Below are 114,921 nucleotides of genomic sequence, written 5' to 3' on the forward strand. Positions count from 1 at the left end.
CGCTCGTAACGACCTCGTCGATCCATCAAAGCGCCCCATACCACACCAACGAGCCCAACTACCGCAAGCAACGCACTAATTCATCGACGGCCCCGCCGTCAGGACGTCAGAGGGCGGTTCGCACGTTGATGTCCTGTTTCGGATGAGGGCGGGGGCCGTGTTGGTCGGGTCAGGGCCCGAGTTCTGCGGTGATAGCGCCGCGTAGGAGGTGGCGGGCGCGGTCGAGGGTGAGGGTGTCGCTGAGCCAGCGTTTACTGAGCCCTTCGACAAGGGTGGTGAGTCGGTCTGCGGCGTCGTCCGGTGAGATGTCGGGGGTGGCGCGGCCGGTCTGCTGGGCGCGGTGGATAAGGTCGCTGGTGTAGTCGTTCCAGCTGTCGGTGGTGGTGCGGAGCTGGTCGCGTAGTTCGGGCTGGAAGACGGCGGTGGATCGCAGCTCGCCCCAGGCGGTGCTGTTCTCGACGACGACGGGGGTGTCCTGGAGTTCGAGGAGCAGCATCTCTTCCAGGTGGCCGCGGGGGTCGGCGGCGGGGTCGGCGGCGGAGTGCGTGTAGTGCTCGGCGCGGGTGTTGACGAATTCGAGGGTGCGGGCGAGGAGGCCGGCCCGGTCGTGGAAGTGGTAGTAGATCAGCGAGGTCGACACGCCGGCCTCCTCGGCCAGCTCCTCGACTCGCAGGCCCCTGATGCCGCGCTGCGCGATGACACGGGCGGCGGCTTCCAGGATGGCGGTGCGGCGGGCGGACACGGTTCGGCTCCCTCGAAAGATCCAGGCGGTGACGGAGGCAATGCTACCGTCTCACCTGACTGAAATTTCAGTCAGGATTTGTTCTGTCCAGGATGGGAGCCGTGTCATGAGGAGACCGAACCGCCGAAGCGTGCTGAGCGGCGGTGTGGCTGCCGCGCTGGCTGCCGCAGGGCTGACAGCCTGCGCCCAGGATCAGGACAAGAAGCCGGGCCGACCGTCGGCCGGGGCAGAGGAGAGCGCGGTGCCCGTTCAGAAGCAGGCCGAGCTGTTCATGCCGGCGGAGACCCGCGAGCATGTCCGCACGTTCATGTCCTGGCCGCCGCTGGAGTCGGTCTGGGAGGACATGGCGGACGACGTCCAGCGTGACATCGCGGGCATCGCCCGGGCGCTGGCCGAGTTCGAGCCTGTAGTCATGCTGGCTGCCCCGGAGGAGGTCAAGGCCGCCCGCCGGGCCTGCGGCTCCGGGGTCGAGGTGATCGCGGTACCCACCGACGACCTGTGGATGCGCGACAGCGGCCCGACCTTCGTCCAGGGCCCGAAGGGCCTTGAGGGTATCGACCTGCACTTCAACGGCTGGGGCGGCAAGCAGGAGCACGAGCGCGACGCGAAGGTCGCCCGCGCCGTCCTGGAGTACGCCGGCGTGCCCAGCGTCGACGCGCCCCTGGTGGGAGAGGGCGGCTCACTGGAGGTGGACGGCCACGGCACCCTCCTGGTCACCGAGAGCTCCCTGGTCAACCCCAACCGCAACCCCGACCTGAGCCGCGACGAGATCGAGAACTCCCTCAAGCAACTGGTTGGCGCCGACAAGGTGATCTGGTTCAAGGGCGTCAAGGGCCAGGACATCACCGACTACCACGTCGACTCGCTGGCCCGCTTCGGCGAGGACAGTGTCGTCCTGCTCAGCCGCGCCTGGGCCGGCGACGGGCCGGATGTGTGGACCCGCGCCTACGACCAGGCTCGTGGCGTCCTGGAGAACACGACCGACGCCCGTGGAAGAAGGTTCGAGATCATCGACCTCCCCGAACCCGATCCGGCCCGGCTCGGCCGTCGCGGGGAGGACTTCCTCGGCTCCTACGCCAACTACTACATCGCCAACGACGCCGTCCTCATCCCCCGCTTCGGCGACCACAAAGCCGACCAGCAGGCCGCCGCCGTCATCGGCGACCTCTACCCCGACCGCGAGGTCGTCCAGCTGGAGATCCACACCGTCGCCGAAGGCGGGGGAGGCATCCACTGCGCCACCCAACAGCAGCCCAAGGCCACAGAGAGCGGCACTTCCTGAGGTGTTGTGCGATTCCCGGCGAGGTTGAGGCAGGGCCGTGGACCGCGGTACTTGGCCGATCATGGCCTCCTGGTGAAGCTGCCGGTGTCGGTCTCGGCGAGGATATGTCCGCGTACTCGTTGAGGACGGCGAGGATGCGGGGATAGTCAGGGTGCTCGGGCAGGCGCGGCGGAACGGCCGGGAGCCGGTCGGCGAGAGCGGTGACGGTCTTCCGGGTGATCGCGAGGTGTTCGAGGTGGGTATCTGCCTCCCGCAGCCGAGCCTGGAGTTCTTCGATCTGGGCGCGGAGGTCGCCTGCCAGGGCACGGGCAGCTTCCTCCTGGAGGCCGAGCGCGTCGAGCAGCGGTTGGACGTTCACGCTGCCACCACCTGCGCATCGCGCCAGGTGGGGGCGCTCGCGCCGGTGAGCCGACGGGCCATGACGTGCGTCATCGCCCAGTAGACACGGGAAGCGGAGGAGGCGGGGTGGTGCTCCTAGTCGCGGACCAGACGCCGGTGCCGTATCAGGATCCCGTAGGTCTGCTCGACCCTCCACCGCTTCGGCTGCGGAACGAATCCCGTCTCCTGCGGGTTGCGTTCGACGATCTCCACATCGATGCCGAGCGCGGTGCCGTGGGCGACCACAGCCGTCTTGAACCCCTGGTCGACCAGGGCCTTCTCGACCGTGCCGCCGGTGTGCTCGGCGACCTGGTCCAGCAGGGCGATGCCCGCGGCGTTGTCGTGGGTGTTCGCGGCCAGGACGATAACGGCGATGACCAGGCCCAGCACATCCACGGCCAGTCCCCGCTTGCGGCCCGGCACCCTCTTCGCAGGGTCCCGGCCGGTCGTGGACGCTGGGACCCCGACGGCCGCGTGGACACTCTGGGTGTCCAGCACCACCAGGGTCGGGTCCTCTAACCGGCGGGCTCGTTCACGGACCTGGCAGCGCAGGAGTTCGTGGACGACATGTTCGGTTCCGTCGTCCCGCCAGGCAGCGAAGTAGTAGTACGTCGCACTCTTCGGTGGCAGGTCGTGCGGGAGATAGGCCCACTGGCAGCCGGTACGGCCCTGGTAGAGGATCGAGTTCACGATCTCCCGCATCGCGTAGGCGCCCTGGTGGCCGCTGACTGAGCGGTGCCGGTCCTTCCACGCAGTGATCACCGGCTCGATCAGAGCCCACTGCTCATCCGATAAGTCGCTCGGGTACGGCTTGCGTTCACCCACCCCACCACATCAGCAGGCCACCGACTGCGGACCGGAGGATTCCGTCTGCACCCACACCATCAGGCGACGACAGAGCCACTCAAAACCTCACGAACCGGCCTCTCGGGACGTCAGAGCATGATGAGCAGGCGCGTATCGGCCTTGAGCTTCCTGTTCACCGAGCGGCTCTGCACATACACCTCCAGCGCGGGGTTGTTGCCGGCCTTCACGGAGACGGTCCCTCGGACGCCGGCGCCGAACAGGAGGTTGCGCGCCGCCTCGCCCGTATAGGCACGGTCGGTGTCCTTCTCCACCACGATGACCTCCTTGTCGGGCTGTACCTGAACCCGGGTGCCCAACTGGTAGTAGCAGGAGCCGCGTTCGTAGGTAACACCCGGGTGCGAATCGACGAAGGCGCGGATCTCCATCTCCTTGTCGACCTTCAGCAGGCGGTACTTGTCGGCCGCGACCGGTTCGAGCGTGGCCCGCACGTCGTCGACCGATATGTCCTGGCCGACGGCGAACAGGTTCTTCGTGCCGCGCACCCCCTGCTCGCGACCGCGGAGGAAGCTGGTGGCGGCGGCGCGCACGGTGCCGATCGCGTCCTCGACGCCCTTCTGGGAGTCCGCGTCCCAGATGGCGATGTTGCCGGCCGGGAAGCCGTAGTTCTGGGCGGTGCGCTTTGCCAGGGAGTTCGGAACGAGGATCGCGGAGGTCCAGTGCCCCGGGAGCCCGTTCATCTTCGTGGTGATCCGGTCGAGCCAGGGGCCGAGGATGGCCATGTCGCCGTCGTGCCGCCGGTCGCCGCCGGAGGCGTTCTCCTCGCCGTCCGTCACCACGATCTGGAGGAAGCTGTGCTCGCCGTACTCCTCCCAGATGTGCCCCAGGTCGTCCAGGGACTTCAGCGAGGCCTCGATGAGGGCCGTCGCGCCGTTGTTGACCTTGTACAGCCCCCGCATGGACGGAAGATGCTTCACGTCCATGTCCCAGACCAGGTTCTCCACCCGGTGGTCGAAGGAGTAGAGACTGATCCGCGTCTCATGGCCGAGGCTGTCCGACTCCGCCTTCAGCCCCGCCACGAACTCGTCGACGACGCGGATGAGCTGACTCTGGTGCTGGTACATGGAGCCCGAAGCGTCCACGACCAGAGCGACGTGATTCACCTTGTGCTGGATCCTGTTGGCGGACATGGTTCTGCTCCTTCTCCGGTGCTCCCCCGGTGCTCCCCGAGTGATGTCTCCGACTGTATGGGGAGGCACTGACAACGCCCTTCGGCGGACGATCACCTGCCCCCGGGGACCGTGGATCATCCCGCGGCCGAGCGCTGTAGTGCCCGAGTGGCGGCCCCGGTCCAGCATCCGAACTCCCGTACCGTCCCTGGCGGAGCACCCCGGCGCACCTGCCCCGACCGGGCCAGCCCCCGTGCCGGGGCCGCGGAACGCTTCCAGGTCAGCCACACGACCGCTGCCCACTGAGCTACCCGCCACCCGCTACCGCCAGTTCGGCATCGCCGGACCGGAGCGGGCCGCCTCACACCTCAGCGGTCCTGGACTGCTCGGTCCTGCGGAGTTCGTACGCCTCGGCGAGGAGGAGACAGCTGCTGGCTGTCCAGGTGTAGGCACGGTCGCGCAGGCCGCTGCCGGTGAGGGCGTCGAAGTTCTCCGCGAAGCCGGAGGTCTCGCACAGCGCTCGGAGGCGGGCGCTGATGTCCTCGGCCAGGCGGTGGTGCCCCGCGCGGCGCAGTCCGTCCTCGATGAGCACGGCAGTGGGGGCCCAGATCGGTCCGCGCCAGTAGCCGTCGGAGAGGTAGTGCGGGGAGGCGGGGTGTTCGGTTGCCAGTCCGTGTTCGGTCAGGTGTTCCTCCAGCCGGTGTGCCAGTGCGGCACCGATGTCATCGGGCAGGTGCTCCCAGCACGATCGGCATCAGGTCCAGGAGGCTGGAGCTGCCCCAGGTGGTGCCGTCGCCGGCGAAGGATCTGCCGCAACCCGTTGGCTGTCAGGGACGGCCGAGAGCTCGGTGGGTCCAGCCGGCTTCGCGCCAACGGGGGGGGTGAGGTGAGGGTGCCCCGGCCGTCGATGACCTTCGGGCTCGTGACGCGGTTGGCGAGACGGTGGAGGTCGACGTGGCTGAACTCCGGCCATTCGGTCAGTTGCAGCAGCAGATCGGCGTCCTGGGCGGCGGCGATCGGGTGGCCGACGTGGCCGAGTTCGGGGTGAAGCTCGCGGGCGTTGTCGAGGGCCTCGGGGTCGATGACGATGACCGTGCCGCCAAGCTCGTGGAGCGGTCCCCGCCTCCACCACGGCGGACCTCCCCTCTGCCCCCGGCCGCAGGACACCTGTAGGCCCTCCTTCCGGCGATCCGGACCCGCAAAGTCACGGCCAAGAGGCGCATGGACGACCCGGCATCAGCACTCGCGCGGGGCGACAGCATCTCTGGCTGCGCTGCCCTGACCGAACTCCGGACAGGCGCGGACCACGCACATCCCAGGTGCCGTGCCGGGCGGACTCCAGCCCACGCCACACCGGGGTGCCGCCCGCTGGGCAAAGCCGAAAGGGCGTCCACCGGCCCCCACCCTCGGCGCCACACCAATGCTCGCCGTCTCGACGAGGGCCGACCTGCCCAGCAAGCCACCTGACACCTCATCAGAACAAGTGTCAAATGAGCGTCACGCGCGTCATTTCAGCGTCAGGACACCGCCCGCAACACCCGCACCCCACATAAGGCGCACACACAAAACCCCAGATCAGGCGTCCTTCTTCACCGGCTCCAGAATCGCCACGCACTCCACATGGTGCGTCATCGGGAACAGGTCGAACGCCCGCAGCGTCCGCACCTTGTACCCGCCGTCCCGGAAGTACGCCAGGTCCCGCGCCAGCGCCGCCGGGTCGCACGCCACGTAGGCGATCTTGCGCGCGCCCAGCCCCGACAGGTGCTTGACGACCTGCTTGCCCGCGCCCGCTCGCGGCGGGTCCAGGACGATCAGGTCGCACTCCGTGATGCCCGTACGGGGCAGGATCTGGTCGACCTTGCCGTGTTCGATGCGGACCCGGTCGAGGTCCCCCAGGTTGTGGCGGGCGTCCTCGACCGCGCGCTTGCCGGACTCGATGCCGAGGACCGCGCCCTTCTCGCCGATGCGCTGGCCGATGGCGCCGGCGAACAGGCCGACGCCGCAGTAGAGGTCGAGGGCGGTGTCGTTCTTGCGGGGCAGCAGGCCCTGCATGACCGCGCGGACCAGGGTGTTGGCCGCCTGCGGGTGAACCTGCCAGAAGCCGCCGGAGCCGACGCGGTAGGTGCGGTCGTCGGCGCGTTCGCGGACGAAGGCGCGGCCGTGGACGCGGTGGACGCCGCCGTCCTTCTCGTCGACGCGGAGCACGGAGACCGGCTTGTCCAGTTCGACCAGCGGAAGCCGGCCGCCGGGCTTCGGGGTGAGGATGACCTGGCGGTCGTTCGAGCCGGTGGCGGTGATGGCCTCCACCGCGGCGATCTGGGGCCACTCGCGCTTCTCGACGCCGAGCTCGGAAACGCCCGGGGCGGCGATCAGGCAGCGGTCGATCGGCTGGACGTCGTGCGAGCGGTGCTTCCGCAGGCCCGCGCGGCCGTCCGCGTCGACGGCGTACTGGACGCGGGTGCGCCAGGCCGGCACCTCGCCCGGGGGGAGCTTGTCGCCGTCGGCCGGCATGACCGTGCCGTCCCAGCCGGCCTCCTCGGGGGTCAGGCCCGCCAGGCGCAGAAGCTGCTCGGCGATCACCTCGCCCTTGAGACGGCGCTGCGCGCCCGGCTTGGCGTGCTGCCAGTCGCAGCCGCCGCACATGCCGGGTCCGGCGTACGGGCAGGGCGCCTCGACGCGGTCCTTGGACGGCTCGATGATCCGTACCGCGTCGGCCCGCAGGAAACGGGAGTCCGTGTCGCCGTCGGTGACCTTGGCGATGATCTTCTCGCCGGGGAGCGTGTGGCGTACGAAGAGCACCTGGTTCGCGTCGGTGCGGGCGATGCAGTGACCGCCGTGCGCGACGGGCCCGACCTCGACCTCGTACTCCTCCCCGACCAGCGACGACGTGGGTTCGTTCTGCATGAGGGGAGGCTCCAGGGAGAAAGGGAGAAAGAGGGCGAACGGTCGGGCAGACGGCCCGACAACAGCCCATCAGTCTACGTGGACGTGGGCCGGGGTGCTTACCACGACCGGCCGCCGACCCATCGCCCGTGCGTTCACCCCTTGTGGTTCGGCTCTTTCTGGCCGCGCTCCACCGGTCCCCTGCGGACCGCCCCCGGAGGGCTCCAGTCCGCGTGCTTGCGGGCCCGCTTCTTCGCGGCCTCGGAGGACTGGAGCTGGTACGGGACGGAGGTCACCATGACGCCGGGCGTGAAGAGCAGGCGGCCCTTCAGGCGCAGGGCGCTCTGGTTGTGCAGCAGGTGCTCGTACCAGTGGCCGACCACGTACTCGGGGATGTAGACGCTGATCACATCGCGCGGGCTCTCGCGGCGCAGGCCCTTGACGTACTCGATGACCGGGCGGGTCACCTCGCGGTACGGCGAGTCGAGGATCTTGAGCGGGACGTTGATGCCGCGCCGCTCCCATTCCTCGCGCAGTGCCTTCGTCTCGGCCGGGTCGACGCTGATGGAGAGCGCCTCCAGATGGTCGGCGCGGATCAGTTTCGCGTAGGCGAGGGCACGCAGCGTGGGGCGGTGGAGCTTGGAGACCAGCACGATCGCGTGGACGCGGGAGGGGCGCAGGGTCTCGTCGGTGGGGGCCTCGTCGGCGGCGATCTCGGCGGCGACCCGGTCGTAGTGCTTCCGGATCGCGGTCATCGTGCCGTAGAAGATGACCATGCCGAGCAGGGCCACCCAGGCGCCGTGGGTGAACTTGGTGGCCAGGACCACGACGAGGACCAGGCCGGTGAAGGTGGCGCCGAAGGCGTTGATGGCCCGGGAGCGGACCATGTGGCGGCGCTTGGCCCGGTCGCGTTCGTCGGCCAGCAGACGGTTCCAGTGCCGGACCATGCCGATCTGGCTGAGGGTGAAGGAGACGAACACCCCGACGATGTAGAGCTGGATCAGGTGCGTGGAGTCGGCGTCGTACAACCAGACGAGCAGGATGGCGGCCCCGGCCAGCAGGACGATGCCGTTGGAGAACGCCAGGCGGTCGCCGCGGGTGTGCAGCTGGCGCGGCAGGTAGCGGTCCTGGGCGAGGATCGAGCCGAGCAGCGGGAAGCCGTTGTACGCGGTGTTCGCGGCCAGGAAGAGGACGAGTGCGGTCGCCGTGGCGAGGACCATGAAGAGGAACGAGCCATGGCCGAAGACCGCCTCGGCGACCTGGGAGATCACCGGGTCCTGGGTGAAGTCCTCGCCGACCGGGGAGCCGTCGCGGATGAGGTCCACGGCCGGGTTCTCGGACATCTTCACGTCGGTGGCCAGGGCCAGGCCGATGATCCCGCAGAACATGGTGACGGCGAGCAGGCCCATCATGGCGAGCGTGGTCGCGGCGTTCTTGCTCTTCGGCTTCCGGAAGGCGGGCACTCCGTTGCTGATCGCCTCGACCCCGGTGAGGGCGGCGCAGCCGGAGGAGAAGGCCCGCAGGAGGAGGAAGACGAGCGCGAAGCCGGCCAGACCCTCGTGTTCGGGCTTGATCTCGAAGTCGGAGGTGGGGGCGTGCATCGTGTCGCCGAGGACCATCCCCCGGAACGCGCCCCACAGGATCATGAGGAAGACGCCGGCCACGAAGAGATAGGTGGGGATGGCGAAGAGCTTCCCGGACTCCCTGACGCCGCGCAGGTTCATCAGGGTGAGCAGGACGATGGCGCCGATGGCGCAGAGCGTCTTGTGCTCGATGACGAACGGGATCGCGGAGCCGAGGTTCTCGACGCCGGAGGAGATCGACACGGCGACGGTGAGGACGTAGTCGACGAGCAGGGCGCTGGCGACGGTCAGTCCGGCCTTCGGGCCGAGGTTGGTGTTCGCGACCTCGTAGTCGCCGCCGCCGCTCGGGTAGGCGCGGACGTTCTGCCGGTAGGAGGCGACGACCGTGAACATGAGGACGACGACCGCGAGGGCGATCCAGGGGCTGAAGTGGTACGCCGACACCCCCGCGATGGACAGCACGAGGAGGACCTCTCCGGGTGCGTACGCCACCGAGGACAACGGGTCGGACGCGAAGACGGGGAGCGCGATGCGCTTGGGAAGGAGTGTCTCCCCGAGCTTGTCGCTGCGCAGCGCCCGGCCGATAAGGATCCGTTTGGGCAGGTCGGTCAGTTTGGACACGCAGAGGATCGTATGCGGAGCCCGTGGTCCCGGCGCACGCCCTTTCGACGTGGCCCCGCAATCTCCTGCGCCCGGCGGAGAACACCTCCGCATTCTTTAACGCGATCCTTGCGCCCGTTCGGCCCATTTTGCTTTCCCTTTGCCGGAGTGCGCACAGATGCGGACACTCGGATGGGGCGAATACTTCCTCGGCGCATAAGCTCGTCCCGGGGCCGCACCGCGGGTGCGCCCCGTTGTTTGCCCAGCAAGCTGAGAGAGAAGTGTGAGCAGCGTGTTTTCGCAGGTCAGCCGGATGACCAGGACGGCGGGGTAGGCGCACAGTGCACATCGTCATCATGGGCTGCGGGCGCGTCGGAGCCGCTCTCGCACAGACCCTGGAACAGCAGGGGCACACCGTCGCGGTGATCGACCAGGACCCCACGGCGTTCCGTCGCCTCGGGTCCGGATTCGGCGGTCGCCGGGTCACCGGGGTCGGCTTCGACCAGGACACCCTCCGCGAGGCGGGGATCGAGGATGCCGGGGCGTTCGCCGCGGTCAGCAGCGGGGACAACTCCAACATCATCGCGGCCCGGGTGGCGCGCGAGATGTTCTCCATCGAGAACGTCGCGGCGCGCATCTACGACCCGAAGCGGGCCGAGGTCTACCAGCGCATCGGCATCCCCACCGTGGCGACGGTGCGCTGGACGGCGGACCAGATGCTGCGGCGGCTGCTGCCTTCGGGCGCGGAGCCCCTGTGGCGCGATCCGAGCGGAGGCGTGCAGCTCGCCGAGGTGCACACGACGCCGTCCTGGATCGGCCACAGGATCAGCACGCTCCAGGAGGAGACGGGGGTCCGCGTGGCCTTCCTCACCCGGTTGGGCGAGGCCATGCTGCCGACCTCGCAGACCGTTCTGCAGGACGGCGACCTGGTCCACGTGATGATGCGTACGGACGAGATCGCCAAGGTCGAAGAGGCCTTCGCCGAGGGACCCGAGGAAGGCGGTCGCTGATGCGTGTGTCGATTGCCGGAGCGGGCGCGGTGGGCCGTTCCATCGCCGCCGAGCTGCTGGAGAACGGACACGAGGTGCTGCTGATCGACAAGGCGCCGAGTGCCATCTCGGTGGAGCGGGTGCCGATGGCCGAGTGGCTGCTCGCGGACGCCTGCGAGATCACGTCGCTGGACGAGGCGGCGCTGCAGCGGTGCAACGTGGTGATCGCCGCGACCGGGGACGACAAGGTCAATCTGGTCGTCTCGCTGCTCGCCAAGACCGAGTACGGCGTGCCGCGCGTGGTGGCCCGGGTGAACAACCCGAAGAACGAGTGGCTGTTCAACGAGTCCTGGGGCGTGGATGTCGCCGTCTCGACGCCGCGTCTGATGTCGGCCCTGGTCGAGGAGGCGGTGAGTGTCGGCGATCTGGTCCGGCTGCTGCGCTTCAGCCACGGCGACGCCAACCTGGTCGAGCTGACCCTGCCGCCGGAGTCGGCGCTGGCCGGTACCCGCATCGGGGACGTGGCCTGGCCCGAGGACACCTCGCTGGTGACGATCATCCGGGGTACCCGGGTGCTGACGCCGAGCCCCGAGGAGTCCCTGGAGGCCGGTGACGAGCTGCTGTTCGTGGCCGCCCAGGCGCGCGAGGAGCAGTTGGAGGACCTGTTGTCGGTCCGCCGCGATCCTGCGGACGGCTGACCGCCGCACCAGAGGGAAGGGCCCGGAACCGCCGAGCGGTTCCGGGCCCTTCCCCGTCGGATGTCGGGTGTACGGGTCAGGCGTCCGGGTCGCCGAGGGCGGCGGCGGCCCGCGCCGTGCGCTCCTTCTCGGCCTGTTCCTCGGCCTCCATCTCGGCGAAGACGTCGATGGGCGGCGGCGCCTTCGCGAGGAAGACCCAGGTCAGATAGACCGCGAGCAGGAACGGCGGGATCTTCAGCGAGACCAGCACCCAGCCCAACTGGGTCGTGTCGGCCCACCAGTAGAGCGGGAAGAGGATCGCGCACTTGGCCAGCAGGATGAGGCCCCAGGCGTAGCTGGCCTTGGTGTATGCCTTCTTCCGGCCCGGGTTACGAGTCCGCCAGGAGAGGTTCTCCTTGAAGACCGGGCCGAGGATCAGGCCGATCAGCGGCACCCCGGCGGCCGCGGTGCCGAGGTAGGCGACCGCGAGGCCCAGGGTGTAGAGCATGCCCGGCAGGTAGAAGTCCTTGGCATTGCCCGTCATCATCGCGAAGACGACACCGAAGGCCACCCCGAAGACGCCGCTGAAGGCGTGCTTGACGGTGTCCCGGCGGATCAGCCGGACGGCGACGAGGGCCAGGGACACGGCCAGGGCCGCGATGGCCGCGATGTGCAGGTCCTTGTTGATGGTGAAGATCGTGACGAAGAGCAGTCCGGGAAGGACTGTCTCCACCATGCCGCGCACACCGCCGAAGGCCTCGAAGAGGGCGGCCTCGGTGACGGCCTTCGCCTCGGCGTCCTGCTGGGCTGCGTGCCTCCCGCCCGCGTGCTGCGGGTCGGTGCGGTGGGGCTGGTCCGTGTCGGACGTCGGCTTGTCGAGAGACGTCACCGGCTACTCCTTGCCGAGCGGTCGGAGTTCGTATGTGGGGTTGAACAGCACCCGGCGGCCGTGGCTCATGGCGACCCGCCCCGAGGCGATGATCCTGCGGCCGGGCTCTATGCCGAGGATGGAGCGCCGGCCGAGCCAGACCACATCCAGCGGTTCGGTGCCGTCGAAGAGCTCCGCCTCCAGGGCGGGCACTCCGGCCCGGGGACGGAGGGTGACGGTCCGCAACGTACCAGCCACCTTCACGATCTGCCGATCGGAGCACTCGGAGATCCGGGTGCATCCGGTGGCCTGCGCGTCCTCCCACAGCTCCTGGGACTCCAGGTCCTCCTGGGAACTGGAGAGCCGGTCGAGCAGACGGCGGAAGCGCCCGGAAGGCCGCGCCGCCTTCCCGGCCTTCCCGGCTTTCTCGGATCGGGAAACAGCACTCATACCCGAAGCCTACCGGTCCTGCGGGCGGTGCACGGAGGCCCGGGGCAACCACTCGAAAGGGTGCCCCGCGCACCGGTCCGGGCCCCCGCCCGGTGGGTGTCAGCCGCGCTCGAAGCGGTACCCCATGCCCGGTTCGGTGACGAAGTGCCGGGGGTGCGAGGGGTCCGCCTCCAGCTTGCGGCGCAGCTGGGCCATGTAGACCCGCAGATAGTTGGTCTCGGTGCCGTAGGAGGGGCCCCAGACCTCCTGGAGGAGCTGTTTCTGGCTGACCAGGCGGCCGCTGTTGCGGACGAGGACCTCCAGCAGATGCCATTCGGTGGGGGTGAGCCGTACGTCGCGGCCCTCCCGGTGCACCTTCTTCGCCGCCAGGTCGACGGTGAAGCCGGCCGTCTCGACGAGGGCGACGTCCTCGGCGCCGCCCTCCTGGCCGACCGGTTCGGCGCGGCGTACGGAGGCGCGCAGCCGGGCCAGCAGCTCGTCCATGCCGAAGGGCTTGGTGACGTAGTCGTCCGCCCCGGCGTCCAGGGCCTCCACCTTCTCGTCGGAGGTCTGGCGCGCGGAGAGGACGAGGATCGGGACCCGGGTCCAGCCGCGCAGGCCCTTGATCACCTCGACCCCGTCCATGTCGGGCAGCCCGAGGTCGAGGAGGACGACGTCGGGGTGGCGGGCGGCGGCGAGCTGGAGGGCGGTCGCCCCGTCGGGCGCGGCGTCGACCTCGTAATGGCGGGCCTTCAGGTTGATCACGAGGGCGCGGACGATCTGCGGCTCGTCGTCGACCACTAGCACCCTGGTCATCGCGGACCTGCCTTTCTGCTGCACGGGGAGGAGGGAAGAACTCTGTCGTACGGGGCGGAGGACGGACCGGCGTGGCAGCGGGCGGCGGACGCCCCGGGGCGTCCCGGCCCGCGGGGGCGGGTCACGAGGTGACCCGGTCCGGCAGCTCGGCGTCGGCCCGGACGCCGCCCGGCGCCGCGGCGAGGGTCAGGACCATGGTCAGCCCGCCGCCCGGGGTGTCCTCGGCGTCGAGGGTGCCGCCCATGGCCTCGGCGAAGCCCCGGGAGACAGCGAGGCCGAGGCCCACGCCGGCGCCGCGCGGAGCGTCCCCGTACCGCTGGAAGGGCTCGAAGATCCGCTCCTTGGCCTCGTCGGGGACGCCCCGGCCCCGGTCCACGACCCGCAGCTCGACCCGGGGGCCGAGTGCGCTGGCGGCCACGGCGACGGGCTCCCGGCCCGGGTTGTACTTGACGGCGTTCTCCACGATGTTGGCGACGACCCGCTCCAGGAGCCCGGGGTCGACGGCGACCATCGGCAGTGTCTCGGGGATATCGAGGTCGACGCTGCCCTCCGGGACGCCGCCGAGCGCCATGGGGACCACCTCGTCGAGATCGATCTCGCGGATCAGGGGGGTCACGGTACCGGTCTGGAGGCGGGACATGTCCAACAGGTTGCCCACGAGGTGGTCCAGCCGGTCGGCGCCGTCCTCGATGCTTTCCAGGAGCTCCGTCTCGTCCGCCTCGGACCAGGCGACGTCGTCGGAGCGCAGCGAGCTGACGGCGGCCTTGATGGCGGCCAGCGGGGTGCGCAGGTCGTGGCTGACGGCGGCCAGCAGGGCGGTCCTGATCCGGTTGCCCTCGGCGAGCCTGCGGGCCTCCTCGGCCTCCCCGACCAGGCGCTGGCGGTCCAGGACGACGGCAGCCTGCGCGGCGAACGCGCCGAGGACGCGGCGGTCCTCGGCGGGCAGTACCCGGCCGGACAGCGCGAGGGCCATGTGGTCGCCGACCGGCATGTCCACGTCGGCGTCGTCGGGACGGGCGACCGGGGCCGGCCCGACGGATCCGGCGCAGGTCCACGGCTCCACGTCGCCGCCGCGCTCCAGCAGGGCGACGGACTCCATGGCGAAGGTCTCCCGGACCCGCTCCAGCAGGGCGTCCAGGGCGGTCTCGCCGCGCAGGACGCTGCCCGCGAGGAAGGAGAGGATCTCCGACTCGGCCCGCAGCCGGGCGGCCTGGTGGGTACGCCGCGCCGCGAGGTCGACCACCGAGGAGACCGCCACCGCCACCGCGAAGAAGATCACGATGGCGACGAGGTTCTCCGGGTCCTGGACGGTCAGGGTGTGGGTGGGCGGTGTGAACCAGTAGTTCAGCAGCATGGAGCCGACGGCCGCCGAGGCGAGCGCGGGCCGCAGTCCGCCGAGCAGGGCGGCGGCCACCGTCAGGGAGAGGAAGAGCAGGACGTCGTTGGCGAGGCCGGGGGCGTCCTCCATGCCGCGCAGCACCACCGCGAGCAGGACGGGGCCGATGACGCCGACGAGCCAGCCCCAGATGATCCGGGCGCGGCCGAGCCGGACGCCGCGGGCGATGGGCAGACCGCGGCCCTTGGCGACCTCTTCGTGGGTGACGATGTGGACGTCGAGGTCGGGGCCGGACTCGCGGGCGACGGTCGCGCCGACCCCGGGGCCGTAGATGTACTGCCAGGCCTTGCGGCGGCTGGAGCCCAGCACGAGCTGCGTGGAGTTGACGCCGCGGGCGAACGCCAGCAGGGCGGCCGGTATGTCGTCGCCGATGACGTGGTGGAAGGTGCCGCCGAGGTCCTCGACCAGGGTGCGCTGGACGGCCAGCTCCTTGGGGGACGCCGAGGTCAGGCCGTCGCTGCGGGCGATGTAGACGGCGAGGATCTCGCTGCCGGAGCCCTTGGCCGCCATCCGGGAGGCGCGGCGGATGAGGGTGCGGCCCTCGGGCCCGCCGGTCAGCCCGACGACGATGCGCTCGCGGGCCTTCCAGGGGGTGCGGATGTTGTGCTCGCCGCGGTACTGCTGGAGGTACTCGTCGACCCGGTCGGCGACCCAGAGCAGGGCCAGCTCGCGCAGCGCGGTGAGGTTGCCGGGGCGGAAGTAGTTCGAGAGGGCCGCGTCCATCTTGTCGGGCTGGTAGATGTTGCCGTGCGCCATCCGGCGGCGCAGCGCCTGGGGCGACATGTCGACCAGCTCGATCTGGTCGGCCCGGCGGACCACCTCGTCGGGTACGGTCTCGCGCTGCCGGACGCCGGTGATCGACTCGACGACGTCGCCGAGCGACTCCAGGTGCTGGATGTTGACCGTGGATATGACGTCGATCCCGGCCTTGAGGAGCTCCTCGACGTCCTGCCAGCGCTTGGCGTTGCGGGAGCCGGGGACGTTGGTGTGGGCCAGCTCGTCCACCAGGGCCACGGCCGGGGCGCGCTCCAGGACGGCGTCGACGTCCATCTCGGTGAAGACGGCCGAGCGGTAACCGATCTCGCTGCGCCGGACCTGCTCCAGTCCGTGCAGCAGCACCTCGGTGCGCGGCCGGGCGTGGTGCTCCACGAAGGCCACCACGCAGTCGGTGCCGCGCTCGACCCGGCGGTGGGCCTCGGAGAGCATCGCGTACGTCTTGCCGACGCCCGGTGCCGCGCCCAGGTAGATCCGGAGTGTGCCGCGTCCCATGGCCCCATTGTCTTCTTCCGTCCGGCGGCGTCCTGTCGACGGCCGGTGGCACCCGGTGCGGCTGCCGACCTCGACGCTACTCCGCCGGGAGCCGTGGTTCGGTCCCCGGGAGTGCGGGTGGGGAGCGTATTGACGGAACTCTGATGTGCGCCGGAGCCGGTGCGGAGGCGCTACGGGAACGTCAGCCGTGTTCGACGACGTGGCCGTCGCTCAGCTCCAGGACCCGGTCGGCGAGGCCCAGCAGCTGGGGGTCGTGGGTGGCGACGAGAGCGGTGACGTTCTCGCTGCGGACGACCGCGCGGAGCAGTTCCATCACGGCGAGCCCGGTCTCGGCGTCGAGCTGCCCGGTGGGCTCGTCGGCGATCAGGAGGGCGGGGCGGTTGGCGAGGGCGCGGGCGATGGCGACGCGCTGCTGCTGGCCGCCGGAGAGCTCGCCGGGCCGCTGCTCGGCGTGGTCGGCGAGGCCGACGAGGGAGAGCAGCAGCGCGACCCGCTCGTCGCGCTCGGCCGGGTCGGCCCTGCGCAGCCGGAGCGGTACGCCGACGTTCTCGGCGGCGGTCAGGATCGGGATGAGGCCGAAGGACTGGAAGATGAAGCCGACCCGGTCCCGGCGCAACTCCAGGAGGCCCTTCTCGCCGAGCCCCGCCAGCTCGGTGCCGTCGACGGTGATCCGGCCGTCGTCCGGGGTGTCAAGGCCGCCGACCAGGTTGAGCAGGGTGGTCTTGCCGGAGCCGGAGCGGCCCTTGAGCGCGACCAGCTCACCGCGGGGGATCTCGAAGGAGATGCCGCGCAGGGCGTGCACGGCGGCCGCTCCGCTCCCGTACGAGCGGCGCAGGTTCTCGACCGTGACCATGACCGTACGGGCCGGGTCCTCGGCGAGGGCCGTGCCGGACTGCCCGCTGGTGCTCTCGGTCATGCTGCTCCCCCGTGCCTACGTGGCCTGCGTCGTCGCCCGCCAGTATGTGCGTGCGGCACACACTCGGGCAATGGCCGGTGGGCCGCACCCGTGGAAAGGGGGCGGCCCACCGGCCTGTGCCGCGAAGTACTGCCAAGTGCTGCTAGCGGACCTCGGTGATCTCGGGGCCGCGCTGGAGCTGGCCCATGCCGCCGGAGAACTTCGAGCTCTCCTGGTCCTCCTGCTGCACGCCCTCGGGCACCATCTGGGCGTCGTTGGGGAGCTTGAGGACGATCGGGTCGCGGGGGGCCATCGGGCCGTCGCCGCGGACGACCACGGTGTCCCGGAAGACCGTCTCCAGCAGCCCGGCGGCCTCCGGCTGGACGGCTCCCTGACCGGAGATCACTCCGCGCAGGAACCATCGCGGCCCGTCGACGCCGACGAAGCGCACGAGCTGCACACCGCCCGTGCCGTCCGGGAGCTGTACGGGGACCTGCGCGCGCAGCTCCCAGCCCAGCGGGCCCTCGACCTCGTCGATGATGCCGCCCTGCTGGGTGATGCCCGAGGCGATCTCGTCGCGGACCTCGCCCCAGATGCCCTCTTTCTTGGGGGCGGCGAAGGCCTGCAGCTGGACCGCGCTGTCGCGCAGCACCACGGTGGCGGCGACGATCGCGTCCCCGGCCACCTCGACGCGCAGTTCCATGCCCTCGACCCCGGGGACGAAGATGCCGCCCAGGTCGACCCGGCCCTCGCCGGGCTCGGTGACCTCGGTGCTGTCCCAGGGTCCGTCCGGCCTGGGGGCCGGCGGAAGATTCATCCGACGGGCGCCCTTGGCGGCACCGTCGCTGCCCTCGGGCTCGTCGGCGACCTGCTCGGCCTCGCGCACCTCGTCCGCCGCGTCCTCGGCGGAACCACTCTTCTTGCGACGTCCGAACACGTCACTGTCCTTCCCGGTCGGATACGACCGAAGCGTAGCTGTTCCCACCGTGGGTGATCCCGCCCTCGGCGCCGTCCACCGACGCGTGGCCGCCGGTGGACCCGAAGCCCCCTTCGGCCCGCGCCGAGCCGGGAAGTTCCGCCACCTCGTGGAAGCGCACCTTCTCGACCTGCTGGACAACCAATTGGGCAATCCGGTCGAACCGTTCGAATCGCACGCTCTCGCGTGGATCGAGGTTGACCACGATCACCTTGATCTCCCCACGGTACCCGGCATCCACGGTCCCTGGGGCATTCACGAGGGCCACTCCGCAGCGGGCCGCGAGGCCGGAGCGCGGGTGCACGAACGCGGCGTACCCGTCGGGCAGGGCGATCGAGACGCCGGTGGGCAGCACCGCGCGCTCGCCGGGCGCGAGCTCGGCGGCCTCGGTGGTCACCAGGTCGGCCCCGGCGTCCCCCGGGTGTCCGTACGCCGGAATCGGCACCTCCGGGTCGAGCAGGCGGATCAGTACGTCGACGGGGTTGCGCATCAGGGGTTCACCTCGAAGGCGCGGGCGCGCCTGACCTGGTCGGGGTCGGACATGGCGGCCTGGATCTCGGCGGGACGGCCGTTGTCGATGAAGTGGTCGACCTTGACCTCGATGAAGAGGGCGTCGGCCCGGACCGCGACGGGGCCTGCGGGGCCGCCGATCCGGCCGGTGGCGGTGGAGTAGATCTTCCGGCCGTGCACGGCGGTGATCCGGGCGTCGAGGTGCAGCACGGTGTCCACGGGGACGGGACGGACGAAGTCGGTCTCCAGCCGTCCGGTCACCGCGATCGTACGCAGCAGCCAGTTCAGCGAGCCGAGCGTCTCGTCCAGCGCCGTGGCGAGCACGCCGCCGTGGGCGAGGCCGGGGGCGCCCTGGTGGGCGGGCCGCACGGTGAACTCGGCGGTGACGCTCACGCCTTCACCGGCCCGTGCCATCAGGTGCAGCCCGTGCGGCTGTCCCCCGCCGCAGCCGAAACAGTGTTCGTAGTGCGCTCCGAGCAGTTCGCCGGGGGCGGGCGCGTCGGGGTGCCGGACCGGTGCGACGGCATCGGCCGGAGGTGTCAGAGCTGCTGATGTTCCACTCACAGGCGCAGACCTTACCCGCGCGGCGGTCCGCCGGTCGCGCCGTGCCAAGCTTGGTTCCATGCAGCCTTCCGCCCCGCCCTTCGACGAACGTCTCACCGCACCCCGCTCCTGGTGGTTCATCGCCTTCGGGATCGGTATCGCCTGTGCTCTGATGCTGCTGCCGCTGGGCACCCTGCCGCTGCTCGCCGGGCTGGTCGGCGGCACGGCCGCGGCCGCCGTCCTGGTGAGCGGTTACGGCTCGGCCCGGATCCGGGTGGTGGCGGGGGCACTCGTCGCCGGCGATGCCCGGATCCCGCTGTCGGCGCTCGGTGAGCCCGAGGCGCTGGACGCCGAGGAGGCGCGGGCCTGGCGCACGCACAAGGCGGACGCCCGTGCGTTCATGCTGCTGCGCGGCTACGTGGAGACGGCGGTGCGGGTGGAGGTCACGGACCCGGACGACCCGACTCCGTACGTCTATCTCTCCACCCGGGACCCGCGGGGCCTGGCAGCGGCGCTGAGCGGCGCCCCGAAGGGCTGATTCGGACCGCGAGGCCCCGGTGCAGGGTTCAGGGGCCGTCGATCTCCTTGGGCAGCTCGACCGGGTTCGGGGGCTGCTCCAGCGGAGGCAGCGCGGGCAGCCGGTCCCAGGGAACCTGGTGCTCGCGCAGGTCGTTCCTGATCCGGTCGGCGAGCTTGCGGGTGTCGCGGCGGTTCATCATGGCGCCGACGGCGGCGCCGATCATGAACGGGATCAGGTTGGGCAGATTGCGCGCCATGCGCTTCGTGATCTGCTGGCGCAGCTCACGCTTCATCTGGCCGCCCAGGGCGGCGTTGAGCGTGGTGGGCCGGGTGACGTCGATGCCGCGCTCCTCCGTCCACGACGTCAGATACGCGGTGCTGCGCCGGCCGAGATTGCCCGGGGGGCGGCAGCCGTAGACCTCGTGGAGCTCGGCGACGAGCTTCATCTCGATCGCGGCGACGCCGGTCACCTCCGCCGCCAGCTCGGCGATCATGGCGGGCGGTACGGGCATCATGGCGGCGGCCCCGATGCCTGCGCCGACGGTCGCGGTGCCCCGGCAGGCTCCCGTGACCAGCTTGTCGGCCAGTTCCTCGGGCCCCAGCCCGGGGAACTGCCTCCGCAGGGCGGCGAGGTCGCGCACCGGCACGCGCGGGGCCGTGTCGATGATGCGGTCGGCCAGCTGTGCGGCCAGTGCCTTGGCGCTCTCCCTGCCCTTGTGCACGCCCCGTTTCACTGTGTGCAGGCGGCCCCCGGTCATGGGCTCCGCCCGGTCCTGCTCTCCGGTCCGGTCCGGCGACGCTGCCGCCCCGGCCACTTCGAGCGAGGCCGAACGGCCTCGCTCGTCGTCGGAACCGCCGGAATGATCCGGCAGGGCGGCGGACCGCTCGGCAGACGTGTCGCCGCCTTCTGCCGGGCCTGTGCCGCCTGTACCGTGCTGGTTCGCCTCCGGGCCGCGCCGGCGCCAGGGGCGCCGCTTCGGGAACGGTGTCTCGCCTGCCACGGCCGACTCGACCTCAGTCGCAGTCGCGGCAGATGGGCTGACCGTTCTTCTCGCGGGCCAGCTGGCTGCGGTGGTGCACCAGGAAGCAGCTCATGCAGGTGAACTCATCGGCCTGCTTGGGCAGCACCCGGACGGCCAGCTCCTCGTTGGAGAGGTCCGCGCCGGGCAGCTCGAGTCCCTCGGCCGCGTCGAATTCGTCGACGTCGACGGCGGATGCCGTCTTGTCGCTCCGACGTGCCTTGAGCTCTTCGAGGCTGTCCTGGTCCACGTCGTCGTCTGTCTTGCGTGGGGTGTCGTAATCCGTTGCCATGTCGCTCTCCCCCTCTTGGGTGTCTACGGGTGTCTCAGCGCACGTAACGCGTGAGAGGCCGGACTTGTGCCCGACCTGAGGCGGAGATTTTGCCTCACATCAAGGTCTGTTACTCAATCGACACCCAACCGGGCGCCTCGGCGAGGCTCGGCTTGGGTGGCGATGGGGACCGTACACGGTCCCGACTGTGCAGTTCACAGGCGCCACCCCGTGTACTTCCCGTGATAACGATCCCCGAAAACCCGGACGATTACCGGCTTTCCGACAGAGTCGCGATCACCGAGAGTAGAGGGCCGGAAAATCGGCCCTGTGATCGATCACACACGACCCGCCCGGGGACGGGTCCTGAAAATTCCGCCCAAAGCGAACATGGAGATATCGTGCAGAATCACATCGTGCGGCCTCTCAGACCGGCAGCGTGACGCGCATCACGAGACCGCCGCCCTCGCGGGGCTCCGCGATGATACGGCCTCCGTGGGCCCGCGCGACGGAACGGGCGATCGACAGGCCGAGTCCGACACCCTTGTCACTGCCCGTGCGCTCCGTACGCAGCCGCCTGAACGGCTCGAAGAGGTTGTCGATCTCGTACGCCGGGACCACCGGGCCGGTGTTCGAGACGACGAGCAGGGCCTGCCCGTCCCGCACCTCGGTGGTGACCTCCACCCAGCCGCCCTCGGGCACGTTGTAGCGCACGGCGTTCTGCACGAGGTTCAGCGCGATCCGCTCCAGCAGGACCCCGTTGCCCTGGATCACGGCCGACCCCCGCTCGCCGCGGATCTCCACGCTCTTCGCCACCGCCTCCGCCCGGGTCTGGTCGATGGCGCGCTCGGCGACCTCGGCGAGGTCGACCGGTTTGCGCTCGACGATCTGGTTGTCGCTGCGGGCCAGCAGCAGCAGGCCCTCGACCAGCTGCTCGCTGCGCTCGTTGGTGGCCAGGAGGGTCTTGCCGAGCTGATGGAGCTCCGGTGGGGCCTCCGGGTCGGAGAGATGGACCTCCAGCAGGGTGCGGTTGATCGCCAGCGGGGTGCGCAGCTCGTGCGAGGCGTTGCCGACGAACCGCTGCTGCGCGGTGAAGGCCCGCTCCAGCCGGTCCAGCATGTCGTCGAAGGTGTCCGCCAGCTCCTTCAGCTCGTCGTCCGGGCCGTCCAGCTCGATCCGGCGGGTGAGGTCCGTACCGGCCACCCGGCGCGCGGTCCGGGTGATCCGGCCGAGCGGGGACAGGACGCGTCCGGCCATGGCGTAGCCGAAGGCGAAGGCGATCACGCTGAGGCCGACCAGGGCCAGGAGCGAACGGTTGAGCAGGGTGTCCAGCGCCGCCTTGCGCTGGTGGTTGACGCAGGTGTTCATCGCGGCGTTGAAGGCGTCCGGGCTGGCGTTCGGGGGCAGGTCGCAGATCTCGCTGGTCACCTTGCCGCTCACGATCTCGAACGGCAGATCCGTGCCGACGCTCAGCGCCTGCGCGGCCAGCATGTAGATGATCGACAGCAGCACGATGCCCGCGATCAGGAACATCCCGCCGTACAGCAGGGTGAGCCGTATCCGGATGGTCGGGCGCAGCCAGGGGTACGGGGGCTCCTGCTGCTTGGGCTCCCAGGTGGGCTTCGGGGGCGCCGCGGGGGGCCCGGGGGTGGCGGCCATGGTCCTCAGATCCGGTATCCGGAGCCCGGCACGGTGACGATCACGGGCGGTTCGCCGAGCTTGCGGCGGAGCGTCATGACCGTGACCCGCACCACGTTGGTGAAGGGGTCGGTGTTCTCGTCCCAGGCCTTCTCCAGCAGCTGTTCCGCCGAGACGACCGCGCCCTCGCTGCGCATGAGGACCTCCAGCACCGCGAACTCCTTCGGGGCGAGCTGGATCTCCGCCTCGTCGCGGAAGACCTCGCGGCGGTTCGGGTCGAGCTTGATGCCGGCGCGCTCCAGGACGGGCGGCAGCGCCACCGTCGTACGACGGCCCAGCGCGCGCACCCGGGCGGTGAGCTCGCTGAAGGCGAAGGGCTTGGGCAGATAGTCGTCCGCGCCCAGCTCCAGGCCCTCGACCCGGTCGCTGACGTCACCGGACGCGGTGAGCATGAGCACCCGGGTGGGCATGCCGAGCTCGACGATCCTGCGGCAGACGTCGTCCCCGTGCACCACCGGGAGGTCCCGGTCCAGCACAACGACGTCGTAGTCGTTGACCCCGATGCGCTCCAGGGCCGCGGCACCGTCGTAGACGACGTCGACGGCCATGGCCTCCCGGCGCAGTCCGGTGGCCACCGCATCGGCGAGCAGCTGCTCGTCCTCGACGACGAGTACGCGCACGGCGCAGTCCTTCCTTCGGTCCTTCGATGGGTTCACAGGTCGAGCGGCCCACGCGGGGCCGCTCGGACAGGGGCAGCAATGCCGACTGTGCGCTTCCATCCTGCCCGCAACGCGCATAAACCGGCGGTAAGGCGGCGGCGGGCCGGAACGCCCGGCTGCTGCCCGCCGGGAATGCGGCGGGTTTCCGGGCCAGTTGAGGTTTCTCCGAGCCGTGGCGTGGGGAAGAGGGGTTCACACCAGCGATCACGCCTGTCCCGTGGCATGCCACGGACCGCTCCGTTCTTCCCGGAGCGGCGGCGCGGTCACCCGCTCCTCCGGCTGCCCGGCCGGGGGAATCCCGGGCACACCTCCGTGCCACCGACCCACGATGAGGGGGCGCATCATGGACGCTTTCACCGCAGGTCTGCTGCAACGCATCAAGACGACCGAGTCCGACCTCACGCGGGCGCGCGAGGAGGGCGACGACTTCCTCGCGGATGTCGAGCAGGGCGAGCTGGACGATCTGCGCCGTCTCGCAGCCGAGCACGGCGTGGAAATCGGCGCCACCAGCGTCTGAGCCGTACGTCACGGGGCCCCGGACACCGTCATGGTGTCCGGGGCCCCGTGGCGTGTGCGGCGGCCCCAGGGCCCTCCTCGGGGCCTTTTCGCGGGGCAGGCGGGCCCCGTCAGTCGTGCCAGGCTCCCAGTTCGTCGAGGGCGGCCTGCAGCGGCTCGAAGACACCGGGGGTGGCGGCCACCGTCAGGTCGCCGTCGGCGGGCAGCCCCGGGCGGCCGCCGGTCAGCGCGCCCGCCTCCCGGGCGATGAGGTCGCCCGCGGCCAGGTCCCAGGGATGCAGCCCGCGCTCGTAGTAGCCGTCCAGCCGGCCGGCCGCCACATCGCAGAGGTCGACGGCCGCCGAGCCGCTGCGCCGGATGTCCCGGAGCCTGGGGATCAGCCGCTGGGCGACGTCCGCCTGGTGGGCGCGGACGTGGGAGACGTAGTTGAAACCGGTCGAGACGAGGGCCTGGTCCAGCGGCGGGGCGGGGCGGCAGCGCAGGGCTTCGCCGTTCGCGAACGCACCGCCGCCGAGGACCGCCCGGTAGGTCTCCCGGCGCATCGGGGCCTCGACGACGCCCACGACCCGCTCGCCGTCGCGCTCGGCGGCGATGGAGACCGCCCAGGTGGGCAGGCCGTAGAGGTAGTTCACCGTGCCGTCGAGCGGGTCGATGACCCAGCGGATGCCGGTGCTGCCCGGGGAGCTGGCCCCTTCCTCGCCGAGGAAGCCGTCGTCGGGGCGGAAGTCGGTGAGGTAGCCGGTGATCAGCTTCTCGGCGGCGATGTCCATCTCGGTGACCACGTCGATGGGGCTGGACTTCGTCGCGGCCACCCCCAGATCGGCCGGGCGGCCGTCGCGCAGCAGGGCTCCGGCGCGGCGGGCGGCCTCCAGGGCGAGGTCGAGCAGTTCGGACAGGGCGGGGTCGGTCACGGTGCTCCCAGGGGGCTCGGCGGGGACTGAAGGCTCTACGCGTACGGGCTGTCGGCGCCCGCGGCGGCCGGCTTCGGGGCCCTGGCGGGACAGCAGCCGACCGGACAGAGGTCGTGGGAGGGGCCGAGGGACCCCAGCGCGCAGCGCTCCACCGCCCGGCCCCGCTCACTCCCGGCGCGCTCCAGGAGCAGGTCCCGGACGGCGGCGGCGAAGCGCGGGTCGTCGCCCACGGTGGCGGACCGGCGGACCGGCAGACCGATCTCGGCGGCCTTCGCGGTGGCCTCGGTGTCGAGGTCGTACAGGACCTCCATGTGGTCCGAGACGAAGCCGATGGGCGCCATCACGACCGCCGGGACGCCCTCGGCGCCCAGGGTCTCCAGGTGGTCGCAGATGTCGGGCTCCAGCCACGGGATGTGCGGGGCGCCGCTGCGGGACTGGTAGACGAGCTGCCAGGGGTGCTCGACGCCGGTCTCCTCGCGCACCGCCTCGATGATCAGCCGGGCCACGTCGAGGTGCTCGGCGACATACGCGCCGCCCTCGCCGTGCGCCTCGGCCGGGCCCGAGGCGTCGGCGGCGGAGGTCGGGATGGAATGGGTGGTGAACGCGATGTGCGCGCCCGCGCGGACGTCCTCGGGGAGGTCGGCGAGCGAGGCGAGGACGCCGTCCGCCATGGGCGTCACGAAGCCGGGGTGGTTGAAGTAGTGCCGCAGCTTGTCGACCCGGGGCACGGGCAGCCCCTCGGCCGCCAGGACGGCCAGCGACTCGGCGAGGTTCTCGCGGTACTGGCGGCAGCCCGAGTAGGAGGCGTAGGCGCTGGTGGCGAGGACGGCGATCCGGCGGTGTCCCTCGGCGGTCATCTCGCGCAGGACGTCGGTCAGATACGGCGCCCAGTTGCGGTTGCCCCAGTAGACCGGGAGATCCAGGCCGTGGTCGGCGAAGTCCTTGCGCAGCGCGTCGAGCAGTGCGCGGTTCTGCCCGTTGATCGGGCTGACCCCGTCGAACAGGAAGTAGTGCTTGCCGACCTCCTTGAGGCGTTCCTCGGGGATGCCGCGGCCGCGGGTCACGTTCGCCAGGAACGGGACCACGTCGTCCGGGCCCTCGGGACCGCCGAAGGAGAGCAGCAGCAGGGCGTCGTAGGGAGCGGGATCGCGCAGATCGGACATGACATCGATCCTGCCACCCGCCTCCGACAGGGCGGCAACCGACATCCGACGCCCCGTCGGGAAGACCGCACAGGCCGTAAACCCCGGGGCCGCGCACCGGGGCCACTCCCCCGGCCCCCGAAATCCGGTGTCCGGCGCATCCGTAATCCGGTGTCCGGCACATCTACCCGGCGTAAGCTGTATCGGCCGCCCATGCGCCTGACAGGCACGACCGGAGTCCCCCTTGCCCAGCCCCTACCGCGCCATCTTCGCCGCCCCCGGTTCCAAGGGGTTCTCCGCCGCGGGCTTCTTCGGCCGGATGCCGTTGTCCATGATGGGCATCGGTGTCGTGACGATGATCTCCCAGCTCACCGGCCGCTACGGACTGGCCGGGGCGCTCTCCGCGACCCTGGCGATGTCGGCGGCGGCCTGCGGCCCCCAGGTCTCCCGGCTGGTCGACCGCTACGGGCAGCGCCGGGTGCTGCGCCCGGTCACGCTGGTGGCGGTGGCCGCGGTGGCGGGTCTGCTGGTCTGCGCCCAGCAGGGGGCGCCGGAGTGGACGCTGTTCGTCTTCGCGGTGGGCGCGGGCTGTGTGCCGAGCGTGGGGTCGATGGTCCGGTCCCGCTGGGCGGCGATCCACCGGGGCTCCGCCCGGGATCTGCACACCGCCTACGCATGGGAGTCGATCGTCGACGAGGTGTGCTTCATCTTCGGCCCGATCATCTCCATCGGTCTGTCCACCGCCTGGTTCCCGGAGGCCGGACCGCTGATCGCCGCCGCCTTCCTGCTGGTCGGCGTGTTCTGGCTGACCGCGCAGCGCGCGACCGAGCCGGTGCCGCACCCGAAGTCGCAGCACACCGGGGGCTCGGCGCTGCGCTCGCGGGGCCTCCAGGTGCTGGTGGCCACCTTCGTGGCGACGGGCGCGATCTTCGGGGGCGTGGACGTGGTGACCGTGGCCTTCGCCGAGGAGCGCGGCCACAAGGCCGCGGCCTCCCTGGTACTGGCCGTCTACGCGCTCGGCTCCTGCCTCGCGGGGGCCGTGTTCGGGCTGCTGCACCTGAGGGGAAACCCCTCGACCAGGTGGCTGGTGGGTGTCTGCGCGATGGCCGTGAGTATGATCCCCCTCCAACTGGCCGGGAACCTTCCGTTGTTGGCCGTGGCTCTCTTTGTCGCGGGTCTCGCCATCGCACCGACGATGGTCACCACCATGGCCCTCGTCGAAGCGCACGTACCGCGCACCAAGCTGACCGAGGGCATGACCTGGACCAGTACCGGGCTCGCGGTCGGGGTGGCGCTCGGCTCCTCGGCCGCCGGCTGGGTGGTCGACGCCGCCGGGGCGAAGGCGGGGTACGCGGTGCCCGCAGTGGCGGGAGTCCTCGCGGCGGCGGTGGCGTTCCTGGGGTATCGCCGGCTGGCCGGGCCGGCTGCGACGGGAGGGCGCGGGGAAGATGACCGACACCTACGCACGGACGACGACGAGCGCGTGGCGTAACTGGGCGGGCACCGTCACCGCCCGGCCCGCCCGCACCGAGTCCCCCGCGTCCGTGGACGAGCTCGCGGACGTGCTGCGCCGGGCGGGCGCGGAGGGCCTGAAGGTGAAGCCGGTCGGCGCCGGCCACTCCTTCACGGCGGCGGCCGCCACGGACGGGGTGCTGATACGCCCGGACCTGCTCACCGGGATCCGGGACATCGACCGTACGGCGATGACCGTGACGGTGGAGGCGGGCACTCCGCTCAAGCGGCTCAACACCGCACTCGCCCGCGAGGGCCTGTCGCTCACGAACATGGGCGACATCATGGAGCAGACGATCGCCGGGGCGACCTCCACCGGTACGCACGGCACGGGCCGCGACTCGGCGTCGATAGCGGCGCAGATCCGCGCGCTGGAGCTGGTCACCGCCGACGGCACGGTGCTGCGCTGTTCGGCCGGGGAGAACGCGGAGATCTTCGCCGCGGCCCGGATCGGGATCGGCGCCCTCGGGGTGATCACCGCCGTCACCCTCGCCGTGGAGCCGATCTTCCTGCTGACCGCCCGTGAGGAGCCGATGAGCTTCGACCGGGTCGCCGCGGACTTCGATTCCCTGGTCGCCGAGAACGAGCACTTCGAGTTCTACTGGTTCCCGCACACCGGGAACTGCACCACCAAGCGCAACAACCGCAGCGCCGGTCCGGCCGCCCCGCCCGGACGGGTGAGCAGCTGGATCGACGACGAGCTGCTGTCCAACGGGGTCTTCCAGGTCGCCTGTTCGCTCGGCCGCACGGTCCCGGCGGCGATCCCCCCGATCGCCAGGCTCTCCAGCCGGGCGCTGTCGGCGCGTACGTACACCGACATCCCGTACAAGGTGTTCACCAGCCCGCGCCGGGTGCGGTTCGTGGAGATGGAGTACGCCGTTCCGCGCGAGCGGGCGGTGGCGGCGCTGCGGGAGCTGAAGGCCATGGTCGAGCGGTCACCGCTGAAGATCAGCTTCCCGGTCGAGGTGCGCACCGCGCCCGCCGACGACATGGCTCTGTCGACCGCCTCGGGCCGGGACAGCGCGTACATCGCCGTCCACCTCTACAAGGGCACGCCCCACCGCGCGTACTTCACGGCGGTCGAGCGGATCATGACCGCGCACGCCGGCCGGCCGCACTGGGGCAAGATCCACACCCGGGACGCGGCCTATCTGGCGGAGGTCTACCCGCGCTTCGGCGAGTTCACCGCGCTGCGCGACCGGCTGGACCCGGACCGCCTGTTCGGCAACGACTACCTGCGGCGCGTGCTCGGCGACTGAGTTCCGCCGGCCCCGGTACGCCGTCGGCCCCGGCTCCTCCCGATCGGGAGGGGCCGGGGCCGACGCGTGTCACGCGCCGTGCCGGTGCGTCGGTCACCCGGCGTCGGTGCCGGGCGGGTCCTGCTCCCCCTGCCCGGGGGCGACGCCCGTGCCGGTCGAGGGCTCGTCGGTTCCGGCGTCGCCGGGGGTCGAGGGGGTGGGCGGCGTCGGGTCGGGCGTGGGCTCGCCGCCGTCGCCGGAGGGCGTCGGGGTGGGGGTGGGCCCGGTGGTCGGGTTCTCACCGCCCGTGCCCGTACCGGAACCGGGGCTCTCGCCGCTGCCGTCGCCGTCGTCCGTGGCGGGGGCCGAACCGGTGCCGCTGCCGGGGGTCGGCTGCTGCTCGTCCCCTGCCCCGTCCCGGCCGGTGTCCCCGGAGGGCTCGGGGTCGGCGGGCCCGGAATCCCGGTCGTCACCGCCGCGTACGACGGAGCTGAGCGTGGTGCCCTGGCCACCGCTGAGGTCGTTGCCCGAGATCACCTCGAACGCGGTGATCCCGGCCATGGAGACGGCGAAGACCGCGGCCGCCGCGAGCGCGGGCCGCTTCCAGCCGCGCAGCCGGGTGCCGTGGGTGACGCCGTCGCCGAACGCGTCGTCGGCGACGGCCGGGCCCGCTCCGGCCTGCGGGAGCGCCCGCGTACGGTCACCGGTCTGCGGGAGCACGTGCGTACGGTCACCGGCAGCGGCTCCGGGAGCTCCGCCCGGCGGGACGCGGAGCATCCGGGTCCGCGCGTCGCCCAGGTCCAGCAGCTGCGTCCGGTCGGTGTCGACGGGCCTCAGCGGCCGCGTGCTCTCCGCGTCCCGGCCCGCCTCCGGGACCGCGCCCGGGTCGACCGTGGGCAGCAGCGTGGTGGCCTCGTCGGACGGCCCCGGCTCGGACCGCCGGGCGGCGGCTCTGTGCCCCGCGGGTGTCGTCTCCTTCGTGTGCACCGTCACCTGGCGGCCCTCCGGGTGGGTCACCTGGACCGTCACCTCGCGGATCTGCTCGCCGGTGCGGCGGAAGAAGTGCTGGAAGACCGAGCCGCCACAGGTGGCGACGACGCTCATCACGCCCGCGCCGGCGATCGTGCCGTACACGCCCAACTGCGAGGCCAGCACCGCTGCCGCGACAGCCGCCACGGCACTCCCGGCGACCTGCGGGAGACTCAGATCTATGCGCCTTTCCTTGGGTTCTGCGTCACTTTCCGGCTTCTGAACCATTACCAGCCCCTGCTTGACATCTCTCCCACCCTGCACCAGGAAGGGACAAATGAGCGAAGTGGATAGTTCCGTTTCCGGTGATTGTGTGAAGCACGACACGCACCAGGCTCGTTTCACGCAGAACTGGGTATCTCAACTCCCGCGCCCCGCGAGAACTTCGGCGGCGCGCCGGTCCACCCCGGTGGCCCGAATGGAGTACTGTGACGAGCCCTGGGGCGGACTCCGACGTGGGAATCCGCGGCCACCGGAGGGGACCGACAGCGGCACTCGAACCGGTGGAGTGAAGGCATCATACGGGTGCTTGCTACGCAGAGCGGCCAAATCGGTCACTTTGGGTCGCAATGGGCAACCGTGTCATGGCGGCGCACCAGGACGAGCGCCCGACACGCCGGGCAACTTGGCAAGGTTGTGGCAGGCTGCACCCGGGCAGGTCACACTCGACTAGCGGAAGCAGCGACGCACGTGACGTCGGCAGGCACCACCCGGGAGGTTCCCATGCCCGAACTGCGTGTCGTGGCCGTCTCCAACGACGGCACACGACTGGTGCTCAAGGCTGCGGACAGCACGGAGTACACGCTTCCGATCGATGAGCGGCTGCGCGCCGCCGTGCGCAACGACCGCGCCCGGCTCGGCCAGATCGAGATCGAGGTGGAGAGCCACCTCCGGCCCCGCGACATCCAGGCCCGTATACGGGCCGGTGCCTCCGCGGAGGAGGTCGCCCAGTTCGCGGGCATCCCCGTCGACCGTGTACGCCGCTTCGAGGGCCCTGTGCTCGCGGAGCGCGCCTTCATGGCCGAGCGGGCCCGGAAGACTCCTGTGCGCCGTCCCGGCGAGAACACCGGCCCCCAGCTCGGCGAGGCGGTGCAGGAGCGTCTCCTGCTGCGCGGCGCCGACAAGGAAACCGTCCAGTGGGACTCGTGGCGCCGCGACGACGGCACCTGGGAGGTCCTGCTCGTCTACCGGGTCGCGGGCGAACCGCACTCGGCGAGCTGGACGTACGACCCGCCCAGGCGGCTGGTCCAGGCCGTGGACGACGAGGCGCGCTCGCTGATCGGCGAGACCGACGACGTCGCCGCGCCCGAACCCAGCTTCCCGTTCGTGCCCCGGATCGCCCGGCTGCCGCGCGACCGGCCGCTGGACCGGGCCCTCGACCGGCAGATCGAGCGGCCCGCCCCGGCCGCCGCCGAGCCCGAGGAGTACGTGGGCAGTGCCTCGGCCGGTGAGCGCGACTCGCTGACCAGCCTGCTGGAGGCGGTGCCGAGCTTCCGCGGCGACATGGTCGTCCCCGAGCGGCCCACGCAGCCCGAGCCACCGGCGCTCGAACCGGCGGCGGAAGCCGAGGCGGACGAGCCGCCCGCCGCCGCTTCGGCGGGTGCGGGGTCCGCGTACGCGGACGTGCTGATGCCCCGGGCGGTGGCCGGTCACCGCGACCGGCTGACCGGGACGACGGACCGTCAGGCCGAGGCGGACGGAGTCCGGCCGGGCCGCCGGGCCGCCGTGCCGAGCTGGGACGAGATCGTCTTCGGCACCCGGCGCAAGAAGCAGGACTGACCGGGAATGACGACCGGTGGGAGCGGGGTCCGTACGCGGTCGCGTACGGACCCCGCTTCCTTACCGTTCGCCCGCCGCGCGGCGGGACTACTGGGGCTCGGGCCCGGTGGCGACCGGCCGGGAGGGGTCCGAGGACCACTCGGACCAGGAGCCGGGGTACAGCACGCCGCGGAAGCCCGCGATCTCCAGGGCCAGCACCTCGTGCGCGCCGGAGACCCCGGATCCGCAGTAGACGCCCACACCCTCGGGGCTTCCCTCCGCCCCCAGTCCGGCGAACCGGGCGGCGAGCCGCTCGGGCGGAAGGTAGCGCCCGTCCTCGTCGACGTTCGACGTGGTCGGCGCGGAGACGGCCCCCGGGATGTGGCCGCCGACACGGTCGATCGGCTCCACATCGCCCCGGTAGCGCTCCGCCGCGCGGGCGTCCAGCAGCAGACCCGACCGGGCGAAGGCCGCCGCACTTTCCGCGTCCAGCGTGGGCAGGGACCCGGGCTTCGGCCGGAAATCGCCCTCGGCGGGGTGCGGGATCTCGGTGGAGAGGCCGCCCGTCCAGGCGGCGAGGCCGCCGTCCAGGACCCGTACGTCCTGGTGTCCCGTCCAGCGCAGCAGCCACCAGGCTCGCGCCGCGGCCCAGCCCTGGCCGCCGTCGTACACCACGACGGGGGTGTCCTGGCCGACCCCGGCCCGGCGCATCGCGGACCCGAAGGCCTCCGGATCCGGGAGGGGGTGGCGGCCGCCGTCGCCCGCCGGACCGGCCAGTTCCGTATCGAGGTCGACGTAGACCGCGCCGGGCAGATGGCCGGCCTCGTAGTCGGGGCGGCCGTCGGGGCCGCCGAGCTGCCAGCGGACGTCCAGGAGCACCGGCGGCCGCGGCCCGGCCGACTCGCTCGCGCATTCGGATGCGGTGATGATGGGCTTCATGGGTGCCATCCTCGCGCAGCGGCCCTGGCACCCGTAACAGCGTCACCGGGGACGGCCGGCGGGAATCCGGCCGTCCTTCGCCGAGAACCCGGTCGACGCGGCGCGGCCGGTACGCCTCCCGCGCCCGGGGGTGCAAGCATCTGCACGGGGCACGCGGACCGCTTCCCGACCCGGGACGGCGTACCTGTCCCGTTCCCCCGCACGGCCACCACAACGGTCCGAGGAGAGAGAAGACGATGACCGAGGCTGCCGCCCGGCGTACGCCCGGAACACCTTGCTGGGTGAGTCTGATCGTGCACGGCCTGACCGCGACGCAGGAGTTCTACGGAGCCCTGTTCGACTGGGAGTTCCGGCCGGGCCCCGAGCAGCTGGGCCCCTACGTCCGCGGGCTGCTGCACGGGAAGGAGGTCGCGGGCATCGGCCAGCTGCCGCCCGACCGGCATCTCCCGATCGCGTGGACCACCTACCTGGCCACGGACGACGCCGACGCCACCGCGGAGGCCATCCGCTCCTGCGGCGGGACGGTCGCGGTCGGCCCGCTGGACGCGGGCGAGGCCGGGCGGCTCGCCATCGCCTCGGACCCGAGCGGGGCGGTCTTCGGCATCTGGCAGGGCGCGGAGCACATCGGCACGATGACGGCGGGCGTGCCCGGCACCCCCGTCTGGAACGAGTTGGTGACCCAGGAGACCTCGATGGTCGCGAAGTTCTACCAGACGGTCTTCGGCTACGAGACGGAGGCGGTCGTCTCGGCCGACTTCGACTACCAGACCCTGCACCTGGACGACGTCCCGGTGGCGTCCCTGCACGGGGTCGGCCACGCGCTGCCGCGCGACCGGGGGCCGCACTGGATGACGTACTTCGAAGTCGCCGACACCGACCTGACCGCGGCCCGGGTGGTGGAGCTGGGCGGGCGCATCCTGCAGCCGCCGCGCGAGGGTTCGAGCGGCCGGCTGGCGACGGTCGCGGATCCGGAAGGGGCCGTGTTCACGGTCATCCGGTCCGCCGGGAGCGGGCCCGGCGAAAGGTGAGGGTTCTCCCACGGCCAGGAGCGTCCATCGCGCCGAACCCGCTCGCGCCCGTCTCGTCGGCATGGCCGTCGAAGTGCCCTCCGGCTGGTCCGGGCCGCCCGCGGGATGACCCCATGAAGCAGCAGCCGCCCCCGTGGTAGGCGCGGGGTGCGGTTCCGCACCGGATCTCCGGCCAGGAACCGCACCCTGTCCGGTCAGTGGGCCGTCACAGGGCCCGCAGGTAGTACTTGGTGCGGAATCCGCTGCCGGTCGAGCAGCTCAGAGTGGACTGTGTGTTCGTGTAGGTGAAGCCGGAAGGCACCGTGCAGGCCCACAAACCGGTCTTCGGAGTCTTCAGGTAGTACTTGGTGCGGAATCCGCTGCCGGTCGAGCAGCTCAGAGTGGACTGCGTGTTCGTGTAGGTGAAGCCGGAAGCGGTCGTGCAGGCCCACAGTCCGTCCTGGGGAGGCTGCACGTAGTACTGCGTTCTGAAGCCGCTGGTGGAACAGCTCAGAGTGGACTGCGTGTTCGTATACACGTAGCCGGGCGGAATCGTGCAGGACCAGAACCCGGCGGCCGCGGTGCCGGACGAGGCGTTGGGTGCGGCGGCAGGCGTGGCCGTCGCGGGGGCAATGACTGCGCCGAGCAGAGCGAAGGCTCCGACGAGGCCGAGCAGCAGCATCCGCAGTTTCGATCGCACCATGGGGTGAGCACTCCTTGTTGGTCGTCCTACGGGCAGAACCAACGGGTGGGGGCCCGGCCCGGGGTCTGACCCGTTGCCCCGGCCGCCGCGTCGTGCATGCTCCGGAATGCTGACAGCCACACCCCCGGGCGGCAACGTGCCCCTCTGGCCGTCGCACAGATCCAGCCGTGCGGGGCACTGCCGGTGACCTGCGCCCCCGCTCAAGAACGCAGGTACGAGACGGGTTTCACGACTGGTCATGGCGGCCGGAAACCTCCCGGCCCACGACAGCTCCGCTGCCTGCCAACCGGTGCGGGCTCACCGGCACCGGCCGCAGGGCTTCGTCGATCAGCCCGCCTGATGACACCGTGGCTGGTCGGGAGCGACCGGCAGAACGTCCGGCGACAGTGTGCCCGCACGTGCCGCCGCACCGGTCGTTCTGCGCTGGTGGTGCCGGCGGCACAGCACCTCGTAACCGACCTCGCCCGCCTGCCGGTTGACGTCACCGACGACGACCTGGGCGCCCTCGACGACCATCTCGCCGTCCACCGTACGGGCGTTGTGCGTGGCGCGGGCGCCGCACCAGCAGAGCGCCTCGACCTGGAGCGCCTCTATGCGGTCGGCCAGTTCGATCAGCCTCTGGGAGCCGGGGAACAGCTTGGTGCGGAAGTCGGTGGTGATGCCGAAGGCGAAGACGTCGAGCCCCAGATCGTCGACGACGCGGGCCAGTTGGTCGATCTGGTCGGGGGCGAGGAACTGTGCCTCGTCCACGATCACGTAGTCGACCCGGCCGCCCCGGCTGACCCGGCCGACGATGTGCGCGTACAGGTCCATGCCCTCCTCGGCCTCGACGGCGTTCGTCACCAGGCCGAGCCGGGAGGAGAGCTTGCCCTCCCCCGCGCGGTCGTCCCGGGTGAAGATCACACCCTGGAGCCCGCGTGCCGAGCGGTTGTGACCGATCTGCAGGGCCAGCGTGCTCTTTCCGCAGTCCATGGTTCCGGAGAAGAACACCAGCTCGGGCATGAGAGGTCGAGCACCTTTCGGAGGGGGGCGGGTACGGCGGGAGGGGGCTAGGAGCGTACTTCGAGGAGCGGAACGAGCTGTTCCACGGGGGTCAGGGAGCCGTGCACGCCGGCCATCGCCGACTCGTGCGGCTCGTTGACGGAGGCCGTGATGATCACGTCGTCGTGGGCGGCGGCGACCACGTCGCCGATCCGTCCGTACACCCGCTCGTCGACCGTCGGCCCGAACCAGCCCGCCGCGATGGCCTCGTCCCGGCTCGCGATCCAGAACTGCTCGCCGAGCACCTCGCGCCAGACGGCCAGGACGTCCGCGTGCGCGCCCGGCACCGCGTACACATGGCGGGCGCGGCCCTCGCCGCCGAGGAGGGCGACACCCGCGCGCAGCTCCCAGTCCTCGTCGAAGTCGATCCGGGACTGCTCGTCGAACGGGATGTCGATCATGCCGTGGTCGGCGGTGATGTAGAGCGCGGAGCGCGGCGGGAGCTGCTCGGCGAGGCGTCGGGCGAGCCCGTCGACGTACATCAGCTGACCGCGCCAGGCGTCGGAGTCGGTGCCGAAGCGGTGGCCCTTGCCGTCGACCTCGCTGTAGTACGTGTAGACGAGCGAGCGGTCGCCGGCGGCCAGGCGCTGGGCGGCGACGTCCATCCGCTCCTCGCCGGACAGCCGGCCGAGGAAGGAGCCTCCGCTGAGCGCGACCTTGGTGAGGGGGGTCTGCTCGAACGTCGGCGCGGAGACCTGCGCGGTGTGCACGCCCGCGGCGTCGGCGAGCTGGAAGACCGTGGGGTAGGGCTGCCAGACCTTCGGCGACGTCCACGGCCTCCAGCGGAGCTGGTTCATCAGCTCGCCGGTCTCCGGGTTGCGCGCGGTGTAGCCGGGCAGGCCGTGCTCGCCGGGCGGCAGCCCCGTGCCGACCGAGGCGAGCGAGGTCGCGGTGGTGGAGGGGAAGCCCGCGGTGAGCGGGCGGCCGGTGCCGCCGCGCGAGGTGGGGAGCAGCGAGTGCAGGAACGGCGCCTCGTCCGGGTGCGCGATGATCTGCTCCCAGCCGAGTCCGTCGATCAGGAAGACGCAGTTGCGGTCGGCCGGACTCAGCTCGGGGATCGCGGCGGTGAACCCCGGCACCTCCTGTCCGGCGACGAGCGTCGGCAGCAGGTCGGCGAGCGATCCGCTGCCGTACTCGGGCACGGGCGCGGTGTCGAGGGACAGCGGGACGGGGTCCTGCCAGACGGGCTGGGCCATCAGCGGCCGGTCGCCGCGGTGGCGGCCGTGGCCTCGGAGAGCGACTGGGCGAAGGCGAGGGTCTGGCGCACGGCGTCGGGGCCGTCACCGGCCTCGCTGACCCGCAGGCTCAGGTCGTCGGCGGTGGAGCTGCCGGTGTAGCCGTGGTCGGCCTCGCAGTTCGTGTCGCCGCAGGCGGCGGGCTCCAGGTCGATCCGGGAGACCGCGCCCCAGCCGATGGTGAGGACGACCTCGCGGGGCAGGGTGCCCGGGACGTACTTCTCCGGGTTGGCCACGACGCGGCTGACCACGACGGAGGAGATCCGCTCCAGCTTGACCGACTCGGTGGAGGTGGTGGCGTACGGCGTCGGCGAGCTGGTGTCGGCGGCCTGCTCGTCGGTGTGGCTGACGATGAACCGGTGCTCGGTCAGGACGAGGACCGTCACATGACGGCGCACCTCGTTGGAGTCGAACGTGGTCTCCTGGTGCACCAGGTACGAAGCGACCGGTTCCCCGCCGACGGCGGCCTCCACCGCCTCGGCCACGAGGGCCGGGTAGTAGCCGCTGCGCTCGATCGCCGCGCGCAGCCCCTGGGTCGTCGTACCGGTCTTAGCCATGAGGACCATCCTACGGCGGACCGGTGACTGCCGGGGACGCCCCGGTGGGCCTCAGTAGTTCGGAAGGCGGCGGGGACCGAGGTCGCCCCGGGCGGGCGGCGGGGCGAGCCGGACGCTCGCGCCGAGCACGGTCACTCCGTGCGGGGCGACGACGACCGGTTCGAGGGCGACGGAGACCACCTCGGGGTGGTCGTCGACCAGCCGGGACAGCCGCAGCAGCAGTTCTTCGAGCGCGGCCGTGTCGACCGGGGCCGAACCCCGCCAGCCGAACAGCACCGGGGCCGCTCTGATGGACCGGATCAGCTCGGCGGCGTCGCGGTCGGTGGCGGGGACCAGCCGGTGCGCGGTGTCGCCGAGCAGTTCGGAGGGCGCGCCCGCGAGGCCGAAGGAGAGGACTGCCCCGGCGGCCGCGTCGATGGAGGCCCGCACGACGGTGTCCACGCCGCGCGGAGCCATCGCCTGGATGACGGGGAGCAGTTCGGCGGGCTTGCCGAGGAGGTCGGTCAGCTCTCCGTACGCCCGGCGCAGCGCCTCCTCGTCGGCGAGGTCGAGGCGGACCCCGCCGAGGTCGGCGCGGTGGCGCAGGTGGGGCGCGGTGGTCTTCAGCGCGACGGGGTAGCCGAGCCGGGCCGCCGCGGCGACGGCCGCCGCGGGGTCCGGGGCGGGCAGGGTGGGGAGGACGGCGATGCCGTAGCGGCCGAGCAGTTCGCGGGCCTCGTCGTGGGTGAGGGGGCGCCCGCGCGGGTCGGGGGCGGTGGCGAGCTGTGCCTCGATCAGGGCGGCGGCCCCGGGCTCGTCGATGGTGTCGTCGAGGAACTCGGGGATCTTGCCGGGCACGGCCGCCTGACGCCGCCACTGGGCGTACTTCACGCTCTCGGCGAGGGCCCGTACGGCGCGTTCGGCGGCGGGGTAGGCGGGGATGCGGCCGGGGCCGGTGGTGGTGGCTTCGGGGGTTTCGGGGGTTTCGGGGGTGGTGCTTGCTTCCGGGGCGCCGGGGGCTTCCGGGGTGGTGCTTGCTTCCGGGGTGGTGCTCGCTTTCCGGTCGGCGGGCGTGGCCGGGGCGGTGCCCGTACCCGGGCCTGTGCCGGTACCGCCGGTGCCCGTACCCGTGGCCGTGGCCGTGGCCGTGGCCGCGCCCGTACCCGTACCCGGGCCAGTGGCCGGGCCGGTCGCGGTGGGGGCCTGGGCGGCGGGTGTCACCGTGCGGGGGCGTGGCGCGGCCGTGCTGGATGCGGCGGCCAGTGCCTCGGCGAGGCCGCCGATCTCGACGTGCACGACCGCCACCGGCTTGGCCGAGCCTCCGGCCACGGCCTTGTGCAGGGCGGCGGCCAGCACCTCGCCGTCGCCGGTCTCGGCCTCCCCGTTCTCCCCCACCCACGGGATGGCGGTGACGATCACGGCGTCGCAGGTCCCGTCCGCCAGCGCCTCGGCCAGCGCGTCCCGGAAGTCCTGCGGGGAGGCGGCCGTGGTGAGGTCGATCGGCGGGCGCGGGCGCAGCCCCTCGGCCAGGCAGGCGTCGTACGTCAGGAGGCCGAGGGACTCGGAGTTGCCGAGGATGGCGACCCGGGGGCCGGCCGGGAGCGGCTGGCCCGCCAGCAGGAGTCCGGCGTCGACCATCTCGGTCACGGTGTCGACCCGGATGACACCGGCCTGGCGCATCAGCGCGGAGACCGTGGCGTCGGGGATGCGGCTGACCGGGACCGCGTGGCCGGGCGGGGTGGAGCCGCTGTGCCGGGCGCCCTTGACCACGACGACGGGCTTCACCGCGGCGGTGCGGCGGGCGAGGCGGGTGAACTTGCGGGGGTTGCCGAGCGATTCGAGGTAGAGCAGGGCGACGTCGGTGTCCGGGTCCTCGAAGAAGTACTGGAGGACGTCGTTGCCGGAGACATCGGCCCGGTTGCCGGCGGAGATGAACGAGGACAGACCCGCGCCACGCCGGTGGAGGCCGGAGAGCAGGGCGATGCCGATCGCGCCGGACTGGGTGAACAGGCCGATCCGGCCGCGGGCGGGCGACTCGGGGGCGAGCGAGGCGTTCAGCCGGACGGACTCGGCGGTGTTGATGACGCCGAAGGCGTTCGGGCCGATGATCCGCATGCCGTACGAACGGGCCTGGCGGACCAGTTCGCGCTGGAGTTCGCGGCCCTCGGCACCCCGCTCGGCGTATCCGGCGGAGAGGACGACCAGGCCCTGGACACCGTGCTCCCCGCAGTCGGCGACGGCCTCGGGGACCCGGTGGGCGGGGACGGCGATCACCGCGAGGTCGACCCGCTCGTCGATCTCGCCGAGCGAGCGGTGGGCGGGGACCCCGTCGAGGCTGGCGAGATCCTCGTCGAAGGCGCGGTTCACCGCGTACGTACGGCCGGTGTAGCCGGAGGCGAGGAGGTTGCGCAGGACCGTGCGGCCCACCCCGCCGGGGGCGCGGCCGGTGCCGATGACCGCGACGGAGCCGGGGGCGAGCAGACGCTGCACCGAGCGGGCCTCGGCGCGCTGTTCGCGGCCGCGCTGGACGGCGAGGGACTTCTCGGTGGGTTCGAGGTCGAGGGTGAGGTGGACGGAGCCGTCCTCGAAGCTGCGGCGCTGGGTGTAGCCGGCGTCCCGGAACACCTTGATCATTTTGTTGTTGGCGGGGAGCACCTCGGCGGCGAAGCGCCGGATGCCGCGCTCGCGGGCGACCGCGGCGATGTGTTCGAGCAGGGCCGAGGCGACTCCCCGGCCCTGGTGGGCGTCCTGGACGAGGAAGGCGACCTCGGCCTCGTCGGCGGGGGCGGAGGCGGGGCGGCCCTGGTCGTTGATGCGGTCGAAGCGGACCGTTCCGATGAACTCGCCGCCGATCGTGACCGCCAGTCCCACCCGGTCGACGTAGTCGTGATGGGTGAAGCGGTGCACGTCCCGGTCGGACAGTCGCGGATACGGGGCGAAGAACCGGTAGTACTTCGACTCGTCGGACACCTGCTCGTAGAAGCTGACCAGTCGCGCGGCGTCGTCCGTGGTGATCGGCCTGATGCGTGCGGTGCCACCGTCACGGAGCACCACGTCCGCTTCCCAGTGGTCGGGGTACGCGTGATGCGGACTCTGCTCCGGCGTGGGCTCCATGGGCAAAGCCTACGGTGGGGATCCCGGTCGCGGCGGGGTCGGCGCCGGGGCAGTCTGAGGAGGCCCGGACCGGGGCGGCCGGAGCACGGGGCCGGACGGGAGGCCGGGCACAGCATTGCGCACTGCATGAGAGACTGGTCTAGACAACCGTTGATATGTGAAGGGCAGAACCATGGCTGAGCGCCGCGTAAACGTCGGTTGGGCCGAGGGCCTGCACGCCCGCCCCGCTTCCATCTTCGTCCGTGCCGCCACGGCCTCCGGCGTCCCCATGACGATCGCCAAGGCCGACGGCAACCCGGTGAACGCCGCCTCCATGCTCGCCGTGCTCGGGCTGGGTGCGCAGGGCGGCGAGGAGATCGTGCTCGCGTCCGACGCGGACGACGCCGAGGCCGCTCTGGACCGGCTGGCGAAGCTGGTCGCCGAGGGCCTGGAAGAACTTCCCGAGACTGTCTGACCCCACCGGCTCCGGCCCGGCCGGATGCGACAGTCGCGAGAGCCGTGATCCTTTGAAGGGATCACGGCTCTTTCGCCTTCCGAGGAATAGCGGCGCTTGATAAATAGCGGCGCATCGATAATTCGGGCAGCACACAGGGTGCCCCGCAATTCACTCCTCTTTGTATACGGCTCTCTTGTTAATGGCGGACTCCCGCGGTGTTTACGTCATGTTGCGAGGTGCTCACACGGGGAACGGGTGCGGTGCGCCGCCCCGGCAGATCCGGGCGGCGCAGCCGGTGGGTCCCGGTGGCGCGTTCCGCGTGCAGAGCGGTCAGCGCCCTCGCCCGTTCCGCGTCGCCGCGCGCCACGGCGTCCACGATCGCGCCGCGCTCGGCCCAGGCGTCGGCCGGGCGGGCCGGCTGCTCGACCGCGTACATCCAGGCGATCTTGTGCCGGAGCTGGGTGAGCAGCGCGATGAGGCCGGGGCTGCCGGAGGCCTGGGCGAGGGTCTCGTGGAACCAGCCGCCCAGTGAGCGCAGATCCTCGCCCTCGCCCCGGCGGGCCCGCTCCTGGCCCAGTCTGACCAGACCCCGGAGCACCTTCAGATGGGCTTCCGTGCGGCGCTGGGCGGCGCGTGCCGCGCCCAGTGGCTCCAGGAGCATCCGCATCTCCAGGAGGTCGGCCGCCTCCTGCACGGTGGGTTCGGCGACACAGGCGCCGGCGTGTCTGCGGGTGACCACGAAGCCCTCGGACTCCAGCGTGCGCAGGGCCTCGCGGACCGGGACGCGGGAGACCCCGTAGCGGCGGGCCAGCAACTCCTCGGTGAGGCGGCTGCCCCGCTCGTGGACACCGGAGACGATGTCGTCACGGATTGCCGTGCATACCGAATGCGCGGGAATGCGCATGTCCGAACCTCCGCCTTGATCCCCCGCGAAACGCGGCCGCCCGACGCCTGATCCGTGACTCTATTGCAATCTGCCGGAATTTCCGATGGCAGGCCGGAATTCATGGATGTCTTCAGGCCGGAATTGCCGAAGGCCCCGGCGGGTGCCGGGGCCTTCGGGCGGGGTCGGGCGGGAGCGGGTCAGACGTTCAGACCGTGGGAGCGCAGGTAGCCGACGGGGTCCATGTCGGAGCCGTAGTCGGGGGTCGTGCGGGCCTCGAAGTGCAGGTGCGGGCCGGTGGAGTTGCCGGTGGAGCCGGAGAGGCCGATCTGCTGGCCGGAGGAGACGCTCTGGCCGACGGAGACGCCGATCGAGGAGAGGTGGCCGTACTGGGTGTACGTGCCGTCCGTCATCCGGAGCACGATGTTGTTGCCGTACGCGCCGCCCCAGCCGGCCTCGACGACCGTACCGGCGCCGACCGCGACGACGGAACTGCCGGAGGGGGCCATGAAGTCCACGCCGGAGTGGCTGCCGGAGGACCACAGCGAACCGCCGGCCCTGTAGCCGGTGGTGACGTGCGAGCCGGCCACCGGGAGGTGGAAGGCGCCCAGCCGGGCGCGCTCGGCGGCGCGGGCGGCACGGGCCTTCTCCTCACGGACCTCCTTGGCACGGGCCTCGGCCTTGCGCTCGGCCTCCGCCTTCGCCTTGGCCTTGGCCGCCTTCGCGCGGGCCTGTGCGGCGGCCTCGGCCTTCGCCTTCACGATCGCGTCGGCCTGCCGCTGCTGGGCCTGCGCCTGTGCGTCGATCTGGTCGGCGAGGGTGGCGTCGAGGGCGATGGCCTGGGTGAGACCGGTGTCGGCGACCTCGGTGGCCCCGGCGTCCGCGGCGAGGGCCGGGGAGGCCATCGAGCCGATGACTCCGGTGGTGGCCAGGGCCGCGATGCCGACGGCCTGGGCGCTGCGGCGCGTGCGGCGGCTCGGGGCACGGTGCTTCCCGGTGGCACGGGTGAACGCCATGGAGGGGCTGATCCTTTCCTTCCTTCTCGCCTACCGGGTTAGCAGGGGGCACCCCCTGGCCCTTTAGGCCTTGGGGGAGGGTTCGGAGCAGGAAGGTCTCCTACGGATCCCCGCGCCGGTCACGGCACGGGCCTCCGATTCACCCCAGGGACTGCGTGGGTCCCCGGCTCCCCAGGCTCGCGCCTGACGGGGACTCGGCGATGGCTGCCCGGCGCCGCGGATGCGGCATACGGGTGACGGACAGCCGGGCCGACGGTAGGCGGGGCGACTTCCCATCACCAAACGGACAAGGGGATTTGTCGCGCATCCCACAGGGCAGACAGGCAACCTCTCCCCCAAAGCGGGTGAAGTTCGCCAATCGGGCAAAAAGGGAGAACCCCGACGAACTTTCGTCCGTCGGGGTCCTGTTCGCGGCGGTGCGCCACAGATGTGTCAGCCGGTGACGACGGACACCTCTCCGATGCCGAGCGCCCGCACGGGCTCCTCGATCTGCGCGGCGTCCCCCACGAGGACCGTGACCAGCCGGTCGACCGGGAAGGCGCTGACCACGGCGGCGGTCGCCTCCACGGTGCCCGTCTCGGCGAGCCGGGCGTAGAGCTGGGCCTGGTAGTCGTCGGGGAGGTGCTGCTCGACCTGGTCGGCCAGCGTGCTCGCGACGGAAGCGGCGGTCTCGAACTTCAGCGGGGCGACGCCCACCAGGTTCTGCACGGCCGTCTCGCGCTCGGCGTCGGTCAGCCCCTCGGCGGCCAGCGTCCGCAGGACCTTCCAGAGGTCGTCCAGCGCCGGTCCGGTGGACTCCGTGTCCACCGAGCCGCTGATCGCGAGCATCGCCGCGCCGCCCGAGTCGGGGCCGCTGGAGCGCAGCACCTGGGCGAAGGCGCGCACCCCGTAGGTGTAGCCCTTCTCCTCGCGCAGCACCCGGTCCAGCCGGGAAGTGAGGGTGCCGCCCAGGCAGTACGTGCCGAGCACCTGCGCGGGCCACACGCGCTCGTGCCGGTCGGCGCCGATCCGGCCGATCAGCAGCTGGGTCTGGACCGCGCCGGGCCGGTCCACGATGACCACGCGGCCGGTGTCGTTCGCGGTGATGGGCGGCACCGGGCGGGTCTGCCCGGCGTTGCCCGACCAGTCGCCGAGGGTCTCCGCCAGCAGCGCGTCCAGGTCGATGCCCGTCAGGTCGCCGACGATCACGGCCGTCGCGGTGGACGGGCGGACATGGGCGTCGAAGAAGGCACGCACGGCGGCATCGTCGATCCGCCGGACCGTCTCCTCGGTGCCCAGACGCGGGCGGGACATCCGGGCGGTGGCCGGGAACAGCTCCTTGGAGAGCTGCTTGGCGGCGCGCCGGGACGGGTTGGCCTGCTCGTGCGGGATCTCGTCGAGGCGGTTGCCGACGAGGCGCTCGATCTCGCTCTCGGCGAAGGCCGGAGCCCGCAGCGCCTCGGCGACCAGACCGAGGGCCTTGGCCAGCCGGGAGGCCGGGACCTCCAGGGAGACCCGGACGCCGGGGTGGTCGGCGTGCGCGTCGAGCGTAGCGCCACAGCGCTCCAGCTCGGCGGCGAACTCCTCGGCGCTGTGCTTGTCGGTGCCCTCGGAGAGCGCCCGCGACATGATCGTGGCCACGCCGTCCAGCCCCTCGGGCTCGGCCTCCAGCGGCGCGTCCAGGAAGATCTCCACCGCGACGACCTGCTGGCCGGGGCGGTGGCAGCGCAGCACGGTCAGCCCGTTGGGCAGGGCGCCGCGCTCGGGCGCCGGGAAGGCCCAGGGGCGGGCCGTGCCGGGCGTGGGCTGCGGGTGGTACTCCATGGCTACTCCAGTCACGGCGGCGTCGCTCACTTGTCCGCCCCCTCGTGCGCGTCGGTGCCCTCGGTGCCTGCCGCGTCCTCGTCGGCCTCGTCGGCCGGCTCGATGGGCTCGTACACCAGCACCGCCCGGTTGTCGGGGCGCAGGGCCGCCTCGGCCGCCGCGCGCACCTCCTCCGCGGTGACGTCCAGGACGCGGCCCACGGCGCTCAGGGCGAGCTGCGGGTCGCCGAACAGGACCGCGTAGCGGCACAGTTCGTCGGCACGGCCGGCGACCGTGCCGAGCCGGTCCAGCCACTCGCGCTCCAACTGCGCCTGGGCCCGCTCCATTTCCTCGGGGGTGGGCCCCTCGGCGGCGAACCGGGCCAGCTCCTCGTCGACCGCGGCCTCGATCTGCTCCACCTCGACGCCGCCGGACGTCTTCACGTCCAGCCAGCCCAGCGAGGGCGCCCCGGCGAGCCGCAGCAGCCCGAAGCCCGCCGCCACCGCCGTACGGTCGCGGCGGACCAGGCGGTTGTGCAGCCGGGAGGACTCGCCGCCACCCAACACGGTGAGCGCCAGGTCGGCGGCGTCGCAGGCGCGGGTGCCGTCGTGGGGGAGGCGGTAGGCGGCCATCAGGGCGCGCGCCGGGACCTCCTCGTGGACCACTTCGCGCAGCTGCTCGCCGATGGTCTCGGGCAGCGTCCCGTCGCGCGGCGGCTGCTTGCCGTCGTGGGAGGGGATGGAGCCGAAGTACTTCTCGATCCAGGCGAGGGTCTGCTCGGGGTCGATGTCGCCGACCACCGAGAGCACCGCGTTGTTGGGCGCGTAGTACGTACGGAAGAACGTGCGGGCGTCCTCCAGCGTGGCCGCGTCCAGGTCGGCCATGGAGCCGATCGGGGTGTGGTGGTAGGGGTGGCCCTCGGGGTAGGAGAGGGCGGTCAGCTTCTCGAACGCGGTGCCGTAGGGCACGTTGTCGTAGCGCTGGCGGCGTTCGTTCTTGACGACGTCGCGCTGGTTCTCCATGGACTCCTCGTCGAGCGCGGCGAGGAGGGAGCCCATCCGGTCGGCTTCGAGCCAGAGAGCCAGTTCCACCTGGTGGGTGGGCATGGTCTCGAAGTAGTTGGTCCGCTCGAAGCTGGTCGTCCCGTTGAGCGAGCCGCCGGCCCCCTGGACGAGCTCGAAGTGACCGTTCCCCTTGACCTGTCCCGAGCCCTGGAACATCAGGTGCTCGAAGAGGTGAGCCAGACCGGTGCGCCCCTTGACCTCGTGGCGCGAGCCGACGTCGTACCAGAGGCAGACCGCGGCGACCGGGGTCAGATGGTCCTCGGAGAGCACCACACGCAGGCCGTTGGCCAGGCGGTGCTCGGTCGCTGTCAAGCCGCCGGAGCCGGCCTGTGCGGTGGCCGTGTGACCCATGGGCATGTACGTCCCTTCGATCGCGATACTGGACTTCCTGCCAGACCTGCCACTCTAAGCAAGCGCACCGGCTGCTGGCGAAGTTCCCGTTCCGCTGAAGTTCCGTCGATGGTGTCGCGGACGCCGCCGCGGGTGCGCCGCCCCGACCCGCTTCGGACGGGTCGAGGTCGGCGTTGTCAGTGCGGCGGTCCACAATGGACCGCGTCACTAGCTCGTGTCGTACCGAACAAGCTCAGGTTGTCCGAACAGAATCTGTGAAGGAGTCGCAGCCGCGATGGCCCGCCGTAGCACGAAGACCCCGCCGCCGGACGACTTCGAGGAGAAGATCCTCGACATCGACGTCGTCGACGAAATGCAGGGCTCCTTCCTCGAGTACGCGTACTCGGTGATCTACTCCAGGGCCCTGCCCGACGCCCGCGACGGCATGAAGCCGGTGCACCGCCGCATCGTGTCCCAGATGAACGAGATGGGACTGCGTCCCGACCGCGGCTATGTGAAGTGCGCCCGCGTCGTCGGCGAGGTGATGGGCAAGCTGCACCCGCACGGCGACGCCTCGATCTACGACGCCCTGGTGCGCATGGCCCAGCCGTTCTCGATGCGGCTGCCCCTGGTCGACGGCCACGGCAACTTCGGTTCCCTCGGCAACGACGACCCGCCGGCCGCCATGCGGTACACCGAGTGCCGGATGGCCGACGCCACCTCGCTGATGACCGAGGCGATCGACGAGGACACCGTCGACTTCCAGTCGAACTACGACGGTCAGGAGCGCGAGCCGGTCGTCCTCCCCGCCGCCTACCCCAACCTCCTGGTCAACGGGGTCTCCGGGATCGCCGTGGGCATGGCCACCAACATGCCCCCGCACAATCTGGGCGAGGTCATCGCCGCCGCCCGGCACCTGATCAGGCACCCGGGCGCCGACGTCGAGACGCTGATGCGCTTCGTGCCCGGCCCCGACCTGCCCACCGGCGGCCGCATCGTCGGGCTGGGCGGCATCAAGGACGCGTACGCGGCGGGCCGGGGGACGTTCAAGATCCGCGCCACCGTCTCCGTGGAGAACGTGACGGCCCGTCGCAAGGGCCTCGTCGTCACCGAGCTGCCCTTCACCGTCGGTCCGGAGAAGGTGATCGCCAAGATCAAGGACCTGGTCTCGGCGAAGAAGCTCCAGGGCATCGCGGACGTCAAGGACCTCACCGACCGGGCGCACGGACTGCGTCTGGTCATCGAGGTGAAGAACGGCTTCGTGCCGGAAGCGGTGCTGGAGCAGCTCTACAAGCTGACGCCGATGGAGGAGTCCTTCGGCATCAACAACGTGGCGCTGGTCGACGGCCAGCCGCTCACCCTGGGCCTCAAGGAGCTGCTGGAGGTCTACCTCGACCACCGCTTCGAGGTGGTGCGTCGGCGCAGCGAGTTCCGCCGCACCAAGCGCCGCGACCGGCTGCACCTGGTCGAGGGCCTGATCGTCGCCCTGCTCGACATCGACGAGGTCATCCGGATCATCCGGGACAGCGACAACTCCGCGCAGGCGAAGGAGCGCCTGATGGCGCACTTCTCGCTGAGCGAGATCCAGACGCAGTACATCCTGGACACCCCGCTGCGCCGGCTCACCCGTTTCGACCGGATCGAGCTGGAGAGCGAGCGGGACAGGCTCACCGGCGAGATCGACGCGCTGACCGCGATCCTGGAGTCGGACGCGGAGCTGCGCAAGCTGGTCTCCTCGGAGCTGGCCGCCGTGGCGAAGAAGTTCGGCACGGACCGGCGCACGGTGCTGCTGGAGTCGGCCGGTTCGCAGATCGCGTCCGTGCCGCTGGAGGTGGCGGACGACCCGTGCCGGGTGCTGCTCTCCTCGACGGGCCTGCTGGCCCGCACGGCGAACGCGGAGCCGGTCGAGATCTCCGAGGACGCCCGGCGGACCAAGCACGACGTGATCGTGTCGGCGGTGGCGGCGACGGCGCGCGGCGATGTCGGGGCGGTGACCTCCACGGGCCGGCTGCTGCGGCTCTCGGTGATCGACCTGCCGCAGCTGCCGGACACGCACGCGGAGCCGAATCTCTCCGGCGGGGCACAGATCTCCGAGTTCCTCAGTCTGGAGGCGGACGAGGAGCTGATCTGCCTCACCACCCTGGACGAGTCCTCGCCGGGCCTCGCGATCGGCACCCTTCAGGGCGTGGTGAAACGCGTCGTGCCGGACTACCCGGCCAACAAGGACGAGTTGGAGGTCATCGCCCTCAAGGACGGTGACCGCATCGTGGGCGCGGCCGAGCTGCGCACGGGCGAGGAGGACCTGGTGTTCATCACCTCCGACGCCCAGTTGCTCCGCTACCCGGCGGCCTCGGTACGCCCGCAGGGGCGGCCCGCCGGAGGCATGGCGGGCGTCAAGCTGACGGCCGGGGCCGAGGTGCTGTCGTTCACGGCGGTGGACCCGGCGGCCGAGGCGATCGTGTTCACGGTGGCCGGCTCGCACGGCACCCTGGACGACTCGGTGCTGACGTCCAAGCTCACCCCGTTCGACCAGTATCCGCGCAAGGGCCGGGCGACCGGCGGAGTGCGCTGCCAGCGGTTCCTGAAGGGCGAGGACGTCCTGGTGTTCGCCTGGGCGGGCGCCACCCCGGCACGGGCCGCCCAGAAGAACGGCACCCCGGCGAAGCTGCCGGAGCCCGACCCGAGGCGGGACGGTTCGGGCACGCCGCTGCTCGAACCGGTCGCCGTGATCGCGGGACCGCCGCTGTAGGCGGGACGCCTTCCCGTACGACGGGGAGCGGCCTGGGGGGTTACGCCTCTGCGGCCGCTTCCGGTTCGGGAGCCTGCTCCTGTACGTAGCGGAGCACGCCCCACATGGCGCGCTCGACGTCGGCGGTGCCTGTGAGGGCAGGCCCGTCCGCGCACGCAGGCCCCTCCGCATGCTCGGGCTCGACCGCGCGCTCGGGCCCGTCCGCATGCTCGGGCCCGTCCGCACGGCAGGCGGCGAGTCCGGCCAGCAGCGTCCCGGCGTCGATGCCCGCGCCGATCATGACGAGCTGGGTGAGCCGCTGTTCGCCGCGCGCCCACGGCCGGGGGACGAAGCGCAGGAAGCGGCCCACCGCGTGCAGCGCGTACGTGTTGTCCCGGTCCCCCGCGCCGAAGTCCGCGAACCCCTTGATCCGGTAGAGGCCCTCGGGCCGGGAGTCGAGGAACTCCATGAAGCGGCGTGGGTCCATGGGGATGTCCGAGGTGAAGCCGACGCTCTCGTACGCGGCGTGGAGGTGGTCGTGGGGCCCCTCCTGCCCGTCGCACGCCTCCTCCCGCAGCAGGTCCTCGAAGGTGAGCTGACGGGCCTTCTCCTCGTGGTCCGGCCGGAGAGCGGGATCGAAGAGCAGCTCGGGGTCGATCCGGCCGTGCACGGCACAGATCACGGCGGCGGGGCCGCTCAGCTCCGCGACCGTCGCCCGCAGCCGCTCCCGCTCGGCTTCCCCCACCCGGTCGGTCTTGTTCAGGACGACGAGGTCGGCGACGGCGAGATGGCGGTCGATCTCGGGGTGCCGCTGACGGGTACGGCCGAATTCCGCCGCGTCGACGACCTCGACGAGGCCTCCGTACAGGATGTGCGGGTTGTCGCTGGCCAGCAGCATGCGCACGAGTTCCTGGGGTTCGGCCAGCCCGCTCGCCTCGATGACGATCACGTCGAGCCGGGCGGAGGGCCGGGTCAGCGTCTCCAGGAAGGTGTCGAGTTCGCTCGCGTCGACGGCGCAGCACAGACAGCCGTTGCCCAGCGAGACCGTCGAGCCGACCTGTCCCGAGACGGTCATGGCGTCGATCTCGATTGCCCCGAAGTCGTTGACGATCACGCCGATCCGGGTGCCCGCCCGGTTGCGGAGCAGATGGTTCAGGAGCGTGGTCTTGCCGGAGCCGAGGAAGCCCGCCAGGACGACGACCGGGATCTGCGGGGTACGGGGCGGGGTCAACGGGAGCCTTCCTGGGGCGTCGTCAGGGTGCCGGGACCGGCTGCGGCGGGGGTGCGCCGACGTAGCGGGCCGCCGGGCGGATGATCTTCGCGTCCTCCGCCTGTTCCAGGATATTGGCGCTCCAGCCGACCACCCGCGCCGCACAGAAGGTGGGGGTGAACATCGCGCGCGGCAGCCCGCACAGCTCCATGACCACTCCGGCGTAGAACTCCACGTTGGTGTGCAGCTCCCGGCCCGGCTTGAGCTCGGCGAGGATGGCTTCGACCTGGCGTTCCACCTCCACGGCGAAGTCGACGAGCGGGCCGCCGAAGCCGTGTGCGAGGGACTTGAGCATCCGGGAGCGCGGGTCCTCGGTGCGGTAGACGGGGTGGCCGAAGCCCATGATGCGGCGGCCGGCGAGGACCTGTTCGCGGATCCAGCCGTCGATGCGGTCCGGGGTGCCGATGGCGTCGAGGGTGTCCAGGGCCCGGCTGGGGGCTCCGCCGTGCAGCGGTCCGGAGAGGGCGCCGACCGCCGCGACCAGGCAGGCGGCCAGGTCGGCTCCGGTGGAGGCGACGACCCGGGCGGTGAAGGTGGAGGCGTTGAAGCCGTGGTCGACGGTCGAGATGAGGTACTGCTCGACAGCCCTGGCGTGTTCCGGCTCCGGCTCGGACCCGGTCAGCATGTACAGGTAGTTCGCGGCGTGCGGCAGATCCGCGCGGGGTTCGACCGGCTGAAGCCCCTGGCCCAGGCGGTGGAGGGCGGTCAGGATCGTGGGGACGGCCGCGCAGGCGGCGAGCGCGTCCTCGCGTCGGCGGTCGGCCCCGATGTCGTAGACCGGGCGGAAGCCGGCCGAGGCGCCCAGCAGGGACAGCGCGGTGCGGAGTCCGGCGAGCGGGCCGGAGACGGCGCCGGCGCGGGCGATCGCGGGCAGCGCCTCGCGTACCTCCGCGGGCAGGGTGCGCAGTGCGGCGGTGCGGGCGGCGAAGTCGGCGGCAGCCGTCCGGTCGGGCAGTTCGCCGTGGACCATCAGGTACCAGACGTCCTCGAAGCCGCGGGTCTCCGCGAGCTCGATCGCCGAGTACTGGCGGTAGTGGTAGAAGCCCTCGCGGCCGCGCACGTCGCCGAGGGCGGTGTCGGTGACGACGACACCGGCGAGACCGCGGGGGACGGCAGGGGTGGTGGTCATGGCTGTTCTCTTTCCGACGCATGGAACATTGATTCGACTGTCTATGATTGACTTGAATTCTGTCAACGTTGATTGAATCAATGTAAAGAGCGAGATCCTTGGACTCCCTCATGGATTCAGGATGGATACGGTGGTCCGCATGACCGATCAATCAGCGCCCGGCGAGCAGGCGGCGCCCCGGCTCACCACGCGGGAGGCCGCCGCGTTGCTGGGCGTGAAGCCGGAGACGGTGTACGCCTACGTCAGCCGGGGGCAGCTGAGCAGCGCGCGGGCCACCGGAGGGCGGGGCAGCACGTTCGACGCCGACGAGGTCCGGGCGCTGGCCCGGCGCTCGGGACGGCGGGATCCCTCCCCGGCCGTGGGCGACCTCGCCTTCCGTACGGGCATCACGCTCATCGAGGGCGACCGCTGTTTCTTCCGCGGGGTCGACGCGGCGGAGCTGGCCCGGCGGTACAGCTACGAGGAGGTCGCCGAGTGGCTGTGGACGGGTGAGCTGCGACGCGGCGCCCGGTTCACCGCGTCCGCCGGAACCCTCGCGGCGGCCCGCCGGACGGTCGGCGCGCTGCCCGCGCACAGTGGGTCGACGGACCGGCTGCGGGTGGCGGTGACCGCTGCGGCGGCCACGGATCCGCTGCGGTTCGACCTGTCGCCCCAGGCGGTGCTGAGCAGCGCCCGGGGCCTGATCCCGACGCTGGTGGGCGCCCTGCCGGTGCTGGGCGGCCCGGAGGCCGAAGGGGGTTCCCTGGCGCGGGGGCTGTGGTCACGGCTCACCGCGGAGCCGGCCGACGCCCCTTCCCTCGCCGTGCTGGACGCGGCGCTGGCCCTCCTGATCGACCACGACCTGGCGGCCTCCACCCTGGCCGCCCGGGTCGCCGCCTCCGCGCGGGCCCACCCGTACGCCGTGGTCTCGGCGGGTCTCGGCGTGCTGGAGGGGCCGCTGCACGGCGCGGCGAGCGGTCTGGCGCACCGGATGCTCCGGGAGGCGGTGGACCGGGGCAGCGCGGTCCCCGTGGTCGCCGATCATCTGCGGACCGGGCGGCGGGTGCCGGGGCTGGGCCACCGGCTGTACCGGGGCGAGGACCCCCGGGCGACGGCGTTGTTCGCGCTGCTGGAGGACGTGCCGCAGGCGGCCGGGGCGCTGGCGGCGGCCCGCGAGGTGGTCGACACGACGGCGCGGCACGCTCCGCTGCACGCCAACGTCGACCTGGCCCTGGCCGTTCTGTCCGTCTCCCGGGGGATGCCGGCGGACGCGGGCGAGACCGTGTTCGCGGTGTCCCGCACCGCGGGCTGGATCGCCCACGCGCTGGAGGAGTACGGGGAGCGCCCGCTCCGCATCCGCCCCAGCGGGCAGTACACGGGCCCCCGGCCGCCGCAGCCACTGCCCGGCGCCTAGACGACCGTCGCGTCACCGACGACCGTGCACGGCGACGCACGGCGACGCACGGCGACGCACGGCCGAGATTTCCGCCCCGGCCGCCCGGCCCTTACCGTTCGTACGATGAACGCCCCACGGACCCCCGGGAGCGGACCGCGCCGGTTCGGCTGGCCCCAACGGGTCTTCTCCCAGGTCCTGCTGATGCAGCTGGCCATCATCACCGGCGTGATCGTCCTGGTCACCGGTCTGTTCCTGGCGCCGCTCAGCACCCAGCTGGACGATCAGGCGATGCGCCGCGCCCTGGCCATCGCCCAGAGCACCGCCGCCCAGCCGGGGATCGTGAAGGACCTGAGCACCACGGACCCGTCCGGCCGGGGGCCGGTCCAGTCGGCCGCCGAGCGGGTCAGGCGGGCGACCGGAGCGGAGTACGTCGTCGTCATGGACCGGCGCGGGGTGCGCTGGTCGCACCCCGCGGTCCGCCGGATCGGCGAGGTCGTCTCCACCGACCCCGGTGCGGCGCTGCGCGGCCGCGAGGTGATGGAGATCGACAGCGGGACCCTCGGCCGCTCGGCGCGGGGCAAGGTGCCGCTGTTCGGCTCCTCCGGCGAGGTGGTCGGCGCGGTCTCGGTCGGGATCGAGTACGACAGCGTCCGCGCCCGTCTCCTCGGGGCGATCCCGGGACTGCTCGCGTACGCGGGCGGAGCCCTGGCCGTCGGGGCGCTCGCCGCGTACCTGATCGCCCGCCGGCTGCAACGGCAGACCCACGACCTGGCGTTCTCCGACATCTCCGCGCTGCTGACCGAACGCGAGGCCATGCTGCACGGCATCCGCGAAGGGGTCGTCGCCCTCGACGGGGCCGGACGCGTCCGGCTGCTGAACGACGAGGCGCAGCGGCTGCTGGGCCTCGGTCCTGAGGCGGCGGGCCGACCGCTGGAGGAGGTGCTGGGCGACGGCCGGACCGCGGACGTGCTGGCCGGTCGGGTGGTCGGCGACGACCTGCTGGCGGTACGGGGCAGCCGGGTGCTGCTGGCCAACCGGATGCCCACGGACGACGGCGGGGCCGTGGTGACCCTGCGCGACCGGACCGAGCTGGAGCACCTGGGCCGGGAACTCGACTCCACCACGGGGCTGATCGACGCCCTGCGCGCCCAGGACCACGAGCACGCGAACCGGCTGCACACCCTGCTGGGGCTGTTGGAGCTGGAGATGCACGAGGACGCGATGGAGTTCATCACGGAGGTGGTGGGCGTCCACCGGGCGACGGCCGAGCAGGTCACCGAGAAGGTCCAGGACCCGCTGCTGGCAGCCCTCCTCGTCGGCAAGGCGACGGTCGCCGCCGAGCGCGGCGTCTCACTGCGGCTGACTCCCGGCACGCTGCTGCCGGACCGGGTGGTCGATCCCCGGGGCCTGGTCACCGTGGTGGGCAACCTCGTCGACAACGCCACGGACGCGGCGACCGGGTCGGACGGAGCTCGGATCGAGGTCGGGCTGTGCGCGGAGAGCCGTACGGTGATCCTGGAGGTACGCGACAGCGGCCCCGGCGTCCCCCGGGAGCAGCGCGCGTCGATCTTCACGGAGGGCTGGTCCACCAAGGACGTCCCGGCGCACGGCAGGCGCGGCCTCGGGCTCGCTCTCGTACGGAGGCTCGCGGAGCGCCAGGGAGGCAGGGTGACGGTCTCCGGGGCGGACGGGGGCGGCGCGGTGTTCACGGTCGTCCTGCCGGAGGCGCTGGCCGAGCCCGTTCCGGGGGCCTCGGCCGGCCCCGCCACGGTTTCCCCCGACGGCCCGCCGCCCCCCACGCGTACGGCCACGACGGGAGAGCAGCGGTGATCCAGGTCCTGATCGTGGACGACGACGTGCGGGTGGCGCGGATCAACGCCGCGTACGTCACCAAGGTCCCCGGATTCCGGGTGGCCGCGCAGGCCCACTCGGCGGCCGAGGCGCTGGCGACGGTCGAGGAGGTCGCGGTGGACCTGATCCTGCTGGACCACTACCTGCCGGACCGCAACGGCCTCGCCGTCGTACGGGAACTGCGCCGCCTCGGCCGTCAGGTCGACGTGATCATGGTGACGGCCGCCCGGGACGTCGCGACCGTGCAGGACGCGATGCGGCACGGCGCGCTCCAGTACCTGGTGAAGCCGTTCACGTACGCGGGCCTGCGCTCGAAGCTGGCGGCGTACGCGGCCCTGCGGCAGGCGCTCGACGGGGGCGGGGAGGCCGAGCAGGCGGAGGTGGACCGGCTCTTCGGCGCGCTGTGGGCGGTGGGCGAGCCGGCCCTCCCCAAGGGCCACTCCCCCACCACCGCCGAGCTCGTCCGGCGGGCCCTGCGCGGCGCCGAGGGCCCGCTCTCCGCCCAGGAGATCGCGGACAGCGCGGGGATGAGCCGGCAGACGGCCCAGCGCTATCTGAAGCTGCTGGAGCGCACCGGCAAGGTCCGGCTGACACTGCGGTACGGGGAGACGGGCCGCCCGGAACACCGCTACGCCTGGGCGGCCGGCTGAGCCGCCCACAGGCCCGTACGGCGTGACGCCTGGACGCACAGAGGACCCGGCCCTCCCAGGAGCCCGCTCTACGCTGCCCCGGCCCCCGTCAGCGCCCGGACTTCGGCCTCGGCGTGCTTGGCCTCGTCGGGCTTCTCGGGCGAGGTGACCGTACCGATCCAGCCGGCCAGGAAGCCGAGCGGGATGGAGACCAGGCCCGGGTTCTCCAGCGGGAAGAGCTGGAAGTCGACGCCGGGGAACAGGGACGTGGGGCTGCCCGAGACGACGGGCGAGACCAGCACCAGCAGGACCGCCGGGATCAGCCCGCCGTAGACCGCCCAGACCGCGCCCCGGGTGGTGAAGCCGCGCCAGAACAGCGAGTAGAGCAGGGCCGGGAGGTTCGCCGACGCGGCCACGGCGAACGCGAGGCCCACCAGGAACGCGACGTTGAGGTCCTGGGCCAGCAGTCCGAGGCCGATCGCGACCACGCCGATCCCCGCGGCGGCGATACGCGCCACGGCGACCTCGCCGTACTTCTTGCGCCCGGGGCGGCGGAGCGAGGCGTAGAGGTCGTGGGCGACGGACGCGGACGAGGCGAGCGTGATGCCCGCGACGACGGCCAGGATGGTGGCGAAGGCGATGGCGGCGACCACGGCGAAGAGAATCGTTCCGCCGGTGGACCCTTCACCGCCGCCGAGCTGGAGGGCCAGCAGCGGGACCGCGGTGTTGCCCGCCGCGTTCGAGGCGCGGACCTCGGCGGAGCCGACGAGAGCGGCGGCGCCGAACCCGAGCACGATCGTCATCAGGTAGAAGCTGCCGATCAGGCCGACGGACCAGACGACGGACCGGCGCGCGGCGCGGGCGGTGGGCACGGTGTAGAAGCGCGACAGGATGTGCGGGAGCCCCGCCGTGCCGAGGACGAGGGCGACTCCCAGGCTGATGAAGTCGAAGCGTGAGGTCCAGTCCCCGCCGTAGCGGAGGCCGGGGGCGAGGAAGTCCTTGCCGTGGCCGCTGCGTTCGGCGGCGGTGTTGAGCAGGCTGTTGACGTTCCCGTGGAAATGGACCAGGACGAGCACGGTGAGCGCGACGGCCCCGGCCATCAGCAGGACGGCCTTGACGATCTGGATCCAGGTGGTGGCGCGCATCCCGCCGAACGACACGTAGATCACCATGAGCGCGCCGACCCCGACCACCGTCCAGGACCGGGCCGCGTCGCTCGTACCGCCGAGCAGCAGGGCCACGAGGCTGCCCGCACCGACCATCTGGGCCACCAGATAGAGCACGGAGACGGTGACGGACGAGGTGCCGAGCGCGGTGCGCACCGGGCGCTCCGCCATCCGTGCGGCGACCACGTCGGCCAGGGTGAACCGGCCGCAGTTGCGGACGAGTTCGGCGACGAACAGCAGGACGACCAGCCAGGCGACGAGGAAGCCGACCGAGTAGAGCATGCCGTCGTAGCCGAAGAGGGCGATCAGCCCGGAGATCCCGAGGAAGGAGGCCGCCGACATGTAGTCGCCGGCGATGGCGAATCCGTTCTCCATGGGCGAGAACAGGCGTCCGCCGGCGTAGAACTCCTCGGCGGAGCCCTGCCGGTTGCGGCCGACCCAGGTGGTGATGAAGAGCGTCACCGCGATGAACGCGCTGAACAGCAGCAGGGCGAGTGTCTGGTGATCGCCTCTCAACGTCCGAGCCCTCTCGTCATCTCCTGGCCCAGGCCTCTCGACATCTCCGGGCCCAGCCCTCTGGTCGTCTCCTGGCCCAGGCCCCGCGTCATCTCCTGGGTGTCCCAGCGCAGATCGAGCGCGGCCCGGTCCCGGCGCAGCCGCGCGTGCCGTGCGTACGCCCAGGTGAGCAGGAACGTGGTGAGGAACTGGCCGAGCCCCGCCGTCATCGCGACGTTGACCGCGCCGGCGACCGGGCGGGCCATCAGCTCGGGCGCGGTGGTCGCGGCGACGACGTAGGCGAGATACCAGAGGAGGAAGGCGAGGGCGGCGGGGACCACGAAGCGGCGGTAGCGGCGGCGCACCTCGCGGAAGGCGGCGCTGCGGTGCACTTCCAGATAGATGTCGGCCGCGCTGGGCTCGGGATCCGGTCCCGCCGCACCGGACGCGCCGGGGCCGGCGACGCCTCCCGTCCCGTCCCGGTCGCCCCAGCCGACGGCCGGCGCACCGTCCCACGGGTCGTCGACCCGCACTCCCGCGGTCTCCGGCCCTGCTTCCTTCTCCACCGAACAGCTCCCCTGATCCGCGGACCTTTTCGGCCGCACGGCCAACCATGGGCGGTTCGGGAAGATCCCGGGCGCGTCATCCGCCCGACTTCACCCCTTCAGGTGACAGAAGTCCCGGACGGCTGCACGAACCGGGGAACCGTACGCGGCCCCCGCTCCGATCGGGCGGAACGCTGTTGGCGGGACGGCAGCGGGGACCGGGCGGGCATACGGGATCAGGCGTCGATGCGCGAACGGTCCAGGGTGGCCGCGGAGCTGGTGATGAACTCCTTGCGGGGCGCGACCTCGTTGCCCATCAGCAGGTCGAAGACCTGCTCGGAGGATTCCAGGTCGCCGATGTTGATGCGCCGCAGCGTGCGGTGGCGCGGGTCCATCGTCGTCTCCGCCAGCTGATCGGCGTCCATCTCGCCCAGGCCCTTGTAGCGCTGGATCGATTCCTTGATCCGGACGTTCTTGCGCTGGAACTCCAGGAGGGTCTGGCGCAGCTCGCTGTCGGAGTAGGTGTAGACGTACTTGTCCTGCCCCTTCTTGGGCTGGACCAGCTCGATCCGGTGCAGCGGCGGGACCGCGGCGAAGACCCGCCCCGCCTCGACCATCGGGCGCATGTAGCGCTGGAAGAGGGTCAGCAGCAGGCAGCGGATGTGGGCGCCGTCGACATCGGCGTCCACCAGCAGGACGATCTTCCCGTAGCGCGCGGCGTCGATGTCGAAGGTCCGCCCGGACCCTGCTCCTATGACCTGGATGATCGCGCCGCACTCGGCGTTCTTCAGCATGTCCGAGACGGACGACTTCTGTACGTTGAGGATCTTTCCGCGGATCGGCAGCAGCGCCTGGAACTCACTGTTCCGGGCCAGCTTGGCCGTGCCGAGCGCCGAGTCGCCCTCCACGATGAACAGCTCGCTGCGCTCGACGTCGTCGCTGCGGCAGTCGGCGAGCTTGGCGGGCAGCGAGGAGGACTCCAGCGCGGTCTTGCGGCGCTGGGCGTCCTTGTGCTGGCGGGCCGCGATCCGGGTGCGGGCGGCGGCCACGGCCTTCTCCAGCACCGCCCTGGCCTGGGCCTTGGCGTCCCGCTTCGTCGAGGTCAGGAACGCCTTGAGCTCCTTGGAGACCACGTTGGCGACGATCCGGTTGGCCGCCGAGGTGCCGAGCACCTCCTTGGTCTGCCCCTCGAACTGCGGCTCGGCGAGCCGTACGGTGACAACGGCCGTGAGCCCTTCGAGGGCGTCGTCCTTGACGACGTCGTCCTCGGCGACCCGCAGCATCTTGGCGGAGCGCAGCGCCTCGTTCACCGTCTTGGTCAGGGAGCGCTCGAATCCGCTGACATGGGTGCCGCCCTTGGGGGTGGCGATGATGTTGACGAACGACCGTACGGTCGTGTCGTAGCCGGTGCCCCAGCGCAGGGCGATGTCGACGGCCAGCTCGCGGGTGACCTCGGTGGCGGTCATGTGGCCGCGGTCGTCCAGGACGGGGACGGTCTCCTTGAAGGTGCCCGTGCCGGTCAGCCGCTGGACGTCGCAGACGGCCTTGTCCTGGGCGAGGTACTCGCAGAACTCGCTGATGCCGCCGTCGAAGCGGAACGTCTCCTCGGTCTTGCCCTCGCCGTCCAGCCCGCGCTCGTCGCGGACGATGATCGTGAGGCCGGGGACGAGGAAGGCCGTCTGCCGGGCGCGCTGGTAGAGCGTGTCCAGATTGAGCTTGGCGTCCTTGAGGAAGATCTGGCGGTCCGCCCAGTACCGCACCCGGGTACCGGTACGGGTCTTGGGGACGCGCTTGCCCTTGCGCAGTCCGTTGGCCGGGTCGAACGGGCTGTCCGGGCCCTGCTCGGTGAACATGCCGGGGACACCGCGCCGGAAGCTGATGGAGTGGGTCGCGCTGCTCCGGTCGACCTCGACGTCCAGGCGGGCGGAGAGGGCGTTGACCACGGACGCGCCGACACCGTGGAGGCCGCCCGAGGCCGCGTAGGAGCCGCCGCCGAACTTGCCCCCGGCATGCAGCTTGGTCATGACGACCTCGATGCCGGAGAGGCCGGTCTTGGGTTCGACGTCGACCGGGATGCCGCGGCCGTTGTCCCGGACCTCGACGGAGGAGTCGTCGTGGAGGATGACCTCGATCTGGTCGCAGTGGCCGCCGAGGGCTTCGTCGACGGAGTTGTCGATGATCTCCCAGAGGCAGTGCATCAGGCCACGGCTGTCGGTGGACCCGATGTACATCCCGGGACGCTTGCGGACCGCCTCAAGGCCTTCGAGGACGAGCAGGTGCCGCGCGGTGTAGTTGGAGCTGTCCCGGTCGCCGCCTGCTCCGGTCAGCATCGCGGTGGACGGCACGGACGTTTCGGCGGTCACGCGGTTCGCTCCTCGCTGAATTTCATCTGGGGCCCCCGTGGGTACAGGGCTGGGCTTCGGTTGCCGCTGAGAGCCTACAGAGGCCTGGTAGAGCGGTTGTAACGCCACCCTCGGGGAATCCTCATGCTAGTCGAGCTTCATCCGGGCTCGTATGGATGTTCGATCATTCGTTGGAGTGACGTGCACATCACGTTCCCTTCGACGCATGAACCATTTAGGCTCCGGGCACGTCCTCATGAACAAACCGGCAAGCCGGCCGGCGGGACCCACCCCTGGACAAGCAATGCGAAACCGTAGCGCTCCACATACGGCACCTTCGCCGCCAACCGGCAACTGACAGCCACACCGAGAAGAAGTTTCGAAGAAAAGCCACGAGCGGGAACGTTTTCGGCCTGGTTGGATGTTGACCCTGGTACGACAGCTCGTCGAGCTAGAGAAGAGGCGACGTGACTACTGTTCTGACCCCCGCGAGCCCGCTGACCGCAGCAGACCGCTGTGACCGTTGCGGCGCCCAGGCATATCTGCGCGTCGTCCTGATCAGCGGCGGTGAACTGCTCTTCTGCGCCCACCATGGGCGCAAGTTCGAGCCGGAACTCAAGAAGATCGCCGCGGAAATACAGGATGAGACGGATCGGCTCACCGCCGTGCAGACGGCTGCCGCTGCCGACGAGGACCAACACTGACACCTCGCATCCACGACGAGCCAGGGGCCGGTCCAGGACCGGCCGACGGGCGGCTCCCCCACCGGGGGAGCCGCCCGTTCTCGACTGCGGCTGCGGCTGCGGCTGCGGCTGCGGCTGCGGCTGCGGCTGCGGCTGCGGGGATCATGTGCGCGCGCCGCAGGAGCGCCGTGCGCACACGGCCACGACCCGCTCAGATGCGGCCCTCGGCCCAGTCCAGGGCGGCGGAGACCCGTGTGTACACCCCGGGGCTGCCCGCGCGCCCGCAGCCGCTGCCCCAGGACACCAGGCCGATAAGCCGCCCACGGGCCACCAGCGGCCCGCCGCTGTCGCCCTGGCACGCGTCCCGGCCACCCGCCCGATCGCCCGCACAGAGCATCGCCGAGGCCTTGTACGTACCCTCCCGGCCGCCCGGGTAGGCACGCGCGCAGTCACTGTCCGGCAGGACCTGGACCCGCGCGGAGCGCAGCACGGAGGCGTACGTACCGCTTCCCGTCGTGTCGCCCCACCCGTAGACGTCCGCGGCGGTCCCGGCCCGGTAGGCGGCGTCCCCGCCCCCGGCCATCGGGATGACGCCTCCCTCCGACAGTGCGCGCGCCAGCGTCAGCACCGCGAGGTCGCCCGCGTTGGAGGCGGGGTCGTACGCCGGGTTCACCCAGATGCCCCGGACCGGGATCTCCTGGCCGCCGGAATCGCCCAGCCGCTCCCGGCCGACGATGACCAGCAGATCCTTCACCCGGTTCGCCGGTCCGCCGAGCGCCTCGTCACTCAGACAGTGGGCGGCCGTCAGGATCTTCGTGGGCGCCACGGCGACGCCGCCGCAGAACTGGCCCGAGCGCGCCCCGCCGAACCGGTCCCGGCTCGACAGCGCCACGGCCCAGGGGCTGTCCGCCACGGGGGCGGGCCGGCCGCCGACGATGATGCTGTCCGCGACCGCAGCGGAGGGCGAGGCGAGCGGCAGCACGGCCGCGGCGGCGGTCAGGGCGAGCACCCCGGTCAGGGCACGGACGAGGGGACGGGGCATGGAGGCTCCTGACGCTGAGGTGGTGACGATGCACCCAGCGTGATCCAGCCGGTCCACGTACGCACCCGAGGACACGCCGGAGGGCCCGGATCCCCTGGGGGGTTCCGGGCCCTCGGCCGGTGAATCTTCCGCGATCTAGTCGAGGTAGTCGCGCAGCACCTGGGAGCGCGACGGGTGGCGAAGCTTCGACATCGTCTTCGACTCGATCTGACGGATGCGCTCACGCGTCACGCCGTAGACCTTGCCGATCTCGTCGAGCGTCTTCGGCTGACCGTCGGTGAGACCGAAGCGCATCGAGACCACGCCGGCCTCACGCTCGGAGAGCGTGTCGAGCACCGAGTGGAGCTGCTCCTGGAGGAGCGTGAAGCTGACCGCGTCCGCCGGGACGACGGCCTCGGAGTCCTCGATCAGGTCACCGAACTCGCTGTCTCCGTCCTCACCCAGCGGGGTGTGGAGGGAGATCGGCTCGCGACCGTACTTCTGGACCTCGATGACCTTCTCGGGGGTCATGTCGAGTTCCTTGGCCAGCTCCTCCGGGGTGGGCTCGCGGCCCAGGTCCTGGAGCATCTGACGCTGCACACGCGCGAGCTTGTTGATGACCTCGACCATGTGCACCGGAATACGGATGGTGCGGGCCTGGTCGGCCATCGCGCGGGTGATCGCCTGACGGATCCACCAGGTGGCGTACGTGGAGAACTTGTAGCCCTTGGTGTAGTCGAACTTCTCGACCGCACGGATCAGACCGAGGTTGCCCTCCTGGATCAGGTCCAGGAAGAGCATGCCGCGACCGGTATAGCGCTTGGCCAGGGAGACCACCAGACGGAGGTTGGCCTCCAGGAGGTGGTTCTTGGCCCGCCGGCCGTCCTCGGCGATGATCTCCAGCTCGCGCTTGAGCTTCGGTGCGAGCTTGTCGGCGTTCGCCAGCTTGTCCTCGGCGAAGAGACCGGCCTCGATGCGCTTGGCGAGCTCGACCTCCTGCTCGGCATTGAGGAGGGGAACCTTGCCGATCTGCTTCAGGTAGTCCTTGACCGGGTCGGCGGTGGCGCCGGCGACGGCGACCTGCTGCGCAGGTGCGTCGTCCTCGTCGTCGTCGGAGAGGACGAAGCCCTTGTTCTCGCCCTCGCTCTCCTCTTCCTCGCCCTTGCCGGCCTTGACTTCCTCGACAGCCTCGTCACCGTCGAGGAGCTCGTCGTCCTGCTTGCCGGACTTCTTCGCCGCTGTCTTCTTGGCCGCCGTCTTCTTCGCGGCGGTCTTCTTGGCAGCGGTCTTCTTGGCTGCTGTCTTCTTGGCGGGAGCGGCCGCGACGGCGTCGTCGGCCACCGCGTCCGCACTCTCGACCGCCGGGGCGGCGGTGGCCGCGACGGTCCTGGTCACGGTGGTCTTCGCCGCGACGGTCTTGGTGGCGGTGCGCTTGACCGGGCTCTTCGCTGCGACGCTCTTGCGGGCGCGCTTCGGCGACTCCGCGGCACTGACCATCAGCGTCACACCCTCTTCCTCGAGGATCTGGTTGAGGCTGCGCAGAACGTTCTTCCACTGGGTTGGCGGAATCTGGTCAGCCTCGAAGGCCCGACGCACGTCATCGCCGGCGATCTGCCCATCAGCCTTTCCCCGCTCGATGAGCGCCATCACAGACTCGGACTCGGCGATCTCCGGCGGGAGCGTACGGGATGTGCTGGCCGACACGAACAACCTCTCGGAACGATGGAAACGGCTTCCGGCCCTGCCCTGAAGAGGGCTGGAACCGACGACCGTCGACTGGGGATGTCGTCGACGGCGCGGGTTTGGCCTCAGAACTGCACAGCGCGCCCAAGGGCTGCTGTATTCCTTCCGCGACGGTCACCTCTTAAGTCATCGCGCTGCTTCGAGGAGTGTTACGGCCAATCCGCGTGGCCCGAGTCACACCCCATTTGCGACGAACCGGACCATGGGCGTCATCCCCCCACAATTATGCCGCCGGACCCGTGCGATCCGGCGGCACCGGGCCCAGGCACCCGGCCGCGCACCGGTCAGTGCTCGCGCGGCGCGGGAACCACACGCTCGACGTCGGGATGGACGACGAGCAGTTGACGCATGGCCGTCTCGGCGGCACCGGCGTCGCCCGATGCCAGGGCGTCGGCGATGCGCGCGTGGTGGCCGAGCGAGGCTTCGCCGGGCCGGTCACAGCCGGTGACGGGACCGCCGGAGACATGGAGAGCGGCCGAGACGATGCCGGAAAGGTGTTCGAGCATCCGGTTGCCCGCGGCCTGGATGAGCAGGGCGTGGAACTCCGCGTCGGCCCGGGAGAACGTGATCGCATCCCCCTGCCCCATCGCGTGCCCCATGATCTCCACCATGTCGCCGAGCCGCTGCTGGATGTCGTCCCGGCCGTGCCCGGCCGCGAGGCGGGCCGCGAGCGGTTCGATGGTCCAGCGGAGCTCGGCCAGCTCGCGGCGCTGGTCGTCACGCTGCGGACCGAAGGCCCGCCATTCGATGATGTCGGGATCCAGCAGGTTCCAGTCGCTGACCGGGCGGACCCTCGTCCCCACATTGGGGCGCGCGCTGACCAGCCCCTTGGCTTCGAGGACGCGCAGGGATTCGCGGACGACGGTGCGGGAGACCTCGAATCGCTGGCCGATCTCCTCGGGTACGAGGGGGCGGTCCGCGCCGAGGTCTCCGGAAACGATCATCTGGCCCAGCTGCTGAACGAGTTGGCCGTGGAGGCCACGCCCCCGGCTGGCCGCTCCCCGTCGGCTCGCCCGTCCCAGCTCGGAATCGGAACCGCCCCAGGCCCGGGACGCGGCACGCTCGCCGGCCGACGCCTCCGGATAGGGATAGCGGTCGAGATCGCCCGAGCCGGCCAGGCCGGAATCGACGGTGCGGGCGGCGGTCATCATGGTGTGCGCAAGGGTACTCACGCATCCTTTGTCGGCGCGGCTCGCCCGCCCCTTGAGGTCTTTGGTGAAAAGCACACGAAAGGGTGATCGGCGTCGGCTCCGCAATTGACGCCATATGCTTATAAATCGGTCATTTCTCAGGGAGTTGCGAGCCCCCGCCCTCGACGCGGGGCGACGGCGATCACCAACGCGCCTTTCCTCGAAGGCTGGTGAACAGATACGCGCAGATCAGGGCTGACAACGACAGGGCCAGTGCCGTCCCTACGGGCTGCGCCACCACCCGCGCGACAGCCAGGATCCAGTGGTCCGCCTCCTGCGGCAGCTGCCACCCGGCCAGATCACGCAGTCGGCCCGGGAGCCCGGCGACCGATCGCGCGGACGGCGCCTCGAAGAGCTTCTGCACCAGCGGAACGACGAGCACCGGAACCGCGAGCACCGCGGCGATGCCCGCCCCGGCCACCCGGAAGACGCCGGCGGCCAGCAGCCCCGCCCAGGCGCAGCCGACCGTCAGGCCGACCCAACTCGCGGTCAACGCAACGGCATTCGAAGGGATCTCGATCAAGTCCGGTCCGTACACGAGCCGGAGGCTCTGCGCTCCGCACACCACGGAGAGGCCCGCGAGCAGCAGAGCGAAACTCGCGGTCACGGTGAGCTTGGCCAGCAGCAGCCCGAGCCGCCGGGGCACGGTGCCGCGAGCGGCGGCGAGTGCCGGATAGCGGAACTCGTCCCCGAAGGACAGTGCCCCGAGCAGGCCCGCGCCGAGCGCGGCGGGCGGGAGCGGCAGCAGGGCGGGCCAGGCGGCGAGCACGCGGGGCAGCGCGGTGCCGTCGGTGCGGGCGAGCAGGACGGACACCGCGGCCGACACCACCAGAACGGTCGCCATGATCATGGCCGTTGTCCTGACGCCGAGGGAGCGTCGCAGTTCGTACCGGAGCGGGCGCAGGGGGCCTCGTGCGGGGCGCACCCGGATCGGGGGCGGCAGCTCGGACAGGGCGGCGGCCGAGTCGCCCCGCTCCCCGCTCCCGGCTTCCGCCGGGGCGGCGGGTCCGGTGTCGCCGATCTCGTCGGCGAGCCGGTGCACGGGGACACCGTGCCGGTAGGCGGTGTCCCCGATCTCCGCGCAGTTGCTGCCGTACACCGTCAGCCGGCCGCTCGCCTCCTCGACCACCTCGACGGAGCGCTGTGCGGCTCGGGCCTCCCTGCTGACCACGGCCGCCAGCCGGGCCGCGTGCGGGGTGCGGACGGCGACCCGGGCCCGGAGCCGGGTGCGGGCGAAGTCGGCGACGTCCTGGTCGGCGACGAGACGCCCGCCGCCGATGGTGACGACGCGGTCGGCCGTGCGGGCCGCCTCCTTGGGGTCGCCGGTGGTGTGGAGGACCGTGCCGCCCTGGGCCGCGTGCGCGCGCAACAGCCCGTACAGCCAGCTGTTCTCCCGCGGGGACAGCCCCTCCCCCGGTTCGTCCAGGATCAGGGTGTGGGGGTCTCCGAGCAGCGCGCAGGCGAGGCCGAGCCGACGGTCCATACCCACCGAGAGGGTGCCCAGGCGCTGGTCCCCGAGCCCGGCGAGGCCGACGGCTTCGAGCACCTCGTCGGCCCGGGAGGCGGGCACGCCTGCGGCCGCGCAGAGCATACGGAGCTGCCCCCGGGCGGTCCGGGAGGGGTGGCCCGGTACGTCACCGAGGAGTACGCCCACTTCCCGTGCCGGGTGGGCGACGCGGTGCAGCGGCCGTCCCCGGAAATAGGCGACGCCCCGCCCGGCTTCCAGTTCGAGCATCAGGCGCAGGGCCATGGTCTTGCCCGACCGGGGGGCGCCCAGCAGTGCCGTGACACGGCCGGGCGGAGCCTCGAAGGTCAGGTCGTTCACGGCGGGCGGAGCGTCACGACGGGGGGTGCTGGTGAGTCCGATGGCCTGGAGCATCGCTTCTCTCGCGTCTCTCGCGGAAGGTGAGACCGCTCGGCTGCAGAGGGGTACCGCAGCAAGATAACGCGACATTTCCGACTTTTGGTGCAGGGGTGGGGCGACCGGCGTTCCGCGCGGCCATCACAGCGGAACGCCAGGTGACTCAGACCTCGGGTCGCAGCATCGGCGGATTGAGCACCGTGGCCGCCCCGGCCCGGAACAACTGCGCGGGCCGGCCGCCCTGCCGTGTGGTCGTCCCACCGGAAGGCACCAGGAATCCCGGCGTTCCGGTGACCTTGCGGTGGAAGTTGCGGGGATCGAGGACCACGCCCCACACCGCCTCGTACACCCGGCGCAGCTCGCCGACCGTGAATTCCGGCGGGCAGAACGCCGTGGCCAGCGAGGAGTACTCGATCTTCGAGCGGGCACGCTCCACTCCGTCGGCCAGGATCCGCGCATGGTCGAAGGCCAGCGGCGCCGTCTGCTCGCCCTCCCGCCCGGTGCCGGGGTGCAGCAGATCCTCGACCGGCGCCCAGCGCGCACTGTTGGCGTCGCCGCCCGCCCGGGGCGCGGGCAGGTCCGGCGCGAGGGCGAGGTGGGCGACGCTGACCACCCGCATCCGGGGGTCGCGGGCCGGATCTCCGTACGTGGCCAACTGCTCCAGATGTGCGCCGTTGCCCACGGCCGGTTTCGCCGGATCGTGCGCACAGAGGCCGGTTTCCTCGACGAGTTCGCGCGCCGCCGCTGACCCCAGGTCCTCGTCCATCCTGACGAATCCGCCGGGCAGCGCCCATCGGCCCTGGAACGGGGTCTCTCCGCGACGGACGACCAGCGCGCAGAGCGCGTGACGGCGCACCGTGAGCACAACCAGGTCGACGGTGACAGCGAAGGGCGGGAAGGTCGACGGGTCGTAGGGCGGCATGTCGCGATCATAGTCGTCTGCCTGACGATAAACACTCCCTTCGGCATGCTCGTGATCAGTCCGGGTTCCACGGTTTCGTGGCCGGCCCTCGAAGGCACCTTCGTGCTCGGCGGTCGAAAGGGCGGGTCCTGGACCGCCCGATGGGACATGGACGCTCCAGGAACACGACTTCGGGGGCCGTGGCCGCTTGATGCCGCCGTGGTGAATGACCATGGAGCACCCCTGATCCGTGCCGCCCCGACCGAACGCGTGCGCAGGCGCGACGGTGGGCCGTGAAGGACCGCTCGCGACGCGGGTGCGGTGCTCCCACCACGACTTCGCGGTGATGTTCAGCACCGGCCCCGGGCACGATCGGCCGACGTTTCGCCTGCGGGGTGAGTGCCCCTGCTACCCGGCCGGTCGGCCGGCGGACCGCCCTCGCCGGCCTCCGGCTCGCGACCAGGTCATCGGCGCGTCCTGGTGCCGCGTCGGCCGTACCGCCGGACCTCGCGGGGCCGCCGCCCGGCCGCTGAGGTGCGGGGACGGACCGAGCCGGGTGCCGCTTTCCCCCGCTCAGTGCCCGGGGGCCGGGGAGCGCGTCCCCGGCGCCGGCCCCCGTCGGGCAGTCGACGGACCTTGCGGGCGTGCAGCGGGGTGGCGCCCCGGTCGACGGCGGTGTCCGCCGTCGCCCCCGGCGCTCCGGCACCGGAGCCCTTCTCCTCGTCCGTGGCCTCGCGCAGACAGCGGCGCAGGGCCTCCGGGTCGAGCCCTTCGTTGCAGGCCCGATGCAGCAGCTGGGCGAACGTGTAGTCGGGATCGGCGCGCAGCGCCAGCGTCAGGGCGACCCGCGCACCCGGCTCGTCGCCCGTGGACCAGGAGACCCAGCCCGCCAGGGTGAGCGGAGCGGCGGCGTGCTCCCCGTACGGCCCGACACAGCGCCGTGCCAGCGTCCGCCACAGGCGCAGCGCCGCCTGTGCTTCCGCCCCCTCCATCCAGGCGGCGGCCTTGTCCCGGGTCTCCCGGTCCTGGAGCCCGAGGATGACGGCGGCGGCCTCGTCGGAACTGATCAACTGGTCGTCCCCGGCGTCCGAGAGCGCCGGTGGCGCGGGCTGGGACTCCTCGATGCGGTCCATGAGCGTGCGCGCCAGCCGGAGGGTCTCCGCCGCGACCTCCCGCCTGGCCCGCTCGTCGAGGAGCCTGGGCACCAGCGCCGGTCCGGCCCTGTCCAGAGCCTCCTCCTGCGTCGTCACCGCCGCCGGGGTCCGCCAGGGCTGGAGCCGCGCTTCCATGTCGCGCAGCGTGCCCCGGACGTGGACGCCCGCGTAGGTGGCGGCCGCCGCCATCACCGTGGTGCCGGGCATGGCCAGGGGATTTCCCTGGTCGGGGCAGCATCGGGGGTCGGGACAGCAGTAGGACCAGTAACGGCCGTCGGAGATGCAGAGCGCTTCGAGGACGGGAACGTCGAGCGCTCCGCATGCCGTGCGCAGGCGTTGCGCGAACGGCCTGAGCCGCTCCATGGTCAGCCGGCCGCCCGAGCCGTCCGGCGAGTCCTGGCAGAGGAAGATCACGATCGCGTCGGGCCGTCCTTCACGGCGCTCGCTCCCCGAGATCAGGCACTCCGCCAGCTGATCGGCGACCGGTCCCCATTCACCGGGCGCCTGCGGAATCCCGAGGCGGAGCCGGCCGCCGAACCGGCCCCGCCCGCCGTGCAGGGCGACCATCACGACGCTGTCGTTGGGGTAGAAGCCCATGAGATACGGGAGGGCGTCGGCGAGCTCGGCGGGGCCGCGCAGGATGATCTGCTGTTCTCCGGCCGGGCCGGTGGATTCGTGGTGCTTGTTCATGGCTTGACGGTCCCGCAACCCGCCATATCCCGCGACCCCCTGTGGATAACGTTATCCACAGGCTCGCCCCGTCGTTCGCGGTTTGTCGTAGTCATCGGGTTGCATGGGGGCATGACCAACGCAGATCGTGCAGCACTCAGGGCTTCGGCCGACTCCGTCCTCGCCCGCCTGGTGGGCGATGCCACCGGTACGGCCGTGCTGCGCGAGGACCAGTGGGTGGCCATCGAAGCGCTCGTCGCCGACAAACGCAGAGCTCTGGTCGTGCAGCGCACCGGCTGGGGCAAGTCCGCCGTCTACTTCGTGGCGACCTCGCTGCTCCGCGCGCAGGGCAGCGGGCCGACGGTGATCGTCTCGCCGCTGCTGGCGCTGATGCGCAACCAGGTCGCGGCGGCGGCGCGGGCCGGGATCAGCGCCCGCACGATCAATTCGTCCAACACGGAGGAGTGGGAGAGCGTCCAGGCCGAGGTGGCTGCGGGCGAGGTCGACGTCCTGCTGGTGAGCCCCGAGCGGCTCAACAATCCCGACTTCCGCGACCAGGTGCTGCCGAAACTGGCGGCGGCGACCGGGCTCCTGGTGGTCGATGAGGCCCACTGCATCTCCGACTGGGGGCACGACTTCCGGCCCGACTACCGGCGGCTGCGGACGATGCTCGCGGATCTGCCGACGGGGGTCCCGGTGCTCGCCACCACCGCCACGGCCAACGCCCGCGTGACGGCGGACGTCGCGGAGCAGCTGGGCACCGGCGCCGGCACCGACGCGCTGGTCCTGCGGGGGCCGCTGGACCGGGAGAGCCTGAGCCTGAGCGTGCTGCAACTGCCGGGCGCGGCACACCGGCTGGCCTGGCTGGGCGACCACCTCGGCGAGCTTCCCGGCTCCGGGATCATCTATACGCTGACCGTGGCGGCGGCCGAGGAGATCACAGCCTATCTGCGCCAGAACGGCCATCCGGTGGCCTCGTACACAGGGCGGACCGAGAACGCCGACCGGCAGCAGGCCGAGGACGATCTGCTGGCGAACCGGGTCAAGGCGCTGGTCGCCACCTCCGCACTGGGCATGGGATTCGACAAACCCGACCTCGGCTTCGTCGTTCACCTGGGCTCGCCCTCCTCCCCCATCGCCTACTACCAGCAGGTCGGGCGTGCGGGGCGCGGCGTCGAGCACGCCGAGGTGCTGCTGCTCCCCGGCAAGGAGGACGAGGCGATCTGGCAGTATTTCGCCTCCGTCGCCTTCCCTCCCGAGGAGCAGGTGCGGCGCACCCTGGACGTTCTGGCCCGCGCGGAGCGGCCGGTCTCCCTCCCGGCGCTGGAGCCCCTGGTCGATCTGCGGCGGACCCGCCTGGAGACGATGCTCAAGGTGCTGGACGTCGATGGTGCGGTGAAGCGCGTCAAGGGCGGCTGGATCTCCACGGGCGCCCCTTGGGTCTACGACGCCGAGCGCTATGCCTGGGTCGCCCGGCAGCGGGAGGCCGAACAGCAGGCCATGCGTGACTACGCCTCGACGTCGGCGTGCCGGATGGAGTTCCTGCGGCTGCGGCTCGACGACGAGGAGGCCACGTCCTGCGGACGCTGTGACAACTGCGCGGGGGCCCGCTTCGACGACAAGGTCTCCACCGCCGCCCTGGACGGGGCGCGCAACGAGCTGGGCCGGCCCGGTGTCGAGGTGGATCCCCGCAAGATGTGGCCCACCGGTCTGCCCGCGGTGGGCATCGATCTCAAGGGCCGCATCCCCGCGGGCGAGCTGTCCTTCACCGGCCGGGCGCTCGGCCGGCTCTCCGACATCGGCTGGGGCAACCGGCTGCGGCCGATGCTCGCGGCGCAGGCTTCGGACGGACCGGTGCCGGACGATGTCACGGACGCCGTGGTCACCGTGCTCACCGGCTGGGCGAAGGGGCCCGGAGGTTGGGCCTCCGGTTCACCGGACGCGACTCCCCGGCCGGTCGGCGTGGTGACCGTCGCCTCACGCCGCAGGCCGCAACTGGTCCAGTCGCTCGGCCGGCGCATCTCCCAGATCGGCCGGATGCCCCTGCTCGGTACGGTCTCCTACGCGCCCGGCGCCGAGGACGTCCGGATGTCCCAGACCAACAGCGCGCAGCGAGTGCGGGCGCTGCACGAGGCCCTGGTCGTGGAGCCGGAGCTGGCACAGGCGTTGGCGTCCACGGCCGGCCCTGTTCTGCTGGTGGACGACCTGTCGGACACCGGCTGGACCCTGGCCGTGGCCGGACGCCTGCTGCGACGGGCCGGAGCACAGGGGGTGTTTCCGCTGGTCCTCGCGGTTCAGGGGTGACAGAGGGCGTCATCCCGGGCGGGTCTGGGCAGGGATATCAGTGTCATTCCGGCCGATTCCCGTCAGCCGCAGCAATTGCTCGTTGCCGCCTGCCGGTAGGCCAGGGAGAATTGGAGCTGCCCCCGCACAGTTCCTCACCGGGCCCGGAAGGGCTGTGCCGCGGCGCGCCCTCACTCGACCCTGCCCGCACCACGGGCGCGTAGCGAAGGGAGGACCGTGACCTTCGGATTCGCCCCGTCCACAGTCACTTCGGCAGCGGCGTCCTCAGTTTCCGCAGACTCCGTCAACCGCCTTGCCCGGATGCTCGAACCAGCGGAGTGGGCCTCGGCGGGCATACCCCTGCTCCGCAGCCCCCGGGAGGTGGTCAGCGGACTGCACTCCCGGCACCGGCCGGCTCCCGCCACCGCCGTGGTCGCGGTCCTCGATCATGAGGAACGGCTCACGGCGAGCGCCTCGTTCGCCCGCCGGGCGACGGTGGCCGCGGACGGCTGGGAGTTCCGCAATGCCCTGCTGGCGCAGCTGCGGCGCGTCATCCCGCACGATCTGCGCCGCCGTACTCCGGTCCGTACGGCCGTCCTTCTGTACTGCCGTGACGGCGACGAACGGTGGACCGAGGAGGACGGTGCGTGGATGTGGGGTCTCCGGGACGCCTGCACGCTGCACGGGCTCCGTTGCGGGGCCTACATCACGCTCACCCGCGGAGGCTGGCAGGTGCTCGGCGAGGGAAGGGGCGGGCGGCGGCCCAGTTCGCTGTCCGAGCCCACGCTCCTGGCCAACGCCCTTGCCGTCGCCGACCACCGGACCGCCCCGGCCCGGTCGGGCGGCGGAGCGGCGGAGGCACTGCGCCGCACCGCGGCCCGCTGAGTCGGCGCCGACCCGTCCAGCCGGTCCGCCGCTACCGGTCGGCCCCGGTCTCGGCCCGGTCATGGGCGGGAGACCGGCGGTGGTGCCTCCGGCCGCCCGTGCGGGCGGCCGGAGGCACCGGTGGGGCGTGTGTCAGACCCCGGCGCCGAGTGCGGGGTTGATCGTCTGCGGGTCTCCGCAGACGATCAGCAGCGCGGCGGCACGGTCACGTGCGACGGGCAGGATACGGGCCGCCACGGTCCGGTCGGCGTCGTCGTTGACCACGACGACGACCACGGGCCGGGAGCGGGCCCTTTCCGCCGCGGAGACGTCGGCGAAGAAGACGTCGTCGCCGGCGTCGTGCTGGGCCCAGTACGCGGCTTCGCCGAAGGACAGCTCGTGGGCGGCCCACGGGTGCTGCTCGCCGGTGGTGAGCACCAGGATGTCGCCCGGTGCGCGACCGGACTCCAGCAGCAGGTCGACGGCTTCCTCGGCCGCGTCGAGCGCACCGGCTGCCGGGGCCGGGATCAGCTGGATCTGCGGCGCGGAACGATTCTCCGCCGGCTCCGGGCTGGTGGGGGCCGGAGCGACGGGTGCCGCCGGAGCGGGTGTCGCGGGCGCGGGCTGTGCGCGCTGCGCCGGGGGCGCGGGACGCGGGCCCGGACGACCGGGACGCGGGGTGGCCGCGGAACGCGGACCGGGTACGGGACGGGGGGTCGGCGCGGTGCGGCCGGCGGCCGGAGTGACGCGGGGACCCTGGGCGCTCTCGGGAATCTGAGGCTCCTCGGAGATCGGAGGCATGAAGGTGGTCTGTGGCGGACGCCGATGTGGTCGGCGTCGGTAAGAGGGGCGCGTGTGCGCGATCAGAATTCGAAGCCGAGCTGGCCCCCGCTTTCGAGTGCGGCCGCCTCGGCGGAAAATCGGACCTTCTTCAGGTGCTGCCACCGGGGCAGCGCGTCCAGATACGCCCAGGAGAGGCGGTGATGGGCCGTCGGCCCCCGCTCCTCCAGCGCGGCCCGGTGAACGGGCGAGGGATACCCCGCGTTGGCACCGAAGGCGAAGTCGGCGTAGTCCTCGGACCCGGCGCCCAGCTCGGCCATCATCCGGTCCCGGTGCACCTTGGCGATCACCGAGGCCGCCGCGACCGCGATACAGGACTGATCGCCCTTGATCACGGTACGGACCTTCCAGGGCACGCCCAGATAATCGTGCTTGCCGTCGAGGATCACCGCGTCGGGCCGTACCGGCAGCCCCTCCAGGGCTCGCACGGCGGCGAGCCGCAGGGCGGCGGTCATTCCGAGGTCGTCGATCTCCTGCGGCGAGGCGTCGCCCAGCGCGTAGGCGGTGACCCAGCTCTCCAGCACGGGAGCGAGTTCGGCACGCCGCCGGGGGGTCAACAGCTTGGAATCGGTGAGGCCTTCGGGCGGTCGGCGCAGGCCGGTGACCGCCGCACACACGGTGACGGGTCCGGCCCACGCACCGCGTCCGACCTCATCGACACCGGCGACGGTCCTGGCACCGGTGGTAGCGCGAAGCGAGCGCTCGACGGTGTGCGTGGGTGGTTCGTACGGCATGGCGCCAGCCAGCGTACGCCGAGAGCCACGGCAGCAACACCCCGGGGCGCCCCGCATACCGCGAATCGGCCGTCGGAGGCAGGTTCGGAGGCCCCTCGAATCCCCCTGAACCCCCTGAGCCCCTGGGCTCAGAGGCCCATGCGATCAGAAAGCCATGCGATGCGATCGGCAGGCCCGTGGGATCAGAAGGTTCGTGGATCAGAAGGTTCGTGGATCAGAAGGTTCGTGGGCTCAAGGAGCTGGGCCCGGTGGGTCCGGCGGCTCAGGTGGGTCCGGGTGCTCAGTACGGGTCGTAGCCGTCGTCGTCCGGCCCGTATCCGTCGCGGGGCCCGCCCCTGCCCGCGCTGTAGCAGTCACGGCCGTCGCCCTTCACCGGACGCTTCTCCAGGATCTCCTTCGCCCGCGCCTCTCCCCAGCTGGTCGCGTACCAGGGGGTGTCGGCGTGGAGGACCTCGTTCTGGATGATCCGCAGCGCACAGGAGCGTTCCGGTTCGGGCAGCCGGTCCAGGGCCGGTACGGCGTCGGCGGACAGGCCCTTGACGTAGTCGATGTCGATGGCGGTCGAATCGCCGGCCTCGAAGCGCTGGACGTTCTGCTCGGCGACCAGTCCGTCCGGCGAGAGCAGTCCGAAGGCCAGGACCCCGGCGGCCGCACTCACCGCGATGGCCCGCGGCAGGAACCGGGCCCCGAAGATCCCGGCCGCCAGTATCAGGACCAGCACCACCCCGAGCCAGAGCTCCATCGCGGCCACGGATATCCGGAGCCTGGTCAGGCCGTACTCGTCGACGTACAGGTCCATGCGGCGCAGCGCGGAGGCGACGACGACGAGGGTGAGCACGCAGAGGGTCCCGAGGACGGCGCGTACCAGCGTCCGGTCCCGGGCGCCGCCGCGCGGCGCCCAGCGCAGGGCCAGGGCGATCACGAGGAGGGTGAGCAGGGTGGCCCACAGCAGTTGCCAGAAGCCCTGGCGGGCGTACTCGGCGTGATCGAGCCCGGTCTCCGCCCGCACCTTGTCGTAGCCCCCGAGGAGGATGACGAGCTGGAGGGTGATGAACGCGGCGAAGAGCAGGTTGAGCACGATCAGCGGAAGGGCCCATTCGGCCCGCCCTCGGGGCTCGCCGGGCCGTACGGTGAGCCCGTCCCAGCGCACCGGGGCCGCTGCGGCGTACGCGGCGGCGAGCGCACCGGCCAGCCCGAGTGCGAACAGGAGGATCCGCCACGGTCCATCGCCGACCGAAGGCTCGGGCAGGAGGCTGCCCAGCAGGTCGGCGAACGCGGCGTCCGCGCCGGCGAAGAGGGCTCCGAACACCACCAGCAGCACGAGGGCCACCGCCGTGGTGCGCAGGGCGGCGCCCCAGCGTGCCCGGGAACCGTCGGCCCGTGCGCGGATCCCCCGTACGCCCCAGATGATCCCGGGGACGACCGAGTCGAACAGGCCCAGCGAACCGATCAGCACGCCCAGCCAACTGCGGCTGCCGTGCAGCGCCAGCGAGCCGAGCGCGAAGGCCGACACCAGGGCGAGGAAGGTGGGCCAGCCCGCGTCCCGCAGCGCCGGCACCACGAGCAGCGTGAGCCCTCCCACCGCCCAGGTCGCGGTCCAGGGCCGAAGCCGGCGGCCTGCCGAACGCGCGGCGAAGTACGCGGCCAGCGCGGCGGGCACCGCCACGATCAGGAGGTTCGCCCCGAGCCCCTCGCCCAGGAAGAGCGCGCTCAGGACGGCGGTGGCCAGGACCGACCAGAGCACGGCGGGGCGGATCAGCGGCGGAGCGGCCGGCCGGATCCGGGCGGTCACGCCGTCGTCTTCCTTGGCACCGGGCGCCGCCGCGGCGTACTGCCAGGGGCTGCCCGGCCGCGCGGCGCCGACGGTCTGCGCGGCGGACGGCTGCGCACCGGACGGCCGCGCTTCAGCCGGCTGCGCACCGGACGGCCGCGCTTCAGCCGGCTGCGCTTCAGTTGGCTGCGGACCGGACGGCTGCGCTTCAGTTGGCTGCTTCGTGTTCGCTGCCGGTGTTTCGGCGGCCTCGGAGGCCGCCGTCGACGGCTCCGGCGGTTCCGGTGGCCGGGGCGTACCGGCTTCCCTTGACTCCTGTGGCGTCCTGGACGCCTCGGACGGCTGATCGGACATGGGACCCCTCCCCCACCGGGTCCACGCGCGGCCCGGGGCCGTACGCCTGTCCCGGCGTCTCATTCGGCGCCCGCCCCTCAAGAGCAACCAGGTCTCATGATCAACCAGGGGCGGCGTGGGCGAAAGAGTAGTCCCGAACTCGCGTTCGTAAACACTGCACAGACACACAGAGTGATCCTGTGGCAGGACCGTGACAGACGACCGCCGCCCCCGGAGCCGAGGGCGGTCAGCGAAGAGGCGGGACGAAACCGGACAGGCTCAGCGCAGGAACGGGGTCCCCGCACAGGAACGACATCAGCGCAGGAACGGGGTCAGCCACGCCGGCGGTTCCTCCGTCTGTGCCAGCCAGCCGGCGGGCGGCGCTCCGGCCTCGCCCGAGGCGACGACCCCGCCGGCGATGGCGCACGTCGTGTCGACGTCGCCGCCCGCCTGGGCCGTGACCCAGAACGCCTCCTCGTAGTCCCTGAGGCTCCTGGCGGCCGACCAGAGCGCGAACGGCACGGTGTCGTGGGCGCTGGTCCGGCGGCCGTTGCCGAGGACCGCGGCGACCGTCCCGGCGTCCCGGTAGTCCAGCATGTCGCGGGCCCGGCGCAGCCCCGCGCCGACGGCGCTGCGGGGGACGAGCGCGATGACGCCGTCGAGGAACTCCTCGGGGCTCGGCGGCCCGCCGGGGGCGGCGGAGAGCGACGCCGCGGCGGCCACCGCCATCGCGCCGACGACGGCCTCGCGGTGCTGGTGCGTGGTGTACGAGGAGATCTCCGCCTGGTGCGTGGCCTGCTCCGGATCGTCCGCGTACCAGGCGCCGAGCGGGGCGATACGCATCGCCGAGCCGTTGCCCCAGGAACCCTGGCCCTGGAACAGGGCCGAGGAAAGCTCCCGCCAGTCGCCGCCCTCCCGTACGAGCCTGAGGAGCCGGTTGACTGCGGGGCCGTAGCCCCGGTCGAAGTCGTGGTGCTCGGCGAAGGAGCGGGCGAGCGCGTCCTGGTCGATGCGGCCGTGCGCGGTGAGCACGGCGAGGACCGAGCACGCCATCTCGGTGTCGTCGGTCCACTGCCAGGGGCCGGGCGGCAGAGCCCGCTGTTTCAGCAGGGGGTAGTTGGCCGGAACGAAGAACTGGGAGCCCAGGGCGTCTCCCACGGACAGCCCACGCAGGCTGGCCAAGGCGCGTTCGAAGCGCCGCTCGGAAGCAGAATCAACGGTCATCGCCCTGCCACTCTATCCGGTGCGGCCGTACGGCTCAGGGGTCCGCCAGCGCTGAAAGGGCCGGTCGAGGGTGTAGCGGCCGTTCTCGCCCCGCAGCAGGGTCCGCGTCTCGCCGTTTCCCGGGTTGGACAGCGACTCGAACTCCGCGACCGACCAGTGGAACCAGCGCATGCAGAACAGCCGCATCGTCAGTCCGTGGGTGACCAGCAGGACGTTCTCCGGGTGGTCCGGCTCCTCGAAGCTCCGGTGCAGGCTCTCCAGGAACGCCCCGACCCGGTCGTAGACGTCGGCGCCGGACTCGCCCTGGGCGAACCGGTAGAAGAAGTGCCCGTAGGCGTCCCGGTAGGCCTTCTGCAGCCGTACGTCGTCCCGGTCCTGCCAGTTGCCCCAGTCCTGCTCGCGCAGCCGGGGTTCCTCGCGGACCCGGACCTTCGCCGGGTCGAGGCCGAAGGCCCGGAACGTCTCGTGGGTGCGGCGGTACGGCGAGATGTAGACGCTCACCCGCTCCTCGCCGAACTGCTCGCGCAGCCCCTCCCCGGTCTCCCGGGCCTGCCGCAGACCTGTGTCGGTGAGCCGGAGCGCGTGGTCGGGCTCCCGCTCGTACACCGTGTCGTCGGCGTTGCCCACGGACTCGCCGTGCCGGACGAGGACAATGCGCTGCGGTCGTGCCATGCCCCGAGCCTAGATCGAATCGGAACCGGGCGTGTGGTCGGGACCGGGCGTGTGGTCGGGCCCGCGCACGTGGTCAGGACGTGCGTGCGGGTACAGGACCGTGCACGTGTACAGGACCGTGCACGTGTACAGGACCGTGCACGTGGTCGAGGCGGCGCACGTAGCACGTGGTCGAGGGCGTGCACGTAAGTCGAGGCCGGGCCCGTGCGTGTGGTCGAAGCCGTGTGCGTGGTCGAGGGCGTGTGCGCCGCGGCCGTGGGTCACACCGTCCAGGACGGTTCCAGGTCCACGACGTCGCCCGTCAGCTCGATCACGTCCGTCTCGGTCTGCGCGCGGGCCGCCAGCCGCTCGGCCCCCGCCGCGCGGTACTTGCCGCGCTCGGCGCTCGACTTCCACAGGGACAGCGCGAGGAACTCCTGACCGGGCGCCTCGCCGAACACACCGCGCAACATGCCGGGCGATCCGGCCATGGCGGGATTCCACACCTGCTTCTGCATCAGCACGAAGTGTTCGGCGCGCTCGTCGTGCACCCGGCTGTGCGCCACCCTGACCACGTCCGCCTCCGCGAAGTGGGGCTCGAAGCCCGTCTTCACGTCGAAGCGGCGCTCGAAGAGCGTGACCTGCATGTCGCGGAACATGCCCGACTGCCCTGCCGCCAGCCGGTCGTGTCCGCGAGCCATGAAGGAGTCGTAGAAGACGCGGTTCTCCCAGAAAGCGAAGACATGGGCGACGTCGGGGCGCGTCCGGCTCCACCCGCCGCCCTGTCCGCTGAACCCCGGCTCGCCGAGCAGCCCCGCCCACTTCCGCTGTCCCCGTTCGAAACCATGACGGTCCACCACGGAACAGCGAATCCACTTCACCAGCACCGCGCCATCGTACGGCGCGGAACGTGGCACGCGTCACGGTCCCGGCGTGCGCGCCCCGCCGGTCGTTCCGCTCGCACAGTGATCACCATGACGACACCGCACGCCCCCTGTTCGCCGTGCACGCGCTGTCCCGGGGCGCCCCGGGGCGGGGTCCAGCCGTTGCGAGCCGCGTACCGGACGCCGATCGGGAGCGGTACGACACCGACGCGGTCGTCCTCGTGGGCGGCTGCACGGACATCCTGATGCGGAGGGGCGAGACGCGGCTCGGCACGCCGGAGGAGGACCTCGCCGGCGCGGCCGCCCCCGCCAGGACCGAAGGGCCCGAACACCTGGCCGTTTCCGTCGGGTTCGGGGTCGACGCCTGTCCCGGGGTGAGCCACGGTCGTACTCGGTGGATGAGTCCGGTTACTGATTACTGGCTGTCGCCGGTCACGGTGGTCCAGCGCGGATCGATGCGGCCCAGCCATATGTCCTGGTCGTCGGCCAGTGGTTGCTTCAGCGGAAGAGGGAGGAACCGGCAGGCGAAGGTGAGGCCGGCGTCGTCTCCGTCGCCGTTGACGTGGTGGTCCCACGCATCGGGGGTGTCTGCCGGCGCCTGGAGGAAGAAGTAGCTGGTTCGTCGTGGCTGACCCGTGTCGGGATGGGGCTTGTCCTCCACGGCGATCTGCCGGACCACCGTGGCTCCCGGCAGACCGGTCTCCTCGGCGACCTCTCGAAGGACCGCTTCTTCCAGCCCTTCGCCTGACCTGACTCCTCCCGCGGGGACTTGGGTGCCGGCCTCCGTCATACCGACGTGGTCGAACACCAGGACTTCGGGGACGGCGCGATCCCGGATCACGTATGCGGCGACACGGATTCTGGGTCGGGTCGTCCCGGCATGGTCAGTCATCGGTGCCTTTCATGGTGACCGGGGACGTATCGGCTCCAGGTTCTCGTGCAGCGAGGTGAAGCCGCCACCGCGCTCGCGCAGTTCGGCGACCCATGCCGATGAGGTCCTGGCAGCGGAGATGAGGGGCTCGGCGCCAGGTCTCGCGCGCCGGACAGCAGATTTCCGGAAGTCCGTGCGTAATCCTCTTGCGCAATGGTCAAGGTTTGTTGACCATTGCTCGCATGCCTACCGACGATCTTCCCGAGACGTTTCACGTCACCACTGACGAGCAGCTGCGCGCCGTCTCCAATCTCACGCGCCACCGGATCATGGCCGTGCTCCGCTTCGAGCCGACGACGATCACGCAGATCGCCCAACGGTTGGGCCTCGCGAAGGGGAGTTCCAGCTATCACGTGCGACTGCTGGAGCGGGCCGGCCTGGTGAAGGTGGTACGGACGCGGAAGGTGCGGGGGGTCACCGAGCGGTACTACGCGATGGCCGCGCGAGCGATCGCGCTGCCGGATCCGGGCGAAGGAGGGCCGGATGTGCTGATGCGTCATGCGGTGGCGGACCTGGAGGCGTCTCCGGCGGACGGCGAGCGGCATGTGCGGATGGCGCATCTTCGGCTCACCGAGGAGCAGTTCGCGGAGCTGGGGGCGCGGCTACAGGCGTTGGCGGACGAGTACCGCGAGTTGTCCGATCCGGCGCTGCCGGACGCGTCACTCGTCTTCGCGCTGTTCCACCCGGCGACGCGCGAGCAGGCTGAGGGGGGTGCCGAGTGACGTCAGATGTCCGGAAGTCGCCGACCGGTTTCGGACGGCTGTGGGCGGCGCAGACGGTGTCCTCGCTCGGCGACGGGGTGTCGCATGCCGCGCTGCCGCTGCTCGCGTTGACGTTGACGCGGGATCCGATGGCGCTCGCCGCCGTCACGGCCGCCGGGACGCTGCCGTGGCTGCTCTTCGGGGTGCTCGGCGGTGCGCTGGTGGACCGCTGGGACCGTCGGCGCACGATGTGGGTCGCGGACGCGGCGCGTGCGGCGCTGCTCGCGATACCGGCGGCAGCGGCCGTGCTCGACGCGCTGAGCATTCCGCTGCTCGCGGCCGTCGCCTTCCTGCTCGGCCTCGGCGGGTTGTTCTTCGATACGGCCGCCACGGCCTACCTGCCGGATCTGCTCCGCCGCGACCCCGCGCTCCTTGAGCGCGCCAACTCCCGCCTGCGCGGCGCCCAGACCGCCATGTCCGGTTTCGCGGGGCCGCCTGCGGGCGGTGCGCTGCTCGCGCTCGGGCGGGCGGTTCCGCTGCTCGCCGACGCGGTGTCGTTCCTGTTCTCCGCGCTGCTCGTCCGTACCCTGCCCGCCATGCCCCGGCCCGTGCCGGAGGTCCGCGACTCGCTGCTTCGGCAGGCGCGGGCCGGGGCCTCGTACGTCTTCCGGGACCGGGTGCTGCTCGGCCTGGCACTCCGCCCGGCGGTCGGAAACGTCGCCTTCCTCGCGGTGGAGACCGTCCTCGCCCTCTTCGCGCACGACCGCCTCGGCATCGACACCTACGGCTTCGGCCTGCTCCTCACGGCGGAGGCCGCCGGCGGCCTGCTCGGTGCAGGCATCGCCTCCCGCCTTGGCCGACGACTCGGCACCGGCACCGCACTGACCTGCACAGCCACCGTCGAGGGGCTGGCCATCCTGGGGCTGGCCGCTGCCCCGAACCCGTACGTCGCCGGGCTGGCGCTCGCCGTCTGCGGGGCCGGCATGGGCGCCACGATGGTGCTCGCGCCCTCCCTCCGGCAGGCGATCGTCCCCGCCCATCTGATGGGCCGGGTCGCCTCCACCTCCCGCATGCTGGCCATGTGCGCCGCCCCCGTCGGGGCTTTCCTCGGCGGCTGGCTGGCCACCACCTACGACATCCGCACCCCGCTCTACGCCGCCGCAGGCCTCCTCCTGGCGATGACGGCCGTCACGGCATCCATGACCAGCAACCGCCGGGTCGAAGCGGCGCTGCGTGCCGCCGCCCCGGCCGGCGGTCCTGATCACCCGGCATCCAAGGATCCCGCCCGGGAGAACGCGCCCGGCCTGTCGTGACGCGCGGCAGGCGTCACGAGGTACCGCGCACGACCATCGCGCCGATCCCGGCGACCTGGTCGCCGGCGGCCGGCGGGTGGCCCGAATCCGCCGTCCGTGGCCGGGGCAGTTGGTTCCGCGGCCGGTTCCGTACATGATCGGGTGAATCGTGTATCGGGTGATGAGAACGGTCCGCGGGCCGTCGGGCGGGAGGGAAGTCCCTTGAGCACTCCGAACAAGGACATCGAGCAGGTCGAGGTGCGGGTCAAATGGGATCCCAGCCCGCACGGGGAGCCGGCCAACGACCTCGACATCATCGCGGCGACCTACCCGGCCGACGAGCCGTACGGCGCACCCGCCTACCTCGTGCACTTCGACAGCCGCTCGCCGGACGGCACCATCACGCTGAACCGGGACAGCCGGACCGGCCAGGGCTTCGGCTTCGACGAGGTCATGACCATCGAGCTGGACCGGCTGGCGGACAGGTACGGGCGGGTGGTGGTCGGTGTCGCCATCCAGCAGCGCGACGGTCACAAGACCTTCGGCGCCATACGGAGCACGGCGGTGGAGATCGGCGAGGGCTACACGATCCTCACCGAGAACGACTTCTCCGGCGTGGCGTGGGCGACCGCGGCGGTCGTCGGGGAGTTCACCCGGGACGGCTCGGGGCCCTGGGGATTCCGGGCGGGCGTACGCGGCTTCGACGGCGCCCCCGACGCGTTCGCCGCGGTGATGGGCAGCCGGGCCCCCGAAGCGTGACAACGGCTGTTTCCGGACAACCCGGCACGGGGTGTCGGTGACATGCCGAAGGGGACCGGCCGATGGCCGGTCCCCTTCGTGAGCCGTACGTCAGCTATGGATGCGGGCTACGTCGCACGGGGCGTCCGACGCGGTTCCGGAAATCCTCAGCTGCAGCCGCTCGTCGAGCCGCAGCCCTCGCAGATGTAGCAGGATCCGGCGCGCTGCATCTTCGTACCGCAGGAGAAGCAGAGCGGGGCGTCGGCGCTGATGCCGAGCTGCATCTCGACCAGTTCGGCCGAGGTGTGCGCCGTCTTCGGTGCGGGCTTCACGGCGGACTCCTCAGGAGCCGCCACCACCTTCAGGGGCTCGGCGTGGACCGGGGCCGACTGCGCCAGGCTGTCCGCGTCCAGGCCGTCCGCATCGAACGACGGCTCGTAACTGCCGGTGTCCAGGTGACGCTGACGCTCCTCGGCGGAGTGGATGCCGAGGGCCGAGCGGGTCTCGAACGGCAGGAAGTCGAGCGCCAGGCGGCGGAAGATGTAGTCGACGATCGACTGCGCCATCCGCACGTCCGGGTCGTCCGTCATACCGGCCGGCTCGAAGCGCATGTTGGTGAACTTCGAGACGTACGTCTCCAGCGGGACGCCGTACTGCAGACCGACCGAGACCGCGATGGAGAAGGCGTCCATCATGCCCGCGAGGGTCGAACCCTGCTTGGACATCTTCAGGAAGACCTCGCCGAGACCGTCGTCCGGGTAGGAGTTGGCGGTCATGTAGCCCTCGGCGCCGCCCACCGTAAAGGAGGTGGTGATGCCGGGACGGCCCTTGGGGAGGCGCTTGCGGACCGGGCGGTACTCGACGACCTTCTCGACCGCCGTACGGATGGTCTCCTCGGCCTTCGCGGTGACCTCTTCCTTCTCCTTGTCCTTGGTCTTGGCGGAGAGGGGCTGGCCGACCTTGCAGTTGTCGCGGTAGATCGCGAGCGCCTTGACGCCCAGCTTCCACGCCTCGAAGTAGACCTCTTCGACGTCCTCGACGGTGGCCGTCTCGGGCAGGTTCACCGTCTTGGAGAGCGCGCCGGAGATCCACGGCTGGATGGCCGCCATCATCCGGACGTGGCCCATCGCGGAGATGGAGCGCTCGCCCATCGCGCAGTCGAAGACGCTGTAGTGCTCGGTCTTCAGGCCGGGGGCGTCGACCACGTTGCCGTGGTCGGCGATGTGCGCGACGATCGCTTCGATCTGCTCCGGCTGGTAGCCGAGACGGCGCAGTGCCTGCGGCACCGTGCCGTTGACGATCTGCATCGAGCCGCCGCCGACCAGCTTCTTGAACTTGACCAGGGCGAGGTCGGGCTCCAGACCGGTGGTGTCGCAGGACATCGCGAGACCGATGGTGCCGGTGGGCGCGATGACCGAGGCCTGCGCGTTACGGAAACCGTTCTTCGCGCCGAGCCGGATCACGTCCTGCCAGGCCTCCGTCGCGGCGGCCCAGACCGGCGAGTCGAGGTCGTCGACGTGGACGGCCTTGGCGTTGGCGTCGGAGTGCTGCTTCATGACGCGCTGGTGCGGCTCGGCGTTGCGGGCGTAACCGTCGTACGGGCCCACGACCGCGGCCAGTTCGGCGGAGCGCCGGTAGGAGGTGCCGGTCATCAGCGAGGTGATGGCGCCGGCCAGGGCGCGGCCGCCCTCGCTGTCGTACGCGTGACCGGTCGCCATCAGGAGGGCGCCGAGGTTGGCGTAACCGATGCCCAGCTGACGGTAGGCGCGGGTGTTCTCGCCGATCTTCTGCGTCGGGAAGTCCGCGAAGCAGATCGAGATGTCCATCGCGGTGATGACCAGCTCGACGACCTTGGCGAAGCGCTCGGACTCGAAGGACTGGTGGCCCAGTCCGTCGTCCTTGAGGAACTTCATCAGGTTCAGCGAGGCCAGGTTGCACGAGGTGTTGTCCAGGTGCATGTACTCGCTGCACGGGTTCGAGCCGTTGATCCGGCCGGACTCCGGGCAGGTGTGCCAGGCGTTGATGGTGTCGTCGTACTGGATGCCCGGGTCGGCGCAGGCCCAGGCGGCCTCGGCCATCTTGCGGAAGAGGGACTTGGCCTCGACCTCTTCGATGACGTCGCCGGTCATCCGGGCGCGCAGCCCGAACTTGCCGCCCGCCTCGACGGCCTTCATGAACTCGTCGTTCACGCGGACCGAGTTGTTGGCGTTCTGGTACTGGACGGACGTGATGTCGTCGCCGCCCAGGTCCATGTCGAAGCCCGCGTCGCGCAGGGCGCGGATCTTCTCCTCCTCCTTGACCTTGGTCTCGATGAAGTCCTCGATGTCGGGGTGGTCGACGTCGAGGATGACCATCTTGGCCGCGCGGCGGGTGGCGCCGCCCGACTTGATCGTTCCGGCGGACGCGTCGGCGCCGCGCATGAACGAGACCGGTCCCGAGGCGTTGCCGCCGGAGGAGAGGAGCTCCTTGGAGGAGCGGATACGGGAGAGGTTCAGGCCGGCGCCGGAGCCGCCCTTGAAGATCATGCCCTCTTCCTTGTACCAGTCGAGGATCGACTCCATGGAGTCGTCGACGGCCAGGATGAAGCAGGCGGAGACCTGCTGCGGCTGGGGCGTGCCGACGTTGAACCAGACCGGGGAGTTGAAGCTGAAGACCTGGTGCAGGAGGGCGTACGCCAGCTCGTGCTCGAAGATCTCCGCGTCCGCGGGAGAGGCGAAGTAGCCGTTGTCCTCTCCGGCCTTCCGGTACGTCTTCACGATCCGGTCGATCAGCTGCTTGAGGCCGGTCTCGCGCTGCGGCGTGCCGACAGCCCCGCGGAAGTACTTGCTGGTGACGATGTTGACCGCGTTCACCGACCAGAAGTCGGGGAACTCGACGCCACGCTGCTCGAAGTTGATCGAGCCGTCGCGCCAGTTGGTCATGACGACGTCACGGCGCTCCCACGCCACCTCGTCGTACGGGTGCACGCCGGGGTTGGTGTGGATGCGCTCGATACGCAGACCCTTGCTCGCCTTGGCGCCCTTGGTGCGGGAACCTCGTGCCGGGCCGCTCGCCGTCTCTGTCATGCCGCCTCCCATATGTGGGCGAAAACGCCCTGAAGTGCCCAGATCTTCCCAGGCACAATGTGTGTCCGATGCTCCGGAAGCCGTACTCGGCAGCCGGAAGCACATCTCATGTCGCCCTGCCGCCGGTCCGCAGAGATACGTCTGCGGGCGCGGGCGTCCCGGGCGGGTACCGCTCAGTCGGCGGCGATGGCGGGCGCGGGGACCTCAAGGGTCTCTCCGCTCCCGCGGTCCTCCGCGGAAGGCCGCCGCGCACGCAGTTCCACGATGGCGGCCTCGAAGTCTTCCAGGGAATCGAACGCCCGGTACACGGACGCGAAGCGCAGGTACGCGACCAGGTCGAGTTCCTGCAGCGGGCCGAGGATGGCCAGTCCCACGTCGTGGGTGGTCAGCTCGGCGCTGCCGGTGGCGCGCACCGCCTCCTCGACCCGCTGGCCGAGTTTGGCGAGGGCGTCCTCCGTGACGGGTCGCCCCTGGCACGCCTTGCGGACGCCGGAGATGACCTTGGTACGGCTGAAGGGCTCGGTCACGCCGCTGCGCTTGACCACCATCAGCGAGCAGGTCTCCACCGTGGTGAAACGGCGGGAACAGTCGGGGCACTGCCGGCGGCGACGGATCGATGTCCCGTCGTCGGTGGTGCGACTGTCGACGACCCTGCTGTCGGGGTGCCTGCAGAAGGGGCAGTGCATGGCTCCCAACCCTCCTTCACACGCACGACTGAATAGCCTCTTCAGGGCCCTTCTAGGGCCCCTGGAAGCAGCCTCCAGCATAGGCGATGAGCACGGCGCGATTGAACCGAGACCACAACTTCTGGGCGACTGGAGCAATCCAACCACTAGATCTAGGGTTGAGTCGCGTTTCGGGTCCCATCGCGTGTCGCGCGCCGGAACCTCGCCGGGACCTCGCCCGGAGGGCCGACCGCAGCCCGCCCGAAGGCCACTCGGAGGCCACTCGGAGGGAGCGTGGGCCAGAGAAGAGGGTACGGGAATCGCGGGGCCGCCGAGCGCCGGGGCTCCGGTACCCGGGTCCGGATGAAAGACTGGGGAACGGGACCGCGGCGGGTCCCCCACGGAGACCGCTCGCGCTCTCCGCCCTGCTGCTCATACACCTCTCGGCTGCACCACGGCACCCCTTTATTCGTTTTTCACTCGAACGTGTGTTTGGCGCAACCTTTCGAAAGCTACTACCGTTGTCCAGCTAGGGAGAACATTCGAGAGGGGCCGACGTGACCACCACCGCAGACAGTGCCACCATCACCGCCCGGGACCACCGCTCCCAGAGCCGACTTGAGCCGGTGCATGCCATGAATGACTCAGTCACGAACACGGACGGGCCCGAGCCCGCACGCCCGGGACGTTCCATGCCCGGCAGGCCCCCCGGGATCCGGGCGGACAGCTCCGGGCTCACGGACCGGCAACGGCGGGTCATCGAGGTCATCCGCGACTCCGTGCAGCGGCGCGGATACCCGCCCTCCATGCGGGAGATCGGTCAGGCGGTGGGCCTGTCCAGCACATCGTCCGTCGCCCATCAGCTGATGGCGCTGGAGCGCAAGGGCTTCCTCCGCCGGGACCCGCACCGGCCCCGCGCCTACGAGGTGCGCGGATCGGACCAGCCCAGCACCCAGCCGACCGACACGACGGGCAAGCCCGCCGCGTCCTATGTGCCTCTGGTGGGCCGGATCGCCGCCGGTGGCCCGATCCTCGCCGAGGAGTCCGTCGAGGACGTCTTCCCGCTCCCCCGCCAACTCGTGGGCGACGGTGAGCTGTTCGTCCTGAAGGTCGTCGGCGACTCGATGATCGAGGCCGCGATCTGTGACGGCGACTGGGTCACCGTCCGCCGCCAGCCCGTCGCGGAGAACGGGGACATCGTCGCCGCCATGCTCGACGGCGAGGCGACGGTCAAGCGCTTCCGCCGGGAGGACGGTCACGTATGGCTGCTCCCTCACAACGCCGCGTACCAGCCGATCCCCGGCGACGAGGCGACCATCCTGGGCAAGGTGGTGGCGGTGCTGCGTCGGGTCTGAGGAAGTCGGGTCTGAGGAAGTCGGGTCCGAGAAGTCGGGTCCGAGAAGAGCGTCGGTCACGGCTGTCCGCCCCGGGATCTCTGCCTAGGACGTCGATCATGACGTCGGTCCCGGGGCTTTGCCTTGCCCTGCCTGCCTCATTGGCAGGGCAACTCCTACTCCTTGTCGGCCTTGGCCTTGGCGTCGATGGCGGCCAGGGAGCGGCGCGCCTGGTTCCGGTCCGTGGTGTACCAGAAGTCCGGCAGCGAGGCGCGCAGATAGCTTCCGTACCGCGCGTTGGCGAGCCTCGGGTCCAGCACGGCGACGACGCCCTTGTCGCCCGTGGCCCGGACCAGCCGGCCCGCGCCCTGGGCCATCAGCAGAGCGGCGTGCGTCGCCGCCACCGCCATGAAGCCGTTGCCGCCCGCCTCCTCGACCGCCTTCTGCCGCGCGCTCATCAGCGGATCGTCCGGCCGGGGGAACGGGATCCGGTCCATGACCACCAGCTGACAGCTCGGGCCCGGGACGTCGACGCCCTGCCAGAGCGACAGGGTGCCGAAGAGGCAGGTCTCCGGGTCGGCCGCGAAGTTCTTGATCAGCTCGCCGAGCGTCTCCTCGCCCTGGAGGAGGATCGGCCTGTCCATGCGGCCCCGGAGCTCCTCGGCCGCCGCCTTGGCTCCCCGCATGGAGGAGAACAGGCCCAGCGTGCGACCGCCGGCCGCCTCCACCAGCTCGGCGAGCTCGTCCAGCATGTCCGTACGCGCCCCCTCGCGCCCCGGGGTGTTGAGATGACGGGCGACATAGAGGATGCCCTGCTTCGGGTAGTCGAACGGGGATCCGACGTCCAGCCCCTTCCACTGCGGGACGTCCTCGCCCGCCGTGCCCTCGGGGGCCAGCCCGAGAGACGCGCCCACGCCGTTGAAATCGCCGCCGAGCTTGAGGGTGGCCGAGGTCAGCACCACGGACCGCTCGGCGAAGAGCTTCTCGCGCAGCAGCCCGGAGACGGAGAGCGGAGCCACCCGCACGGAGGCCCCGAACCGGTCGTGCTGCTCGTACCAGACGACGTCGTACTCGGAGCCCTGGGTAATGCGCTCGGCGACGCCGTGGATCGACTCGACCGAGGCCAGGGCCTGCTTGCGTACGGCGTTCTCGTCCTCGACCGACTTGTCCCGGGTGGCGCCGATCGCGGAGATCACCGTGCGCGCCGCGTCACGCAGTGCCATCAGTGCGTACTCGAGGTCCTCGGGCACCTCTTCCAGACGCCCCGGGAGCGCCAGCTCCATGACCCGCTCGAAACCCTCGGCGGCGGTCTGGAGCGCGTCGGCGGCCTTCTCGTTGACCAGCTTCGCCGCCCGGCGGACCGCGCGGTTGACCTGGGCGGGGGTGAGCTCGCCGGTGGCGACGCCGGTGACCCGGGAGACCAGCTCATGGGCCTCGTCGACGATCAGGACCTCGTGCGGGGGCAGCACCGGCGCGCCCTCGATGGCGTCGATCGCGAGCAGCGCGTGGTTGGTGACGACCACGTCCGCGAGCTTCGCACGCTCGCGGGCCGCCTCCGCGAAGCACTCCGCGCCGTACGCGCACTTCGTCGCGCCCAGGCACTCACGCGAGGAGACCGAGATCTGCGCCCAGGCCCGGTCCGAGACGCCGGGGGTCAGATCGTCCCGGTCGCCCGTCTCCGTCTCGTCCGACCAGTCCCGCAGCCGCAGCAGGTCCTGGCCCAGCTTGCTGGACGGGGCCGCCGCCTCGAACTGGTCGAACAGCCCTTCCTCCTCGTCCTGCGGAACCCCTTCGTGGAGCCGGTGCAGGCAGAGGTAGTTCGACCGGCCCTTGAGCATGGCGAACTGCGGGCGCCGCCGCAGCAGCGGATGCAGGGATTCGACCGTACGCGGCAGGTCTCGCTCCACGAGCTGGCGCTGGAGGGCGAGGGTCGCCGTGGCCACGACGACCCGCTCCCCGTGCGCCAGGGCCGGCACCAGATAGCCGAGCGACTTGCCCGTACCGGTGCCGGCCTGGACGAGCAGGTGGGATTGGTCGTCGACGGCCTCGGCGACGGCTTCGGCCATGGTGACCTGGCCGGGCCTTTCCGTACCGCCGACAGCGGTGACGGCGGCGTGCAGGAGTTCGGGGAGGGGTGGCTTCGTCATAGCCCGACCAGCCTACGGCGCACCACTGACAACGGCGGTCACTCCCGGACGCGGGCGGAGGGGTGCAACGGGTTGGGAACCGTGCCGTGGATCGCCGCGTGCGGGCGGCTGGCACGGTCCCGGTAGCCGTCGACCAGCAGGCGGTTGCGGTTCAGGCAGAGGCGCTCGATCTCGGGGGTCAGCATGTCGAACAGCTCGAACCGCTCCTTCAGCTCCGGAAAACGGGCGTGGTGGCGGACGATCTCCGCCCGGACGAGTGACCAGAAAGCGTCCTCGGGCACCCCGAGCTGTTCCTCGCACAGGGGGGACAGATAGCGGAAGACGCCGACGAAGAGGCCGGAGTGGATGAACTGGGTGAGGAAGGACGGCTCCTCGGTGAGAAGGACGGCGCGGACCTCGTCGGGCATCGTGTCGTGCTCCGGCAGCGGGTGGGCGCTGACGTTGACGTCGTCGACGAAGTCCTTGATGGCGAGCCGTACGGGTACGTCGTTCTCGTCGAACACGACGATGGCGTTCTCGCCGTGCGGGGAGAAGACGGTGCCGTAGCGGTAGAGGAAGTGCAGCAGGGGCGGCAGCAGGGCGGCGAAGAGCCGCTTGAGCCAGGTGTCCGGGGACAGTCCGGAGCGCTCGACCAGTTCGGCGGTGAAGGCGCGGCCCGCCGGATCCGTATGCAGGAGGGAGGCGAGCGTGCGGGCGCGTTCGCCCGGGGCGAGGCGGGGCGGCAGGGGCTCCCGCCAGATCGCGCCGAGGATCTCCTTGTACTGGTAGGGCGCTTCCGGGAGGTGGTCGTACAGCGGATGCTCGACGGCGACGGAGGCGACCTCGCCGAGGAGGACGACCCGGCAGGTGTCGCGCAGGAACGGGTCGTCCGCGCACAGTCCCTGGACCCAGGCGGTGACCGCGGGGGCGGCGAGGGTCCGCTCGGTCGGCAGGCCACGCCAGACCAGGGTGTTGAGAATGGAGAGCGGGAGCTTCACGGTGTGCCGCTCGGGGTGCTCCACATTGGCGAACGTGCGAATGGACTGCTGCGGGAGGCGGGCGTCCCCGTCGGTGTGCAGGGCCACGATGTCGCCGTCGGCGATGGCCGGGGCGAAGAGCGGCACGATCCACTCGTCCCACTGCCAGGGGTGCACGGGGAGGTAGAGGTAGTCCCGCGGGTCGTGTCCCCTGGCCCGCAGGACCTCGCCGAAGGCGTCCCGGACGCTCGGGTCGAGCTCACCGGCGTACAGCTGGTCGGGGGTGGTGAGGCGGCCCACGCCCCGGTACTGCGCGATGCGGGTACTGACCGCGATCCACGGCAGCCGGAGCGGGCTGCGGGTCTCGGGGGCGAAGCGGGCGGCGTCGGCGGCGGAGAACCCGAGCCGTCCCTTGCTCGCCACCAGCCAGGGGTGGCCGGTCTGATGGCCTTCCAGCTCCGCGTAGTCCAGGGCGGCGAGCCGGTCAGCGGTGAGCGCGGTGTGGTCGAGCCGGGCGTCGGCGGACAGGGTCCGGGTCAGCTCGCGGATGAGATGGCCCAGCGTCGTGCCGTCGAGTCCGAGGAGGCCCCGGGCCCGGGTGAGGAACGCCAGCGGGTCGCCGAACGGCCGGGCCCCGGAGAGTGAACCGTTGGACTGCGCGGCGGGATGCGCCAGGGCCGGTGAGCCGTTGGCCTGCCGCGCGGCGGCCGGTGAGCCGTTGGTGTGGGCGGCCGGGGGCTGCTCGGTGACCTCGATCGAGTCGGGGTCGACGCGCCAGCTGCCGTAGACGCCGCGCCGGGCGGTGAAGGCGAGCACTCCCCCGTCGTCGAGGGTCAGCCGGTGGAGTCCGCCGGTCCCGGGCCCCGGTACCGGCTCGATGATCTTCTCGTAGGCGAACTCGCCGAGCATCTTGGCGAGAAGCCGTGCTGCGGCCCGGTCCCAGATCTGCCGGTTCAGCTCCGGAGGGCTGAACAGCTGCGGGGACTCGGCTGAATCACGGCTCGCGGGATATGTCGGCACGGGGACTCCTCCGGATGGAACCTATGAGGTTCGAGCGGTGTGGAAAGTGCGGCGAGTAAGTCACAGCTGGGCTCGGTACGTTCGGTCGCGGATCATCAGCGCGGCGCGTTTGTCGGGGAGATCCACTTCGGCGGAGAAGCGGAAGCCGGCACTGAGGAACGCGGATACGGATGGGGTGTTGCGCAGGTCCGGCTCGGCGACGACCCGTCCGCACCGAGGAAGGTTGTCCAGGACGAGGTCGGCGACGGCGCGGAGCAGAGTGGTGCCCACGCCCCGGCCCCGGTTGTTCACGCCCCCGATGAGGAGGTGGACACCGGTGTCGTGGGGGCGGGCCGGGTAGTGGCGGGCCAAGGGGTCGAGGTCGGCGCGGTAGATCTCCCAGTAGCTCACGGGCGTGCCGTCGAGCACGCCGAGGCAGGGGATGCTGCGTCCGTCCCCTTCGAGCTGGGTCCTGAGGTGGTCGGCGGTGACGGACTCGGGTCCGGCGAGCTCCCAGAAGGCCGCCACGGCGGGGTCGTTCATCCAGCGGCTGAGTACGGGGAGATCGCGCTCCGGCCGTACGGGCAGGAGCCCGAACTCACCCGCCGCCGTGGTCGCCGGCGGCCAGGCCCCCGGGTCGCCCAGCAGCTCATGGGAGGCCCCGGATCGGTCCCGGGCGTGGGTCGCCCCGGTGTTCCGCTCCCCGGCGATCAGGCCGAGGAGCTCCTCGGTGAGCTTGAGGTCGAGGGTGTCCTCGACGCCGGTGCTCCCGCCGTCGGGGGCGCCCCCGACGGCGGAGATCTCACCCGCGCCGCCGTCGGGCGGTGCGGCGGGGCGCCGGGTTCCCACCGGAGCGCCGGGTTCCGCTGAGCGGTCGGACTCCGCTGAGGCGCCGGGTTCCGCTGAGGGGTCGGCGGGAGGCACGGTGGCGCTCTCCTCTCTGGACCGGGTGCGGTCGGTGGGCTGCTGCGGAGCGGGTGCGCTCGGAGTCTGCCCGGTGCGGTGGCTCAGCTGTACAGCGGGTTGGCGATGGTGACGTACACCGACTGGGTGTCGACCGGTCCGACCAGCTCGTCGAGGCCGTGCAGCCGGGTCAGCAGGTTGGCCTTGCAGCGCAGTTGGCGGTTCTCCAGGAGATACGCGGGCAGCGGCGAGCCCAGTTCCGCGGCCTCGGTGAGGAACTGTCGCAGGACGGCGAGGAGTTCCTGCTCGTCGGCCAGGTGCTGGGCCCCGAACGCCCCGATGAGTCCGAGGACGTTGTTGATGCCGAGGTAGTAGGCGAACCGCTCGTCGGTGACCGGGTCGGAGACGAAGGTGTCGCTGACCGCGCCGATGCCGGGAAGCCGCTCCTCCAGCTCGGTGCGGCGGGAGTCGCGGAAGTAGTAGCCCTGGTTGTCCCGGTAGCGGCCGCCGACGGGCCAGCCGTCCGGGTCGAGGAGGACGAGGGTGTTCTGCTGGTGGGCTTCGAGCGCGACTCCGCCGTGGGCGTCGAGCCAGAGGACGGGGAGCACGACGTGGTCCAGATAGCGGCGGAACCATTCGACGGCGACGGCGGCGGGGGTGAGGCCGGTGCCGGCGGACAGCCGGGAGACGGCCTCGGCGAGCCGGGAGCGCATGCCGGGCTGTCCGGGCCGGGGGCGCTGCGCGGTGAGTCCCGCGATGCAGGCGGCGTCGTCGCCGGGGCCGAAGGGGTTGTGGCGGAGCATCACGTCGAGCCCGGTGACGGGTGAGCCCTCGGGGTCGTCGACGGCGAGCCAGGCGGGGTCCCGGACGATGTCGAAGCCGGGGTGCGCCCGCTGCCAGCGCTCGGCGAGTCCGGTCGACAGGAGGCGGTGGACCTCGACGCCCCGGTGCAGCTCCTTGCGGAGGTTCTCCCGGCGGGAGTTGGTGATGCGCACGCCGAGGGAGAGCTTGAGCATGACCCGCGCGCCGGGCCGGTGCACGGTGCGGATGGATGAGGTGGGGTGCCAGTGCTCGCCGTGGGGGCCGAGGTCGTGGAGCAGGCCGGTGTCGGCGAGGGCCCGGACCTGGGGGCGGTGGAGCAGATCGGCGGCCTGCCAGGGGTGGACGGGGACGGCGACGGTGCCGGGGGGCAGGCGCAGCCCTTCGGCGTACGGGGCGAGCAGCTCGTCGGCGGTGGCCGGACCGCCCGCGGTCCAGGCCGAGTCGGTGGCGGTCAGCGACCGGTCGACGGCGAACCAGTGGAGCGGGAAGGAGCCGTGGAGCTCCGGCGAATAGCGGCGGGCCTCCGACGCGGAGAGGCCTTCGCGGCTCTTGGGCGTGGGGTGGAGGGGGTGGCCGAGCAGCAGGGACTGTTCGGCGGTGAGGAAGAGGTCGGCCTCGGCGGGGTCCGCCGGGCTGCACCGCCGCTGCTCGATGAAGTCGGCGGTGTGGCGTACGGAGTCGGCTACCCGGGCGACCAGATCGCCCGCGCCGCTCTCGCCGCCCTCGCGGCCGATGAGGACGGCGACGGTGGCGGCGTCGGCGGGCGGGGCGTCGGCGGGGGCGTTCTCCAGGACGGGTGCGCCGAAGCGGTGGGCCCCGGTGGCGGACCAGTACCGCACGGGGACGAGCAGGGCGGTGCCGCTGGCGGGGAAGGCGATGCGCAGGGTGTCGCCGTCGGGGCGGGGCAGGTCGCTCTCCCGGGTCCAGCACCGCAGGAGGCTCTCCGTGCCCGCCGCGTCGGCGGCCCGCAGCGGGTCCGGATCGTCGAGCGCGTCGGGCCCCCGGTCCTGGTCCGTCGGCGCCCCGGGTCCCGGACCCGGTCCGTACGCAGGGGGGTTCGGGTCGCCGTGGCGCCCGGATTTCTGGCGGGGCACGGTCGTCGCCTCGACCGTGCCGGGGGCGGCCGGTCCGTCCTGCCCTCGGTGCTGGGGGGTGCCGGGGCCGTCGGCCTCGGACGCGGGGGTGGGGTTCACGGCGTTCTTCCTTGTGGGGATTCCGGGATCAGGTGATCGGCCCGGTGGTGGTCCGACGGTGCGGGGAGCGTGTCGCGGCTGCCAGCGCGTCGGCGAGACGGTCGACGACGGCACTCGCCTGCTCGTCGGTGAGGGTGAGGGGCGGCAGAAGGCGGACCACGGCGTCGTGCCGGCCGCCCAGTTCGACGATGAGGCCGCGCCGCAGGCATTCCTGCTGGACGGCGAGGGCGAGGGCCGGGTCGGGCGGCGGGGCCGGGGTGTGGTCGCCGGCTTCGGCGGACAGGGGCGCGCGTTCGGGATCCACCAGCTCCAGGCCGATCATCAGTCCCCGCCCCCGAACGTCACCGATTCCCGGGTGGTGCGCCCGCAACTCCGTCAGGCGGGCGAGCATCCAGGACCCCAGGACCGCCGCGCGGTCCGCCAGTTGGTTCTCCCTGACGTACGCGAGCGTGGCCGCGCCCGCCGCCATGGCGAGCTGGTTGCCACGAAACGTACCCGCGTGCGCGCCCGGCTGCCAAAGATCCAGCTCAGCGCGGTAGACGATCACGGCCAGCGGCAGCGAACCGCCGATCGCCTTGGAGAGGACCATGACGTCGGGCACGATGCCGCTGTGCTCCACGGCCCAGAAGGCGCCGGTCCTGCCGACCCCGGTCTGCACCTCGTCGGCGATGAGCGGAATGGAGCGGTCCGCGGTGATCCCGCGCATGCGGCGCAGCCAGGAGTCCGGGGCGGGGTTGACGCCGCCCTCGCCCTGGACCGGCTCCACGATCATCCCGGCCGGGGCCGGCACCCCGCCCTTGCGGTCGTCCAGGAGGTGTTCGGTCCAGCGGGCGGCGAGCGCGGCTCCGTGTTCGCCGCCGGTCCCGAACGGGCAGCGGTAGTCCTGCGGGAAGGGCAGCCGGGTGACCCGTACGTCGGTGGCGCCGCCGGAAGCCTCCAGGGCGCCGGCGGTCATGCCGTGGTACGCGCCGGTGAAGGCCAGCAGGCCGGTGCGCCCGGTCGCGGCCCGGACCAGTTTGAACGCGGCCTCGACGGCGTCCGTGCCGGCGGGGCCGCAGAACTGGATGCGGGCGTTGTCGGCGAACTCCCGCGGCAGCGTGGCGAACAGCTCGGTGGTGAAGGCGTCCTTGACCGGGGTGGCGAGGTCCAGCACGTGCAGGGGCGCGCCGGAGTCGATGACCTTACGGATGGCTTCGAGCACGACGGGGTGGTTGTGCCCGAGCGCCAGGGTGCCGGCGCCCGACAGGCAGTCGAGGTAGCGGCGTCCGTCGGCGCCCTCGATGGTGAGTCCGCGGGCGCGCACCGGGACGATCGGCAGGGACCGTGCGTAGGTGCGGGCCGCCGATTCACGCAGGGACTGCCGGCGGAGGATGCCTTCGTGTGCGGAGGGCGGCGCCACCGGTGCGGGTTCGGTCACGGACACGGCTCTTGATCCTCCAGCGGTAACAGTTGCGTTGCACGTCGGTACGTTCTCGCGCGGACGCACCGAGGGCGTGAACGCTGTCCTGGTGTCCCCCGTACGTACCAACGACGCCGTCCGCGATGGATCACGGCCGAATCGGAACATCCTCGCGGCGGCGGAACCGCGGACCTGCCGCGTGCCGTCACCATCGGCACCGGCATAGTGGGGGCCGCACAGCGGCGCGGAAGCACCTGATCCGCGCCCGAAGTGTCCGCAATGCAGCACGAGTACCGAGTGACGAAGTCCCAGGGGGATCACGAGATGCGACCCATTCGCCCGACCGATACCGCACGGCGCGGGAGGCGCGCACGGCGTATGCCGTCCACCGCGCTGGCCGCGACCGCCGTCGCCGCCGTGCTGGCGCTCACCGCCACCGCGTGCGGCCCGGAGGAGGACAACGCGGTCTCCACGCCCAGCGCCTCGGCCGATCAGTCGTCCGACGGCAAGGTCACCATTCCGGACGAGCTGAAGAACCGGCTCAAGGAGCACGGGATCGACCCCGACAAGTGGCGGGACGGGGAGTGGAAGAACTGGGACAAGGACAAGTGGCTGCGTGAGGCCAAGGACTTCGTCAACCCGGTCATCGACGGCCTGTGGGACCCGGACCGGATGCGGGAGGCCGACAAGCCGCCGGAGAACCCGGTCGACAACGACATCTCGGGCGACGACGGCGTGACGGACCCGACGCCGTCCCCGGTCCGGGCGGCCGGTGTCGCGACGCCGTACCACGACAACGCCCCGGAGTCCGGGAAGCTGCTCTTCGACGGCCCCCAGGGCTCGATGGTCTGTTCCGCGACCGTGGTGAAGGACCCGGCGAACCCCGGCAGGTCCAACATGGTGTGGACCGCCGGGCACTGTGTCCACGCGGGCAAGAAGGGCGGCTGGTACCGCAACATCGCCTTCGTCCCGGCGTACAACAACGACGGCCTGTCGCTGGCCGAGCTGGAGACCGCGTCCAAGGAGAAGATCGCTCCCTACGGTGTGTGGTGGGGCCAGTGGGCCCAGACCTCCGAGCAGTGGATCGCCGAGGGCGCGGCGGTCGGCGGCCAGGGCGCCCCGTACGACTTCGCGGTGCTGCACGTGGCGCCGGAGAAGGGCGCGGGCGGCAAGTCGCTGGAGGAGACGGTCGGTTCGGCGCTGCCGGTGGAGTTCGACGCTCCCGCCGTGCCGGAGATCGCCGGCATGACGGCCACGGGCTACCCGGCCGCGCCGCCGTTCGACGGTCAGAAGCTGCTCCAGTGCCAGGACGAGCCGGGCCGTCTCTCGGTCCGCCAGGACGAGCCGACGATGTACCGCATCGGCTGCACGATGACCGGTGGCTCCTCCGGCGGCGGCTGGGTCGCGGCGGGCCGGGACGGCAAGCCCGCCCTGGTCTCGAACACCTCGATCGGCCCGGTCACGGCGGGCTGGCTGGCCGGTCCGCGGCTCGGTAAGGAGGCCGAGGGCATCTACCGCGCGGTCAGCGAGAAGTACGCGGGCCGGTAGGCCCGGCGACGGGATTCTCCGCACGGGACCTCATCCTCGGCCCCTGGCACGGCAGTCGCCGGCCGGGGGCCGCGCTTGACCGGCGGTGAACCCCGGGATCATGCATGACAAGCACATGACACACTGCGACCGGATATCCACGCACGCGAAACAACCGTACGACTCAGCCGCTCAGGGGGTTCTCTTCCATGCGATCGATACGTCCGCTGCTGGCCGCTACCGGCCTCGTCGCGGCGCTCACACTGACGGCCACAGCCTGTGGCCCGGACGAGGACGCCGCTGCCGCGAAGCCGTCGGCCACCGACGAGGCCTCCGGCAAGGACCCCGCCGCCGGCCTTCCCGGCGAACTGGGCGACGCCCTGGAGAAGCACGGGGTGGACCCGGAGAAGTGGAAGGACGGGGAGTGGAAGAACTGGGACAAGGACCGCTGGCTCCGCAAGGCCGAGGACTTCGTCAACCCGGTCATCGACGGCCTGTGGAAGCCGGACCGGATGGCGTCGGCCGAGGAGCCCGCCAAGACGATGGCGGCCGGTGACCTCTCCGCCGGGCAGGACGTCAGCGACCCGGAGCCCGCCCCGGTACGGGCCAAGCCGGAGAAGCTGCCCTACCACCGGCATGCCGCACCGGTCGGCAAGGTCTTCTTCGACTCGCCCAAGGGCTCCATGGTCTGCTCGGGCACGGTCGTGAAGGACCCGAAGAACCCCGGCCGGTCGAACCTCGTGTGGACCGCCGGGCACTGCGTGCACGCCGGCGCGGGCGGCGGCTGGTACCGCAACATCGTCTTCGTGCCCTCGTACAACGACCAGGGCAAGAACGCGGCGCAGCTGCGGACCGCGCGGCCGCAGGAGATCGCCCCCTACGGCACCTACTGGGCGGACTGGGCCGCGTCCTCCGGCGAGTGGATCTCCGGCGGTGGCCCGACGGGCGGAGCGGGCGCGCCGTACGACTACGCGATCCTGCATGTGAAGCCTTCGAGCGGCACGAAGTCGCTGGAGGAGACGGTGGGCAACGCGCTGTCGGTCTCCTTCGACGCCCCCGAGGTCCAGCGGATCAGCGGCATGGGCGCCTGGGGCTACCCGGCCGGTCCGCCCTACGACGGGCTGCTGATGCACCGGTGCGTCGACCGTCCCGGCCGGCTCTCGATCGCCCCGGGCACTCCGGTCATGTACCGGATCGGCTGCACGATGACCGGCGGCTCCTCCGGCGGCGGCTGGTTCGTCGCCGGGCCGGACGGGAAGTCGATGCTGGTGTCCAACACCTCGATCGGCCCGGTCACCGCCGGCTGGCTGGCCGGCCCTCGGCTCGGTGAGGACGCCCGGCGCACCTTCACGATGATGAGCGAGAAGTTCGCCGGTCGCTGAGGGCTGTACGTACGCCGAAGGCCCGGCCCTCCTGGAGATTCCTGGAGGGCCGGGCCTTCGGTTCGTCGTGCGGTGCCGCGATCGTCAGTGCGCGGCGGGGACGAAGGTCCCGAGCTCCGCGGCCAGCTCCTCGTGGACCTGGGCCTTGAGCAGGGTGCCATCGGCGGTGTGCTCCTCGGAGAGCACCTCGCCCTCGGCGTGCACCCGGGAGACCAGAGCCCCCTGGATGTACGGCACGAGCACCTCGATCTCGACGGACGGACGGGGCAGCTCGGCGTCGATGAGCGCGAGGAGCTCGTCGATTCCGGCGCCGGTCCTGGCCGAGACCGTGATGGCGTACTTCTCGTTGCGCAGCAGCCGCTGGAGGACCAGGGGGTCCGCCGCGTCCGCCTTGTTGATCACGACGATCTCGCGTACGTCCACCGCGCCGACGTCCCGGATGACCTCGCGCACCGCGGCGAGCTGCTCCTCCGGCACCGGGTGGGAGCCGTCCACCACGTGGAGGATGAGATCGGACTCGCCGACCTCCTCCATGGTGGAGCGGAACGCCTCGACGAGGTGGTGCGGCAGATGCCGGACGAACCCGACGGTGTCGGCCAGGGTGTAGATACGGCCGCTCGGCGTCTCGGCCCGGCGGACGGTCGGGTCCAGGGTGGCGAACAGGGAGTTCTCCACCAGGACACCGGCCCCGGTCAGGCGGTTGAGGAGCGAGGACTTGCCGGCGTTGGTGTATCCGGCGATGGCGACGGAGGGCACCTTGTTGCGCTTGCGCTCCTGCCGCTTGATCTCGCGGCCGGTCTTCATCTCCGCGATCTCCCGGCGCATCTTCGCCATCTTCTCGCGGATCCGTCGCCGGTCCGTCTCGATCTTGGTCTCACCGGGACCACGCGTGGCCATGCCGCCACCGCCGCTGGAACCGCCGCCGCCCATCTGACGGGAGAGCGACTGACCCCAGCCGCGCAGCCGCGGCAGCATGTACTGCATCTGGGCCAGCGAGACCTGTGCCTTGCCCTCGCGGGACTTGGCGTGCTGGGCGAAGATGTCGAGGATCAGCGCGGTCCGGTCGACCACCTTCACCTTGACGACGTCTTCCAGGTGGATCAGCTGGCCGGGGCTCAGCTCACCGTCGCAGACGACGGTGTCGGCACCGGATTCGAGCACCATGTCACGGAGCTCCAGCGCCTTGCCCGAGCCGATGTAGGTGGCCGGGTCCGGCTTGTCGCGCCGCTGGTACACCGCGTCCAGCACCTGTGCGCCCGCCGTCTCGGCGAGTGCGGCGAGCTCCGCGAGGGAGATCTCCGCGTCGTGCACCGTCCCCGAGGTCCAGACGCCCACCAGCACCACGCGCTCCAGGCGCAGCTGGCGGTACTCGACCTCGGTGACGTCCTCGAGCTCCGTGGAGAGACCGGCCACGCGCCGCAGCGCGGCACGCTCGGAGCGGTCCAGCTGGTCGCCGTCCCGCGCTCCGTCGATCTCCTGGCTCCAGGCGACGTCCTCTTCCATCAGGGCGTCGGCCCGAAGGCTTTCGGTGAGGCTCTCGGGGGTGTTCTCCGTGGCGCTCTGCGCGTCCTGCGCGTCCTGGGGAAGGGAAGAAGAGGAGGTCATTGGATCCTTACGTCGATAGAAGTCTTTACGTCAGTCACAACGTGTGATCTTCCCGGATGATTCCCTTCCGGGAACCCCGGTGCGTCCCGCCGCGCCGACGCGTCGATAGTGGCACGGCCCCACCGGGCCCGTCACGCGGGTTTCGCGCTGCTCCAGTCGGGGTGGCCGGGCATCGCCGGGGTCTTCTTCCCGTACAGCCAGCCGTCGAAGAAGGCGGTCAGGTCCCGTCCCGCGATGCCGGACGCCAGCCGGGTGAAGTCCTCGGTGGCCGCCGTGGAGTCCCGGTGCACCCGGACCCAGGTGCGCTCCAGCCGGTCGAACGCGGCCTCGCCGATCTCCTGGCGCAGGGCGTAGAGCACCAGCGCGCTGCCGTCGTACATGACCGGGCGGAACAGGCTGAGCTTCTGCCCCGGGACCGGGCCGTCCGGGTGCGCCGGAGGGCCGCCGTCCGCGCGCCAGCCGTCGGAGAGCGTGTACGCGTGCCGCATCCGCCGCTCCAGGGTCACACCCCCGTTCTCCTCGGCGTACCGGGCCTCGTACCAGCTGGCGTGTCCTTCGTTGAGCCACAGGTCGGACCAGCTCTCGGGCGAGACGCTGTTGCCGAACCACTGGTGGGCCAGCTCGTGGATCATCACCGAGTCGACGTACCACTCCGGGTAGCCGGGCTCGGTGAAGAACGACTTCCCGAACAGCGAGAGCGTCTGGGTCTCCAGGGCGAAGCCGATGGGGCTGTCGGCGACGAGTACCCCGTACGTCTCGAAGGGGTAGCGCCCGACCTGCTTCTCCATCCACTCCAGCTGGGCCGGGGTCTTCTTCAGCCACGGCTCCAGCGTCTTGCGGTCGGCGGCCGGGACGACGTCGCGGACCGGCAGTCCGTGCGGTCCCGTGCGGTGCGCGACGGCGGAGCTGCCGATGGAGACCTGGGCCAGCTCGGTGGCCATGGGGTGCTCGGTGCGGTACGTCCAGGTGGTCGTGGCCCCGCGCCGGGTCTTCCCCGCGGGCAGGCCGCCCGCGACCGCCGTCAGCTTCTCCGGGGCGGTGATCCGGAAGGTGAAGTACGCCTTGTCCGAGGGGTGGTCGTTGCTCGGGAAGACGCGGTGGGCGGCGTCGGCCTGGTTGGCCATGGCGAGCCCGTCGGCGGTACGGACCCAGCCGCCGTCGTCCCCGGATCCGCTCGGGTCGCTGGTGTGCCGGACGGTGATGTTCAGCGGTACGCCCGCGGGGAGACGGCGGGGGGCCCGGACGACCAGGTCCTCACGCTTGCTGCCGAAGTCGGCGGCCCGTCCGTTGACCTCGACCCCGTGGACGGTGCCCCGGGCGAAGTCGAGGTTGATCCGGTCCAGTGCGGCGGTGGTGCGGGCCCTGATCTTCGTGACGGCGTCCAGGGGCTCGGTGTTGCTGCCGTGGTACGTGAGGTCGATGTCGTACGCGAGTACGTCGTAGCCGGGGTTGCCCAGCTCGGGGAAGAGCCGGTCTCCGATGCCCAGGGGCTCGGGGGCGGGCAGGGTGGCGGCGACGAGAGTGGCCGAGGCAGTCGCCAGCAGGGCGGCGCGCAGGCGGCGGGTCAGGAGCGGCATGGACTACCGCTATCAGCGCTCGTCGGTCCCGGCGGGGAGCCGCGCTCCACACCACCCGAACGAGAACGCACCGCCGGGGGTGGAACAGCTCGGCCGGCCGGAACAGGCCGCTTCCGGAGCGAGCCGCTTCGGACGAGCCGTTTCGGGCGCGCTGATTTCGGACGAGCTGCTTACGGATTGGCTCAGCCGGACGAGGACGGTTGCTGGGCGCGGCTGACGTCGTAGACCCCGGCGACCTCGCGCATGGCGCGCATCAGGGCGGGAAGACCCGCCGCATCGGGGAGCTGGAGGGTGTAGGTGTGGCGGACCCGCTGCTCACTGGGCGGCTCCACGGTGGCGGAGAAGATCGCCGCCCCGGCGGTGGCGATGGCCTCGGTGAGGTCGGCGAGGAGCCGGGGCCGGCCGAAGGACTCGGCGACGAGGGTGACCCGGCAGCCCGCGTCGGACTCCCGGCCCCCGGCGTCCGCCCAGCGGGCCCCGACCGGGGCACGGCCGATCTCCTGCATGGCGGCCACGGCGGGGCACTCGCGGCGGTGCACGGTGACCGCGCCGCCGCGGACGACGAAGCCGGTCAGCTCGTCGGGGGGCACCGGCGTGCAGCAGCCGGCCAGGCGCACCGGCGCGCCCGGCCCGTCGACGACGACGCCGGTGGAGCGGGGGCCGGACCGGGTGCGCGCCGGCGCGACGGCCTGAGCGTCGCGTACCGGGGCGCCGACGGCCGGCTCGGGCCGGCCGGGTCCGCTCGCGTCCACGGTCTCCGGGCCGGGCTTCGCCTCGTCGGGGTGGTCGGTGAGCCAGCCGGTGATCGCGATCCGGGCGGCGGGGGTACGCACATGGTCGAGCCAGTCGGGCGAGGGGCCGGAGGCGGTGTCCTGGGCGAGCAGCAGCTGCACGGTGTCGCCGTCGCTGAGGACCGTGCTCAGGGTGGCGAGGCGGCCGTTGACCCGGGCCCCGATGGAGGTGTGCGCGCGGTCGCCGTACTGCGCGTAGGCGGCGTCGACGCAGCTGGCCCCGGCGGGCAGCCCGACGGTGCCGCCGTCGGTGCGGAACACGGTGATCTCGCGGTCCTGGGCGAGGTCGTCGCGCAGGGTGGTCCAGAAGGTGTCGGGGTCGGTGGCGGACTCCTGCCAGTCCAGCAGCCGGGAGAGCCAGCCGGGCCGGGTCGGGTCGGCGCGCTCGTCGGACGGCTCGGTCTGCGGGGCGGCGGTGTGGTCCTGGGCGTACGGGTTGCCCAGCGCGACGACGCCCGCTTCGGCGACCTTGTGCATCCGGTGCGTACGGATGAGGACTTCGGCGACGGCGCCCCCGGGGCCGACGACGGCAGTGTGCAGCGACTGGTACAGGTTGAACTTGGGGGCGGCGATGAAGTCCTTGAACTCGGAGATCACCGGGGTGAAGCAGGTGTGCAGTTCACCGAGGACGGCGTAGCAGTCGGCGTCCTCGCCGACGAGGACGAGCAGCCGGCCGAAGTCGGTGCCGCGCAGTTCACCGCGTTTCCTGCGGACCCGGTGCACGGAGACGAAGTGGCGTGGCCTGATCAGGACTTCGGCGCTGATACCGGCGGCCCGCAGGGTGTGCCGTACGTTGTCGGCGATGGTTTCGAGGGGGGCGTCCTGGCCTGCCGCGGCGCTGATCAGGGCGCGGGTGTGCTCGTACTCCTCGGGTTGCAGGATCGCGAAGACCAGGTCCTCCAGCTCGGTCTTGAGCGCCTGCACGCCGAGCCGTTCGGCGAGCGGGATGAGGACGTCCCGGGTGACCTTGGCGATCCTGGCCTGCTTCTCGGGGCGCATCACACCGAGGGTGCGCACGTTGTGCAGCCGGTCCGCGAGCTTGATCGACATGACCCGGACGTCGTTGCCGGTGGCGACGAGCATCTTGCGGAAGGTCTCCGGTTCGGCGGCGGCGCCGTAGTCTACCTTCTCCAGCTTGGTGACGCCGTCGACGAGATAGCAGACCTCGTCGCCGAACTGCTCCCGCACCTGATCGAGCGTCACCTCCGTGTCCTCGACGGTGTCGTGGAGCAGGGAGGCGGTGAGGGTGGTGGTCTCGGCGCCGAGCTCGGCGAGGATCAGGGTGACGGCCAGCGGGTGCGTGATGTACGGCTCGCCGCTCTTGCGCATCTGGCCGCGGTGCGAGGACTCCGCGAGGACGTACGCCCGCCGCAGGATGGTGAGGTCGGCGTCGGGGTGGTGGGCGCGGTGCGCCTCGGCGACGTGTCCGATGGCATCGGGCAGCCGGTCGCGGGAGACCGGGCCGCGCAGTGCCACCCGGCCCAGTCTGCGCAGATCGATCCGGGGGCGGCTCCGCCTGCGAAGGGGGGCGCCCGGATCGGCGGCCTCTGCACTCATGGGCACCTCCGGCGACGTCGACCGGCGCTGGGGAGGAGCGGATGCCCCTCAGGGCCGGTGCTTGATGCTATCGACCCCACCACGTGGCGCAGTCCAGCTCTCGCCCAGCGTGAAACGGATCACCCATTCGAGCGAAGCTCCGGCCGATCACCGTTTCGAGCGAATCCGGCCGGGTGGCTGCTTCGGGACGGTCTCGGGTCGCAGGTTTCCTAGAGGGCTTCCGTGTCGAGCCAGGACGGGTCGATGACGCCCTCGGCGACGATCACGGCGGGTCCGGTCATGTCGATCGCGCCGTCGGGGTGCTCGGTGATGACGAGCGTGCCGCCGGGAAGATCCACCCGGTACGTGGCGGGGAGGCCGGTCCCGGCGGGGTCGGCGCCGTCGCGGCGGGCGGTGGCGACGGCGACCGCGCAGGCGCCGGTGCCGCAGGACCGGGTCTCGCCGGAGCCCCGCTCGTGGACGCGCATGCCGACGTGGCGCGGGCCCCGGTCGACGACGAATTCGACGTTGACGCCCTCGGGGTAGACGGCCTCGGGGCTGATGGGCGGGGCGGTGAACAGATCACCGGCATGGCCGAGGTCGTCGACGAAGGCGACGGCGTGCGGGTTGCCCATGTTGACGTTGCGGGCGGGCCAGCTGCGGTCGCCGACGCTGACCGTGACGCTCTCCTCGGGCAGCAGCGCGCGTCCCATGGAAACCGTGATGTCGCCGTTCTTGGCGAGGTGCACGCGCTTGGGGCCGCCCCGGGTGGCGACGGTGAGGTCGCCCTCCTCGACGAGACCGGCGCGCTGAAGGTAGTGGGCGAAGACGCGAACGCCGTTGCCGCACATCTCGGCGATCGAGCCGTCCGCGTTGCGGTAGTCCATGAACCACTCGGCGGCGTCCGCCATGTCCCGCGCTTCGGGGTGGGCGGCGGACCGCACGACGTGCAGCAGTCCGTCCCCGCCGATGCCGGCCCGGCGGTCGCAGAGCCGGGCGACGACGGCGGCGGGCAGCGTGAGGGCGTTGTCCGGGTCCGGGACGATCACGAAGTCGTTCTCGGTGCCGTGACCCTTGAGGAAGGCGATCTGCGAGGTGCTCACAGGCCAACTGTACGAGGCGGCACCGACAACCCGCACGAGCGGACCCGGCGCTCTGGCCCGTGCACCCGCCCGACGCGACCCAGCACCCCGGTCCGTGCACCCGCACGACTCGACCCGGTGTCCGGGCCTGTGACCCGCGCGATCGGACCCGGTGTACCGGGCCCACCGCGGCCGTCAGCGCAGCCGGGCCACGCGCCAGACGGCGAGGGCGACCAGGGCGACGCCGGTCGCGACGTACAGCGCGATCACCCGCCAGTCGGGGCGGTCGCCCGAGCCGCGGGAGGGCAGTCCCGGCCAGGTGTGGCCGACGCGGCGGGCCGCCATCATGCCCCAGCCGGCCGCGCAGCAGCTGATCAGGAGCCCCAGCATGGCGACGATCGCGCCGCCGTCGCCGAACTCGAAGGCGAGGGGGAAGGCGAACATCAGCGAGCCGACCGCGGCCAGCACGATGATGGGCGCGAGCTGCCAGATCCGCAGCTTGCGGGTGGGCCGCAGCTCGACCTCGACCTCGGGGGGCACGTCCTGCTCGTCGGGCCCGTCCGGGCTCAGCCGTCCCGCGGTCTCCCGCGGTGACGGCACGTCGTGCTCTGTGTCGCGCTGCTCCGTGTCGCGAGGGCCGGCCTCCATCGCCACGCGCCCTCCCAACTCGGAACTCGGACTCCACTGGTGGATCGATGCTCGATGATGGCACGATCACGGGCGCCGAATTGACGGGCGGAGCTTCCCGATGCCATCACGTGATCAGGCTGTGACCGCTCGTTCGACCAACGTCAGCGCCCGGTGCGGGAGTTCCCGCCGGTCTCGGTGTCCGCCGGCGAGCCACACGACACGCGGGTCGCGGCGGAACCACGAGTCCTGACGGCGGGCGAAGCGCTTGGTGGCGCGCACGGTCTCGGCCCGCGCGTCGTCCTCGGTGCACTCCCCCGCGAGCGCCGCGAGGATCTGCTGATAGCCGAGGGCCCGCGAGGCCGTGAGGCCCTCGCGCAGCCCGGAGGCCTCCAGGGTGCGCACCTCGTCCACGAGTCCCGCCTCCCACATCCGGTCGACGCGCAGCGCGATGCGCTCGTCCAGTTCGGGGCGGTCCACATCGACGCCGATCTGTACGGAGTCGTAGACAGGCTCGTCGCCGGGGAGGTTGGCGGTGAAGGGCTTGCCGGTGATCTCGATGACTTCGAGGGCGCGGACGATACGGCGGCCGTTGCTCGCCAGAATGGACCGGGCGGCGTCCGGGTCGGCGGCGGTGAGGCGTTCGTGCAGGGCGCCCGAGCCGCGCTCGGCCAGCTCCGCTTCGAGACGGGCGCGCACCTCGGGGTCCGTACCGGGGAACTCCAGGGCGTCGATGGTGCCCTTCACGTACAGCCCGGATCCGCCGACCAGGACGGGCGTGCGTCCTTCGGCGAGCAGCCGGTCGATCTCCAGGCGGGCCAGGCGCTGGTACTCGGCGACGCTGGCCGCCTCGGTGACGTCCCAGATGTCCAGCAGCCGGTGCGGCACGCCGTCACGCTCGGGGAGCGTCAGCTTCGCGGTGCCGATGTCCATCCCCCGGTAGAGCTGCATGGAGTCGGCGTTGATCACCTCGCCGCCGAGCCGCTGGGCGAGAAAGACCCCCAGATCCGATTTTCCGGCTGCGGTGGGGCCTACGACGGTGATGACGCGGGGGGCGGAGGTGGGAGGGGTCACCCGGACAGTCTCCCAAATATCCGGACCGTCCCGAACACACCGGGTGCGGAGGGCGAACACACCGAGTACGGAAGGCGACCGGGCCGCGTGCGGAAGGCAACCGAACCGAGTGCGGAAGGCGACGTCAAGGATGCGCTCGGAAAACGCCGCAGGGCGCTGCAGGGCGCTATAGGGCGCGTAAAAACGGCAGGAACGGACAGGTGACGGACAATGGGGGCGGGAGAACGCTCCCGCGAACAGTCCTCACTGCACGGAAGGTGACCCAATGGGGTTCCTGGACAACCTGAAGGCCAAGCTGGGACCGGCCAAGGACAAGGTCAGTGACCTCGCGCAGCAGCACGGGGGCAAGATCGAGCAGGGCCTCGACAAGGCCGCACGCACGGTCGACCAGAAGACCAAGGGCAAATACAGCGACAAGATCGATTCGGGTACGCGCAAGGCCAAGGAGGCCGTGGACAAGCTGGGGCAGAAGGACGGGGGCACCCCTCCTCCGCCGCCGCCCGCTTCCTGACGCGGTGGCCGGGCCCCGGCGGCGGGTGTGGAGCCGAGTGCTCCGCGCCCGCCGCCGGTCCGTTCAGGACCAGGCGGCGACGGTGTAGCCCACGCCGTACGGGGCGTCCTCGTACAGCAGCCGTCCGGCGAGACCGGCGTCCCGCGCGGCGCCGCCGAGCAGCTGCCAGGGGGCCCGGCCGGCCGCCTTCAGCTCATGGGCGAGCGTCACGTCGAGCGCCGCGAGGGCGTCGAGGTCCGCGGCGCCGAGCGCTTCGGTGGCCCGTACGTCGAAGGCGGCGGCCCGGTCGTCGAGGTAGCCGGGCGCCTTGAGGGTGCGGCAGGCGCTGCCGTCGCCCATCACCAGGAGCGCGACCCGCTCGGCACGGCGGGCGAGGGAGCGTCCGGCCTCCGCACACTGCTCGGCGGCCTCCCGCTCCGCCACGGCGAGCCCTTCGACGGGAGCGCCCGCCCATCGGGCCCAGCCCAGCAGCCATGCGCCCACCGTGAGGGACTGGGGCAGCGGCCGGCCCGGGGCGGCGGCGCCCCGGGGTGCGTCGCCGAGCATCACGCCGAGGTCCACGCCGACGCCCTGGAAGGAACCGCGCGCCCCCGCCGGGTAGGGCCCGGCGGACCGGTCGTCGCCCGGCCCCACGACGACGAGCAGGTCCGGGCGCGAGGCGGCGAGCACCCCCACGGCGTCGAGGCACGCGTCACGCGCGGCGGCGAGCTCGGGGGCGGCCCCGGCGGCGACCTCGGGCACCAGGAGTGGCGGACAGGGGCACACGGCGGCGGCGACAAGCATGGCGGTCAGCGTACTTGCCGCGAGGCGGGAGCCGGGACCCACCGACCGTGGGCGGCGGCTGGGGCAAGGGCGGTGGGCCGGGGCCGGCCCCGGCCGCGCGTGAGCCGTAAGCCGGGAGCCGTGAGCCATGGGCTGTGGCCCGGGGCCGGTGGCTGACGCCCGAAGCCGTGAGCCGGGAACCATGGGCTGTGGCCCGGCGCCCACGGCCGACGACTCCCGACACCGACGACTGACGCCCGAAGCCGCAGGCCGGATGCCGTGGCCCGGCGCCGACGGCTGACGCCCGAAGCCGTCAGCCGATGCCGCAGGCCGGGGCCGCGGCGGCCGGGAGCGGGTCCGGGGCGCCGATGCCGGGGAGGCCGAGCATCACTCCGGCGGGCTTGGCGGCGGCCTCGGTGTCGCGCTTCTCCCAGGCGTCGCCCGCACGGGTGGGCCGTACGGCGAGCGGCGTGCCCTCGGCGAGCAGGTGGTGCGGGGCGGCGTAGGTGATCTCGACGGTCACCACGTCGCCGGGGCGCACGGCCCTCTCGGGCTGCGTGAAGTGGACCAGCCGGTTGTCGGGGGCGCGGCCGGAGAGGCGTCGGGTCGCACCGTCCTTGCGTCCCTCGCCCTCCGCGACCATGACGTCCAGAGTGCGTCCGACCTGCTTCTTGTTCTCGTCCCAGGAGATCTGCTCCTGGAGGGCGGACAGGCGCATGTACCGCTCCTGGACGACCGCCTTGGGGATCTGACCGTCCATGTCGGCGGCGGGGGTCCCGGGACGCTTGGAGTACTGGAAGGTGAACGCGTTGGCGAAACGCGCCTCGCGGACGGCGTGCATCGTCTGCTCGAAGTCCTCCTCGGTCTCGCCGGGGAAGCCCACGATGATGTCCGTGGAGATGGCGGCGTCCGGCATCGCGGCACGCACCTTCTCGATGATCCCCAGGAAGCGCTCCTGGCGGTAGGAGCGGCGCATCGCCTTCAGGATGCGGTCCGAGCCGGACTGCATCGGCATGTGCAGCTGCGGCATCACGTTCGGTGTCTCGGCCATGGCGGCGATGACGTCGTCGGTGAAGTCGCGGGGATGCGGCGAGGTGAAACGGACGCGCTCCAGGCCCTCGATGGAGCCGCAGGCGCGCAGCAGCTTGGAGAAGGCCTCGCGGTCGCCGATGTCGGAGCCGTACGCGTTCACGTTCTGGCCGAGCAGGGTGATCTCGGAGACGCCCTCGGAGACCAGGGCCTCGATCTCGGCCAGGATGTCGCCGGTGCGGCGGTCCTTCTCCTTGCCGCGCAGCGCCGGGACGATGCAGAAGGTGCAGGTGTTGTTGCAGCCGACCGAGATGGAGACCCACGCGGCGTAGGCGGACTCGCGGCGGGTGGGGAGCGTGGAGGGGAAGGCCTCCAGGGATTCCGCGATCTCGATCTGCGCCTCTTCCTGGATGCGGGCGCGCTCCAGGAGGACCGGCAGTTTGCCGATGTTGTGGGTGCCGAAGACGACATCGACCCAGGGGGCCCGCTTGACGATGGTGTCGCGGTCCTTCTGCGCGAGACAGCCGCCGACGGCGATCTGCATCCCGGGGCGCTTGGCCTTCATGGGCGCGAGGCGGCCGAGGTTTCCGTAAAGCTTGTTGTCGGCGTTCTCCCGCACCGCGCAGGTGTTGAAGACGACGACGTCGGCGTCGCCGTCGGAACCTTCGGGGGCCCGGACATAACCGGCGCCCTCCAGGAGACCCGACAGCCGTTCGGAGTCGTGGACGTTCATCTGGCACCCGTAGGTGCGCACCTCGTAGCTCTTCTGGACGTCCACTGCTTCGCTCCGGTTGCCGCTGCTCATGGGACAAGGGTAGGCGGTTGACGGACAGCCCCCTCCCGTCCCCTTCCCCTGCCCCTACCGGCGCTGTCCCTGCCGCTCCCCGCCCCCGCCCGTCCGCCGTGGGCCGGGCCTCACGGGGAAGCCTGGCCAGCGGGGCGGGTGAGCTGGCAGGATCGCGCGCATGTCCCACGCTCCGTCCCGATTCGGCCGCCGGCGCACCCTGCAGACGGGTGCCGTCCTCGCCGTCGTGCTCGGGCTGCTCGCGTGGTGGCTGCGGCCCGCGGGGGACGGGGGAGAGCCGAGCGGGCCGCTCACCTTCTCCACCGGGGTGCCCAGCGGCGTCTACCAGCGGTACGGGGAACGGTTGGAGGGTGCGCTCCGCAAGGACATGCCGGAGGTGTCCATACGGCTGCGGACCAGCGAGGGGTCGCAGCAGAATCTCGCCCGGGTGGCGACGGGCGAGGCGGACTTCACCATCGCGACCGCCGACGCCGTGGCCACCTATCTGCGCGACGGCAGGCCCGGGGCCCAGCGGCTGCGCGGCTGCGTCCGGCTGTACGACGACTACGTCCAGCTGGTCGTCCCCCGCGACTCCGACATCCGCAAGGCCTCCGACCTGCGGGGCAAGCGGGTGGGCGTCGGCCAGGAGGGCTCCGGGGTGCGGCTGGTCGCGGACCGGCTGCTGACGGCGGCGGGGCTCGATCCGGCCGACGACATCACCCCGGTGCCCGTGGGCATCGACACCATGCCCATACGGCTGATCCAGGGTCGGCTCGACGCCTTCTTCTGGTCGGGCGGGCTGCCGACCGCGGCCGTGCAGGAGCTGTCGCAGCGCTTCGCCATCCGGCTGGTGCCGCTGGAGGCGGACCTGGTCGCGAGGTTGCAGGCGGCGACCGGTCCCACCCGTTTCTACCGGTCGGCCATGATGCCCGCAGACGCCTATCCGCAGGCCCAGCAGGGTCAGTCGGTGCCCACGGTCGCCATCGCCAACCTGATCGTCACGACCGACCGTACGGACGCGGCCATGACCGAGGTCTTCACCCGGACGGTGATCAACAGTCGGGACCGGATCGGCCGCGAGGTTCACGCGGCGCAGTTGGTGGATCTGCGGACGGCGATCTACACGGATCCGCTGGACGTGCACGACGGGGCCAAGGACTACTACCGCTCGGTGAAGCCGTGAGGCCGGTCTTTAGCCGTAGCCAGCCCTGAGTCGTAGCCGGTCCCGAGCCGTCGCCAACCCTGAGCCGCCGTCGGCCCTGATCTCCCGGTGCCCCTCTGCGGCCCCTCGACTCAGCCGCCCGGCAGGTCGCGGGGGACCGAAACCGTCACCCGCAGACCGTGCGGTTCGTGGTGCTCGTACGCGATCGAGCCGCCGCCCGCCGCGAGCAGCACCCGGGAGATGGAGAGGCCCAGGCCCGATCCGCTGACGTTCTGGTGGCGGGCGCTGCGCCAGAAGCGGTCCCCGACCCGTTCCAGCTCCGCTTCGGTGAGGCCGGGGCCCCGGTCGGCGACGACAACGGTCGCCGCGAGGGCTCCTACGGCGACGGTGACCCGTACGTCCTCCCCGGCGGGGGTGAACTTCAGGGCGTTGTCGATAACCGCGTCCAGGGCGCTGGAGACCGCGATGGGGTCGGCCCAGGCGGTGGCCGCCGGGGCTCCTCCCAGAGTGAGAGCCACCCCCTCCCGCTCCGCCATCGGGCGCCAGGAGGCGACCCGCTCGGCAGTGAGCGGAACGATGTCGATCAGCTGGAGGTCCGCCTCCGCGTGCTCGGCCAGCGCGAGGTCCAGGAGGTCGTCCAGGACCCGGGCCAGCCGCTTGCCCTCGGTGCGCACGGCGGCGATCTCCTCGTTGTCCTCGGGCAGCTCCAGGGCAAGGAGCTCGATACGCAGCAGCAGGGCGGCGAGCGGGTTGCGCAGCTGGTGCGAGGCGTCGGCGACGAAGGCGCGCTGCTGCTCCAGCACGTCCTCGACGTTGTCCGCCATCTCGTTGAAGGAGCGGGCCAGGTGTCTGAGCTCCGGCGGCCCGGCGGAGGCGGCGACCCGGGAGCGCATGCGGCCGCCGGCGATGTCGCGGGTGGCCGCGTCCAGGGTCCGTACGGGCAGCAGGACCCAGCCGGTGAGCCGGACCGCCGCCCCGACCGCCACCAGCAGGGCCAGCGCCTCGCCGAGGCCGATGAACAGCCAGGTCCGCAGGATCCGGGACCGCATCTCGCCGGTGGGCGAGTCGATGACGACCACGGCGACCACGTCGCCGTCGCGCACGACGGGTGAGGCGACGACGACGCGGCCGTCGTGCCAGGGCCAGACCTGCGGGGGGTCGTGCGAGCGGCGGCCCAGCAGCGCCTCACTGAAGGCCGTGCGCCCCTCCCCCTCGACGGGCAGGGTCCAGAAGCCGGGGGCCTTGGCCAGGGCCCGGTCATCCCGGAAGAAGACGCCGGCGCGGATGTCGTACACCGAGGCGTAGAGCTCCAGGTCGGTCTGGAGGGTGCGGCGGCGCTCCTCGCTGTCCGGGGAGATGTCGGTGATGGACTGCGCCAGGGCGGCGAACCGTGCGGTGTCGTCGATCCGGTCGATCACCAGACGCTGCTGTTCGGCCGCCGCCACGCTCACCGCGAGCGGGAGGCCGAGGGTGAGCAGGACGGCGGCCATCAGGACGATGAGCAGCGGGAGCAGACGGGAGCGCACCGGGAGACGTACCCGCCCGTTACGCGGACGGTGCGACGAGCCGGTAGCCGACGCCCCGCACGGTCTCGATCAGGGCGGGCAGCCGCAGCTTGGAGCGCAGGGAGGCGACGTGGACCTCCAGGGTGCGTCCGGTGCCCTCCCAGCTGGTGCGCCAGACCTCGCTGATGATCTGCTCGCGGCGGAAGACGACGCCGGGGCGCTGGGCGAGGAGGGCCAGCAGGTCGAACTCCTTGCGGGTGAGCTGGACTTCCGAGCCGTCGACGCTGACCCGGCGCGTCGGCAGCTCGATGGCGACCGGCCCGAGGCGCAGGGCGGCGACGGGGGTCGGCGCGGCGTCCTCACCGCTGGTGGTGCGCCGGGCGACCGCGTGGATACGGGCGAGCAGCTCGCCGGTGTCGTACGGCTTGGTGACGTAGTCGTCGGCGCCGAGGTTGAGTCCGTGGATGCGTGACCGCACGTCGGCGCGGGCGGTGACCATGATCACGGGAGTCGCGGTGCGTTTGCGGATCTTCCCGCACACCTCGTAGCCGTCCTGGTCGGGCAGGCCGAGGTCGAGGAGGATCACCCCGAAGGGCTCCTTCTCGGCGGGCAGCAGCGCGCGCAGGGCCTCCTCGCCGTTGCGGGCGTGCACGACCTGGAATCCGTGCCGGGCGAGCACGGCGGACAGGGCCGCCGCGACATGGTCGTCGTCCTCGACGAGCAGCAGTCTCATGACCCTCCCCTCCGTGTCTCCGGGGGCCGTACGGCTCCTCGGGTTCGTTCGCACAACAGTTGCACGGTGTCACCGGGTGCAGTCCCGCGTTCCACCCTGCTTCACCGGGAAGACCCTTCGTGAGGACTCCCGTTCATCGACGCTTCGCGTCCACCTCTCTGAAGGCATCCATGCCGATGAGCGGCACGTCAGTCAAGAGCCTGCCGGTTACAGCAGGGTTTCCGTTATGCACCCGGTACGCCTCCGGGCGGCGCGGGGCGTCCTGTTCACGCGGAGTGTCCGGTTGCCGCCGGATCGTTATGCTCAATTTCCGCTCAGATGTAATGACGTTGGTAGCACTGCGTCATTAGTGTCCTTGTTCAACCGAGGAGGACGGAGCAAGAAGCCGATGAGCGGAGTTTCAGTGACCAAGGACGCCGAGGATGCCGCGCCCGCGGCGAACGACCTGGTCGTACTGAGCAACGTCAACAAGCACTTCGGCGCGCTGCATGTGCTCCAGGACATCGACCTGACCATCGCCCGTGGCGAGGTCGTGGTTGTCATCGGGCCTTCCGGGTCCGGCAAGTCCACGCTGTGCCGCACGATCAACCGCTTGGAGACGATCGATTCGGGAGCGATCTCGATCGACGGCAGGCCCCTGCCCCAGGAGGGCAAGGAGCTGGCCAGGCTGCGTGCCGACGTGGGCATGGTCTTCCAGTCGTTCAATCTCTTCGCACACAAGACGGTGCTGGAGAACGTCATGCTGGGCCAGATCAAGGTCCGCAAGGCCGACAGGAAAGCGGCGGAGGAGAAGGCCCGGACCCTGCTCGACCGGGTGGGCGTCGGCGTACAGGCCGACAAGTACCCGGCGCAGCTCTCCGGTGGCCAGCAGCAACGCGTCGCGATCGCACGGGCGTTGGCGATGGACCCGAAGGTCATGCTCTTCGACGAGCCCACGTCGGCTCTCGACCCGGAGATGATCAACGAGGTCCTCGAAGTCATGCAGCAGCTGGCCCGGGACGGGATGACGATGATCGTCGTCACCCACGAGATGGGCTTCGCCCGTTCCGCCGCCAACCGCGTCGTGTTCATGGCTGACGGGAAGATCGTCGAAGAGGCGACGCCCGACCAGTTCTTCAGCAACCCGCGCAGCGACCGGGCCAAGGACTTCCTGTCGAAGATCCTTCACCACTGACGACAACGACCTACGACCAACGACCTAAGGATTGTTCCCATGAAGCTCCGTAAGTCCGCCGCCGTAGCGGCCATCGCCGTCCTCGCCCTGACCGCGACCGCGTGTGGTGGCAAGGAGGGCTCCGCCGGTGACAAGCAGGGTGGCACGAAGCCGGGTTCCTCCGAGGCTCCCGCGCTCCCCGAGTACACCGCCGCCACCGGCGTCGACCTGGACTCGCCGGTCTTCAAGAAGGCCAAGGAGCGCGGCAAGCTGATCATCGGCGCCAAGGCCGACCAGCCGTACCTCGGCTTCGAGGACCAGTCGACCAAGGAGCGCTCGGGCTTCGACATCGAGATCGCCAGGATGGTCGCGGCCGACCTCGGCTTCTCCGAGAAGCAGATCGAGTGGAAGACCGTCGACTCCGGCGTCCGTGAGACGGCCATCTCCAAGGGGCAGGTCGACTACTACGTCGGCACGTACACGATCAACGACGAGCGCAAGAAGCAGGTCGGCTTCGCCGGGCCGTACTACAAGGCCGGCGCGGCTCTCCTGACACGCAAGGACGACACGTCGATCACCGGCAAGGAGTCGGTGAAGGACAAGAAGGTCTGCTCGATCGTCGGCTCCACCCCGCTCCAGGAGATCAAGAAGCCGGAGTACGGCGCGAAGGTCGTCGAGCTGGCCAAGTACTCCGACTGCGTGCAGCAGCTGCTGACCAAGCAGGTCGACGCCGTCACCACGGACGACTCGATCCTCAAGGGCTACGCCGCCGCCAACTCCGGCAAGCTCCACGTCGTCGGCGAGCCGTTCACCGACGAGCCCTACGGCGTCGGAATGGACAAGGACGACAAGGTGCTCCGCGAGGCCATCAGCAAGTCGCTGGAGGACCGCGTCAAGGACGGCACGTACAAGAAGATCTACGAGGCCACGCTGGGCCTTTCCGGCTCGGACTACGTCGACCCGCCGGCCATCGAGCGCTACTGACGCCGCCGGCCGTCGGACGGTGGGCTCCGGCCCGCCGTCCGACGGCCGCCTCCGTCACCCCGTCACCCCGTCACCGACGCCCCACGAGTGACCCAGGCGTCCCGTACTCCCCCGCCGGACCGGTTTCCCCGGGCACGGCGAGCGTACGGGGCGCCCCTTCCCCTGCCCTGATGCCGCTGACCGCCGACGCGGAGACCTCATGAACGTACTGCTCGACAATTTTCCAGAGTTCCGCGACGGCTTCATAGGAACCGTGTCGATCACCGCCGTCAGCTCGGTTATCGCCCTGGTCCTCGGTGTGCTCATCGCCGGATTCCGGGTCTCGCCGGTGCCGCCACTGCGGTACTTCGGCACCGCCTGGGTGACGCTGATGCGCAACACCCCGCTGACGCTGCTCTTCCTGATCTTCTTCTTCGTCGTGCCCGAGATCCTCTTCCCGGGGATGAGCC

General features: G+C 71.6%; 93 protein-coding genes and 4 pseudogenes (1 of these 97 only partly in view). 29 read left to right on the top strand and 68 right to left on the bottom strand.

All coding sequences use genetic code 11. The features are described from left to right. Positions 1-169: 169 nt before the first annotated feature. The gene (locus tag ACGF2Y_RS22820) at positions 170-742 is read right to left on the bottom strand and encodes a TetR/AcrR family transcriptional regulator (RefSeq protein ID WP_392950424.1); all 573 of its coding nucleotides are present in this window, start codon (positions 740-742) and stop codon (positions 170-172) included. Between the two features lie 241 nt (positions 743-983). Here ACGF2Y_RS22820 and ACGF2Y_RS22825 point away from each other — a divergent pair, with 241 nt between their 5' ends. After that, positions 984-2,024, top strand: coding sequence for an agmatine deiminase family protein (locus ACGF2Y_RS22825; protein ID WP_392950426.1), 1,041 nt, complete (start codon positions 984-986; stop codon positions 2,022-2,024). A gap of 118 nt (positions 2,025-2,142) precedes the next feature. Here ACGF2Y_RS22825 and ACGF2Y_RS22830 read toward each other — a convergent pair. Next, a pseudogene (locus ACGF2Y_RS22830) lies at positions 2,143-2,325 on the bottom strand (hypothetical protein); the annotation flags it as partial. Here ACGF2Y_RS22830 and ACGF2Y_RS22835 point away from each other — a divergent pair. Next, the gene (locus ACGF2Y_RS22835; RefSeq protein ID WP_392950706.1) at positions 2,260-2,466 is read left to right on the top strand and encodes a hypothetical protein; all 207 of its coding nucleotides are present in this window, start codon (positions 2,260-2,262) and stop codon (positions 2,464-2,466) included. The pseudogene ACGF2Y_RS22830 and the gene ACGF2Y_RS22835 sit on opposite strands and share 66 nt — an antisense overlap. Here the strand turns inward: ACGF2Y_RS22835 and ACGF2Y_RS22840 are convergent. The 6 genes and pseudogenes from ACGF2Y_RS22840 to ACGF2Y_RS22865 all read right to left on the bottom strand — a co-directional run bounded on the left by ACGF2Y_RS22840 (position 2,379) and on the right by ACGF2Y_RS22865 (position 9,462). Then, positions 2,379-3,227, bottom strand: a pseudogene (locus tag ACGF2Y_RS22840) (IS5 family transposase). The gene ACGF2Y_RS22835 and the pseudogene ACGF2Y_RS22840 sit on opposite strands and share 88 nt — an antisense overlap. 110 nt (positions 3,228-3,337) lie before the next feature. Further along, complete coding sequence (locus tag ACGF2Y_RS22845) at positions 3,338-4,396, bottom strand: VWA domain-containing protein (protein WP_392950429.1); 1,059 nt, start codon at positions 4,394-4,396, stop codon at positions 3,338-3,340. A 340-nt stretch (positions 4,397-4,736) separates the two neighbouring features. Continuing rightward, a pseudogene (locus ACGF2Y_RS22850) lies at positions 4,737-5,166 on the bottom strand (glycogen debranching protein); the annotation flags it as partial. Positions 5,167-5,323: 157 nt separating this feature from the next. Beyond that, positions 5,324-5,542, bottom strand: a pseudogene (locus ACGF2Y_RS22855) (hypothetical protein); the annotation flags it as partial. Positions 5,543-5,950: 408 nt separating this feature from the next. Beyond that, positions 5,951-7,279, bottom strand: a complete 1,329-nt coding sequence (locus tag ACGF2Y_RS22860; protein ID WP_392950432.1) for a class I SAM-dependent RNA methyltransferase — start codon at positions 7,277-7,279, stop codon at positions 5,951-5,953. Between the two features lie 134 nt (positions 7,280-7,413). Next, positions 7,414-9,462 (bottom strand): APC family permease, encoded by a 2,049-nt coding sequence (locus ACGF2Y_RS22865; protein WP_392950435.1) that lies wholly within the window; start codon positions 9,460-9,462, stop codon positions 7,414-7,416. A gap of 320 nt (positions 9,463-9,782) precedes the next feature. Between ACGF2Y_RS22865 and ACGF2Y_RS22870 the strand changes: the two genes are divergently transcribed. Further along, on the top strand, positions 9,783-10,451 hold the full coding sequence (locus ACGF2Y_RS22870) for a potassium channel family protein (protein ID WP_392950438.1): 669 nt from the start codon (positions 9,783-9,785) through the stop codon (positions 10,449-10,451). Then, positions 10,451-11,128, top strand: coding sequence for a potassium channel family protein (locus ACGF2Y_RS22875; RefSeq protein ID WP_392950441.1), 678 nt, complete (start codon positions 10,451-10,453; stop codon positions 11,126-11,128). Before ACGF2Y_RS22870 ends, ACGF2Y_RS22875 begins: the two co-directional genes overlap by 1 nt. A gap of 76 nt (positions 11,129-11,204) precedes the next feature. On the opposite strand, the gene ACGF2Y_RS22880 is transcribed toward ACGF2Y_RS22875, so the two are convergent. From ACGF2Y_RS22880 to ACGF2Y_RS22915, 8 genes are all read right to left on the bottom strand, one after another. Then, positions 11,205-11,996, bottom strand: coding sequence for a DUF3159 domain-containing protein (locus ACGF2Y_RS22880; RefSeq protein WP_392950443.1), 792 nt, complete (start codon positions 11,994-11,996; stop codon positions 11,205-11,207). Between the two features lie 3 nt (positions 11,997-11,999). Further along, positions 12,000-12,425 (bottom strand): OB-fold nucleic acid binding domain-containing protein, encoded by a 426-nt coding sequence (locus ACGF2Y_RS22885; RefSeq protein WP_392950445.1) that lies wholly within the window; start codon positions 12,423-12,425, stop codon positions 12,000-12,002. A gap of 99 nt (positions 12,426-12,524) precedes the next feature. After that, the gene (locus tag ACGF2Y_RS22890) at positions 12,525-13,220 is read right to left on the bottom strand and encodes a response regulator (protein WP_392950447.1); all 696 of its coding nucleotides are present in this window, start codon (positions 13,218-13,220) and stop codon (positions 12,525-12,527) included. Positions 13,221-13,341: 121 nt separating this feature from the next. Continuing rightward, the gene (locus ACGF2Y_RS22895) at positions 13,342-15,885 is read right to left on the bottom strand and encodes a DUF4118 domain-containing protein (protein WP_392950449.1); all 2,544 of its coding nucleotides are present in this window, start codon (positions 15,883-15,885) and stop codon (positions 13,342-13,344) included. Between the two features lie 181 nt (positions 15,886-16,066). Beyond that, positions 16,067-16,801: an ABC transporter ATP-binding protein gene (locus tag ACGF2Y_RS22900; RefSeq protein ID WP_392950451.1), complete on the bottom strand. Its 735-nt coding sequence runs from the start codon at positions 16,799-16,801 to the stop codon at positions 16,067-16,069. A gap of 142 nt (positions 16,802-16,943) precedes the next feature. Continuing rightward, a complete protein-coding gene (locus ACGF2Y_RS22905) occupies positions 16,944-17,717 on the bottom strand; it encodes a DUF3710 domain-containing protein (protein ID WP_392950453.1) in 774 nt (257 codons plus the stop codon). A 1-nt stretch (position 17,718) separates the two neighbouring features. Then, positions 17,719-18,246: a dUTP diphosphatase gene (gene dut, locus ACGF2Y_RS22910; RefSeq protein ID WP_381750184.1), complete on the bottom strand. Its 528-nt coding sequence runs from the start codon at positions 18,244-18,246 to the stop codon at positions 17,719-17,721. Continuing rightward, the gene (locus ACGF2Y_RS22915) at positions 18,246-18,830 is read right to left on the bottom strand and encodes a PaaI family thioesterase (protein WP_392950456.1); all 585 of its coding nucleotides are present in this window, start codon (positions 18,828-18,830) and stop codon (positions 18,246-18,248) included. The genes dut and ACGF2Y_RS22915 overlap by 1 nt, the downstream gene beginning before the upstream one ends. 58 nt (positions 18,831-18,888) lie before the next feature. Here ACGF2Y_RS22915 and ACGF2Y_RS22920 point away from each other — a divergent pair, with 58 nt between their 5' ends. Further along, positions 18,889-19,347 (top strand): DUF3093 domain-containing protein, encoded by a 459-nt coding sequence (locus ACGF2Y_RS22920; RefSeq protein ID WP_392950458.1) that lies wholly within the window; start codon positions 18,889-18,891, stop codon positions 19,345-19,347. 28 nt (positions 19,348-19,375) lie between these two features. Here the strand turns inward: ACGF2Y_RS22920 and ACGF2Y_RS22925 are convergent, their stop codons facing one another. The 4 genes from ACGF2Y_RS22925 to ACGF2Y_RS22940 all read right to left on the bottom strand — a co-directional run bounded on the left by ACGF2Y_RS22925 (position 19,376) and on the right by ACGF2Y_RS22940 (position 22,936). Then, complete coding sequence (locus tag ACGF2Y_RS22925) at positions 19,376-20,329, bottom strand: hypothetical protein (RefSeq protein ID WP_392950460.1); 954 nt, start codon at positions 20,327-20,329, stop codon at positions 19,376-19,378. Positions 20,330-20,342: 13 nt separating this feature from the next. Continuing rightward, entirely contained in the window at positions 20,343-20,639 is a 297-nt protein-coding gene (locus tag ACGF2Y_RS22930; protein ID WP_003965732.1) for a DUF4193 domain-containing protein, read from the bottom strand. Positions 20,640-21,044: 405 nt separating this feature from the next. Then, complete coding sequence (locus ACGF2Y_RS22935) at positions 21,045-22,277, bottom strand: sensor histidine kinase (protein WP_392950462.1); 1,233 nt, start codon at positions 22,275-22,277, stop codon at positions 21,045-21,047. A gap of 5 nt (positions 22,278-22,282) precedes the next feature. After that, positions 22,283-22,936 (bottom strand): response regulator transcription factor, encoded by a 654-nt coding sequence (locus ACGF2Y_RS22940; RefSeq protein WP_030577291.1) that lies wholly within the window; start codon positions 22,934-22,936, stop codon positions 22,283-22,285. Between the two features lie 382 nt (positions 22,937-23,318). Between ACGF2Y_RS22940 and ACGF2Y_RS22945 the strand changes: the two genes are divergently transcribed. Next, a complete protein-coding gene (locus tag ACGF2Y_RS22945; protein WP_392950465.1) occupies positions 23,319-23,492 on the top strand; it encodes a hypothetical protein in 174 nt (57 codons plus the stop codon). A gap of 109 nt (positions 23,493-23,601) precedes the next feature. On the opposite strand, the gene ACGF2Y_RS22950 is transcribed toward ACGF2Y_RS22945, so the two are convergent. Together ACGF2Y_RS22950 and ACGF2Y_RS22955 are read right to left on the bottom strand one after the other, a co-directional pair. After that, positions 23,602-24,402, bottom strand: coding sequence for an inositol monophosphatase family protein (locus ACGF2Y_RS22950; RefSeq protein WP_392950467.1), 801 nt, complete (start codon positions 24,400-24,402; stop codon positions 23,602-23,604). Positions 24,403-24,437: 35 nt separating this feature from the next. Beyond that, positions 24,438-25,565, bottom strand: coding sequence for a ferrochelatase (locus ACGF2Y_RS22955; RefSeq protein ID WP_392950469.1), 1,128 nt, complete (start codon positions 25,563-25,565; stop codon positions 24,438-24,440). A 223-nt stretch (positions 25,566-25,788) separates the two neighbouring features. Between ACGF2Y_RS22955 and ACGF2Y_RS22960 the strand changes: the two genes are divergently transcribed. Further along, entirely contained in the window at positions 25,789-27,036 is a 1,248-nt protein-coding gene (locus ACGF2Y_RS22960; protein WP_392950471.1) for an MFS transporter, read from the top strand. After that, entirely contained in the window at positions 26,993-28,315 is a 1,323-nt protein-coding gene (locus ACGF2Y_RS22965; protein WP_392950474.1) for a D-arabinono-1,4-lactone oxidase, read from the top strand. The genes ACGF2Y_RS22960 and ACGF2Y_RS22965 overlap by 44 nt, the downstream gene beginning before the upstream one ends. A 93-nt stretch (positions 28,316-28,408) precedes the next feature. Here the strand turns inward: ACGF2Y_RS22965 and ACGF2Y_RS22970 are convergent, their stop codons facing one another. Beyond that, positions 28,409-29,551, bottom strand: a complete 1,143-nt coding sequence (locus ACGF2Y_RS22970; RefSeq protein WP_392950477.1) for a hypothetical protein — start codon at positions 29,549-29,551, stop codon at positions 28,409-28,411. A 495-nt stretch (positions 29,552-30,046) separates the two neighbouring features. Here ACGF2Y_RS22970 and sepH point away from each other — a divergent pair, with 495 nt between their 5' ends. Next, positions 30,047-31,102 carry a septation protein SepH gene (sepH, locus tag ACGF2Y_RS22975; RefSeq protein WP_392950480.1) on the top strand — a complete coding sequence of 352 codons (1,056 nt, stop codon included), beginning with the start codon at positions 30,047-30,049 and terminating at the stop codon, positions 31,100-31,102. Between the two features lie 87 nt (positions 31,103-31,189). On the opposite strand, the gene ACGF2Y_RS22980 is transcribed toward sepH, so the two are convergent. Next, the gene (locus ACGF2Y_RS22980; RefSeq protein ID WP_392950483.1) at positions 31,190-32,020 is read right to left on the bottom strand and encodes a sulfurtransferase; all 831 of its coding nucleotides are present in this window, start codon (positions 32,018-32,020) and stop codon (positions 31,190-31,192) included. Between the two features lie 236 nt (positions 32,021-32,256). Here ACGF2Y_RS22980 and ACGF2Y_RS22985 point away from each other — a divergent pair, with 236 nt between their 5' ends. Further along, positions 32,257-33,048, top strand: coding sequence for a VOC family protein (locus tag ACGF2Y_RS22985; RefSeq protein ID WP_392950485.1), 792 nt, complete (start codon positions 32,257-32,259; stop codon positions 33,046-33,048). A 205-nt stretch (positions 33,049-33,253) separates the two neighbouring features. Here ACGF2Y_RS22985 and ACGF2Y_RS22990 read toward each other — a convergent pair whose 3' ends face one another. From ACGF2Y_RS22990 to ACGF2Y_RS23010, 5 genes are all read right to left on the bottom strand, one after another. Beyond that, positions 33,254-33,730, bottom strand: a complete 477-nt coding sequence (locus ACGF2Y_RS22990; protein WP_392950487.1) for a hypothetical protein — start codon at positions 33,728-33,730, stop codon at positions 33,254-33,256. Between the two features lie 327 nt (positions 33,731-34,057). After that, entirely contained in the window at positions 34,058-34,732 is a 675-nt protein-coding gene (locus ACGF2Y_RS22995) for a thymidine kinase (RefSeq protein ID WP_392950489.1), read from the bottom strand. Positions 34,733-34,779: 47 nt separating this feature from the next. Then, entirely contained in the window at positions 34,780-35,967 is a 1,188-nt protein-coding gene (locus tag ACGF2Y_RS23000) for an alkaline phosphatase family protein (RefSeq protein ID WP_392950492.1), read from the bottom strand. Continuing rightward, on the bottom strand, positions 35,967-36,563 hold the full coding sequence (locus tag ACGF2Y_RS23005) for a DUF5998 family protein (RefSeq protein ID WP_047179211.1): 597 nt from the start codon (positions 36,561-36,563) through the stop codon (positions 35,967-35,969). The genes ACGF2Y_RS23000 and ACGF2Y_RS23005 overlap by 1 nt, the downstream gene beginning before the upstream one ends. Positions 36,564-36,614: 51 nt before the next feature. Then, positions 36,615-39,656 (bottom strand): GNAT family N-acetyltransferase, encoded by a 3,042-nt coding sequence (locus ACGF2Y_RS23010; protein ID WP_392950495.1) that lies wholly within the window; start codon positions 39,654-39,656, stop codon positions 36,615-36,617. A gap of 172 nt (positions 39,657-39,828) precedes the next feature. Between ACGF2Y_RS23010 and ACGF2Y_RS23015 the strand changes: the two genes are divergently transcribed. Then, positions 39,829-40,110, top strand: a complete 282-nt coding sequence (locus ACGF2Y_RS23015; RefSeq protein WP_360778346.1) for an HPr family phosphocarrier protein — start codon at positions 39,829-39,831, stop codon at positions 40,108-40,110. 178 nt (positions 40,111-40,288) lie between these two features. Here ACGF2Y_RS23015 and ACGF2Y_RS23020 read toward each other — a convergent pair whose 3' ends face one another. The 4 genes from ACGF2Y_RS23020 to ACGF2Y_RS23035 form a co-directional block, all read right to left on the bottom strand. Beyond that, positions 40,289-40,996 carry a GntR family transcriptional regulator gene (locus tag ACGF2Y_RS23020; RefSeq protein ID WP_392950499.1) on the bottom strand — a complete coding sequence of 236 codons (708 nt, stop codon included), beginning with the start codon at positions 40,994-40,996 and terminating at the stop codon, positions 40,289-40,291. A 179-nt stretch (positions 40,997-41,175) separates the two neighbouring features. Continuing rightward, entirely contained in the window at positions 41,176-41,991 is an 816-nt protein-coding gene (locus tag ACGF2Y_RS23025) for a M23 family metallopeptidase (RefSeq protein ID WP_392950502.1), read from the bottom strand. A 432-nt stretch (positions 41,992-42,423) separates the two neighbouring features. After that, positions 42,424-43,794 carry a M16 family metallopeptidase gene (locus tag ACGF2Y_RS23030; protein WP_392950504.1) on the bottom strand — a complete coding sequence of 457 codons (1,371 nt, stop codon included), beginning with the start codon at positions 43,792-43,794 and terminating at the stop codon, positions 42,424-42,426. Positions 43,795-43,820: 26 nt separating this feature from the next. Beyond that, on the bottom strand, positions 43,821-45,194 hold the full coding sequence (locus ACGF2Y_RS23035; RefSeq protein ID WP_392950507.1) for a M16 family metallopeptidase: 1,374 nt from the start codon (positions 45,192-45,194) through the stop codon (positions 43,821-43,823). 268 nt (positions 45,195-45,462) lie between these two features. Between ACGF2Y_RS23035 and ACGF2Y_RS23040 the strand changes: the two genes are divergently transcribed. Then, entirely contained in the window at positions 45,463-47,916 is a 2,454-nt protein-coding gene (locus ACGF2Y_RS23040) for a DNA topoisomerase (ATP-hydrolyzing) subunit A (protein WP_392950510.1), read from the top strand. A gap of 40 nt (positions 47,917-47,956) precedes the next feature. On the opposite strand, the gene ACGF2Y_RS23045 is transcribed toward ACGF2Y_RS23040, so the two are convergent. Together ACGF2Y_RS23045 and ACGF2Y_RS23050 are read right to left on the bottom strand one after the other, a co-directional pair. Then, the gene (locus ACGF2Y_RS23045) at positions 47,957-49,126 is read right to left on the bottom strand and encodes a CobW family GTP-binding protein (protein WP_392950513.1); all 1,170 of its coding nucleotides are present in this window, start codon (positions 49,124-49,126) and stop codon (positions 47,957-47,959) included. 22 nt (positions 49,127-49,148) lie between these two features. Next, the gene (locus ACGF2Y_RS23050; protein ID WP_392950515.1) at positions 49,149-50,294 is read right to left on the bottom strand and encodes a citrate synthase; all 1,146 of its coding nucleotides are present in this window, start codon (positions 50,292-50,294) and stop codon (positions 49,149-49,151) included. 139 nt (positions 50,295-50,433) lie between these two features. Between ACGF2Y_RS23050 and ACGF2Y_RS23055 the strand changes: the two genes are divergently transcribed. The 3 genes from ACGF2Y_RS23055 (at position 50,434) to ACGF2Y_RS23065 (ending at position 54,170) form a co-directional block, all read left to right on the top strand. Continuing rightward, positions 50,434-51,687 (top strand): citrate/2-methylcitrate synthase, encoded by a 1,254-nt coding sequence (locus tag ACGF2Y_RS23055; RefSeq protein WP_392950518.1) that lies wholly within the window; start codon positions 50,434-50,436, stop codon positions 51,685-51,687. Between the two features lie 105 nt (positions 51,688-51,792). Beyond that, the gene (locus ACGF2Y_RS23060; protein ID WP_392950521.1) at positions 51,793-53,499 is read left to right on the top strand and encodes an ATP-binding protein; all 1,707 of its coding nucleotides are present in this window, start codon (positions 51,793-51,795) and stop codon (positions 53,497-53,499) included. Beyond that, positions 53,496-54,170 (top strand): response regulator, encoded by a 675-nt coding sequence (locus ACGF2Y_RS23065; RefSeq protein ID WP_392950524.1) that lies wholly within the window; start codon positions 53,496-53,498, stop codon positions 54,168-54,170. The genes ACGF2Y_RS23060 and ACGF2Y_RS23065 overlap by 4 nt, the downstream gene beginning before the upstream one ends. A 68-nt stretch (positions 54,171-54,238) precedes the next feature. Here the strand turns inward: ACGF2Y_RS23065 and ACGF2Y_RS23070 are convergent, their stop codons facing one another. From ACGF2Y_RS23070 to ACGF2Y_RS23080, 3 genes are all read right to left on the bottom strand, one after another. Continuing rightward, positions 54,239-55,831 (bottom strand): cation acetate symporter, encoded by a 1,593-nt coding sequence (locus ACGF2Y_RS23070; protein ID WP_392950527.1) that lies wholly within the window; start codon positions 55,829-55,831, stop codon positions 54,239-54,241. After that, complete coding sequence (locus ACGF2Y_RS23075) at positions 55,828-56,343, bottom strand: DUF485 domain-containing protein (RefSeq protein WP_392950690.1); 516 nt, start codon at positions 56,341-56,343, stop codon at positions 55,828-55,830. Before ACGF2Y_RS23075 ends, ACGF2Y_RS23070 begins: the two co-directional genes overlap by 4 nt. Before the next feature lie 248 nt (positions 56,344-56,591). Next, complete coding sequence (locus ACGF2Y_RS23080) at positions 56,592-58,718, bottom strand: type IIA DNA topoisomerase subunit B (RefSeq protein WP_392950530.1); 2,127 nt, start codon at positions 58,716-58,718, stop codon at positions 56,592-56,594. 446 nt (positions 58,719-59,164) lie between these two features. On the opposite strand from ACGF2Y_RS23080, the gene ACGF2Y_RS23085 reads away from it, so the two are divergent. Beyond that, positions 59,165-59,401, top strand: a complete 237-nt coding sequence (locus ACGF2Y_RS23085) for a hypothetical protein (RefSeq protein ID WP_030577209.1) — start codon at positions 59,165-59,167, stop codon at positions 59,399-59,401. Positions 59,402-59,591: 190 nt separating this feature from the next. Here ACGF2Y_RS23085 and ACGF2Y_RS23090 read toward each other — a convergent pair whose 3' ends face one another. From ACGF2Y_RS23090 to ACGF2Y_RS23115, 6 genes are all read right to left on the bottom strand, one after another. Further along, entirely contained in the window at positions 59,592-60,422 is an 831-nt protein-coding gene (locus ACGF2Y_RS23090; RefSeq protein WP_392950533.1) for a S1 family peptidase, read from the bottom strand. Positions 60,423-60,557: 135 nt separating this feature from the next. After that, on the bottom strand, positions 60,558-62,105 hold the full coding sequence (locus ACGF2Y_RS23095; RefSeq protein WP_392950536.1) for an RNA polymerase sigma factor: 1,548 nt from the start codon (positions 62,103-62,105) through the stop codon (positions 60,558-60,560). A gap of 323 nt (positions 62,106-62,428) precedes the next feature. Further along, positions 62,429-63,295, bottom strand: coding sequence for a FadR/GntR family transcriptional regulator (locus ACGF2Y_RS23100; protein ID WP_392950693.1), 867 nt, complete (start codon positions 63,293-63,295; stop codon positions 62,429-62,431). 181 nt (positions 63,296-63,476) lie between these two features. Next, the gene (locus ACGF2Y_RS23105) at positions 63,477-65,213 is read right to left on the bottom strand and encodes an ATP-binding cassette domain-containing protein (protein WP_392950539.1); all 1,737 of its coding nucleotides are present in this window, start codon (positions 65,211-65,213) and stop codon (positions 63,477-63,479) included. Between the two features lie 145 nt (positions 65,214-65,358). Then, positions 65,359-66,117 (bottom strand): NUDIX domain-containing protein, encoded by a 759-nt coding sequence (locus ACGF2Y_RS23110; protein ID WP_392950542.1) that lies wholly within the window; start codon positions 66,115-66,117, stop codon positions 65,359-65,361. A 443-nt stretch (positions 66,118-66,560) separates the two neighbouring features. Continuing rightward, entirely contained in the window at positions 66,561-67,940 is a 1,380-nt protein-coding gene (locus ACGF2Y_RS23115) for a DUF4192 domain-containing protein (protein WP_392950544.1), read from the bottom strand. 111 nt (positions 67,941-68,051) lie between these two features. On the opposite strand from ACGF2Y_RS23115, the gene ACGF2Y_RS23120 reads away from it, so the two are divergent. Together ACGF2Y_RS23120 and ACGF2Y_RS23125 are read left to right on the top strand one after the other, a co-directional pair. Next, entirely contained in the window at positions 68,052-70,223 is a 2,172-nt protein-coding gene (locus tag ACGF2Y_RS23120; protein WP_392950546.1) for a RecQ family ATP-dependent DNA helicase, read from the top strand. Between the two features lie 216 nt (positions 70,224-70,439). Then, complete coding sequence (locus tag ACGF2Y_RS23125) at positions 70,440-71,087, top strand: hypothetical protein (RefSeq protein ID WP_392950549.1); 648 nt, start codon at positions 70,440-70,442, stop codon at positions 71,085-71,087. Between the two features lie 132 nt (positions 71,088-71,219). Here the strand turns inward: ACGF2Y_RS23125 and ACGF2Y_RS23130 are convergent, their stop codons facing one another. The 7 genes from ACGF2Y_RS23130 to ACGF2Y_RS23160 all read right to left on the bottom strand — a co-directional run bounded on the left by ACGF2Y_RS23130 (position 71,220) and on the right by ACGF2Y_RS23160 (position 78,395). Beyond that, a complete protein-coding gene (locus ACGF2Y_RS23130) occupies positions 71,220-71,867 on the bottom strand; it encodes a hypothetical protein (protein ID WP_392950552.1) in 648 nt (215 codons plus the stop codon). Positions 71,868-71,929: 62 nt separating this feature from the next. Beyond that, entirely contained in the window at positions 71,930-72,640 is a 711-nt protein-coding gene (locus ACGF2Y_RS23135; protein WP_392950554.1) for a ribonuclease HII, read from the bottom strand. 280 nt (positions 72,641-72,920) lie between these two features. Further along, entirely contained in the window at positions 72,921-74,765 is a 1,845-nt protein-coding gene (locus ACGF2Y_RS23140) for a DUF4153 domain-containing protein (RefSeq protein WP_392950556.1), read from the bottom strand. Between the two features lie 294 nt (positions 74,766-75,059). Continuing rightward, positions 75,060-75,968: an ADP-ribosylglycohydrolase family protein gene (locus ACGF2Y_RS23145; protein ID WP_392950559.1), complete on the bottom strand. Its 909-nt coding sequence runs from the start codon at positions 75,966-75,968 to the stop codon at positions 75,060-75,062. A gap of 12 nt (positions 75,969-75,980) precedes the next feature. Then, positions 75,981-76,640, bottom strand: a complete 660-nt coding sequence (locus ACGF2Y_RS23150) for a histidine phosphatase family protein (RefSeq protein WP_392950562.1) — start codon at positions 76,638-76,640, stop codon at positions 75,981-75,983. A 260-nt stretch (positions 76,641-76,900) separates the two neighbouring features. Continuing rightward, a complete protein-coding gene (locus ACGF2Y_RS23155) occupies positions 76,901-77,506 on the bottom strand; it encodes a YdbC family protein (RefSeq protein ID WP_392950564.1) in 606 nt (201 codons plus the stop codon). 412 nt (positions 77,507-77,918) lie between these two features. Further along, positions 77,919-78,395: an NUDIX domain-containing protein gene (locus tag ACGF2Y_RS23160; protein ID WP_392950567.1), complete on the bottom strand. Its 477-nt coding sequence runs from the start codon at positions 78,393-78,395 to the stop codon at positions 77,919-77,921. Between the two features lie 221 nt (positions 78,396-78,616). Between ACGF2Y_RS23160 and ACGF2Y_RS23165 the strand changes: the two genes are divergently transcribed. The 3 genes from ACGF2Y_RS23165 to ACGF2Y_RS23175 all read left to right on the top strand — a co-directional run bounded on the left by ACGF2Y_RS23165 (position 78,617) and on the right by ACGF2Y_RS23175 (position 81,186). Then, complete coding sequence (locus ACGF2Y_RS23165) at positions 78,617-79,156, top strand: ArsR/SmtB family transcription factor (protein WP_392950569.1); 540 nt, start codon at positions 78,617-78,619, stop codon at positions 79,154-79,156. Then, a complete protein-coding gene (locus ACGF2Y_RS23170) occupies positions 79,153-80,448 on the top strand; it encodes an MFS transporter (protein ID WP_392950572.1) in 1,296 nt (431 codons plus the stop codon). The genes ACGF2Y_RS23165 and ACGF2Y_RS23170 overlap by 4 nt, the downstream gene beginning before the upstream one ends. Positions 80,449-80,649: 201 nt before the next feature. Continuing rightward, positions 80,650-81,186: a TerD family protein gene (locus ACGF2Y_RS23175; protein WP_392950578.1), complete on the top strand. Its 537-nt coding sequence runs from the start codon at positions 80,650-80,652 to the stop codon at positions 81,184-81,186. A gap of 146 nt (positions 81,187-81,332) precedes the next feature. On the opposite strand, the gene ACGF2Y_RS23180 is transcribed toward ACGF2Y_RS23175, so the two are convergent. Both ACGF2Y_RS23180 and nrdR read right to left on the bottom strand, forming a co-directional pair. Further along, positions 81,333-84,230 carry a vitamin B12-dependent ribonucleotide reductase gene (locus tag ACGF2Y_RS23180; protein ID WP_392950581.1) on the bottom strand — a complete coding sequence of 966 codons (2,898 nt, stop codon included), beginning with the start codon at positions 84,228-84,230 and terminating at the stop codon, positions 81,333-81,335. Between the two features lie 173 nt (positions 84,231-84,403). Then, positions 84,404-84,916, bottom strand: a complete 513-nt coding sequence (gene nrdR, locus ACGF2Y_RS23185) for a transcriptional regulator NrdR (RefSeq protein WP_392950584.1) — start codon at positions 84,914-84,916, stop codon at positions 84,404-84,406. Positions 84,917-85,452: 536 nt separating this feature from the next. On the opposite strand from nrdR, the gene lexA reads away from it, so the two are divergent. After that, positions 85,453-86,250 carry a transcriptional repressor LexA gene (gene lexA, locus ACGF2Y_RS23190; protein WP_010072358.1) on the top strand — a complete coding sequence of 266 codons (798 nt, stop codon included), beginning with the start codon at positions 85,453-85,455 and terminating at the stop codon, positions 86,248-86,250. 155 nt (positions 86,251-86,405) lie between these two features. Here lexA and ACGF2Y_RS23195 read toward each other — a convergent pair whose 3' ends face one another. The 5 genes from ACGF2Y_RS23195 to ACGF2Y_RS23215 form a co-directional block, all read right to left on the bottom strand. Further along, the gene (locus ACGF2Y_RS23195; protein WP_392950586.1) at positions 86,406-88,376 is read right to left on the bottom strand and encodes an ATP-dependent DNA helicase; all 1,971 of its coding nucleotides are present in this window, start codon (positions 88,374-88,376) and stop codon (positions 86,406-86,408) included. Between the two features lie 38 nt (positions 88,377-88,414). Next, positions 88,415-90,352: an IucA/IucC family protein gene (locus ACGF2Y_RS23200; RefSeq protein WP_392950588.1), complete on the bottom strand. Its 1,938-nt coding sequence runs from the start codon at positions 90,350-90,352 to the stop codon at positions 88,415-88,417. A gap of 60 nt (positions 90,353-90,412) precedes the next feature. Then, entirely contained in the window at positions 90,413-91,180 is a 768-nt protein-coding gene (locus tag ACGF2Y_RS23205) for a GNAT family N-acetyltransferase (RefSeq protein WP_392950590.1), read from the bottom strand. Positions 91,181-91,338: 158 nt separating this feature from the next. Further along, a complete protein-coding gene (locus ACGF2Y_RS23210; RefSeq protein ID WP_392950593.1) occupies positions 91,339-93,249 on the bottom strand; it encodes an IucA/IucC family protein in 1,911 nt (636 codons plus the stop codon). Between the two features lie 28 nt (positions 93,250-93,277). Further along, on the bottom strand, positions 93,278-94,672 hold the full coding sequence (locus ACGF2Y_RS23215) for a diaminobutyrate--2-oxoglutarate transaminase family protein (protein WP_392950596.1): 1,395 nt from the start codon (positions 94,670-94,672) through the stop codon (positions 93,278-93,280). 354 nt (positions 94,673-95,026) lie between these two features. Here ACGF2Y_RS23215 and ACGF2Y_RS23220 point away from each other — a divergent pair, with 354 nt between their 5' ends. Both ACGF2Y_RS23220 and ACGF2Y_RS23225 read left to right on the top strand, forming a co-directional pair. Beyond that, positions 95,027-96,196, top strand: a complete 1,170-nt coding sequence (locus tag ACGF2Y_RS23220) for a trypsin-like serine peptidase (RefSeq protein ID WP_392950599.1) — start codon at positions 95,027-95,029, stop codon at positions 96,194-96,196. Positions 96,197-96,384: 188 nt separating this feature from the next. Continuing rightward, positions 96,385-97,557 (top strand): trypsin-like serine peptidase, encoded by a 1,173-nt coding sequence (locus ACGF2Y_RS23225; protein WP_392950602.1) that lies wholly within the window; start codon positions 96,385-96,387, stop codon positions 97,555-97,557. An 84-nt stretch (positions 97,558-97,641) separates the two neighbouring features. Here the strand turns inward: ACGF2Y_RS23225 and hflX are convergent, their stop codons facing one another. The 6 genes from hflX to miaA form a co-directional block, all read right to left on the bottom strand. After that, positions 97,642-99,162 carry a GTPase HflX gene (hflX, locus tag ACGF2Y_RS23230; protein WP_392950605.1) on the bottom strand — a complete coding sequence of 507 codons (1,521 nt, stop codon included), beginning with the start codon at positions 99,160-99,162 and terminating at the stop codon, positions 97,642-97,644. A gap of 131 nt (positions 99,163-99,293) precedes the next feature. After that, a complete protein-coding gene (locus ACGF2Y_RS23235; protein ID WP_392950607.1) occupies positions 99,294-100,739 on the bottom strand; it encodes a M1 family metallopeptidase in 1,446 nt (481 codons plus the stop codon). A 182-nt stretch (positions 100,740-100,921) separates the two neighbouring features. After that, entirely contained in the window at positions 100,922-103,087 is a 2,166-nt protein-coding gene (locus ACGF2Y_RS23240) for a RelA/SpoT family protein (protein ID WP_392950609.1), read from the bottom strand. A gap of 209 nt (positions 103,088-103,296) precedes the next feature. Then, positions 103,297-104,169, bottom strand: a complete 873-nt coding sequence (dapF, locus tag ACGF2Y_RS23245; protein WP_392950612.1) for a diaminopimelate epimerase — start codon at positions 104,167-104,169, stop codon at positions 103,297-103,299. Between the two features lie 174 nt (positions 104,170-104,343). Continuing rightward, positions 104,344-104,796: a hypothetical protein gene (locus ACGF2Y_RS23250; protein WP_392950696.1), complete on the bottom strand. Its 453-nt coding sequence runs from the start codon at positions 104,794-104,796 to the stop codon at positions 104,344-104,346. A 114-nt stretch (positions 104,797-104,910) separates the two neighbouring features. Continuing rightward, the gene (gene miaA, locus ACGF2Y_RS23255; protein WP_392950614.1) at positions 104,911-105,849 is read right to left on the bottom strand and encodes a tRNA (adenosine(37)-N6)-dimethylallyltransferase MiaA; all 939 of its coding nucleotides are present in this window, start codon (positions 105,847-105,849) and stop codon (positions 104,911-104,913) included. A 265-nt stretch (positions 105,850-106,114) separates the two neighbouring features. Here miaA and ACGF2Y_RS23260 point away from each other — a divergent pair, with 265 nt between their 5' ends. Continuing rightward, entirely contained in the window at positions 106,115-106,360 is a 246-nt protein-coding gene (locus ACGF2Y_RS23260; protein ID WP_392950617.1) for an antitoxin, read from the top strand. Positions 106,361-106,423: 63 nt separating this feature from the next. On the opposite strand, the gene ACGF2Y_RS23265 is transcribed toward ACGF2Y_RS23260, so the two are convergent. After that, positions 106,424-107,143 carry a class III extradiol dioxygenase subunit B-like domain-containing protein gene (locus ACGF2Y_RS23265; RefSeq protein WP_392950619.1) on the bottom strand — a complete coding sequence of 240 codons (720 nt, stop codon included), beginning with the start codon at positions 107,141-107,143 and terminating at the stop codon, positions 106,424-106,426. A gap of 292 nt (positions 107,144-107,435) precedes the next feature. Beyond that, positions 107,436-108,956, bottom strand: coding sequence for a tRNA (N6-isopentenyl adenosine(37)-C2)-methylthiotransferase MiaB (gene miaB / locus ACGF2Y_RS23270; RefSeq protein WP_392950622.1), 1,521 nt, complete (start codon positions 108,954-108,956; stop codon positions 107,436-107,438). A 160-nt stretch (positions 108,957-109,116) separates the two neighbouring features. Here miaB and ACGF2Y_RS23275 point away from each other — a divergent pair, with 160 nt between their 5' ends. Then, positions 109,117-110,118 carry a TAXI family TRAP transporter solute-binding subunit gene (locus ACGF2Y_RS23275; protein WP_392950624.1) on the top strand — a complete coding sequence of 334 codons (1,002 nt, stop codon included), beginning with the start codon at positions 109,117-109,119 and terminating at the stop codon, positions 110,116-110,118. A 110-nt stretch (positions 110,119-110,228) separates the two neighbouring features. Here the strand turns inward: ACGF2Y_RS23275 and ACGF2Y_RS23280 are convergent, their stop codons facing one another. Both ACGF2Y_RS23280 and ACGF2Y_RS23285 read right to left on the bottom strand, forming a co-directional pair. Beyond that, on the bottom strand, positions 110,229-111,623 hold the full coding sequence (locus ACGF2Y_RS23280; protein ID WP_392950626.1) for a sensor histidine kinase: 1,395 nt from the start codon (positions 111,621-111,623) through the stop codon (positions 110,229-110,231). 19 nt (positions 111,624-111,642) lie between these two features. Continuing rightward, positions 111,643-112,335: a response regulator transcription factor gene (locus tag ACGF2Y_RS23285; RefSeq protein ID WP_392950628.1), complete on the bottom strand. Its 693-nt coding sequence runs from the start codon at positions 112,333-112,335 to the stop codon at positions 111,643-111,645. 388 nt (positions 112,336-112,723) lie between these two features. Between ACGF2Y_RS23285 and ACGF2Y_RS23290 the strand changes: the two genes are divergently transcribed. The 3 genes from ACGF2Y_RS23290 to ACGF2Y_RS23300 all read left to right on the top strand — a co-directional run. Continuing rightward, a complete protein-coding gene (locus tag ACGF2Y_RS23290; RefSeq protein ID WP_392950630.1) occupies positions 112,724-113,509 on the top strand; it encodes an amino acid ABC transporter ATP-binding protein in 786 nt (261 codons plus the stop codon). A gap of 39 nt (positions 113,510-113,548) precedes the next feature. After that, positions 113,549-114,472, top strand: a complete 924-nt coding sequence (locus tag ACGF2Y_RS23295; RefSeq protein WP_392950632.1) for a glutamate ABC transporter substrate-binding protein — start codon at positions 113,549-113,551, stop codon at positions 114,470-114,472. Positions 114,473-114,671: 199 nt separating this feature from the next. Next, a protein-coding gene (locus ACGF2Y_RS23300) for an amino acid ABC transporter permease (RefSeq protein ID WP_392950634.1) crosses the window boundary here: on the top strand, positions 114,672-114,921 show its beginning. It continues 398 nt past the right edge of the window; 250 of the gene's 648 nt are visible here — the first part of the coding sequence; it begins with the start codon at positions 114,672-114,674; its stop codon lies beyond the right edge, outside the window.

Origin of the sequence: Streptomyces sp. NPDC048142 (assembly GCF_043202835.1) — a bacterium.
In the GTDB taxonomy this organism is placed as follows: domain Bacteria; phylum Actinomycetota; class Actinomycetes; order Streptomycetales; family Streptomycetaceae; genus Streptomyces.

Bases quoted from the DNA above. Each gene is read 5' to 3' on its own strand.
- ACGF2Y_RS23180 (WP_392950581.1), bottom strand. From the start codon at position 84,230: ATGACAGAGACGGCGAGCGGCCCGGCACGAGGTTCCCGCACCAAGGGC.
- ACGF2Y_RS22945 (WP_392950465.1), top strand. From the start codon at position 23,319: ATGGACGCTTTCACCGCAGGTCTGCTGCAACGCATCAAGACGACCGAG.
- ACGF2Y_RS23015 (WP_360778346.1), top strand. From the start codon at position 39,829: ATGGCTGAGCGCCGCGTAAACGTCGGTTGGGCCGAGGGCCTGCACGCC.
- ACGF2Y_RS23160 (WP_392950567.1), bottom strand. From the start codon at position 78,395: ATGACTGACCATGCCGGGACGACCCGACCCAGAATCCGTGTCGCCGCA.
- ACGF2Y_RS23040 (WP_392950510.1), top strand. From the start codon at position 45,463: ATGGCCCGCCGTAGCACGAAGACCCCGCCGCCGGACGACTTCGAGGAG.
- ACGF2Y_RS23140 (WP_392950556.1), bottom strand. From the start codon at position 74,765: ATGTCCGATCAGCCGTCCGAGGCGTCCAGGACGCCACAGGAGTCAAGG.
- ACGF2Y_RS22985 (WP_392950485.1), top strand. From the start codon at position 32,257: ATGACCGAGGCTGCCGCCCGGCGTACGCCCGGAACACCTTGCTGGGTG.
- ACGF2Y_RS23090 (WP_392950533.1), bottom strand. From the start codon at position 60,422: ATGCCCCGTCCCCTCGTCCGTGCCCTGACCGGGGTGCTCGCCCTGACC.
- ACGF2Y_RS22920 (WP_392950458.1), top strand. From the start codon at position 18,889: ATGCAGCCTTCCGCCCCGCCCTTCGACGAACGTCTCACCGCACCCCGC.
- ACGF2Y_RS22965 (WP_392950474.1), top strand. From the start codon at position 26,993: ATGACCGACACCTACGCACGGACGACGACGAGCGCGTGGCGTAACTGG.
- ACGF2Y_RS23005 (WP_047179211.1), bottom strand. From the start codon at position 36,563: ATGGCTAAGACCGGTACGACGACCCAGGGGCTGCGCGCGGCGATCGAG.
- ACGF2Y_RS22845 (WP_392950429.1), bottom strand. From the start codon at position 4,396: ATGTCCGCCAACAGGATCCAGCACAAGGTGAATCACGTCGCTCTGGTC.
- dut (WP_381750184.1), bottom strand. From the start codon at position 18,246: ATGCGCAACCCCGTCGACGTACTGATCCGCCTGCTCGACCCGGAGGTG.
- ACGF2Y_RS23285 (WP_392950628.1), bottom strand. From the start codon at position 112,335: ATGAGACTGCTGCTCGTCGAGGACGACGACCATGTCGCGGCGGCCCTG.
- ACGF2Y_RS23010 (WP_392950495.1), bottom strand. From the start codon at position 39,656: ATGGAGCCCACGCCGGAGCAGAGTCCGCATCACGCGTACCCCGACCAC.
- nrdR (WP_392950584.1), bottom strand. From the start codon at position 84,916: ATGCACTGCCCCTTCTGCAGGCACCCCGACAGCAGGGTCGTCGACAGT.
- ACGF2Y_RS23225 (WP_392950602.1), top strand. From the start codon at position 96,385: ATGCGATCGATACGTCCGCTGCTGGCCGCTACCGGCCTCGTCGCGGCG.
- ACGF2Y_RS23115 (WP_392950544.1), bottom strand. From the start codon at position 67,940: ATGAACAAGCACCACGAATCCACCGGCCCGGCCGGAGAACAGCAGATC.
- ACGF2Y_RS22900 (WP_392950451.1), bottom strand. From the start codon at position 16,801: ATGACCGAGAGCACCAGCGGGCAGTCCGGCACGGCCCTCGCCGAGGAC.
- ACGF2Y_RS23060 (WP_392950521.1), top strand. From the start codon at position 51,793: ATGAACGCCCCACGGACCCCCGGGAGCGGACCGCGCCGGTTCGGCTGG.
- ACGF2Y_RS23110 (WP_392950542.1), bottom strand. From the start codon at position 66,117: ATGCCGCCCTACGACCCGTCGACCTTCCCGCCCTTCGCTGTCACCGTC.
- ACGF2Y_RS23150 (WP_392950562.1), bottom strand. From the start codon at position 76,640: ATGGCACGACCGCAGCGCATTGTCCTCGTCCGGCACGGCGAGTCCGTG.
- ACGF2Y_RS22990 (WP_392950487.1), bottom strand. From the start codon at position 33,730: ATGGTGCGATCGAAACTGCGGATGCTGCTGCTCGGCCTCGTCGGAGCC.
- ACGF2Y_RS22860 (WP_392950432.1), bottom strand. From the start codon at position 7,279: ATGCAGAACGAACCCACGTCGTCGCTGGTCGGGGAGGAGTACGAGGTC.
- miaB (WP_392950622.1), bottom strand. From the start codon at position 108,956: ATGAGCAGCGGCAACCGGAGCGAAGCAGTGGACGTCCAGAAGAGCTAC.
- ACGF2Y_RS23000 (WP_392950492.1), bottom strand. From the start codon at position 35,967: ATGGCCCAGCCCGTCTGGCAGGACCCCGTCCCGCTGTCCCTCGACACC.
- ACGF2Y_RS23050 (WP_392950515.1), bottom strand. From the start codon at position 50,294: ATGACCACCACCCCTGCCGTCCCCCGCGGTCTCGCCGGTGTCGTCGTC.
- ACGF2Y_RS23130 (WP_392950552.1), bottom strand. From the start codon at position 71,867: ATGCCTCCGATCTCCGAGGAGCCTCAGATTCCCGAGAGCGCCCAGGGT.
- ACGF2Y_RS23035 (WP_392950507.1), bottom strand. From the start codon at position 45,194: ATGCCCATGGGTCACACGGCCACCGCACAGGCCGGCTCCGGCGGCTTG.
- ACGF2Y_RS22955 (WP_392950469.1), bottom strand. From the start codon at position 25,565: ATGTCCGATCTGCGCGATCCCGCTCCCTACGACGCCCTGCTGCTGCTC.
- ACGF2Y_RS23220 (WP_392950599.1), top strand. From the start codon at position 95,027: ATGCCGTCCACCGCGCTGGCCGCGACCGCCGTCGCCGCCGTGCTGGCG.
- ACGF2Y_RS22980 (WP_392950483.1), bottom strand. From the start codon at position 32,020: ATGAAGCCCATCATCACCGCATCCGAATGCGCGAGCGAGTCGGCCGGG.
- hflX (WP_392950605.1), bottom strand. From the start codon at position 99,162: ATGACCTCCTCTTCTTCCCTTCCCCAGGACGCGCAGGACGCGCAGAGC.
- ACGF2Y_RS22930 (WP_003965732.1), bottom strand. From the start codon at position 20,639: ATGGCAACGGATTACGACACCCCACGCAAGACAGACGACGACGTGGAC.
- ACGF2Y_RS23055 (WP_392950518.1), top strand. From the start codon at position 50,434: ATGACCGATCAATCAGCGCCCGGCGAGCAGGCGGCGCCCCGGCTCACC.
- ACGF2Y_RS23020 (WP_392950499.1), bottom strand. From the start codon at position 40,996: ATGCGCATTCCCGCGCATTCGGTATGCACGGCAATCCGTGACGACATC.
- ACGF2Y_RS22895 (WP_392950449.1), bottom strand. From the start codon at position 15,885: ATGGGACGCGGCACACTCCGGATCTACCTGGGCGCGGCACCGGGCGTC.
- ACGF2Y_RS22890 (WP_392950447.1), bottom strand. From the start codon at position 13,220: ATGACCAGGGTGCTAGTGGTCGACGACGAGCCGCAGATCGTCCGCGCC.
- ACGF2Y_RS22885 (WP_392950445.1), bottom strand. From the start codon at position 12,425: ATGAGTGCTGTTTCCCGATCCGAGAAAGCCGGGAAGGCCGGGAAGGCG.
- ACGF2Y_RS22970 (WP_392950477.1), bottom strand. From the start codon at position 29,551: ATGGTTCAGAAGCCGGAAAGTGACGCAGAACCCAAGGAAAGGCGCATA.
- ACGF2Y_RS23120 (WP_392950546.1), top strand. From the start codon at position 68,052: ATGACCAACGCAGATCGTGCAGCACTCAGGGCTTCGGCCGACTCCGTC.
- ACGF2Y_RS23250 (WP_392950696.1), bottom strand. From the start codon at position 104,796: ATGGAGGCCGGCCCTCGCGACACGGAGCAGCGCGACACAGAGCACGAC.
- ACGF2Y_RS23290 (WP_392950630.1), top strand. From the start codon at position 112,724: ATGAGCGGAGTTTCAGTGACCAAGGACGCCGAGGATGCCGCGCCCGCG.
- ACGF2Y_RS23265 (WP_392950619.1), bottom strand. From the start codon at position 107,143: ATGCTTGTCGCCGCCGCCGTGTGCCCCTGTCCGCCACTCCTGGTGCCC.
- ACGF2Y_RS23100 (WP_392950693.1), bottom strand. From the start codon at position 63,295: ATGATGACCGCCGCCCGCACCGTCGATTCCGGCCTGGCCGGCTCGGGC.
- sepH (WP_392950480.1), top strand. From the start codon at position 30,047: ATGCCCGAACTGCGTGTCGTGGCCGTCTCCAACGACGGCACACGACTG.
- ACGF2Y_RS23105 (WP_392950539.1), bottom strand. From the start codon at position 65,213: ATGCTCCAGGCCATCGGACTCACCAGCACCCCCCGTCGTGACGCTCCG.
- ACGF2Y_RS23260 (WP_392950617.1), top strand. From the start codon at position 106,115: ATGGGGTTCCTGGACAACCTGAAGGCCAAGCTGGGACCGGCCAAGGAC.
- ACGF2Y_RS23145 (WP_392950559.1), bottom strand. From the start codon at position 75,968: ATGACCGTTGATTCTGCTTCCGAGCGGCGCTTCGAACGCGCCTTGGCC.
- ACGF2Y_RS23195 (WP_392950586.1), bottom strand. From the start codon at position 88,376: ATGACGAAGCCACCCCTCCCCGAACTCCTGCACGCCGCCGTCACCGCT.
- ACGF2Y_RS23235 (WP_392950607.1), bottom strand. From the start codon at position 100,739: ATGCCGCTCCTGACCCGCCGCCTGCGCGCCGCCCTGCTGGCGACTGCC.
- ACGF2Y_RS23295 (WP_392950632.1), top strand. From the start codon at position 113,549: ATGAAGCTCCGTAAGTCCGCCGCCGTAGCGGCCATCGCCGTCCTCGCC.
- ACGF2Y_RS22875 (WP_392950441.1), top strand. From the start codon at position 10,451: ATGCGTGTGTCGATTGCCGGAGCGGGCGCGGTGGGCCGTTCCATCGCC.
- ACGF2Y_RS23275 (WP_392950624.1), top strand. From the start codon at position 109,117: ATGTCCCACGCTCCGTCCCGATTCGGCCGCCGGCGCACCCTGCAGACG.
- ACGF2Y_RS22935 (WP_392950462.1), bottom strand. From the start codon at position 22,277: ATGGCCGCCACCCCCGGGCCCCCCGCGGCGCCCCCGAAGCCCACCTGG.
- ACGF2Y_RS23030 (WP_392950504.1), bottom strand. From the start codon at position 43,794: ATGGAGTACCACCCGCAGCCCACGCCCGGCACGGCCCGCCCCTGGGCC.
- ACGF2Y_RS23240 (WP_392950609.1), bottom strand. From the start codon at position 103,087: ATGAGTGCAGAGGCCGCCGATCCGGGCGCCCCCCTTCGCAGGCGGAGC.
- ACGF2Y_RS23165 (WP_392950569.1), top strand. From the start codon at position 78,617: ATGCCTACCGACGATCTTCCCGAGACGTTTCACGTCACCACTGACGAG.
- ACGF2Y_RS22995 (WP_392950489.1), bottom strand. From the start codon at position 34,732: ATGCCCGAGCTGGTGTTCTTCTCCGGAACCATGGACTGCGGAAAGAGC.
- ACGF2Y_RS23025 (WP_392950502.1), bottom strand. From the start codon at position 41,991: ATGGCGTTCACCCGTGCCACCGGGAAGCACCGTGCCCCGAGCCGCCGC.
- ACGF2Y_RS23135 (WP_392950554.1), bottom strand. From the start codon at position 72,640: ATGCCGTACGAACCACCCACGCACACCGTCGAGCGCTCGCTTCGCGCT.